The 107,593-nt window shown below is 29.1% G+C and carries 109 protein-coding genes, 9 tRNA genes and 1 other annotated feature; of the genes, 11 read left to right on the forward strand and 107 right to left on the reverse strand.

All coding sequences use genetic code 11. The annotated features are described in order from the left end of the window. Window positions 1–110: 110 nt before the first annotated feature. The 12 genes from DES33_RS03300 to DES33_RS03355 all read right to left on the reverse strand — a co-directional run bounded on the left by DES33_RS03300 (window position 111) and on the right by DES33_RS03355 (window position 13,568). A complete protein-coding gene (locus DES33_RS03300) occupies window positions 111–1,334 on the reverse strand; it encodes an IS110 family RNA-guided transposase (RefSeq protein WP_110058077.1) in 1,224 nt (407 codons plus the stop codon). 275 nt (window positions 1,335–1,609) lie between these two features. Next, window positions 1,610–3,373 carry a C40 family peptidase gene (locus DES33_RS03305; protein ID WP_094224656.1) on the reverse strand — a complete coding sequence of 588 codons (1,764 nt, stop codon included), beginning with the start codon at window positions 3,371–3,373 and terminating at the stop codon, window positions 1,610–1,612. A gap of 234 nt (window positions 3,374–3,607) precedes the next feature. Then, window positions 3,608–4,165 carry a ribosome recycling factor gene (gene frr / locus DES33_RS03310; protein ID WP_094224655.1) on the reverse strand — a complete coding sequence of 186 codons (558 nt, stop codon included), beginning with the start codon at window positions 4,163–4,165 and terminating at the stop codon, window positions 3,608–3,610. Beyond that, window positions 4,158–4,877 (reverse strand): UMP kinase, encoded by a 720-nt coding sequence (pyrH, locus tag DES33_RS03315; protein WP_094205628.1) that lies wholly within the window; start codon window positions 4,875–4,877, stop codon window positions 4,158–4,160. Before pyrH ends, frr begins: the two co-directional genes overlap by 8 nt. Before the next feature lie 123 nt (window positions 4,878–5,000). Beyond that, a complete protein-coding gene (tsf, locus tag DES33_RS03320; RefSeq protein WP_094224654.1) occupies window positions 5,001–5,675 on the reverse strand; it encodes a translation elongation factor Ts in 675 nt (224 codons plus the stop codon). 78 nt (window positions 5,676–5,753) lie between these two features. Then, entirely contained in the window at window positions 5,754–6,566 is an 813-nt protein-coding gene (gene rpsB, locus DES33_RS03325; RefSeq protein WP_094224653.1) for a 30S ribosomal protein S2, read from the reverse strand. Window positions 6,567–6,681: 115 nt separating this feature from the next. Continuing rightward, window positions 6,682–8,748, reverse strand: a complete 2,067-nt coding sequence (gene topA, locus DES33_RS03330; protein WP_094224652.1) for a type I DNA topoisomerase — start codon at window positions 8,746–8,748, stop codon at window positions 6,682–6,684. A 19-nt stretch (window positions 8,749–8,767) separates the two neighbouring features. Next, the gene (locus DES33_RS03335) at window positions 8,768–9,310 is read right to left on the reverse strand and encodes a class IV adenylate cyclase (RefSeq protein WP_094224651.1); all 543 of its coding nucleotides are present in this window, start codon (window positions 9,308–9,310) and stop codon (window positions 8,768–8,770) included. Window position 9,311: 1 nt separating this feature from the next. Then, window positions 9,312–9,992, reverse strand: a complete 681-nt coding sequence (locus DES33_RS03340) for a metallophosphoesterase (protein ID WP_094224650.1) — start codon at window positions 9,990–9,992, stop codon at window positions 9,312–9,314. Window positions 9,993–9,994: 2 nt separating this feature from the next. After that, window positions 9,995–12,247: an ATP-binding protein gene (locus tag DES33_RS03345; protein ID WP_110058078.1), complete on the reverse strand. Its 2,253-nt coding sequence runs from the start codon at window positions 12,245–12,247 to the stop codon at window positions 9,995–9,997. Beyond that, complete coding sequence (locus DES33_RS03350) at window positions 12,244–13,320, reverse strand: metallophosphoesterase family protein (protein WP_094224648.1); 1,077 nt, start codon at window positions 13,318–13,320, stop codon at window positions 12,244–12,246. The genes DES33_RS03345 and DES33_RS03350 overlap by 4 nt, the downstream gene beginning before the upstream one ends. Before the next feature lie 8 nt (window positions 13,321–13,328). Then, entirely contained in the window at window positions 13,329–13,568 is a 240-nt protein-coding gene (locus tag DES33_RS03355) for a YdbC family protein (protein ID WP_094224647.1), read from the reverse strand. A gap of 188 nt (window positions 13,569–13,756) precedes the next feature. Between DES33_RS03355 and DES33_RS03360 the strand changes: the two genes are divergently transcribed. Both DES33_RS03360 and DES33_RS03365 read left to right on the forward strand, forming a co-directional pair. Beyond that, window positions 13,757–14,374: a regulatory protein RecX gene (locus DES33_RS03360; protein WP_094224646.1), complete on the forward strand. Its 618-nt coding sequence runs from the start codon at window positions 13,757–13,759 to the stop codon at window positions 14,372–14,374. Continuing rightward, window positions 14,374–14,649, forward strand: a complete 276-nt coding sequence (locus tag DES33_RS03365; RefSeq protein ID WP_094224645.1) for a GIY-YIG nuclease family protein — start codon at window positions 14,374–14,376, stop codon at window positions 14,647–14,649. Before DES33_RS03360 ends, DES33_RS03365 begins: the two co-directional genes overlap by 1 nt. A 31-nt stretch (window positions 14,650–14,680) precedes the next feature. Here the strand turns inward: DES33_RS03365 and rplT are convergent, their stop codons facing one another. The 15 genes from rplT to DES33_RS03440 form a co-directional block, all read right to left on the reverse strand. Then, window positions 14,681–15,034 (reverse strand): 50S ribosomal protein L20, encoded by a 354-nt coding sequence (rplT, locus tag DES33_RS03370; protein WP_002838114.1) that lies wholly within the window; start codon window positions 15,032–15,034, stop codon window positions 14,681–14,683. An 18-nt stretch (window positions 15,035–15,052) separates the two neighbouring features. After that, window positions 15,053–15,244, reverse strand: a complete 192-nt coding sequence (rpmI, locus tag DES33_RS03375) for a 50S ribosomal protein L35 (protein ID WP_002838103.1) — start codon at window positions 15,242–15,244, stop codon at window positions 15,053–15,055. A 13-nt stretch (window positions 15,245–15,257) separates the two neighbouring features. After that, window positions 15,258–15,764 carry a translation initiation factor IF-3 gene (gene infC / locus DES33_RS03380; protein WP_094205617.1) on the reverse strand — a complete coding sequence of 169 codons (507 nt, stop codon included), beginning with the start codon at window positions 15,762–15,764 and terminating at the stop codon, window positions 15,258–15,260. A gap of 171 nt (window positions 15,765–15,935) precedes the next feature. After that, window positions 15,936–18,338: a bifunctional lysylphosphatidylglycerol flippase/synthetase MprF gene (gene mprF, locus DES33_RS03385; protein ID WP_094224644.1), complete on the reverse strand. Its 2,403-nt coding sequence runs from the start codon at window positions 18,336–18,338 to the stop codon at window positions 15,936–15,938. A 10-nt stretch (window positions 18,339–18,348) separates the two neighbouring features. After that, window positions 18,349–20,088, reverse strand: coding sequence for an ABC transporter ATP-binding protein (locus DES33_RS03390; RefSeq protein ID WP_110058079.1), 1,740 nt, complete (start codon window positions 20,086–20,088; stop codon window positions 18,349–18,351). Then, a complete protein-coding gene (locus DES33_RS03395; RefSeq protein WP_110058080.1) occupies window positions 20,078–21,805 on the reverse strand; it encodes an ABC transporter ATP-binding protein in 1,728 nt (575 codons plus the stop codon). Before DES33_RS03395 ends, DES33_RS03390 begins: the two co-directional genes overlap by 11 nt. 80 nt (window positions 21,806–21,885) lie before the next feature. Beyond that, window positions 21,886–23,790, reverse strand: a complete 1,905-nt coding sequence (thrS, locus tag DES33_RS03400) for a threonine--tRNA ligase (RefSeq protein WP_110058081.1) — start codon at window positions 23,788–23,790, stop codon at window positions 21,886–21,888. A 192-nt stretch (window positions 23,791–23,982) separates the two neighbouring features. Beyond that, window positions 23,983–25,278 carry a histidine--tRNA ligase gene (hisS, locus tag DES33_RS03405; RefSeq protein ID WP_110058082.1) on the reverse strand — a complete coding sequence of 432 codons (1,296 nt, stop codon included), beginning with the start codon at window positions 25,276–25,278 and terminating at the stop codon, window positions 23,983–23,985. A gap of 13 nt (window positions 25,279–25,291) precedes the next feature. Further along, entirely contained in the window at window positions 25,292–26,422 is a 1,131-nt protein-coding gene (locus tag DES33_RS03410) for a DUF6873 family GME fold protein (protein ID WP_110058083.1), read from the reverse strand. 51 nt (window positions 26,423–26,473) lie between these two features. After that, a tRNA-Cys gene (locus DES33_RS03415) sits at window positions 26,474–26,547 on the reverse strand. 3 nt (window positions 26,548–26,550) lie between these two features. Continuing rightward, window positions 26,551–26,625: transfer RNA gene (locus DES33_RS03420), tRNA-Gly, on the reverse strand. 8 nt (window positions 26,626–26,633) lie between these two features. Then, window positions 26,634–26,709, reverse strand: a tRNA-Phe gene (locus DES33_RS03425). Window positions 26,710–26,798: 89 nt separating this feature from the next. Continuing rightward, window positions 26,799–27,524: a hypothetical protein gene (locus tag DES33_RS03430; protein WP_094203584.1), complete on the reverse strand. Its 726-nt coding sequence runs from the start codon at window positions 27,522–27,524 to the stop codon at window positions 26,799–26,801. A 21-nt stretch (window positions 27,525–27,545) separates the two neighbouring features. Next, window positions 27,546–28,187 (reverse strand): zinc dependent phospholipase C family protein, encoded by a 642-nt coding sequence (locus tag DES33_RS03435; RefSeq protein WP_110058084.1) that lies wholly within the window; start codon window positions 28,185–28,187, stop codon window positions 27,546–27,548. Between the two features lie 58 nt (window positions 28,188–28,245). After that, window positions 28,246–28,686 carry a macro domain-containing protein gene (locus tag DES33_RS03440; RefSeq protein ID WP_110058085.1) on the reverse strand — a complete coding sequence of 147 codons (441 nt, stop codon included), beginning with the start codon at window positions 28,684–28,686 and terminating at the stop codon, window positions 28,246–28,248. Window positions 28,687–28,772: 86 nt separating this feature from the next. Here DES33_RS03440 and DES33_RS03445 point away from each other — a divergent pair, with 86 nt between their 5' ends. Beyond that, the gene (locus DES33_RS03445) at window positions 28,773–29,918 is read left to right on the forward strand and encodes a nucleotidyltransferase family protein (protein ID WP_110058086.1); all 1,146 of its coding nucleotides are present in this window, start codon (window positions 28,773–28,775) and stop codon (window positions 29,916–29,918) included. Between the two features lie 38 nt (window positions 29,919–29,956). Here the strand turns inward: DES33_RS03445 and map are convergent, their stop codons facing one another. From map to secG, 4 genes are all read right to left on the reverse strand, one after another. Next, the gene (gene map, locus DES33_RS03450; protein ID WP_110058087.1) at window positions 29,957–30,712 is read right to left on the reverse strand and encodes a type I methionyl aminopeptidase; all 756 of its coding nucleotides are present in this window, start codon (window positions 30,710–30,712) and stop codon (window positions 29,957–29,959) included. Between the two features lie 8 nt (window positions 30,713–30,720). Beyond that, a complete protein-coding gene (locus DES33_RS03455) occupies window positions 30,721–32,052 on the reverse strand; it encodes a hemolysin family protein (protein WP_110058088.1) in 1,332 nt (443 codons plus the stop codon). Between the two features lie 170 nt (window positions 32,053–32,222). Next, window positions 32,223–34,235, reverse strand: a complete 2,013-nt coding sequence (locus DES33_RS03460) for a sodium-translocating pyrophosphatase (RefSeq protein WP_094205604.1) — start codon at window positions 34,233–34,235, stop codon at window positions 32,223–32,225. A 24-nt stretch (window positions 34,236–34,259) separates the two neighbouring features. After that, the gene (secG, locus tag DES33_RS03465; protein WP_002836307.1) at window positions 34,260–34,484 is read right to left on the reverse strand and encodes a preprotein translocase subunit SecG; all 225 of its coding nucleotides are present in this window, start codon (window positions 34,482–34,484) and stop codon (window positions 34,260–34,262) included. Between the two features lie 205 nt (window positions 34,485–34,689). On the opposite strand from secG, the gene DES33_RS03470 reads away from it, so the two are divergent. Beyond that, complete coding sequence (locus DES33_RS03470) at window positions 34,690–35,235, forward strand: DUF3793 family protein (RefSeq protein WP_094208538.1); 546 nt, start codon at window positions 34,690–34,692, stop codon at window positions 35,233–35,235. Between the two features lie 3 nt (window positions 35,236–35,238). Next, complete coding sequence (locus tag DES33_RS03475) at window positions 35,239–35,658, forward strand: flavodoxin (protein WP_094205602.1); 420 nt, start codon at window positions 35,239–35,241, stop codon at window positions 35,656–35,658. A gap of 120 nt (window positions 35,659–35,778) precedes the next feature. On the opposite strand, the gene DES33_RS03480 is transcribed toward DES33_RS03475, so the two are convergent. From DES33_RS03480 to DES33_RS03520, 9 genes are all read right to left on the reverse strand, one after another. Continuing rightward, the gene (locus DES33_RS03480) at window positions 35,779–36,072 is read right to left on the reverse strand and encodes an IS3 family transposase (RefSeq protein WP_110058089.1); all 294 of its coding nucleotides are present in this window, start codon (window positions 36,070–36,072) and stop codon (window positions 35,779–35,781) included. Continuing rightward, window positions 36,008–36,532 (reverse strand): IS3 family transposase, encoded by a 525-nt coding sequence (locus tag DES33_RS03485; RefSeq protein WP_170111615.1) that lies wholly within the window; start codon window positions 36,530–36,532, stop codon window positions 36,008–36,010. The genes DES33_RS03480 and DES33_RS03485 overlap by 65 nt, the downstream gene beginning before the upstream one ends. 98 nt (window positions 36,533–36,630) lie before the next feature. Further along, window positions 36,631–37,224: a helix-turn-helix domain-containing protein gene (locus DES33_RS03490; RefSeq protein ID WP_110058091.1), complete on the reverse strand. Its 594-nt coding sequence runs from the start codon at window positions 37,222–37,224 to the stop codon at window positions 36,631–36,633. Window positions 37,225–37,306: 82 nt separating this feature from the next. After that, entirely contained in the window at window positions 37,307–37,780 is a 474-nt protein-coding gene (locus tag DES33_RS03495; protein ID WP_035109473.1) for a hypothetical protein, read from the reverse strand. A gap of 76 nt (window positions 37,781–37,856) precedes the next feature. Continuing rightward, window positions 37,857–38,345, reverse strand: coding sequence for a pantetheine-phosphate adenylyltransferase (gene coaD / locus DES33_RS03500; RefSeq protein ID WP_094224630.1), 489 nt, complete (start codon window positions 38,343–38,345; stop codon window positions 37,857–37,859). Then, a complete protein-coding gene (gene rsmD, locus DES33_RS03505) occupies window positions 38,338–38,898 on the reverse strand; it encodes a 16S rRNA (guanine(966)-N(2))-methyltransferase RsmD (protein WP_002836302.1) in 561 nt (186 codons plus the stop codon). The genes coaD and rsmD overlap by 8 nt, the downstream gene beginning before the upstream one ends. An 8-nt stretch (window positions 38,899–38,906) precedes the next feature. After that, the gene (recG, locus tag DES33_RS03510) at window positions 38,907–40,943 is read right to left on the reverse strand and encodes an ATP-dependent DNA helicase RecG (RefSeq protein WP_094224629.1); all 2,037 of its coding nucleotides are present in this window, start codon (window positions 40,941–40,943) and stop codon (window positions 38,907–38,909) included. 89 nt (window positions 40,944–41,032) lie between these two features. Next, window positions 41,033–42,658, reverse strand: a complete 1,626-nt coding sequence (locus tag DES33_RS03515; RefSeq protein WP_094224628.1) for a DAK2 domain-containing protein — start codon at window positions 42,656–42,658, stop codon at window positions 41,033–41,035. 8 nt (window positions 42,659–42,666) lie between these two features. Then, on the reverse strand, window positions 42,667–43,029 hold the full coding sequence (locus DES33_RS03520) for an Asp23/Gls24 family envelope stress response protein (RefSeq protein ID WP_002836299.1): 363 nt from the start codon (window positions 43,027–43,029) through the stop codon (window positions 42,667–42,669). A gap of 179 nt (window positions 43,030–43,208) precedes the next feature. On the opposite strand from DES33_RS03520, the gene rpmB reads away from it, so the two are divergent. Continuing rightward, on the forward strand, window positions 43,209–43,424 hold the full coding sequence (gene rpmB / locus DES33_RS03525) for a 50S ribosomal protein L28 (RefSeq protein ID WP_002836298.1): 216 nt from the start codon (window positions 43,209–43,211) through the stop codon (window positions 43,422–43,424). 29 nt (window positions 43,425–43,453) lie between these two features. Here rpmB and DES33_RS03530 read toward each other — a convergent pair whose 3' ends face one another. The 24 genes from DES33_RS03530 to DES33_RS03645 all read right to left on the reverse strand — a co-directional run bounded on the left by DES33_RS03530 (window position 43,454) and on the right by DES33_RS03645 (window position 66,216). Next, on the reverse strand, window positions 43,454–44,086 hold the full coding sequence (locus DES33_RS03530; protein ID WP_094223404.1) for a thiamine diphosphokinase: 633 nt from the start codon (window positions 44,084–44,086) through the stop codon (window positions 43,454–43,456). Beyond that, complete coding sequence (thiT, locus tag DES33_RS03535; protein ID WP_094223403.1) at window positions 44,083–44,622, reverse strand: energy-coupled thiamine transporter ThiT; 540 nt, start codon at window positions 44,620–44,622, stop codon at window positions 44,083–44,085. The genes DES33_RS03530 and thiT overlap by 4 nt, the downstream gene beginning before the upstream one ends. A gap of 16 nt (window positions 44,623–44,638) precedes the next feature. Beyond that, window positions 44,639–45,289 carry a ribulose-phosphate 3-epimerase gene (gene rpe, locus DES33_RS03540; protein WP_094223402.1) on the reverse strand — a complete coding sequence of 217 codons (651 nt, stop codon included), beginning with the start codon at window positions 45,287–45,289 and terminating at the stop codon, window positions 44,639–44,641. Next, window positions 45,289–46,167, reverse strand: coding sequence for a ribosome small subunit-dependent GTPase A (rsgA, locus tag DES33_RS03545; RefSeq protein WP_094224626.1), 879 nt, complete (start codon window positions 46,165–46,167; stop codon window positions 45,289–45,291). Before rsgA ends, rpe begins: the two co-directional genes overlap by 1 nt. Continuing rightward, window positions 46,157–48,040, reverse strand: coding sequence for a Stk1 family PASTA domain-containing Ser/Thr kinase (gene pknB, locus DES33_RS03550; RefSeq protein ID WP_094224625.1), 1,884 nt, complete (start codon window positions 48,038–48,040; stop codon window positions 46,157–46,159). The genes rsgA and pknB overlap by 11 nt, the downstream gene beginning before the upstream one ends. After that, entirely contained in the window at window positions 48,030–48,767 is a 738-nt protein-coding gene (locus DES33_RS03555) for a Stp1/IreP family PP2C-type Ser/Thr phosphatase (protein WP_094224624.1), read from the reverse strand. The genes pknB and DES33_RS03555 overlap by 11 nt, the downstream gene beginning before the upstream one ends. Next, entirely contained in the window at window positions 48,764–49,813 is a 1,050-nt protein-coding gene (gene rlmN / locus DES33_RS03560; RefSeq protein ID WP_094224623.1) for a dual-specificity RNA methyltransferase RlmN, read from the reverse strand. Before rlmN ends, DES33_RS03555 begins: the two co-directional genes overlap by 4 nt. Window positions 49,814–49,862: 49 nt before the next feature. After that, window positions 49,863–51,134, reverse strand: a complete 1,272-nt coding sequence (gene rsmB, locus DES33_RS03565) for a 16S rRNA (cytosine(967)-C(5))-methyltransferase RsmB (RefSeq protein WP_094224622.1) — start codon at window positions 51,132–51,134, stop codon at window positions 49,863–49,865. A 114-nt stretch (window positions 51,135–51,248) separates the two neighbouring features. After that, window positions 51,249–51,932 carry a zinc metallopeptidase gene (locus DES33_RS03570; RefSeq protein ID WP_094207062.1) on the reverse strand — a complete coding sequence of 228 codons (684 nt, stop codon included), beginning with the start codon at window positions 51,930–51,932 and terminating at the stop codon, window positions 51,249–51,251. Between the two features lie 9 nt (window positions 51,933–51,941). Beyond that, a complete protein-coding gene (gene fmt / locus DES33_RS03575) occupies window positions 51,942–52,874 on the reverse strand; it encodes a methionyl-tRNA formyltransferase (protein ID WP_094224633.1) in 933 nt (310 codons plus the stop codon). Beyond that, window positions 52,864–53,352, reverse strand: coding sequence for a peptide deformylase (gene def / locus DES33_RS03580; RefSeq protein WP_110058092.1), 489 nt, complete (start codon window positions 53,350–53,352; stop codon window positions 52,864–52,866). The genes fmt and def overlap by 11 nt, the downstream gene beginning before the upstream one ends. 9 nt (window positions 53,353–53,361) lie before the next feature. After that, window positions 53,362–55,731, reverse strand: a complete 2,370-nt coding sequence (priA, locus tag DES33_RS03585) for a primosomal protein N' (protein WP_094224620.1) — start codon at window positions 55,729–55,731, stop codon at window positions 53,362–53,364. Between the two features lie 6 nt (window positions 55,732–55,737). Beyond that, a complete protein-coding gene (coaBC, locus tag DES33_RS03590) occupies window positions 55,738–56,904 on the reverse strand; it encodes a bifunctional phosphopantothenoylcysteine decarboxylase/phosphopantothenate--cysteine ligase CoaBC (protein WP_110058093.1) in 1,167 nt (388 codons plus the stop codon). Beyond that, the gene (gene rpoZ / locus DES33_RS03595) at window positions 56,897–57,094 is read right to left on the reverse strand and encodes a DNA-directed RNA polymerase subunit omega (protein ID WP_094203559.1); all 198 of its coding nucleotides are present in this window, start codon (window positions 57,092–57,094) and stop codon (window positions 56,897–56,899) included. Before rpoZ ends, coaBC begins: the two co-directional genes overlap by 8 nt. Further along, window positions 57,087–57,674, reverse strand: coding sequence for a guanylate kinase (gmk, locus tag DES33_RS03600; protein ID WP_094207058.1), 588 nt, complete (start codon window positions 57,672–57,674; stop codon window positions 57,087–57,089). Before gmk ends, rpoZ begins: the two co-directional genes overlap by 8 nt. Before the next feature lies 1 nt (window position 57,675). Next, window positions 57,676–57,927: a DUF370 domain-containing protein gene (locus DES33_RS03605; protein WP_002838275.1), complete on the reverse strand. Its 252-nt coding sequence runs from the start codon at window positions 57,925–57,927 to the stop codon at window positions 57,676–57,678. A gap of 7 nt (window positions 57,928–57,934) precedes the next feature. Beyond that, a complete protein-coding gene (locus tag DES33_RS03610; protein ID WP_094224618.1) occupies window positions 57,935–58,810 on the reverse strand; it encodes a YicC/YloC family endoribonuclease in 876 nt (291 codons plus the stop codon). Between the two features lie 70 nt (window positions 58,811–58,880). Beyond that, a complete protein-coding gene (locus tag DES33_RS03615; RefSeq protein ID WP_110058094.1) occupies window positions 58,881–60,617 on the reverse strand; it encodes an Rqc2 family fibronectin-binding protein in 1,737 nt (578 codons plus the stop codon). Between the two features lie 9 nt (window positions 60,618–60,626). Continuing rightward, complete coding sequence (smpB, locus tag DES33_RS03620) at window positions 60,627–61,076, reverse strand: SsrA-binding protein SmpB (RefSeq protein WP_094205581.1); 450 nt, start codon at window positions 61,074–61,076, stop codon at window positions 60,627–60,629. A 12-nt stretch (window positions 61,077–61,088) separates the two neighbouring features. Beyond that, window positions 61,089–63,194, reverse strand: coding sequence for a ribonuclease R (gene rnr, locus DES33_RS03625; RefSeq protein WP_094224616.1), 2,106 nt, complete (start codon window positions 63,192–63,194; stop codon window positions 61,089–61,091). 76 nt (window positions 63,195–63,270) lie between these two features. Then, on the reverse strand, window positions 63,271–63,885 hold the full coding sequence (locus DES33_RS03630) for an ATP-binding cassette domain-containing protein (RefSeq protein WP_094224615.1): 615 nt from the start codon (window positions 63,883–63,885) through the stop codon (window positions 63,271–63,273). Further along, window positions 63,872–64,567 (reverse strand): molybdate ABC transporter permease subunit, encoded by a 696-nt coding sequence (gene modB, locus DES33_RS03635; protein ID WP_094224614.1) that lies wholly within the window; start codon window positions 64,565–64,567, stop codon window positions 63,872–63,874. Before modB ends, DES33_RS03630 begins: the two co-directional genes overlap by 14 nt. After that, window positions 64,548–65,354 carry a molybdate ABC transporter substrate-binding protein gene (gene modA / locus DES33_RS03640; protein WP_094224613.1) on the reverse strand — a complete coding sequence of 269 codons (807 nt, stop codon included), beginning with the start codon at window positions 65,352–65,354 and terminating at the stop codon, window positions 64,548–64,550. Before modA ends, modB begins: the two co-directional genes overlap by 20 nt. Window positions 65,355–65,421: 67 nt before the next feature. Then, entirely contained in the window at window positions 65,422–66,216 is a 795-nt protein-coding gene (locus DES33_RS03645; protein WP_242430472.1) for a nitroreductase family protein, read from the reverse strand. A gap of 100 nt (window positions 66,217–66,316) precedes the next feature. On the opposite strand from DES33_RS03645, the gene DES33_RS03650 reads away from it, so the two are divergent. Next, a complete protein-coding gene (locus tag DES33_RS03650; protein WP_094224611.1) occupies window positions 66,317–68,158 on the forward strand; it encodes an ATP-dependent helicase in 1,842 nt (613 codons plus the stop codon). A 27-nt stretch (window positions 68,159–68,185) separates the two neighbouring features. Here DES33_RS03650 and DES33_RS03655 read toward each other — a convergent pair whose 3' ends face one another. Together DES33_RS03655 and DES33_RS03660 are read right to left on the reverse strand one after the other, a co-directional pair. Continuing rightward, a complete protein-coding gene (locus tag DES33_RS03655) occupies window positions 68,186–68,749 on the reverse strand; it encodes a redoxin domain-containing protein (protein WP_002836263.1) in 564 nt (187 codons plus the stop codon). Between the two features lie 129 nt (window positions 68,750–68,878). Further along, window positions 68,879–69,835 carry a DUF1002 domain-containing protein gene (locus DES33_RS03660; protein ID WP_110058095.1) on the reverse strand — a complete coding sequence of 319 codons (957 nt, stop codon included), beginning with the start codon at window positions 69,833–69,835 and terminating at the stop codon, window positions 68,879–68,881. 177 nt (window positions 69,836–70,012) lie between these two features. Between DES33_RS03660 and DES33_RS03665 the strand changes: the two genes are divergently transcribed. Continuing rightward, a tRNA-Leu gene (locus DES33_RS03665) sits at window positions 70,013–70,099 on the forward strand. Window positions 70,100–70,371: 272 nt separating this feature from the next. Here DES33_RS03665 and DES33_RS03670 read toward each other — a convergent pair. The 4 genes from DES33_RS03670 to DES33_RS03685 all read right to left on the reverse strand — a co-directional run bounded on the left by DES33_RS03670 (window position 70,372) and on the right by DES33_RS03685 (window position 72,044). Continuing rightward, window positions 70,372–70,455 (reverse strand) — tRNA-Leu (locus DES33_RS03670). Between the two features lie 3 nt (window positions 70,456–70,458). Further along, a tRNA-His gene (locus tag DES33_RS03675) sits at window positions 70,459–70,535 on the reverse strand. Window positions 70,536–70,660: 125 nt separating this feature from the next. Further along, complete coding sequence (locus DES33_RS03680; RefSeq protein WP_110058096.1) at window positions 70,661–71,350, reverse strand: thermonuclease family protein; 690 nt, start codon at window positions 71,348–71,350, stop codon at window positions 70,661–70,663. A gap of 19 nt (window positions 71,351–71,369) precedes the next feature. Then, window positions 71,370–72,044 carry a glucosaminidase domain-containing protein gene (locus DES33_RS03685; protein WP_110058097.1) on the reverse strand — a complete coding sequence of 225 codons (675 nt, stop codon included), beginning with the start codon at window positions 72,042–72,044 and terminating at the stop codon, window positions 71,370–71,372. 116 nt (window positions 72,045–72,160) lie between these two features. On the opposite strand from DES33_RS03685, the gene DES33_RS03690 reads away from it, so the two are divergent. Both DES33_RS03690 and DES33_RS03695 read left to right on the forward strand, forming a co-directional pair. Next, window positions 72,161–72,236, forward strand: a tRNA-Thr gene (locus DES33_RS03690). Window positions 72,237–72,267: 31 nt separating this feature from the next. Next, window positions 72,268–73,155, forward strand: a complete 888-nt coding sequence (locus tag DES33_RS03695; RefSeq protein WP_110058098.1) for a DegV family protein — start codon at window positions 72,268–72,270, stop codon at window positions 73,153–73,155. Window positions 73,156–73,171: 16 nt separating this feature from the next. Here the strand turns inward: DES33_RS03695 and DES33_RS03700 are convergent, their stop codons facing one another. From DES33_RS03700 to mraZ, 33 genes are all read right to left on the reverse strand, one after another. Continuing rightward, window positions 73,172–74,095 (reverse strand): RluA family pseudouridine synthase, encoded by a 924-nt coding sequence (locus tag DES33_RS03700; RefSeq protein WP_110058099.1) that lies wholly within the window; start codon window positions 74,093–74,095, stop codon window positions 73,172–73,174. After that, window positions 74,092–74,769 carry a uracil-DNA glycosylase gene (locus DES33_RS03705; protein WP_110058100.1) on the reverse strand — a complete coding sequence of 226 codons (678 nt, stop codon included), beginning with the start codon at window positions 74,767–74,769 and terminating at the stop codon, window positions 74,092–74,094. Before DES33_RS03705 ends, DES33_RS03700 begins: the two co-directional genes overlap by 4 nt. Beyond that, window positions 74,769–75,215: a signal peptidase II gene (gene lspA, locus DES33_RS03710; protein WP_110058101.1), complete on the reverse strand. Its 447-nt coding sequence runs from the start codon at window positions 75,213–75,215 to the stop codon at window positions 74,769–74,771. The genes DES33_RS03705 and lspA overlap by 1 nt, the downstream gene beginning before the upstream one ends. Window positions 75,216–75,223: 8 nt before the next feature. Continuing rightward, a complete protein-coding gene (locus tag DES33_RS03715) occupies window positions 75,224–76,000 on the reverse strand; it encodes a YlmH/Sll1252 family protein (protein ID WP_110058102.1) in 777 nt (258 codons plus the stop codon). 1 nt (window position 76,001) lies between these two features. Further along, complete coding sequence (locus tag DES33_RS03720; RefSeq protein ID WP_094223378.1) at window positions 76,002–76,274, reverse strand: YggT family protein; 273 nt, start codon at window positions 76,272–76,274, stop codon at window positions 76,002–76,004. Continuing rightward, entirely contained in the window at window positions 76,271–76,756 is a 486-nt protein-coding gene (locus DES33_RS03725; protein WP_094203538.1) for a cell division protein SepF, read from the reverse strand. The genes DES33_RS03720 and DES33_RS03725 overlap by 4 nt, the downstream gene beginning before the upstream one ends. A gap of 9 nt (window positions 76,757–76,765) precedes the next feature. Continuing rightward, window positions 76,766–77,446: a YggS family pyridoxal phosphate-dependent enzyme gene (locus tag DES33_RS03730; protein ID WP_110058103.1), complete on the reverse strand. Its 681-nt coding sequence runs from the start codon at window positions 77,444–77,446 to the stop codon at window positions 76,766–76,768. Beyond that, window positions 77,446–78,603 carry a biotin/lipoyl attachment domain-containing protein gene (locus DES33_RS03735; RefSeq protein ID WP_110058104.1) on the reverse strand — a complete coding sequence of 386 codons (1,158 nt, stop codon included), beginning with the start codon at window positions 78,601–78,603 and terminating at the stop codon, window positions 77,446–77,448. The genes DES33_RS03730 and DES33_RS03735 overlap by 1 nt, the downstream gene beginning before the upstream one ends. 37 nt (window positions 78,604–78,640) lie before the next feature. Beyond that, a complete protein-coding gene (locus tag DES33_RS03740; protein WP_110058105.1) occupies window positions 78,641–79,867 on the reverse strand; it encodes a peptidase U32 family protein in 1,227 nt (408 codons plus the stop codon). Between the two features lie 46 nt (window positions 79,868–79,913). Continuing rightward, on the reverse strand, window positions 79,914–80,558 hold the full coding sequence (locus DES33_RS03745) for an O-methyltransferase (RefSeq protein ID WP_110058106.1): 645 nt from the start codon (window positions 80,556–80,558) through the stop codon (window positions 79,914–79,916). Next, complete coding sequence (locus tag DES33_RS03750) at window positions 80,551–80,889, reverse strand: YlbF/YmcA family competence regulator (RefSeq protein ID WP_110058107.1); 339 nt, start codon at window positions 80,887–80,889, stop codon at window positions 80,551–80,553. Before DES33_RS03750 ends, DES33_RS03745 begins: the two co-directional genes overlap by 8 nt. A 1-nt stretch (window position 80,890) precedes the next feature. Then, window positions 80,891–82,558: a ribonuclease J gene (locus DES33_RS03755; RefSeq protein ID WP_002836243.1), complete on the reverse strand. Its 1,668-nt coding sequence runs from the start codon at window positions 82,556–82,558 to the stop codon at window positions 80,891–80,893. Further along, the gene (locus tag DES33_RS03760; protein WP_110058108.1) at window positions 82,559–83,011 is read right to left on the reverse strand and encodes a Fur family transcriptional regulator; all 453 of its coding nucleotides are present in this window, start codon (window positions 83,009–83,011) and stop codon (window positions 82,559–82,561) included. It abuts the gene before it with no gap. Further along, window positions 83,011–83,253 (reverse strand): DUF1292 domain-containing protein, encoded by a 243-nt coding sequence (locus tag DES33_RS03765; RefSeq protein ID WP_110058109.1) that lies wholly within the window; start codon window positions 83,251–83,253, stop codon window positions 83,011–83,013. The genes DES33_RS03760 and DES33_RS03765 overlap by 1 nt, the downstream gene beginning before the upstream one ends. Window positions 83,254–83,255: 2 nt before the next feature. Further along, window positions 83,256–83,669 (reverse strand): Holliday junction resolvase RuvX, encoded by a 414-nt coding sequence (gene ruvX / locus DES33_RS03770; RefSeq protein ID WP_094205557.1) that lies wholly within the window; start codon window positions 83,667–83,669, stop codon window positions 83,256–83,258. Window positions 83,670–83,721: 52 nt separating this feature from the next. Continuing rightward, the gene (locus tag DES33_RS03775) at window positions 83,722–83,988 is read right to left on the reverse strand and encodes an IreB family regulatory phosphoprotein (RefSeq protein ID WP_094205556.1); all 267 of its coding nucleotides are present in this window, start codon (window positions 83,986–83,988) and stop codon (window positions 83,722–83,724) included. A gap of 12 nt (window positions 83,989–84,000) precedes the next feature. Continuing rightward, window positions 84,001–86,622 carry an alanine--tRNA ligase gene (gene alaS / locus DES33_RS03780; RefSeq protein WP_110058115.1) on the reverse strand — a complete coding sequence of 874 codons (2,622 nt, stop codon included), beginning with the start codon at window positions 86,620–86,622 and terminating at the stop codon, window positions 84,001–84,003. Between the two features lie 10 nt (window positions 86,623–86,632). Then, complete coding sequence (locus tag DES33_RS03785; protein ID WP_094203528.1) at window positions 86,633–87,820, reverse strand: AI-2E family transporter; 1,188 nt, start codon at window positions 87,818–87,820, stop codon at window positions 86,633–86,635. Between the two features lie 2 nt (window positions 87,821–87,822). Next, a complete protein-coding gene (locus DES33_RS03790) occupies window positions 87,823–88,230 on the reverse strand; it encodes an RrF2 family transcriptional regulator (RefSeq protein ID WP_002839398.1) in 408 nt (135 codons plus the stop codon). 106 nt (window positions 88,231–88,336) lie between these two features. Then, complete coding sequence (gene leuS, locus DES33_RS03795; protein ID WP_110058110.1) at window positions 88,337–90,745, reverse strand: leucine--tRNA ligase; 2,409 nt, start codon at window positions 90,743–90,745, stop codon at window positions 88,337–88,339. Window positions 90,746–90,782: 37 nt separating this feature from the next. Then, window positions 90,783–90,963, reverse strand: a binding site (T-box leader). A gap of 47 nt (window positions 90,964–91,010) precedes the next feature. Beyond that, window positions 91,011–92,396 (reverse strand): asparagine--tRNA ligase, encoded by a 1,386-nt coding sequence (asnS, locus tag DES33_RS03800; RefSeq protein WP_094224595.1) that lies wholly within the window; start codon window positions 92,394–92,396, stop codon window positions 91,011–91,013. Further along, on the reverse strand, window positions 92,393–93,688 hold the full coding sequence (locus DES33_RS03805) for a replication-associated recombination protein A (RefSeq protein WP_094224594.1): 1,296 nt from the start codon (window positions 93,686–93,688) through the stop codon (window positions 92,393–92,395). Before DES33_RS03805 ends, asnS begins: the two co-directional genes overlap by 4 nt. 93 nt (window positions 93,689–93,781) lie before the next feature. After that, window positions 93,782–94,234 carry a transcriptional regulator NrdR gene (gene nrdR, locus DES33_RS03810; RefSeq protein ID WP_002836229.1) on the reverse strand — a complete coding sequence of 151 codons (453 nt, stop codon included), beginning with the start codon at window positions 94,232–94,234 and terminating at the stop codon, window positions 93,782–93,784. Continuing rightward, a complete protein-coding gene (gene ftsZ, locus DES33_RS03815) occupies window positions 94,234–95,316 on the reverse strand; it encodes a cell division protein FtsZ (RefSeq protein WP_094224593.1) in 1,083 nt (360 codons plus the stop codon). The genes nrdR and ftsZ overlap by 1 nt, the downstream gene beginning before the upstream one ends. A 333-nt stretch (window positions 95,317–95,649) precedes the next feature. Then, window positions 95,650–96,372 carry a cell division protein FtsQ/DivIB gene (locus DES33_RS03820; protein WP_110058111.1) on the reverse strand — a complete coding sequence of 241 codons (723 nt, stop codon included), beginning with the start codon at window positions 96,370–96,372 and terminating at the stop codon, window positions 95,650–95,652. Continuing rightward, a complete protein-coding gene (gene murG / locus DES33_RS03825) occupies window positions 96,359–97,471 on the reverse strand; it encodes an undecaprenyldiphospho-muramoylpentapeptide beta-N-acetylglucosaminyltransferase (protein ID WP_110058112.1) in 1,113 nt (370 codons plus the stop codon). The genes DES33_RS03820 and murG overlap by 14 nt, the downstream gene beginning before the upstream one ends. Next, a complete protein-coding gene (locus DES33_RS03830) occupies window positions 97,468–98,577 on the reverse strand; it encodes an FtsW/RodA/SpoVE family cell cycle protein (RefSeq protein WP_094224590.1) in 1,110 nt (369 codons plus the stop codon). Before DES33_RS03830 ends, murG begins: the two co-directional genes overlap by 4 nt. Before the next feature lie 4 nt (window positions 98,578–98,581). Next, window positions 98,582–99,907 carry a UDP-N-acetylmuramoyl-L-alanine--D-glutamate ligase gene (gene murD / locus DES33_RS03835; RefSeq protein WP_094224589.1) on the reverse strand — a complete coding sequence of 442 codons (1,326 nt, stop codon included), beginning with the start codon at window positions 99,905–99,907 and terminating at the stop codon, window positions 98,582–98,584. A gap of 7 nt (window positions 99,908–99,914) precedes the next feature. After that, window positions 99,915–100,877 (reverse strand): phospho-N-acetylmuramoyl-pentapeptide-transferase, encoded by a 963-nt coding sequence (mraY, locus tag DES33_RS03840; RefSeq protein ID WP_094224588.1) that lies wholly within the window; start codon window positions 100,875–100,877, stop codon window positions 99,915–99,917. Between the two features lie 78 nt (window positions 100,878–100,955). Further along, window positions 100,956–103,193: a penicillin-binding transpeptidase domain-containing protein gene (locus DES33_RS03845; RefSeq protein WP_110058113.1), complete on the reverse strand. Its 2,238-nt coding sequence runs from the start codon at window positions 103,191–103,193 to the stop codon at window positions 100,956–100,958. Then, on the reverse strand, window positions 103,193–103,582 hold the full coding sequence (locus tag DES33_RS03850; protein ID WP_094224586.1) for a cell division protein FtsL: 390 nt from the start codon (window positions 103,580–103,582) through the stop codon (window positions 103,193–103,195). The genes DES33_RS03845 and DES33_RS03850 overlap by 1 nt, the downstream gene beginning before the upstream one ends. 35 nt (window positions 103,583–103,617) lie before the next feature. Beyond that, window positions 103,618–104,556, reverse strand: a complete 939-nt coding sequence (rsmH, locus tag DES33_RS03855) for a 16S rRNA (cytosine(1402)-N(4))-methyltransferase RsmH (protein ID WP_110058114.1) — start codon at window positions 104,554–104,556, stop codon at window positions 103,618–103,620. A gap of 7 nt (window positions 104,557–104,563) precedes the next feature. Further along, window positions 104,564–104,995 carry a division/cell wall cluster transcriptional repressor MraZ gene (gene mraZ / locus DES33_RS03860; protein ID WP_035109458.1) on the reverse strand — a complete coding sequence of 144 codons (432 nt, stop codon included), beginning with the start codon at window positions 104,993–104,995 and terminating at the stop codon, window positions 104,564–104,566. Between the two features lie 161 nt (window positions 104,996–105,156). Between mraZ and DES33_RS03865 the strand changes: the two genes are divergently transcribed. Then, window positions 105,157–105,834, forward strand: coding sequence for a class A sortase (locus tag DES33_RS03865; protein ID WP_227930567.1), 678 nt, complete (start codon window positions 105,157–105,159; stop codon window positions 105,832–105,834). A 98-nt stretch (window positions 105,835–105,932) separates the two neighbouring features. Here DES33_RS03865 and DES33_RS03870 read toward each other — a convergent pair whose 3' ends face one another. The 4 genes from DES33_RS03870 to DES33_RS03885 form a co-directional block, all read right to left on the reverse strand. Then, window positions 105,933–106,658, reverse strand: a complete 726-nt coding sequence (locus tag DES33_RS03870) for an HAD family hydrolase (RefSeq protein WP_094207019.1) — start codon at window positions 106,656–106,658, stop codon at window positions 105,933–105,935. Next, window positions 106,658–107,038 carry a hypothetical protein gene (locus DES33_RS03875; protein ID WP_094223374.1) on the reverse strand — a complete coding sequence of 127 codons (381 nt, stop codon included), beginning with the start codon at window positions 107,036–107,038 and terminating at the stop codon, window positions 106,658–106,660. The genes DES33_RS03870 and DES33_RS03875 overlap by 1 nt, the downstream gene beginning before the upstream one ends. A gap of 95 nt (window positions 107,039–107,133) precedes the next feature. Then, a tRNA-Lys gene (locus DES33_RS03880) sits at window positions 107,134–107,209 on the reverse strand. 18 nt (window positions 107,210–107,227) lie between these two features. Further along, window positions 107,228–107,303, reverse strand: a tRNA-Lys gene (locus DES33_RS03885). Window positions 107,304–107,593: the final 290 nt, after the last annotated feature.

Consider the following 107,593-nt stretch of genomic DNA (forward strand, 5'->3'; position numbering starts at 1 on the left):
TGAGTCTTGTTTCTGGTCTTTTTCTTGGCATTTTAAAATCCTCCTGATTACTATTATATCAGGAGGATTCTATACACAAACTATTTCACAGTCTCTGTAATTTTTAGATTTTATGCTACTTTTAATTCTTGTTTTTGGGCTTTTGATTCCATAACTCTTGCATAGTAGATTCTTAAGAATTTGTTTAATCCTGCAAATTTACATACTTTTTTGGCTTTTCCTTCTTTTTCTTTTTTTATCATGTACTTATATATTTCATTTTCTGCTTTTTTAGCACTCATCATACATTTCATTGCTTGGTAGCCTACTTTTCTTAGTATTGCGTTTCCACTTTTACTTATTTTTCTTTGATCTGCTTTAAAGTTTCCTGATTCATATGGTGGTGCGTCTATCCCTATAAAGGATATTAGGCTTTTTTTATTTTTAAATTTTGATAGGTCGCCAAATTCTGCTACTATTTGTACTGCTAATTTTTCTGATATGCCTGAGAATTTTTTTGCTTCTTGATATTCTTCTAAGGGCTCGGATATTTCTATCATTTGTGATAAAATTCTATTTAGAATCTGATTTATTTGTTTTATCAGGTTTATTCCTTCTCTGATATTTGTTTCTATTTTTGTGTTATGGGAAGGTTGTGTTGAGATACTATCCTCTGCTAATTGGTAAATGGCTTTTGCTTTGTTTGCATTTGGATGGTATCTCTTTTCTTTTGCCCACCTTTTATATTCTTCTATAAATTCTTCTTCTGTTTTTTCTAATACTAGGTCTTTATGCCACCATTTTTCTAAAAAGTCTAAGAGTTTGTCTTTTGAAAAGTCTCCTGAATTATGTAGTATTAGTTTTTTTATGCCTGGAAATGTTTGATGCATTGTTTGATCTATGTAGTTCATTTGATCGATTCTTAGCTCCATGTAATGTTGGTAGTTTCTGTTTAATTCTTTTAAGACTATGTAGTTTTCTTCATCTACTTTGTATTCTTCTAATTCTTTCCAATACATTAGTCCATATTCTGCTATTTGTTTTGCATCCATCTTGTCATTTTTTGCTTTTCTAAAGTTTAATGCTCGACAATATTGTTTCATTTTTAATGGATTTATTACTGTTACAAAGTATCCTCTATCTTTTAATTCATAAAGTATTGGTAGATGATATTTTCCTGTTGCTTCCATTGTTATTTTTACTTCTTCTTTTAATTTTTCTAGTTTCTCTATTAATTCTTCTACTTTTGTTTTTTTAAGAGAAACATCAAAGGGTTTCCAAATTATTTTGTTTCCTTGTTCTAATGCACAAACCGTTATTTTTTCTTTTGATATGTCTATTCCTACAGATATCATAATTTCCCTTCTTTCTTATTATTTTGTAGTTTCTACCTGCACCATTACACTCTTTTTAGCTTGTGACACGGACGTTTTGCCCAACCTGCTTAACCGAATATGAATAATGAAAAGGTAGTTGACAGTTTTATTGGCGGATGTTTCAACCCTAAAAGCGACTCGTCATACTACATCTTCATTATACAAAAATAGTGCAAGATAGGAATTACTTCCTTTCTTACACTATTTATGGTACTAAAAAAGCTACTAGCATTAAATGCCAATAGCTTATGATTTTAGTTTAAGATTCTTCTTGCTGTTACAAATGTATTTGAGTAATAGTTTGAGTCAATGTCTGAAATAATTACACCAGTTGAAGGTGTTGATGCATGAATCATTTTTCCATTACCAACATAAATCCCAACGTGAGAAATACTTCCTGAACCATTTGTACTAAAGAATAACAAATCTCCTTGTTTTAAATTACTTTTATTTACAGGATATCCATTATTTGATTGTGCAGCTGAGTTTCTATAAAGAGAAATACCGCAAACTTTATTATATAAATAACTAGTTAATCCAGAGCAATCAAATCCTACTCCTGGTTGTGCAGAACCCCAAACATATCTTTCTCCCAAATAATTATAAGCTGCTTGAGCTACAGCACTGCCAGAACCACCTTCATTAGATCTTACAACCTTAGAATTAGAATCTTTTTTGTAAGAATCTTTAACTTCTGTGTTTTTTGTTTGGTTTGATTCAACTTTACTGTCTTGAATATAATTTACAGAAACATATCTACCTTCAGAAAGTTTTAACCAATATTCTCCCTTAATACCACTTACTTTAGTACCTTTTTCTAATACAGAAACTATGTTAGAATCCATGCTGTCTTTATCTCTAACATTTACAGCTTCCTTTACATATCCAGTATAGTTAGCTCCTTCAAATTTTGTAGAATTTGATTTCTTCACTTGTTCTTTGGTTTTAACTTCTGAAACTTTAAGTTCATCATTTTTCTTTTCTTCAATTTTAGTTTTTTGCAAGTATTTTATACTAATAAAACCATTATTTCCATTTACAGAAGTTTTGAACCATCCATCTTCAACTACACCTTGTACTTTAGTGTTTTTCTCTAATACACCTAGTTTATTAGAGCTGATTGATTTTTCACTTCTTAGATAAACTGGAGATTTTACCCACATATCTACTGGCTTTTCAGTAGATTTAGATTTTACTTCAGATTTTACTTTCTTAACTTCAGGATTATTTTTTGAAACTTGTTTTTTAGTTTCAGAATCTACTTTTTTATTTGATTTTTCATTCGTCAAGAAGTCTTTACTTACGTATGCTTCTTTGTTTTTATAGCTTATTTTTGCCCATGATTTATTGCTATCATCTTTAACAACAATTTTAGTATCTTTTGGTAATACACCTATTGCTTCAGATTCTTTATCTGCTTGTTCTCTTACAAATAAATCACCTGTCGTAGATTTTGTTATATTTGAATAAATCTTTTCTTCTTCATTTTCAGAATTTCTTGAAAGAGTTAATGAAGCTACTTCAGATTTTTCTTTCTTTAGGCTTGATTTTGAATTCTTATTATCTTCTGAAATTTTCCCAACATTTGCAGTAGATAATTCTACTTTTTTAGATTCATCTTTTTTTGGATCTACTTTTTCACTATTTTTTTTATATGTAGAAACGTTATTATAAACAGAATCTTTTAATTCTTGCTTATTCTCTTTAACTTCTTTTACTTCAGAATTAATTTCTTCTTTAGATTCTTTAGATATAGTTCTTGTGGAATCATTTAATACGTTTCTTACTTGTGAATTTCTTATTTCATTAAGAGCTTTCTCTTTTTCTTCTTTTTCAGCATTTGGAGTCAATAAATCATTGCTTTTTATTGCAACTGAATATTTAGAATCATTTGATTGATTAGACTCAATATTATTGTCTCCGATTAAAGTTGTAGAACTTAAATAAGGCGATACAAAAGTTCCTACAGCTATGACTGAAGCTAATCCGATAGATAAGCCAAGTCCTTTTTTGTTCATATTAACTTCCTCCTAATACATCCTAAGATAATATTAAAAGAATTAAAAAAATATGTCAAGTAAATTCAACAAAAAAGTTACAAATAAGTTTCAAAAAAGTAATAATTGTAACATTTTTGTCATAATTACTGATTTCTCCACTTTTATATAAGTTAATTCAAAATAAAAATTTTATTAAAATAAAAAAATCTATTCATAACATAATGAATAGATTTTTAATTTAATATTAATTTTTTAGATTTCCATTAGTTCAGTTTCTTTATCAGAAACAATATTGTCAATTTCTTTTGTTAACTTATCTGTTAATGATTGAATATCATCTAATAATACGTGCAATTCATCTTCAGATATTTCAGCATTTTTTTCCATTTTTTTTGCATCGTCAACAAAATCTCTTCTTATAGATCTTATAGTGACTTTAGATTTTTCGCCATATTCTTTAACAACTTTTGTCAATTCTTTTCTTCTGTCTTCAGTTAATTGCGGAAATGGTAATCTTATAATATTCCCATCATTGGAAGGAGTGATTCCCAAATTAGATGCTTGAATTTGTTTTTCAATTTCTTTCATTATTGATTTATCCCATGGCTGAATTGTAAGTAATCTAGCTTCTGGAGCAGAAATCGTAGCAACTTGTTTTAAAGGTGTTGAAGTCCCATAATAATCTATCATAATATTATCTAATACGCTAGGATTCGCACGACCAGCTCTTACTGTTTTTAGATCTTCTCTTAAAGCATGCAATGTTTTCTCAGCTTTTGTTTCCATATCTTTTAAAATTTGTTTACTCATTTTTATCCCCCTCAACAATTGTTCCAATATTTTCTCCATGAGAAACTCTAATTATATTTTTAGGATCATCTATACCAAAAACTACTAATCCCATATTATTTTCCATGCAGAGTGATGTGGCTGTTGCATCCATTATTCCTAAGCCTTTGTTTAAAATATCAATATAAGTAAGTTTATCGTATTTGATTGCATTTTTATTTTTATTAGGATCAGAATCGTATATACCATCTGTTCCTCTTTTACCTGCTAAAATAACATCAGCGTTAATTTCTACTGCTCTTAACGCAGCTGTTGTATCAGTAGAAAAATATGGTAATCCTGTTCCTGCAGCAAAAATTACAATTCTACCTTTTTCAATATGTCTTATCGCTCTCCTTCTAATATAAGGTTCTGCAACTTGTTTCATATCTATTGCTGTTTGTACTCTTGTTTGAATACCTTTTGCTTCCAAAGATGCTTGCAATCTCAAAGCATTTATTGTCGTTCCTAACATTCCCATTGAGTCCGATGTAGCTCTATCAATTTTAGATGATCTTCCTCTCCAAAAATTTCCACCACCAACAACAATAGCAATTTCTAATCCTTCTTCGTGGACAGCTTTTATAGAATCGCAAATATTTTCTATAATATCATCATCTAATCCGTGTCCTTGGTCTCCACTTAAAGCTTCACCGCTTAATTTTAGTAGAACTCTTTTATATTTTAAACTCAAAATTTCCTCCTAATTAATAATAAGGTTTTCTTTAATTAATCATACCAAATTAACATTTTAAAATCAATATGATACTATGTAAAATAAAAAAAAGCTGCAATATAGAAATTGCAGCAATAATTTTTATTGACCCATTTGTTTTTTTACTTCTTCAGCAAAATCTTCGTTTTTCTTTTCTAAACCTTCGCCAACTTCAAATCTAGCAAATCTACGAATTTTAATGTTTTCACCTATTTTTGCAATTAAATCTGTTAATAATTCTTCTACAGATTTATTAGGATCTTTAATGAATGGTTGTTCTAATAAACAAATTTGTGAGTAGAATTTGTTTATTCTTCCTTCAACTTTCTTTTCAGCAATCATTTTTGCTTTATCTTCAGGAATATTTTTTCCGTCGTTTTCGTTCATAGCTTGATGAACTAATACTTCTTTTTCCTTTTCTACTTCTTCAGATGGTACTTCATCACGACTTACGTATTTTGGATTTGATGCTACAACTTGCATTGCTATATCTTTGGCGAAATCCTTAAATTCTTCATTTTTTGCAACGAAATCTGTTTCGCTATTGATTTCAACAATAGCAGCAATTTTTCCACCGTGAATATAAGTTTCAACAATACCTTCAGATGCTAATCTTCCAGCTTTTTTTTCTGCTCCAGCAAGTCCTTTTTCTCTCAAAAGGTCAATTGCTTTTTCAATATTTCCATCTGCTTCAGATAGGGCTTTCTTACAGTCCATCATTCCTGCGCCAGTTTTTTCTCTTAATTCTTTTACCATACTAGCAGTAATTTGTGCCATTTTATTACCTCCAATTGAATTAAAAAGCGACTGTCAAACAATTATTTAATTTTAAGTTTAACCGTCGCTTGTTTTTTATTATTCTTCGTCTGATTGTTCTTCAGAATTTTCAACAAATTCTTTTAAATCTTCTTCTGATACAGATTCTTCGTTTTCAGATTCTTCTGTATCATTTTCAATTTCAGAATAAACTTCTTCTGAATCTTCACGACCTTGATTTGCTTCAATAACAGCATCAGCAATTGTAGAAGTTAAAAGCTTAACCGCTCTAATTGCATCATCGTTACCAGGAATAGCAATATCCAATTCGTCTGGATCACAGTTAGTATCTACGATACCTACAACTGGTATTCCTAATATTTTTGCTTCGTGAACAGCAATGTATTCTTTTTTAGGATCAACTACAAAAAGTACACTTGGCATTTTTGTCATTTTTCTAATACCACCAAGGTTTTTTTCTAGTTTTTCTCTTTCTCTTTCTAATTGGCTAACTTCTTTTTTAGGTAAAAGATCGAAAGTTCCATCTTCTTCCATTTCATATAATTGGTGAAGTCTATTAATTCTTGTTTTGATAGTTTTGTAGTTTGTTAACATACCACCTAACCATCTTTGGCTTACATAATGTTGTCCACATCTTTTAGCTTCTGTTTCGATTGCTTCTTGAGCTTGTTTTTTTGTTCCTACGAAAAGAACTTCTCCACCATCTGCAACGATGTCTCTTACATAATTGTAAGCATCATCAATTTGTTTTACAGTTTTTTGAAGATCTATAATATAGATTCCATTTCTTTCTGTAAATATAAATTTTGACATTTTTGGGTTCCATCTTCTTGTTTGATGTCCAAAGTGAACCCCAGCTTCTAACAATGATTTCATCGATACTACTGACATTTTTTCTACCTCCGTTTTTTTCCTCCAGACGACTCATCTACAAATGCGACAATTAAGCAACTGCATCTGTATCATCGACTGTGTGTTTTACCTTCAAAGTATATCATATATGTTTTTATTTTTCAAGCTTTTTATAATCACATTTTTCATTAGAACAAAGAATGGATTCTCCATGCCTATTTTTTCTATGAACTAGTAAACTACCACATTCAGGACATTTTTCACCTGTAGGCTTATCCCATAAAGCGAAGTCGCAATTTGGATAATTTTCACATCCATAAAAAACTTTACCTCTTTTAGAAACTTTTTCTATTATTCTGTGACCACATTTTGGGCATTTTACTTTAGTATCTTTTACAATAGTTTCAGTATATTTGCAATCAGGAAAAGCACTACAGCCAATAAACTTTCCATTTCTTCCGTGTTTTATTACCAAATCATTGCCACATTCAGGGCATTTACGTCCAATTGGTTCGTCTTTAACTTTAAATTTATCTTGTGCATTTTTTGCATTGATTAAATCTTCATTAAATCCATCATAAAAATCTCTAATTACTTTTTTCCATTCAACGTCGTTTTCAGCAATATTATCTAATTCATTCTCCATTTCAGCAGTGAATTTTTCATTAATAATTGAATCAAAATATTTAACTACAAATTCACAAACTTTTTCTCCGATTTCTGTTGTATAAAATTTTTTCTCTTTTAATTCAACATAATTTCTAGACAAAATACTGCTTATAATCGATGCATAAGTGCTAGGCCTTCCAATGCCATCTTCTTCAAGTGTTTTTACAAGGCTTGCTTCTGTGTATCTAGGTTTTGGTTTAGTAAAATGTTGTTTAGATTCTATTTCTTTTGAAGTTATAGATTCTTTTTCCTTTAATTCAGGCAATTCGCTATCTTTAGTATTTAAAGAATATACTCTTGTAAAACCATCAAAAATCACCACGTTACCATTAGATCTAAAAGTATAACCATTGTTATCAAAATCTATTGATGTAGATAAATATCTTGCATCTTTCATCTGACTAGCAACAGTTCTTTCCCAAATTAATTTATATAATTTATATTGATCATCTGTCAAATATTTCTTAATTTCATTCGGTCTTCTTTTTACTGATGAAGGCCTAATACCTTCGTGAGCATCTTGTGATCCTTTTTTCTTTTTAGAATAATCGTATCCTTTTGTGGCATATTGTTTTCCATAGAGATCATTAATAATATCTAGGCAATCACTCACGCAAACATGAGAAATTCTTGTTGAATCTGTTCTCATATAAGTTATCAAACCTACTGAACCTTCGCTACCCAAACTAATTCCTTCATACAACTGTTGAGCTATTCTCATAGTTTTAGAAGTTTGAAAATACAACTTTTTATAGGATTCTTGTTGAAGTGTAGAAGTAGTAAAAGGAGCGTAAGGTTTCCTAGATTTTTTTTGTTGTTTTATAGAATCTACAACAAAATTATCTGACAAATCATTTAAAATTTTATCCGCTTCATCCTTGTTTTTTATATTGATTTTATTAGATTTATCGTTTTTTGAATAATATAACTCAGAATCAAATTCCAATTTTTCTTTGGATAAATTTGCATGAATAGACCAGTATTCTTCTGGTTCAAACTCTCTTATCTCTTTTTCTCTTTCACAAATTAATCTTAAGGCTACAGACTGTACTCTACCAGCACTTAGACCAGATTTAACTTTCTTCCATAATAACGGAGAAATGCTATAACCTACTATACGATCTAAAACCCTTCTTGCTTGTTGGGCATCTACCAATTTTAAATCAATAGCTTCAGGTTTTTTTATTGCCTCTTTTACAGAGTCTTTAGTTATCTCTTGGAATTTTACTCTATTTTCTTCCTTTGGATTTATACCTAACAAATAGCACAAATGCCAAGAAATAGCTTCTCCTTCCCTATCAGGGTCGGTTGCCAAGAATATTTTTTGAGAATTTTTATAATCTTTTTTTAAAGCATTAATAACATTAGCTTTACCACGAACATTGATATATTGTGGTTCAAAATCATTGTCTATATCAATTCCTAATTTGCTTTTCGGTAAATCTCTTAAATGACCTATTGTGGCTACAACTTTATATCCAGAACCTAACATTTTTTGAATTGTTTTTGCTTTAGTTGGAGATTCTACTACTACTAGCTTTTTATTTGCCATTAAAAGTCGATCCTTTCTGTTAACTTTCTTGTAATTTAGATCTTAGTTCACTTATAGACTCAGTTGAAATTTGATCTTTATTTATTCCTAATTTATTTATTATCTCATTTAAATGTTCTTCATCTTTGACTTCAATTTCCAAATATGGATATGGATAAAAATCTTTATCCCAGCAATCAAAATCTAGTCTTGCATCCATAAACTCAAAAGATTTTCTTTCTTTCTTAGATGAAGATTGCTTATCTAATTTAACAAATTTTAATATTTGTTTCAAATTTTCTTCGCTATCAAACTCTATAGTATATTCATTATAATGTCTCACATTTGTATCATTAACTCTCTTCTTGTAAGTAAGAAATTTCTTGTTTTCATTATTAAAAATATCCTTTGAAATTCTTATTCTAAGATAATCACTACTATTAATTAAATCAAAATTATTAGATTCAATTAAAATATTTTCTTGAATTTCATGAGCTATCATTTTAGCCCCCATTTCAATAGCCTTATCCATCAAACCATTAAAATCATCTGTAAATACCTTACATTCTAATTCTTTTTCCATATTATCCCCTAATTTTCTTAACTTTAAAATCTATATAATCCGAAGACACACAATGTACATTTATTCCATCTATTATTCCTTCTACTACATTTAGATGTCCATATCCATGCAAATGTCCATATATTAAATGTGTAACATTATAATTTTTTAAACAATTAAATATCTCATTAGGTTGTTTATTAATATCAAAAGGTGGATAATGAAGCATCATAATAATATCATTGTTATTTCGGACGCTTTCCAAACTCATATTAACTCTTAAAATTTCTCTTTGAAAAATTTTTACATCTTTCTCTGTAGCTTCTTTGCTAGTTGGATCAAGCCACCCACGTGATCCACATATATTGATATCTCCTAAATCTAGTGAATCATTTTGAATAAAATTAATAGATTCTAATTCTAATTTTCTTAGTTTACTTATTCCAGACCACCAATAATCATGGTTACCTCTAGTTAGAATCTTTCTACCTGGACTCTTATCGATTCTTTTCAAATCTACAAAAGCATCATCTAATTGCATTGCCCAGGAAATATCTCCTGGTATAAGTATAATATCTTCATCATCTAATTTTTCTAGATTATGAAATATCTTTTCTTCATAATTATCCCAATTATCACCGAACACATCCATCGATTTTTCTTTTGTATAATCCAGATGTAAATCACCTATCGCATATATCATAATTACTTTAACTCAATTTTCTTATATATTATGTCTAGTTCATTTAACAATTGCTCATCTCTGTTTTGGCAAGAAAAAAGTATTATTTGATTATTATTTGAAATTTTAAATAACAAATCTAGACATTTCTTATATCTTACATCATCTAATTGGACAAAACAATCATCTAGTATCAGCAAATAATCAAGACCCATTAATTCTTCAAGAACACTTATTCTAATAAAAACAGAAAGCAAGTCAAATGTTCCAGAACTTAAATGTTTTTGTTCATAAAATTTTACTCCATCATAAATACTGACATCTAAATTTTCATCAACCCTAAATTTGTCCTTATCTTTAGTTGAATAAGCCATCATTTCTGAAACTTTCTTGTTAATTCTAGGGATAAAATTTTTGTGTAATTTATTTATACTTTTATTGATCAAATCCATAGCTAATTCTATAGATGTAATTTCATTTTCATACTTTTGAATATTCTCATTGATATCTGCTAATCTTTCTTCTTTTTCCAATAGAAGATTTACAGATTTTTCAAGTATTTTAGTCCTTTCAAATAATTTCGCATTTTCTTCAATAGATTCATCAATTTCTTTATTAAGTAAGTTGATATCTTTTATATCATTATCCTCAAGTTTTATTGAATCTGAATTAATATTTTCTAATAAAATACTAAAATCATATTCAGATGATATCTTTTGAAGTTGAGCATCTTTATCAGAAATTCTATCCATCAATTGGTTATACTCTATTTTTTTTCTTCTATAATCTTCAACATCTATGTTCTTCAAATTTCTTGATGAAGATAAAATATTGTTGATTTTAGACTTGGAACTTTCATCTTCATTTATAATTGAATCCAATTTTGAATCAATATCTTGAAGCTGTACCTCAAGTTTGCTCAAATAATCAATGCTTTTATCCATATTTGAGTCATATCTAAAGTCATTAATTACTTCATTGTAATTTTTATAACTCATATTAGTAATTTGATTAATCTTTTTCACAATCTTATTTAATTGACGATTGTATGATAATCTCTGAAATTTGTTCGATATAACAACTAAAATATAATATAGTACAAATAATACAGGAGCAATTACTATTTCTTTTGTATACCCCATCATATAAATCATCCCGGCAATAATTAATGTAACTATAACTCCAATAATAGATAATTTTATTTTTAATTTAGAAATTCCATTTAATTTTTCAATTAAATTATTAATTTCATCAATATAATCTCTTATAGTTTCATAATTACTAAGTTTTGCTTTTAATTGGTAGTAATCCTTACTTAATAATTTCTTTTGCTTCGATAACTCATTAAATGTAATTCTATTGTCGTTTAATAATTTATTTTGATATTCCAAACTATTTACATCATCTTCGTCAATGTCATTGATGTATTTAATCTTTAATACTCTGTCTAATAAACTTGCTTTTTCTTTTAAAATCTGCATTTTATAGTTTTTTGCATCTTCTATTTTTTCTATATCGTTCTTCTTGTGCAAATTAACTAATTTTTCTTTGTTTAAAAGCAAAGTCTCGTGTCTAAGCTTGTACTCATTTAACTTATTTAAACTATCTTCATATTCTTTTTTCTCTTTATTAATATTTTTGATTTCATCTTCTAAATCAAACTTTTTTTGATATAAACTCCCCAAAGGTTTTGCCTTAGATTGTTTAGTCCCAATATTTGATTTCATCTTTTCCAGATTATCTAGAGCTTTTTTAAATGAAACAGAATCATTATTGCTATCTGATGAATTCAATAGCATATCAACAATAGAACTTACATTCTTATTTTCTGCATCTAATTCTTTCAAATTAGAAAAAACAGTGGATTTGAAGATATCTGAAGGCATTTTAAAAAAGTATTCACCAGGAAATGATAAATTATCTTGATTAAAACCATCTAGTTCAGTTTCGTTATTGCCAGTAGTTTCATTGAAAATATTAAAATATTTTTCTTTGAAATTACGATAAATTACAAATCTCTTATTATCTTTCTCCACTAAAATACTGCCCTCATAGTTTTCGCTATTCCAAGGGCGATATTTTTCGTAGTCTTCAGTATATACAGTTCTCTTTAAATAAGGTTTAATAAATCCATAAAATACACCTTCTATAAATTTGGATATAGTGGTCTTCCCTGACTCATTTAACCCATAAATTAGATTAAATTTGTCTCCAAATTCTATTGTGTAATTATTAAATCTGCCAAATGATATCAAATCTAATCTAATAATTTTCATAAATTATTCTCCATTAAGGACTTAATTCCTAAATTAATTGCTCTTTTAACCACAGGATCTTCTTTATCCAAGTTTTTTGTTTCCTCAATAAAATAACCCAACACATTATTTCTGTTAAATTCATAAATTTTATCCAAATTTATATTAGATTCTGTGTTGTCAATTATTTCTACATATTCGCAATATTTTTTTAAACTTTCTTGTAAAGAATCTATATCTAGATCAAATCCTTCTTCTAATTGTCCCTTTAAATTAATTCTAATGTAATTTTTCTTATCTTCAACTAAACATTTAGACAATGAACCCACTAAATCGTAATAACTAAATTTATCTGATATATTATAGTCAAATTCATTGAAGTTTGATTCTGAACAATCTAAAAAATCGATGTCAAGTCTATTATCAACTATACTTCCAATAACAGCACCGTGCATCCCTTTTTCTTTAAAACTCAATGGTTCAATAGAACCTGGATACACAAATTTATCATTAAAAATCGTTGGTTTATGTATATGGCCTAAAGCCACATAATCAAAACCCAAATTATTTACTTTATCTTGATCAAAAAACATATAACAATTGTTATCATTTAATAAATCAGAATGAATCATTAAAACATTAGTTTTTAACTTGTCCAGTTTTAAATCATCAAAAATGTTTATAAAATCGTAGTTGTTTTTATTGTAACTTATCCCATAAACATCAGTGTCATCAAATTCTATTTTTTCAAGAGTATCCTTTTTGAAAATATTCAGATTATCACTAATATTTACCATATCCCATAAATTATCATTATAAATACGATCGTGATTACCACCTATAATGCAAATTTGTGAATTTGTTCTAGAAAATAGATCCATTAAACGATTCATATCACTTAGGCTAAAATTTTCCAAATTATACAAATCTCCAGACAGAAAAATATAATCAACATTTTCATCAATACTATATTTGATTAATTTTTCAACTGATGTCCAAATTCTTTGCCTTCTTATTTTAGACATAGATTGCGGAATTGAAGATTTTTCAAATTTCATGCCTAAGTGAAAATCAGCTGAATGTATAAACTTCAAAATAAATCCTACTTTTCTGAATCTAATTGTTTCAATTCATCATCTATTAATGCATGTAATACTCTTAATTCTTCTTCTGTGAATGTAAGACCTTTACTCATTCTGGTATGATCAGGATTCCATTCTCTAATATCGTATTTTGCATCGTAATCTGACCACTTAACAATATTTAATTCCTTATTCCAATTGTTAGCTTTTGTGGATAAAACTCCAATTCTTTCTACTATTTCAAATTTTAAATCAGCCATAATTACCTCCATTTTTATAAATATATTATAGCATTATTTTAAAATATGCAAATATATGTTTTTGTGTTAGAATATCATAGAGGTGAATTTCATGAAAAAACAAAAATTAGCTCAAATTATAGCTATTATTCTAGTGGCGATGATGGTTGCTCCATTCATACTCAATGTAATAATGAACATAAGATAAAATGATAATTCAAAAAATTGAGTTCAATGATAAAAAAGATAAGTTTGTAATTGAGACTGATACAAAAGAAAGTTTTTTATTAAGTTATAATGACTTTGAAAAATTTAAAATTCATAACGAAATGATAATAGATGATGAATTGTATGCTCACCTATTGAACATATCAAAATTTGGAGAAGCTTTTGAAATCAGCCTTAATTTTTTATCTTATAAATTACGAACTGAAAAAGAAATAATTACAAAATTAAAATCCAAGAAATTTAGCACAGAAATTATTGATGAAGTAATTACTAAATTAAAAAATCTAGATTTACTGAACGATTATAACTATGCAAAAATATTTATTAACGATAAAATTAATCTTACAAATTACAGTAAAAGACGAATAATCAACGATTTATACCAAAAAGGTATTGATAAAATAATTTACGAAGATTATTTAGAAGAAGTTTTTGGGTACAATATGGAATTAGACAAAGCTACTCAAATAGTTGAAACTAAAATCAACATTTGGAAAGAAAAATATGAAGGCTACGAGCTAAGGAATAAAATAGTTACCTTCTTACTCCAAAAAGGTTTCAGTTATGATGTTGCAAAACAAATTAGTGGTATGTATTAATGTATTATTTATATATTTTAGAATGTGCTGATAAGAGTTTATACACAGGCATTACAAATGATTTTTTAAGAAGAATTAAAATGCACAATAAAGGCAAAGCTAGTAAGTATACGAGAGCAAGGCTTCCCGTAAACTATGTTTTTATGAAAAAAATTGATAATAAAAGTGATGCATTAAAATTAGAAATTAAAACGAAAAGTCTAACTCGTGATAAAAAGTTAAAATTAATCAATTCAGAAGAGAATGAAATTAATTCTATATTAAAAAAAGCTTAAGTATGATATAAATCAACTTAAGCTTTTTATTTTATAAATTATTTTTTGCTAATTCTACTAATTTAGCAAATTCTTTTTCATCTCTAACAGCCATATCTGCAAGAACTTTTCTGTTCAAATCAACACCTGCTACTTTTAATCCGTGCATAAATTTGCTATAGCTTAAATCATGCATTCTTGTAGCTGCGTTAATTCTAGCAATCCATAATTTTCTGAAATCTCTTTTTCTTCTTTTTCTTCCAACATATGAATAAGCTAATGATTTCATAACAGCTTGGTTAGCAGTTTTGAATAATGTATGTTTTGAGCCGTAATATCCTTTAGCTTGTTTTAATACTTTTTTATGTCTTTTTCTATTATTTGTACCACGTTTAATTCTAGCCATTTATATTTCCCCCTCTAACTAAGGAATCATTTTATCGATTCTTTTCATATCTGCTTCGCTAACTGTTGTGCCTTTTCTTAAGTTTCTAATTCTCTTTGCAGATTTCTTTCCTGTTAAGTGACTTGCATAAGCTTTAAATCTTCTTAACTTACCTGTACCAGTTCTTCTAAATCTTTTAGCAGAACCTCTATGTGTCTTCATTTTTGGCATATTATTTCCCCCTCTAATTATCTTTATCAGTCAAAGGACCCATAAACATTATCATCATTCTACCTTCCATAGAAGGTTTCTTTTCTATTTGTCCTACATCTTTTGTTAATTCATAAAATTTATCAAGAACTTCCTTACCTAAATCTTTGTGACCAAGTTCTCTACCTCTAAATCTAACAGAAACTTTTACTCTGTTTTCATTGCTTAAAAATTTAGATGCTTGATTAGCCTTAACTTCTAAATCGTGCTTTTCAATATTTGGTGAAAGTCTTATTTCTTTTACGTTAATTACTTTTTGATTTTTCTTCGCTTCTTTTTCTTTCTTTAATGCATCGTATTTGTATTTTCCATAATCTAATATTTTGCATACAGGTGGCTTAGCGTTTGGTGCTACATTTACCAAATCTAGATGTTTATTTTCAGCCATTTTCAAAGCTTCTTTAATAGGAATTACACCTATTTGTTCACCTTCATCATCGATTAATCTAACTTTAGAAGATCTTATCTCCTCATTAATCATTAAGTCTTTTATATTATTCACCTCCAAAAAAATAATGGCGGGTAAAAATACCCGCCAAAAATTAATAATCAAATTAAATTTTAACCTTATGAATTCGAAATTATAAGGTGAGAGCGGATATCTCTACTTAACAACAATAAATATTGTATACTATGTTGAACGCTTTGTCAACTATTTTTTCTTTGAATTTACTACATTAATTAAAATATATGGTAAATTAAAGTCCGAAGTATATGCTATATACTTATTCGACCAATTAGGCTTAAATTTATCCTTGTAGTTTCTTAAACCTTTAAAATTATATATCTTATTTTGAGTATTGTAAACAATATTTAGAATTTTTTCTTTCTTCTTTGAATAAATCTTATCTCCAACTTTAGATAACGGTGCCATTCCTAGGTAGAATTTTTCAAAATTATTTTCTTGACCCCATAAAATTAACTTTATGAATATAAAATCCATCAGCCCATCTTCATTTGATCTATCATATCTCATTAAATCGATAGAAAGTGTCTTATCATCATAAAAAGGTTGAAGATTTGCAAAAGCAAGTAATTCATTGTTTTTGTAAATACATGCTATTTTGGTTCTTTTTAGATAATCTTCGTCAAAAAATCCTAAACTAAATCCCATTTCATTTTTATTTTCTAACCATTTATCCGAAACAATTTTCATTTGAGATAACAGGTTATCGGTTGGATCTTCAACTTTAAATTCATAATTCCCTTTATCGAAGTTATTAAGAACATGTCGCCAAGTTCTATTTTTCTTTCCTACTAAAGAAAATTGAGTTAAGTCTACTGTTGCGTCTTGTCCAACCTTAACGAATCTAAAACCTTGATCACAGTATAATTCAAGATTTTCTCCATTTATTTCATAAAAACAAACATTCATGTGATATTCATTGCAATAAACTATAAAATCATCAATTGCTTCAACGAAATTTTCTTTCTTACCTATTGGATCACCTAATACGATAACGCTGTTTTTTACTGGGCGATACATAATCATTACTGTATTTGTCTTGTCAAAATAAACATTTTTATCATTCAAATAAACTAAATGACTAAATTCATTTCCACCAAATTCTTCCAAGAATTTATCAATTTTATCAAAATCCTCATCTGTTAATTTTGTAAATGTGATCTTCTTAGTTCGTGTATATTGAGCAAGGTAAGATAATATCAGAACAAATAAAACATATAGAAGTATAAATTTCTTGTTTTCAACCAAATAATTTAGAGAATATTTTCGATGTGATGTCAAAAAATTTACCTTGCGAACAGTATTGCTAATAAAGATAAATAATACTGTGACAACTGATAATTTACCGATAGTATTTATAAAATATTTTGGGTTGATTTTGATAGCTTTTTCTGTGAATCCATCTTTCATTATATACATTACAATTCCCAATACTAATGTAATAATAGATTCTTCAATGTCTAATCCTTTTAATAGTGTTGAAAAAACTGAAACTATTAATACTGCTTCCGCTATATAAAAAGATTTTTTAACTGATTTTTTTATTCCTTGTGAAAGAAGTATTAGTAACCCACCTGATGTAAGAGTTATAAATCTAGCCAAAATCACTACATCTTTCTTAACAAATCTCTTTAAAAATTTTATTCTTAATAACATTGATGGAGTAGCAACACTTAAACATAATATTAGCCCAACGATTAGAGTAAAAATAGACAAAATATTAAATGCGAACTGTTTCTTGTATTGATCAGTATTGTAATTGTCGTAAATTCTTTTTAATATCATAATTAAAGAAATTATCCATGGAATAACACTACTTACAATTCTGTATATCAATATGGCAATTATTGCAGCTCTAGGTTCTATCAATTTACATAAAAAGTGTATTTCTATTAAATCCGAAACAACAAATCCATCCTGCATCAAGCTAACTTGCCCAAATACATTTGAAACACAATAAATAAGCACCAAAGATGAAAGATTTACATTAGTAAATTGTTTTATCGCAAAAACGAAAAATAATATATTACATATTGTAACAACAGTTTCATAAGCAACTGATAAAACTTTTCTTTTGACACTTATGTTATCCTTTACAACAAAATCTAAATAATATGGACTTTTGTTTTTAAAATAAATAACACAAATACCAATAACCAATATTACTAAATAAATCAAAAATAGTGTCCATTCTGGTTTCATTAAAAATATCGTGAATATACTAATTAAAGATAAAGCGATAAAATTAGAAATATTTTTGTTTAAGTTCTGATTCCTATACTCATCTTCACCAATAAATACTGATTCTATTCCCTTTATCCATACAAATTTTCTTAATGATTCTAGAACCCAAAACTTTTTTATATCCTTGAAATCAAAATTTTTATTATATAAAAAATAGGAAATTGATGAAATAAGAAATACTAAAAGTCCAAATAAAGCAATTTGTAATTTTTGAGCAATACTCAAAAAAATCTTATATTTAAAAATATGATTAGGTGCTATAAAATTATTCCTTACGATATATAAGACAATAATTGTGAATATTATAGTGTATGTTGTCCTAATGTATTTTAGTTTTTTATCCATTAATCCCCCTTTAAACGGATGATTGCTCATCGTACATTTGTTTGTAGAAACCATCTTTTAGTAATAGTTCATCATGAGTTCCACTTTCTATTATTTTACCATTGGATAAGGCAAAAATCTTGTCAACATTTCTAATTGTAGATAATCTGTGAGCTACTATCAATGTAGTTCTTGAATATTTTAATTTTTCTAATGGTTGTTGGATAATTTGCTCTGTTTCAGTATCAATATTCGATGTAGCTTCATCTAAAATTAATATTCTAGGATTTCTAATATATGCTCTTGCAAAGGAGATTAATTGTCTTTCTCCTTGTGAAAGATTAGAGCCTTTTTCTTTTATAGGTTCATTTAAACCTTTTTTAAGCAATGTATAGCATCCTAATTCTTCTAACGCATGTATCACTTCCTCGTCACTATAATCCTTATCTAAAGTGATATTTTCTTTTAATGTAGTTTCAAAAAGAAACGGATCTTGTAGTACAACCGCAAAGTTTTCTCTCATAATATCTTCATTTAAATTATTGATATTTATCTCATCAATTAAAATTTCACCACTTTTTACAGCATAAAACTTCAATATTAAATTAAGGATTGTTGATTTTCCACTACCTGTAGTCCCTACAAAAGCTGCACTAGTTGATTTTGGTATTTTAAATGAAATATCCTTCAATACATCATTTTTATCATAAGCAAAATAAACATTTTTAAATTCAATATCTCCCTTTAGGTCTTCTATCACACCATCTGACTTTTCAATTGTATCTAATTTCATTATGTCAAATATGTGACTTGCAGATGCATAAGCTTGTTCCATATCTCCAAATCTTGTAACGATTACGCTAACATTCGAAAATATCTTTGAAGTATAATCAATAATGATATAAAGGCCACCAACCGTAACTGGATAACTTTTCGTTATCTGACCATATCCAAAATAAAATAAAATTATAACTGTTGATAATAAACCAATTATATCAATAGCCCTGTATCCTCCATAGCTTCTTAATTTAGTAAGAGCTAAATTATTTCCAAAAATTTCTTTGTTAATTTTATCGAACTTATCTTTTATAGTTTGCTTGACATTTAAAGCTTGAATTATTTCCATATTACTAATATTTTCATTAATATTTGCGTTTATTTTACTAACCAGATGTCTGATTCTTTTGTTATGTTTTGCTGATTTATATCTATAGTCATAGAATATTAAGAAAACAAGTGGAAACAAAATCAAAAGCATCAAAGACACTTTAATATTTGTTACAACCATCATAATATATATTGCAATTATCATTATCGCAGCAGTTGTAATATCTGCAAGAATTAATTGAAACATTATCTTCAATCTCATAGTATCATTCGTAATCCTTGATACGATACTTCCCGCTGCCAAATTATCGAAGTATTCTATAGGTAATTCATTGATATGTTTGTAGATATCATTTTGTACAAAATATGTTACATTGTTTGCTGCCAATTCAAAATAAATCATACTCAAGTTGCTGAAAATTCCACAAGCAACGTAGATTACCAAATAAATAGCCAAATATTTTATAATTGATGAAAAATTACCAACTATATTATTCTTAGCGACAAACTCATTTAATACAAATCCTATTACAATCGGTCCCAAAATTTCCATTGAAGTTCTTAATAAGGAAAAGACAAATCCAATCACCAATTCTTTGGATTGCTTCATGGAATACATTTTTAGTTTTTCTGATACAAATTTATTTCTTAATTTACTCTTCATATCTGCCCCTCACTAATTGGATATTATATTGATTGTAATACCATTGTTTGTTTTCCATTAATTCCGAATGAGTACCCATCTCACTTATTTGACCATCTTTCATTACTATTATTAAATCAAAATCGTCAATCTGATTTAATCTATGAGTTGATAATATTACGGTTTTTTTAAGTTTTTTTAACTCTCTTAAAATATTTTTCTCAGTTTGAGTATCCAATGCGCTTAAGCAGTCGTCTAATACAACCAAGTTTGAGTCTTTTAATAAAGCTCTTGCTAATGAAATTCTTTGTTTTTGACCTCCAGATAACGACAGCCCGTTTTCACCACACAAAGTGTCAAATTCATCAGGAAAATTGACTATATCCTTATAAATATCCGCGCTTTTAGATACTTTAACCACTTCTTCATCTGTGGCCTCTATCTTGGAAAGTTTTATATTATTTTTTATTGTATCCGAAAAAATCATACTTTTTTGAGACACATACGCCATATTATCTCTTGCTGATTTTAAATTTAATAAATTCGTGTATTTACCGTTGATTTCAAATTCATCTTGCCTTGGATATAAGAATAATAATTGTTTAAGAATAGTTGACTTTCCTGACGCTGTCTTCCCAACAATAGCCACCCTCATGTTCTTCTTGAATTCAAAAGAAATATCTTTAAGTGCGAATTCTTTAGAGTAAGGATATTTGAAACTATAATTTTCAAACTTAATACTTTCTATATCATCAATTTCCTTGTAATCTTCGTTTAAATCTAATTCATCTTTATAGTCAAGTATATTATCGATTCTATCCATTGATGCATCGGCTTGTTGATATACATTTATGAAGTTTCCTAATGCATACATTGGCCAAATTAACATATTTAAATAATATGTAAAAGAAACCAATTGACCAACAGATATTTGATTCTTACTTATTAAAAATGTTCCATATCCGATTGCTATAACAAAAGTTATTGCTGGGATTATCCTTTGAAAAGGAGCCATCATTGCTCTGTATTTTACAACATCCATGTTTTTTTGAACCAACATTTTAGAACGATTTTGAAACGAAAAATATCTGGCATCTTTTATCCCAAAAACTCTTATAATTCTAATACCTTCAACATCTTCTAGTACACTATTGTTTAGCTTATCAAATGTAGATTGCACAATTGAGTATTTTTCATGGATTTTCTTACCAATTTTTAAACACAAAAATGCCAATATAGGAAGAGGTATTATAGAAACTAGTGTTAAACGAACGTCAACTACGACCATCATTATAATTATTATAAACAAAGGAAATACTGTAGAATCAAAAAATGTAAGAGTTCCAAATCCCATCAAATCGCTTAAACTATTGACATCTCCAGTAGCTCTGTTCATAAGTTCTCCCGTTTTGAAAGTTTGAAAATATTTCATGGATTCGTTTAAGTATTTATCCATAAGTCTATTTCTAGTTACATAGTCTATTTCATTCGAAGCTCTGAATGTGTAATAACACCATCCCATTGCAAAAAAATATTTAATTCCTATTACTAAAACATCAATTAAAAGTATAATTAAAAAAGGTTTTAATTCTATCGAATTGTTTAATACTCTATCGGTTAATTTCCCTGTTATATATGGAGGAATTAATCCTACTAGGTCACTTAATAAAAGAAATGTAATAGCAAGAATTAATTTGTTTTTGTAATATTTTAGAAACCAATAAAATTTCTTGTACATTTTACCTCCTTCTATTAAAAATTTGCTCTGAAAAATTCAGAGCAAATTTTTATATTGTAAAATAAGCTTTCTTTATAGAATTATTTTCTATTTTGATATTCATCTACTAATTCATCAATAAATTCATCAGTATTCTTAGATCCTACATCTCCGAGATCTCTTTTTCTTACTGATACCTCATTGTTATCAATTTCATTTTGTCCAATTATTAATGAATAGTTCACTTTCTTCAATTGAGATTCCCTGATCTTAAGACCGATTTTTTCACTTCTATCATCGACTTTCACTCTCAATCCACGTGCTCTCATTTTTTGTTGTAATTCATACGCATAATCATTGAATTTATCGCTAATAGGAAGAATTTCTACTTGAACTGGTGATAACCATAATGGGAATTTTCCAGCATAGTGTTCTATTAGTATTCCCATAAATCTTTCTTCACTACCTAAAATTGCTCTATGAATCATTGCTGGACGTTTTTTAGATCCATCACTTGCGATATAAGTCATATCGAATCTTTCTGGCATTTGGAAATCTAATTGAATAGTTCCACATTGCCAAGTTCTACCAATTGCATCTTCCAAATGGAAATCTATTTTAGGGCCGTAGAAAGCTCCGTCACCTTCATTAATTTTATATTCAAGACCTTTGTGTTCCAACGCACTCTTAAGTGAATTGATTGCTAAATCCCAATCTTCATCTGATCCCATTGAATCTTCTGGACGAGTTGACAATTCAACTTCATATTTAAAACCAAACTTAGAATAAATATAATCACAGAAATCTATAATCTTAGTTACTTCTTCTTCTATTTGTTCAGGTAAACAGAATACATGTGCATCATCTTGTACGAAAGTTCTAACTCTGAATAGGCCATGCAATGCCCCAGATAATTCATGGCGGTGAACTTGACCCAATTCTGCAACTTTAATTGGAAGCTCTCTGTAGCTGTGCAATTCATCTTTGTAAACTAAAATTGATCCTGGACAGTTCATTGGTTTTATTGCATAATCATCGCCATCTATTTGAGTGAAATACATATTTTCTTTGTAGTGATCCCAGTGACCTGATTGATGCCATAAATCTTCGTTCAAAATCAATGGAGTTTTGATTTGACCATATCCTCTATCTAAAAGTTGTTCCTTCAAGAATTTTTCTAGTTCATTTAACACAACCATTCCATTTGGATGGAAGAATGGGAAACCCGGACCTTCTTCTTGAATTGAGAATAGCCCCATTTCTTTACCAATTTTTCTGTGATCTCTCTTCTTAGCTTCTTCCATTCTATCCAAATATTCGTCTAATAATTTTTTCTTAGGGAATGAAATTCCGTAAATTCTTTGAAGCATCTTGTTATTTTCATCACCTCTCCAGTACGCACCGGCAATTGATAATAATTTAAATGCTTTAATATTTTTCACTTCTAATAAATGAGGTCCTCTACACAAATCAACGAAGTCTCCCATTTCATACAATGTAATTGTAGCATCTTCATCAAGATTTTCTATTAAGTCAACTTTATAATCTTGACCTTCTTTCTTAAATCTTTCCAATGCTTCTTCTCTTGAAATTTCAACCCTTACTAATTTAGGATTTTCTTTAACTATTTTTTTCATTTCGGCTTCAATTTTTTCTAAATCCTCAGGTACAAACTTGTGATCTGTATCTAAATCATAATAGAATCCAGAATCAATTGATGGTCCAATTGCAAATTTTGTATTTGGATACAATCTTTGAATAGCATAAGCCATTAAGTGAGATGAAGTATGCCAAAAAACTTGCTTTCCTTCTTCATCATCAAATTTTACGAATTGAACTTCACAGTCAGAATCAATAGTTTCCATTAATCCCATTATTTTACCATCTACAACTGCTCCGACACAGTCTCTTGCTAATCCTTCAGAAATTGATTTGCAAACATCTAATAAACTAATTTCTTCATCAAATTCTTTTACGGATCCATCTTTTAATTTTACTTCAAACATAAATACCTCCTAATAAAAAAGAGACCCTCATCCCGATAGGGACAAGTGTCTCGTGGTTCCACCCTAATTTTTTCTCATTTGACAATAGGCTCCAAATTAGTATTCAGCATACTGATCTCTTAAGTAAAATTTCAGCCTAAGTTTTACTCTCTCTGAAAGTTCTTATATGCCTACTGGGATTTTTCATCGCCTTTATTTTAACTTTTCAATAATTTGGTTAAGTTCTAATAATTCTTGATTACCATTTTCCATATTTCGTAAAGTGAATTTATTTTGCTCAACTTCATCTTGTCCTATTATTATAACATATTTTACGGATAATTTGTCAGCATAATTAAATTTCTTTTTTAATTTATCATCTTCAAGATAACTCATACATCTTACAGAAGAACTTCTCAAATCTTTCATCAACTTCACTGCATTTTTTTCATAACCTTTCATAGGAATAATAATGCAATCAAAGTTAGTTTGTTGTCCTTTAACCAAATTTAATTCTTGAAGTTGATAGAATAATCTAGTTAAGCCGATACTCATTCCTACTCCAGGCAACTTGCTTTTGGTGAAATTATTAGCTAAACTATCATATCTTCCTCCAGAACAAATAGATCCTATTTCACGATATTCCTTAAAAAATGTTTCAAATACTGAACCTGTGTAGTAATCAAGCCCTCTAGTTATAGATAAATTTATTTTAATATTATCTGGACTAACTCCCAAAGATAAAATATCGTCATATACAAATTTCAATTCTTCAAGTCCACAAACAAATAATTCATTATCAATATTCAATGATTCAAGATTTTCGATAATTTCTAGGTTAGTTCCATCTATTTGTAAGAAATTTAAAATCGAATCAATTTTTTCATTATCCAAGTTTAGCTTAGATAATTCTTCTTTTACATTATCTATTCCTATTTTATCTAATTTATCAATTATTCTCAAACATGATTCAAAGTCCTCAATACCTAAATAAGAGAAATATCCATTCAATATTTTTCTGTTATTAAATTGAAATTCAAAGTCTGGAACATCTATTGATTTTAAAGCTTCATACATACATTTTACTATTTCCGCATCATTATATAAGCTCAATTTTTCATTTCCTATGATGTCTATATCGCATTGATAAAATTCTTTATATCTTCCTTTTTGATTTCTTTCTCCTCTATAAACTTTAGCTATTTGATATCTTCTAAATGGGAATGCTAAGTCTTGCATGTACATTGAAACGTATTTTGCGAGTGGCACAGTTAAGTCAAATCTCAATCCTTGATTTTTCTTACTACTATCAATTCTATACACTTGCTTACTTGTTTCTCCTCCACCTTTAGATAGTAAAACGTCTAATTTTTCTATAGCAGGTGTATCGATTGAAAAAAATGCATTTTTAATAAAAACATCTTCTATTCTTCTTTTAATTGTATCAAACACCATTTGGTCTTCAGGAAGAAGTTCCATCATTCCCGGTAATGTAGATGGTTGAATCATAATTGACCTCCTATTAATTAAAAATTATAGATCCGCGATCTATAAAATCATCATCATCTGTATAATAGTATTTTATATTTTCTTTTTCTAAAAATTCAATAAGTTTATTTTTAAATTTATAATTTTCAAGATTGCCATAAAACACAACCCCTAAATCAGCACAATATCCACAAGTCCCACCAATAAATCCTGTATCATAACCTTCTAGTTTTATTTCACCAGAATCTATCAAATATGCCTGAATATTTTGTTTCTGAACACTAGCATATATAGATTTATCACTGGTAATTACAAATTTATCAGTAACTATTGTTGAACATTTTGAATATCCTTGTTTGACCATTATTATTTTCTCATCTTTAAGTAATTTTAATACAACAGGATCTACAGATTTTTTATTACAGACTAAATGATTTTCAATTGAAAAGTTATTTAACAAGCAATCTTTCGGGTATGTGTTCGTTATATCAAGCTCCGTTACATATAATGCTATATAATTTGGAAGATATGCCCTATAATGAAAATACGATTCTTGAGTACAAACGAATGCATTTTCATTTATTTTCCTAATTTGCATATCTACATGGTCACTAACTTTTTCATCCATTTTTTTACTATCGAAACTGTAAATAACTTCATAACCATTGCCTTTTAAAAATTTTATCAAGCCATTTTTAGCTTTAAAACTAATTATCGCAAATTTCTTATGAGATTCTTCAAACATATCATTCTTTATTTCTAATCTATTTTGATCATCCAAATGTTCTTTTATAATTTCATCGAAAATAAATCCATTGAACTTAAATTTAATTATATCAAATAAGTTTGATAGTGCATAATCCATTAAAAATCTAAAAATTTTAAAAAGTATTGATTTATTAATTTTATCTAAATATATCTCTTTGATTAACAACTCTTTATCATCTAAATCTAACACCAAATACCCTATTAACTTAGTTTCTTCAAAAATCACGAAATGATTTCTATTAGATATTTGTTTTTTCAAAGATTTAATTATTGTTGTTCTATTTTTCGCCAAATTTGAATCAAACTTATTTTGAAATAAAAAATTATTTCTCAGTTTGTATACAAAATCTGATAATTCCTCAATATACTCATCTTCTAATAAATCAATAAAAATCATATTAACTCCTTTACATATAAAAAAAAGGAAAGTCTATAATAAACTTTCCTTTGGAGGCGACACCCAGATTTGAACTGGGGGTGAAGGTGTTGCAGACCTCTGCCTTACCACTTGGCTATGTCGCCGTATGGAGCGGAAGACGAGACTCGAACTCGCGACCCTCGCCTTGGCAAGGCGATGCTCTACCACTGAGCCACTTCCGCACACATTTTGGTGCCCAGAGCCGGAATCGAACCAGCGACACAAGGATTTTCAGTCCTTTGCTCTACCGACTGAGCTATCTGGGCTTAATGTATCAAACATTACTTTACTAGTATAAACGATTAAATTTGTTTTGTCAAATTTTTTTACAACAATTTAAATCCGACTTTACAATTTACTTATACCTTTGTAATACTCTGTCATTTAACCCATACCACAATGCATCTTCTATAGAATTATTTAAAACAGTTTTCAAAGTTTTAACAATTTTTTTGTACAAATTTTCTAATTGCCACATATTCAAGAATTTTTCTTCAGAAATCACTACACTATCATTAATAGATTTCATCACTAACTGTTTGTCCATCTTGCTATTAATGCTAAATATCTTGTCTTTTAAGATGTTTTCACAATAATTATCTATTATTGAATCTTGTACTCTAAATGCATTTGATTTGTTTTTAATTGAACTAATCATCTTATTTTTTAAAAACTTAGCACTTCTGCTTTCAGTATTATGAAGAAGAATATCCGATTTTTTAATCGTAGATGCTGGAATATGTCTTAATGCATAAAACTCCAACTCATCACTTATATTCTTATTATTAAAGCCTTCAGTATAAGCTTGAAGATAATAAGTGAATTCAATTTTATTAATATCTTCTGATATCAAATCAAAAATAGCTTTAATAATATTTTCTCTATCATTTCTATACGACAAATGATTAATTAAAACATTGTAAATTTTATTAAGAGCGTTATATTTGACATAACAAGGTTGTATTTTGTTTTCTTGTTGAACAATATCAAGCATTAAGTATAAAGCTAATAAATCGTCTTCGAAAAGAAATTTTTTCTCAAGCTTTTTCTTTAAATTGTTCGTGTTATAAGCTTTATACATAACTCCTACTCCTAATTATATTTAAAAAACAAAGGACTTTTGATAGTATCTTTCTGTAGAGAATACTTCAATAGTTTCAAAGATAAAACAGAAAATAGAATAATTCAAACCATACGCAAAGTCCAAATCTCTCGTTTTATCTTCTGAAATGCTATATTCATCTACTATATCTTCAATATAATTCTTAACCAATGTTTTTAACATCACACATTCATCATTATCTATGCTTATTTGACCTGATGTTATTGCTCTTTTGTCAAATATATGATTTTGTGCTAACTTATTCAAAACTCTTTCGTAATTCATGTGATCTTTAAGGTGTTGATTACACCTCCATCTTTTTGCATGCGGAAGACACACATAATCACTTAGATAATGACTTATTACTCCAAGTTTTGTACTTAAAATCTTATTTTGCAATGAATTCAATCTTGTTAAATCTGTAAATTGAAAAAGATAAATTATAGTTATAATTTCTTTTACAATATAATTTATACTTTCTTCTTTGTAATGTGCTATTAGCTTGTATTTTGGTAAAATATCTGGACTAACAGCTCCCCATTCTAATTTTTTTATATTTAAATTGATTCCATAGGAATCTTTAATGTCTTGATTTATTTCTCTAACAATTCTCTTATGAGTTTCTGGAAAAATATTAATCACTACCTTTCGTCATTGGACATAATATTATTTTAGAGTAATTTAAGTTAAAAGTCAATTATTAACTTTTGCACATAAATACAAGAAAATCGCTAATTCTCAACGATTTTTCGTCTATAACTTCATTTATAAGATTAACAAATTCACTAGAATATTTTTCAGTTAAAAAAGAATAATCTATGTTAAGCGAATGAATTTCAAATTTTTTCATTTCACAAAAAACATTATAGATTAGATTTTTGAAAATATTTTTGTTGTTATTTCTTAAATCATCTGGCAAATTTGCCAATATCACATAATCCGAAGTTATATTAAAAGCGGGAATGATTTTACATTCACCTTTTTCTATTCCACTTAATTTTGTAAGAGGTTCTAAAATTCTTTCTCCAGCTTTTTCAACTAATTTTTTTGAATTCTCTTCCAGAAGTGAATTTTCGATAAAATATAAAATTGCATCGCTTTGTAGCTCAAAAATATTGCCTTTAACAAATCTTATATCCATAAAATCTACCCCTTTTTATTTACTATATTACCAATATCAATTATAATACAACATAAGAAAAAAGTATATGAAAGGAATCAATAATTATGAATATAGCTATAGTATGTGAATACAATCCGTTCCATTTTGGGCATTTACATCAAATAAATCAAATTAAAAAAAATTTCCCAGAAGCAAATATAATTGCAGTTATGAGTGGAAGTGTCGTGCAACGTGGTGAGTTTTCTATTTTAGATAAACTTCATAAAACTAAAATTGCTTTGGAACACGGAATAAACTGTGTTATTGAAATTCCTTCTATATTTTCTTTACAATCAGCGCAAAATTTCGCCTATTACGCTATTAAAATAATAGACACTATTGGATGTGATTATGTTTCTTTTGGAATTGAAACAGAAATAAAAGATCTAATTTCATACAAAGATTTTCTACTAGAAAATGAAGCTAATATTAAACAGTTTATACTAGAAAACAAAAATATTTCATATAATAAAAATATAATAGAATTTTCAAAACAAAACTATTTTGATTATTCTGATTCAATTTTCAAATCAAATAATATTCTTGCTTTGGAATATATGAAATCATTAGATAAACTACACTCTAATTGTAAAATTCTGCCAATAAGAAGAGTAAATAGCGAATACAATTCAAATTCCTTAGAATGTATTTCTTATAGTGCCTCTTCTATTAGATCTAATTTAAAACTATTAGAAGAATTTAAAGACAAAATACCATCTTTAACTTACGATTATCTAAAACACAATTCTATTAGATCTAACAAAAAACTTTTAGACATATTATCTTATAAATTATTTGTGGAAAAATCAGAATTAGATAATATAACGGGTTATGAGAAAGGATTAGATAATCATCTATCAAATGTATTGAATGAAAATTATGATGATTTTTTTGAAAACATAAAAAATAAAAAATATACCAAAAATCGACTTCAAAGATTGATTTTAAATTATATTTTAGGAGTAGATAAAAAATTTGTAGATGATATCGTAAATGCAGATATTGAAGCTGTTCGCCTATTGGGATTCAAAAAAAACTTCGATTTGTCTACAATTAATAAAAATTGTAAAATTTATTCTTTGAACAGAGACTTTTCAAATTTATCTGATAATTACAAAAAATTATTTGAATATGATATAAAAGTCAGTAGACTAATATATTCAACAAAAAAGGTTAATGATTTTTATAATTTTCCAGTAATAAAAAAATAGAGAATATTTTGAGGACCCCCCAAAATATTCTCTTTATTTTATTGTCCTTGTTGTTTAGTCAAAATTCTTGGACCATCTTTTGTGATAGCTAATGTATGTTCATATTGGCATGATTTTTTTCCGTCAATAGTTCTAGCTGTCCATCCATTTTTATCAATTTTCAACTTATGAGTTCCCATATTAATCATTGGTTCAATAGTTAAAACCATTCCCTCTTGTAATCTAAGACCTCTGTGTTCTTTACCATAGTGAAGAACCATAGGATCTTCATGCATACCTCTTCCAATCCCGTGGCCTGTGAATTCGCGTACTACAGAATAGCCATTAGTTTCTGCTATTGACTGAATTTTAGCTCCTATATCTCCTAGTCTATTGCCAATAACAGCTAATTTAATTCCTTCATACAAACATTCTCTTGTAACATCCATAAGTTTTTGAGTATCTTCATCTATTTGACCAACTGCATAGCTCCAACAGGAATCACTCATCCAACCATTCAATTCAACTACTGTATCTACTTTTAACAAATCACCAGATTTTAAAATATAATCAGATGGATATCCATGGCATATTTCATCATTTACAGAGCAACATGTAGCGTATGGGAATCCCTCAAATCCTATTTGAGCTGGTATTGCTCCCTTGCTTCTAATAAATTTTTCGCAAAAATCATTAACTTGCATTGTAGTCAAACCTGGTTTAACAAATTCCCTCAAAGCTTCATGCATTCCAGAAATAACATTTCCAGAAATATCCATTTTTTCTATTTCATCTTTATTTTTTATAATAATCATTTAATCACCTATTCAAAAAAGTTCTTAGGTAATGTAATTTTTACCTTTTTAATTCTTTTATCTTCCACAAAAATTATATTGTACAAAACATCATCTATTTCTATTTTTCTTTTAAAGCCATCTTCAGGTATATATCCCAATCGATTTATTAACATACCGCCTAATGTATCATAATCATCCGATAGCTCATCAATCTCAAGTCCAATGTTAGAATTAATTTCTTTTATAGAAGTACTACCTTTTACTATATAATTAAACTTGTCAACCTGAATAATATCAGGAGCTTCATGATCGTATTCATCTTCAATATTTCCAACTATTTCTTCAATTAAATCTTCCATCGATACAATACCTGAGAAACCACCATATTCATCAATTAAGATTGCCATGTGAATTCTTTTTTTCTTCATATCTGAGAATAAATCATTGATATTTTTAGTTTCTGATATAAAATACGCTGGCTTTAAAATCTTTCTTAAGTCAACATTATTAAATCCATGTTTGTAAGCTTCACTCATGTAATCTTTAATGTAGATGATGCCCAGTATGTTGTCAATATCACCTTCATATACTGGAATTCTTGAAAATTTTAGTTCCATTAATTTATCCAAATAATCTTCAATACAATCTTCAAGGTCAATTGCAAATACTTCTGTTCTTGCTGTCATTATTTCTTCAGCTGTTTTTTCATCAAAGTTAATAACAGCATCAATCATATCTTTTTCGTTTGAATTTATAATTCCTTGTTCCTTTCCGACCTCTACCATTGATTTTATTTCTTCAACAGTAATTTTGCTCTCCACATTCAAAGTTTTAATTCCAATTATACTCAGTATAAATTTTGTTGACTTAGAAAGTAAAAAAACAAATGGTTTTAAAATAAAGTAAATAAATTTTACAGCATTAATCGAAAATAACGCAAAAGAATCCGCCACACTCAAAGCAATTCTTTTTGGAATCAATTGTCCAAACAAAATATACAAAAACGATAAAACAATAAGTACAACACACACTGATATCCAATAAGTTACAGATTTATTTAATCCTAAAAATATCATCTTTTTACTCAAACTTACACTTAAACTAGATGCACATATTGCTGAAGCAACAAATCCAATATAAGTTAATATAACTTGAATAGTAGACAAAAATTTTGTGTGTTTTTCAAATTGTTCTAAAACAGATTTTGCCTTTTCATTTCCATCATCACTCATAACCCTAAGCTTATTTTTATCACAAGATACAATTGCTATTTCACTTGCTGAAAAAAAAGCATTAATTACTATAAGTATTAATAAAATAACCAATTCTACAATAAGATTGGGCCCGACTTCGTCCATTTAATCCTCCTAAAATTATAGATAATAATATTATACAATAATTTTGAATTAAAATAAAACAAAATTAAAAACGGAATGTTTTCCGCAATACAAAGATAACATTCCGCTTAAAATCATTTAATTCAATTCGTGTTTTAGAAAAACACTTCAAATACTAAAATATTCGATTTTTAGAATAAGTTTAGTATTACTCCACCATGTTGAGCAATCAATGGTGCGAATACTAATGATACTACCGTCATCAATTTAATTAATATGTTTAATGATGGACCTGAAGTATCCTTGAATGGATCCCCAACAGTATCTCCAACTACAGCTGCCTTATGAGCATCTGATCCTTTTCCACCGTGTTGACCTGATTCAATATATTTTTTAGCATTATCCCATGCTCCACCACTGTTTGACATGAATATTGCCATTAATACGCCTGTAACAAGTGAACCTGCTAAAAGTCCTCCTAAAGCTTCTGCACCTAATAAGAATCCCATTATAACTGGACAAACTACAGCTAACAAACCTGGAACAAGCATTTGTCTTAATGCAGCACCTGTAGAAATATCTACACATTTTTTGTAATCAGGTTGTTGAGTACCTTCCATAATTCCTGGGAATTCTTTAAATTGTCTTCTAACTTCAACAATCATATCATTTGCAGCTGTTCCTACAGCATCCATAGTCAATGCTGAGAATAGGAATGGTAACATACCACCAATGAACATACCAGCTACAACTTCTGGACTTGTAACATCTATTTGTTTCAAACCTACTACAGCTGTATATGATGCAAATAATGCTAATGCTGTTAATGCAGCACTACCGATTGCAAATCCCTTTCCTATCGCAGCGGTAGTATTTCCGACTGAGTCTAATTTATCTGTAATATTTCTAACATCTTCTGGTAATTCGCACATTTCAGCAATACCACCAGCATTATCTGCTATTGGACCATAAGCGTCTACTGCAATTGTCATTCCACAAGTAGATAACATACCTATAGCAGCTACTGCAATACCATACAAACCTTCTGTAGGGTTTGTAGCACCATTTGATGCAAAGAATGAAATTATTATACCAATAGCTATTACAATAATTGGACCAGTAGTTGATTTCATTCCTGTAGCCAAACCTGAAATAATATTTGTAGAAGAACCTGTTTCTGATTCTTCAGCAATTTTTTGAACTGGCTTTTTATCTTCAGATGTGTAGTATTCAGTAAATTGTGAAATTATCAATCCAACTAATATACCAGCTAATACAGAGAAGAAAGCATTATTACTACCAAGAATAGATCTTGATAAGAAGAATGATCCTGCGATTGCTAATATTGAGCTGATAATTGTACCTGTATTTAAAGATTTTTGAGGATCTTTTCCTCCTCTAACTGTAAATACACCTATAATAGATGCAATAACACCTAAAGCTGCTGTTGCTATTGCAAACGATACTCCCTTTTCTTCGTAAGCTAATAAACCTAATGTAATACCAGATAAAATACTACCAGCATAGGATTCAAATAAGTCGGCTCCCATACCAGCAACATCCCCTACGTTGTCCCCAACATTATCTGCAATTACTGCAGGGTTTCTAGGGTCATCTTCAGGAATACCAGCTTCAACTTTACCAACCAAGTCCGCTCCAACATCTGCGGCTTTTGTATAGATACCTCCACCAACTCTGGCAAATAAAGCTATGGAAGAAGCACCAAAACTAAATCCAGTAACAACTTCAGCATCTTGGAAAATAATATAAGAAAGAGTTATACCTAAAATTCCTAATCCAACAACGCACATTCCCATTACTGCTCCACCAGAAAATGCTACGTTTAATGCTCCATTCATTCCTTCTTCTTTTGCCGCATTAGCTGTCCTAACGTTTGCCTTTGTTGCAGCTTGCATACCGATGTAACCTGCAAGTACACTAAATATTGCACCAGCTAAAAAACAAATTGCTGTCTTATAATCGATTGCAACACCTAGAATTACACATACTATAACTACAAAAATAATAAGTGCTTTGTACTGGCGAGAAAGATAAGCCATTGCTCCGTCGTGAATAAATCCAGATATCTCCCTCATTCTTTCATTACCAGCACCTTTTTTACTTATGCTACTAAATTTTATTGCAGCAAATAATAAAGCGATAATACCTGCTGCAATAGCTAAATAGTAATACATATTGTCCATGATTTACTCCTTTCAACTATTAAATTATTTTATATATGCTAACGCCAAAGCTGAAACCAAGAATATAACTGATGATACAATAACAACTCTGTTAATATAATTATCCTTAGTTAATCTTCCACCATGTCCACCGACATTAGTTTCGCCTGTTAACGCTGCCATCCCTTCTGATTTAGTTTCTTGACTCATCACTGCAATTATTATTACAATGCTGGCAATTACTAAAATTACTGAAAAAATAGTCTTCATTTATACACCTCATTTCAATTAAGTTGATATATAAAATATAACATAGACATTCGATATTATCAAGATACTTCATATATCATTATTGCACAAAGATATTATACCACAAATTTCTTTGAATTTAATTGATAATCAGTATTGATTTATCAAAAATCATGTGCTATACTTATTGTGATATCAATTATCAATACTTATTATAGAGGTGGTTATGTTACAAGACATATTATTAGAACATTGTTATCCCACACTAAGTAATCTCAAATTTGCAAATATGATAAATGTTGATTATACAGATAGCATATTTGAAGACATATTTAAATTAAACGAAAAATTATCAGAATATAATTTTAGCTTAATTATTTTAAAGCAAACTAGAAAAAAGTTGTTGCTGTACTTAATAAATTACAATTTAATAGAAAACTATAATGATAAGAGGCTGCAAAATGCTTTGAAAAGTTATGGTTATCCTGCGGATAATTTTAATAGCAGCATAAATTTTTTAAAGAAAAGATTACTTGAAAATGAATTTCCTCATGAAATCGGATTCTTCTTAGGGTATCCCTACGAGGATGTGCTTGGTTTTATCAATTACAACGGAAAAAATGAATGTATTTCTGGAAAATGGAAAGTATATTCTGATGTAGAAAAAGCAAAAGATATATTTAAAAAATATGACTATGCTAAGCTCGTAACAAAAAGATTATCATTACAAGGAAATAACTTGTTTGATATAATAAATTATTTTAAGGAGTAAATAATGAATTTATTAATTTTATACTGGTCTCAAACTGGTAACACTGAAAAAATGGCTCAAATTATTAAAGAAGAATGTGAGTCAAAAGGATCTAAAGTCGAAATGGTATTTAGTGATGATTATAAAAACTACGATATAGACAATTTCGATGTCATTGCTTTTGGGTGCCCTGCTATGGGTGATGAAGAACTAGAAGATACTTCATTTGAACCGATGTTTTCTGATTTAGAAAATACATTAAGTGATAAAAAAATTGCTCTCTTTGGTTCTTATGAATGGAACAACGGTGAATGGATGGGCTTTTGGAAAGAAAGATGTTCGAAAAATAATTTAAACGTTATTGATACTGTAATTTGCTATGATACACCAGACGAAAATTCTACTGCTGATATCAAAAAATTTGCAGATAATTTATTAAAATAATACTTAAAAAAGCTTGGTAGTCTAAGGTGACCCCAAAAAGTTGGACTTTGTACCAGAGACATTTAAAAATATTTGTCTCTGGTTTTTTTTGTCCTATTCTACCCATAGAGGTAGAAATTTTTATGCTACATTTTTCTTTCTATATTCTACTGGTGATAAATATCCTAGTTTTTCTTTTATCCTTTCTTCATTGTAATATTTTATGAAATCTTCTATTGTTTGTTTTAAGTGTTCGTATGAATAGAATTTATTTCCGTAGTATATTTCTTGTTTTAATATTCCAAAGAAGTTTTCCATTGGAGAGTTATCTAAGCAATTTCCTTTTCTTGACATGGATTGAGTGATACCGTTAGATTCTAGTTTTGATGTGTATTGATCTATTTGGTATGCCCAGCCTTGATCTGAGTGAAATATTCTTTTTTCTTTTGTTAGTTATTTCTATGGCTTTGTTTAAGGCTTTTAGGATTGGTTCTAGAGTTGGTTGTTTTGATATTTCATAGCTTAGTATTTCACTGTTGTACATATCTAAATATGGATTTAGATAAAGTTTCTTTATTTGGTAGGTCCCTGATTTATCTTTTTCAAAATAATTAAATTCTGTTGTGTCAGTTGTTATTTGTGTATATGGTTTTTCTACTTTAAAGTTTCTTTTTATTTTGTTGTCTGCTACTTTCCCTACTTGTCCTTTGTAGGATGAGTATTTTCTTGATTTTCTTGAAAAACTTTTTACTTGAAGTTTTAGATTTTGAACTAATCTTTGTACTTTCTTTTTGTTTATTTTTAGTCCTAATCTTTTTAACATAGCAGTTATTCTTCTGTATCCATAGTTTGGATTTTCTTTTCTAATTTTGAGTATTTTGTTTTCTATTTCCATATCTTTATTTGGTCTATTTATGCGTTTTTGCCAATACATATATGTTGATTTTGGAAGATTGAAGTATTTTAACAAGTCTTTTAATTTGTATTTATTTCTTAAAATCCCGATTGTTTCAGTAATTGTCTTATTTCTGCATCTGTCATTTGAGACAATTCTATATTTTTTTTTATTGCATCATTTTCTAATTGAAGCCAATAGTTTTTTTCTTCTAATTTCTTTATTTTTTCTTTTAATTGTGTTTCTGTTAATGAATTATCTCCTAAATTAGTTAAGTTTTCTGATGAATCTATTTTGATATCTTTTGATTTCTTTGGGGATTTTGGCATTTTTGAAGATCTTCCTCTCTTTTTGGGTTTTAGTCCTTCTATGCCTTTTTCTCTAAAGTCGTTTACCCATCTTGCTATCATTGAAGGATTATTTATCTTTAATTCATTTGCTAGGCTTTGATAGGACATTTCTCCTATTAAGTACAAGTTTACTACATTTAACTTAAATTCCAAAGTGTGTTGTGTATTTTTTCTTTTTACTTTTATTCCTTCATAGCCTTGTGACTTGTATGCATTTACCCATTTTCTTATTATGCTTTCTGAAGGTATACAATATTTATTTGATAAAGTTTTATATGAGGTATTAGATTCTAAATACTCTTTTACCACTTTCGTTTTGAATTCTATGCTATATTTTGCCATTAAAAAACTGACCTCCTTAAGTTAGTTTTTAGGTCTAACTTTTGGGGGTCAGTTCAGTCATCTAAAACTACCAAGCTTTTTATTAGCCTTTTAATTCATTTCTGTTTTCTTGTAATTCTTCCAATAGATTGTTCAATTTGTCTTGAGTTGTTTCCAACATTTCATCGATATATTGGATAGATTGACTCTTTAATAGTCTAGCATTGTTTTCAGCTTGAGAAGTAATTTCTTCTGCATTTTTTTGAGCTGCAATAGTAACATCGTGTTCATTTACCATTGTTTCAAATCTGTTTCGAGCTTCTTGGTCTATTTTTTCTGCTTCTTTGTAAGCTTGAGTTCTAATATTTTCAGATTCTCTGTTAGCTTCATCAATAATTCTATTCTTTTCAGCATTAGTCCATTGAGCTTGTTTGATTTCTTCTGGTAAATTTTCTCTCATATCTTTTAAAACTGATAGAAGTTCTTCTCTTTCAACCATAACTTTTTTAGAAAATGGAACTGTTGATGCTTCATCAAGTATGTCTTCCATTTCTTCTATTAACTTAATAATATCCATGTAACCCTCCTGCATTGAGCTAATTATTCTTACAATTATTATAATAAAAATATCAAATTAATTCAAGATAAAGCATTTATTTATCGTTAAATTTATCCTTTATATCTTCAATGATATTTTCAGGAACAAGTTCTGATATATCAGCGCCGTAGGAAGCTATCTCTCTTACTATAGAAGACGAAAGAAATGCATATTTGCCATCTGCAACTAAAAACAATGTTTCTAATTCATTATTTAATTTCTTATTAGCCAAAGACATTTGCATTTCTGATTCAAAATCACTAACAGCACGTAGTCCCCTTATAATTGTACTACATCCTATTTGTTTTGCAAAATCTACAGTCAATCCTTCAAATTGATGAACTCTTACATTAGATAAATGGCTACAAGATTTTTTAATCATCGAAACTCTTTGTTCAAGAGAAAATGTGCTTTTCTTTTGAATGTTTTTTACAACAGCTACATTTACTTCTTCAAAAATTTTTGCACTTCTTTCAATAATATCCATGTGTCCATTCGTAATTGGATCAAAACTACCCGGATATAATACCTTTGTTTTATTCATTATCATTCCTCAAAAAATATATATTCTTCTTTTTACCATATTGTTTTTGTTTTTCTAATTTCAAATTTTTGAAATATTCATCAGACAATTCTTTTTCGGATTCTAATATAACAAGACAATCATCATTTAAAAGATCATTATCTATTAGCATCTGAATGGATTCTTTGTAATAATTTAATCTTTCATAAGGCGGATCGATAAAAACATAATCAAATTTTAATCCTTGTCTTCTGATATTTAATAAATTTTTCTTAAAATCTCCTTTAAAGACTTTTGCGAATTCCTGTGATTTTGTATGCTCAATATTTTCATTGATGCATTTTATATTATCATTAGAAGCTTCACTAAATACTACTAAATCACATCCACGACTTATGAACTCTATACCAACTGCTCCACTTCCTGCAAATAAATCTAATGCTTTAGAATTAGGTTTTACTTGAAAAATCACGCTGAATATAGCTTCTTTTATTTTACCCTCTGTCGGTCTTGTAAATCTATCTAAATCGGTATTTAAGTTCATACCTCTCATTTTTCCTGAAATAACTTTCATTTCTCACCTCAATTAAAAATAACATTTTCTAGTAATTTATCTTTAAACTTATTAATTTCTTCATCCAAATACATATATTCTTTAGTTTCGCATAAATCATTCGTATATATATACTCAGTTATCACAGCAGCCTTTTCTATCAAATCATAGTCTTTTTCTAGATCTGCTATGTTTAGAAGTGGTATTCCTGATTGTCTAGTTCCTAACAAATCACCACTACCTCTCATCATCAAATCCTTTTGTGATAGTTCAAATCCGCTGTTCGTCTTAACCATAATATTCATTCTTTCCATTTGTTCATCAGAATGTGCATTATTGATAAGAATACAATAAGATTGATCTGAAGATCTGCCCACTCTACCTCTTAGTTGATGAAGTTGTGAAAGTCCAAATCTTTCTGCATTATATATAACAATTACATTTGCTTTTTTGACATCAACGCCAACTTCAATAACTGTTGTAGATACCAATATTTTTGTTTTTCCGTCTACAAAATCTTTCATAATTTCTTCTTTTTCTGCAGATTTCATTTTACCGTGTAACATTCCAACATTTATACCAGAAAAATACTCACTAGATAACCTATTGTAAAGTTCTGTTACATTCTCTAAATCCAATGCTCCAGATTCTTCTATCAATGGACACACAACATAAGCTTGAAACCCATTTTCAACTTGTTTTCTGATAAAAGCTGCTATTCTTTTTTCATAACTAAATCCAACAGAATATGTTTCTATTACTTTTCTGCCTTTAGGCATTTCATTTATTGTTGATATATCCAAATCCCCATAGTAAGAAAGTGCTAAAGTTCTTGGAATTGGAGTAGCTGTCATCACAAGAACATCTGGATTTTGTCCCTTGTCTGAAATTTTCTTCCTTTGTCCTACACCAAATCTATGTTGTTCATCGGTAATTACGAGTCCAAGCTTTTTAAATTCCACAAAATCTTGAATTATTGCATGCGTACCAACTATGACATCAAAATAACCCGACTTTATTCCTTCTAAAACAGAATCTTTTTCCGATTTTGTTAAATCAGATTTTAATAAACAAACTTTTAACCCAAATTTTGAAAAATCATCCGATAAGTTTTCATAATGTTGTGTCGCTAAAATATCCGTAGGAGCCATAAAAGCTGATTGATAACCACTTGAATATGATTTGAATATCGCTGATTCAGCTACTATTGTCTTTCCACTTCCTACATCTCCTTGAACCAATCTATTCATTCTCTTTTTAGATGTCATATCACTTTCAATATCTCTAATTGCTTCTAACTGCCCTTTTGTAAGTTCAAATTTTAAAGACTGTATGAAAATATCCATGCTTTCGTCAGTTTGAAATTTTATATAATTTTGTTCGTTTAGTGTTGTCTTCATTGATTTCATTGCCAATTGCATTATAATAACTTCTTCAAGAACAAGCGCTGTCCTAGCTCGTTTAAATTGTGCATAATCCACAGGTTTGTGTATGTTTTTTATTGCATTTCTTTTGTTCTCAATATCGTAGTTTTTAATCATACTATAAGGAATAACATTTTTAATTTCATCAATACAATGTTTAATAGCAAAATCAATGAATTTAATCATATCATTATTTGTAACGCCTTTTTTTACTTTGTAAATTGGATAAATAATGCCCAATTTTCCACCAAAAGTTTTACTTAAAATTGGTGACGATATCTTGAATTGATTTTGAACTCTATTTATTTTCCCATACAAATAGTAAGTAGTGTTTGGTAGCATTTGATTTCTGATAAAAGGCTGATTAAACCATGACACACTTATTTTAGAAGTATCGTCAAAAGCAATAGCAGATGTTAAATTTAAATTTCTTCTAAGATATTTAGTTACAGGTTTTGAAATAAATTTGACTTTTATAACGCAGTTTTCTTCATTCCTTGTATCTATAATGTTTTTAATGATCGATCTATTTTCGTACCTATACGGGAAATAATTCAATAAATCATTAACATCAAAAATACCCATTGAGTTTAAAACTTCTAATTTTTTCTTTCCTATTCCTTTTACTTCTGATAATTGCATAACTCACCACACAAAAAAATCCCTACATTAAACATACAAATAATAGACCGATGAAAATCGATCTATTATCTGTAATTATTTGTAAGGAGTTATTCTATTGAAAATACATAGTAATATAAAGGTTGAGATCCTTCGACAACTTCAATATCAATGTTTTTATATTCTTCTTCCAAACTATCTTTCAACTTATTAGCAACCATTTCATCACAGCCTTCACCGTAATAAATTGTAACCAATGAATCGTCTTTTTGAATTAGTTGTCTCAATAAATCCATTGAAACTTTATTAATATCATTACCAACCGCTCTGATATTCTTTTGGTCAAGACCGATAATGTCATCTTTCTTTACTTTAATATCTGACATATTTAAATCTTTTACCGCAAAAGTAACTTCACCAGTCTTAACTGTTGCTATTACATCGTTAAAACTATCAAAGTTTTCTTCTGCACTTGCTTCTTCATTGAATGCTAAAAGAGCCGAAATAGATTGTGGTACGGCTTTTGTCTCTACAACAAATACTTCTTTATCAACTATTTGTTTTGCTTGATTAGCTGATAATATGATGTTCTTATTGTTAGGAAATACAAAAACTGTCTTTGCATTAACTTTTTCTATAGAATTAACTATATCTTCAGTTGAAGGATTCATTGTTTGTCCACCAGTAATCACTTCATCAACATTTAACATATCGAAAACTTTACTGAATCCTTTACCACTGCTAACAACCACAAATCCAAAATCTTTTTCTGGTTCTGAAGGTTTTGTAGAAGCTTGACTAATTTCTTCTTCAGTAGAATGCAAGTTTTGATGTTGCAATCTCATATTATCTATTTTGATATCTCTTAGAGCACCTAATTCCATGGCAATTTCTAAAACTTTACCAGGATTATTAGTATGAATATGAGTTTTGATTACTCCATCACCTTTTACAACTAGTAAACAATCCCCAAAGTTTTCTAATTTTGATCTATATGAATTTTCATCTGCATCAGTCATTATAAAAAATTCAGTACAATATCCGAATTCTATTTCTTCATCTGATACAACATTCGTATTTTCATTAATAGTTCTAGAAGATTCGTCAATTACTGTTTCGGAAATCAATTTTTCATTATCGTAATTTAAAACGCCTTCTAAGAATAACATTAAACCTTGTCCACCTGCATCAACTACGTCGGCTTCTTTCAAAACAGGTAACATTTCTTTAGTTTTAAGAAGTGCCTTGTTACCTTCAGATATAATATCTGTCAAAAATTCTTTGATGTCTTCATAATTTTGGTAGTTTTGATCAGCAAACTCACCCATACATCTAGAAACTGTAAGAATTGTTCCTTCTGTTGGTTTCATTACAGCTTTGTATGCAGTTTTATAACTTTCAACAAATCCATCTCTTAGTGCAAATATATTAAATTCAGTATAATCTTTAAATCCATTATAAAAACCTCTCATGATTTGAGAAGTAATTACACCAGAATTTCCTCTAGCTCCCATAAGAGAACCATCACTCATGGCTTTAGCTAAATTTGCAATACTCAAATCAGTTACGCCATTGACTTTAGAAATAGCTGATTTAATTGTCAATGTCATATTAGTGCCAGTATCTCCATCTGGAACTGGAAAAACATTTAAGCTATTTACTATTTCTCTTTTATTTTCTAAGTTCTTAAATCCCGCTAGAAGGCAATTCTTGAACAGTGTTGCGTCATTCTTCATTGTGCCCCCTATTTTTCTTCGTTTATTCTCATATCTTGAACAAGAACATTAACACATTCTACTTCAAGACCAGTTTTGTTTTCTACACTATATTTAACTGTATCAATGATATTTTGGCAAACCACAGCAATTTTAGTACCATATTCCAAAACTACAGTTAAATCTATTACAATTTTATTATTTTTTGTATAAACTTTTACTCCCTTACTCATATTATCTTTATTGAGTAACATTAAAAATCCGTCTGATAAATTTTTATAAGCTAGTCCAACAATCCCGTAACAAGTCATAGCTGTTTCACTAGCAATAGTTCTAACGATATTATCTGATATTAATATTGAACCATATTCGTTATCAATTTTAGTAGTCATATTACCTCCTATTTGTGATACCTAATTAATTATATTATACTCTTTTAATGTTTAAGATTCTAATTTACATATTAATACTATATTATTATAACATATTTTAGCTCTAAAAGCTTGAAATTCAGTTTTAAAATATGCTATAATATCAAGAGACATTTGAAAAAGAACCAGGAGGTGTAATTATGTCCAAAAAATGTGAAATTTGTGGTAAATCAAGAACTTTCGGAAATAATAGATCATTTTCTTTAAGATCTTCAAATAGAAGCTGGGCACCTAACATCAGAAAAGTTAGAGCTTTAGTCGATGGCAAACCAAAAAGAATCAATGTATGCACTAGATGCTTAAGATCAGGTTTAGTTGAAAGACCTCAATTTATCAAAACAACAGAAGAAGAATAAAACAAAGAGTCGAAAACTTCGACTCTTTTTTAATCTCTAGAATCAATTAAAAGGCCATATCCCTCTATTAATTCTATATATGCTTTTTTATTTTTTATTTTATTACTAATCGTCAATGTTGAACAAAAATCAACATCTAAAAATTCGCTGTCGTATTCAAAACCATTTAACCTAATTTTCATTCCACTATTCGATAAAACTACAATGGAAATATAGTCATATCTCATAACACATTCTGTGCTTTCTCCTAAGAATTTAATTATATTATTGTTACCAATAAATATAAGTTCAATTCCTTTTTCATAGCATTTTTTTGAATAAATTAAATTCGACATTGTGTGATCTAATCTGGTTCCTGTTGCCCCAAAAGCATATATTGTATTACAGTTCTTTTCGATTAATATATTTATTGCGGCTTCAAAATCAGTAAAATCTTTTTTGCAATTATATTTTTCAAAAATCTTGTTGTTTTCTTCCAGAAAAATTTTGTCCTCATTATTTATAGAGTCAAAATCTCCTATAGCGAAATCAAAATCTTTGTGATAATCTATGAAATATTTTGTTCCACCATCTACAGCTATTTTAAAGTCTGATTTTTCATAATATTCTTCAAAAAGATTCTTATCAGATAATTCCCCTGCGCAACAAATCAAACCAATCATTTTTTACTTACCTTTGATACAGGTTTAATTAAAATTAATATAACAACTATAGCTATAATTCCATTAGGAACAATGTAGGTGATGTTATATAAGAATGATCCTAGTAATGCAGGAATATCTGATGGCAATGTGTCTTTGAAAAATACATAACCACTTAAAATCGCAGCTACTCCTCTCATTAAAATAGCGAATATACATGCTAAAATCATTTTATAATTAATTTTGCCACTCAAAGTTTCTTCATTACATCCTAACCCTGATAATCCTAAAGCCATATAAGCTATTGGATAATCTAGCATATATTGTATTGGGTGAATAACGTAAGGATCAACAAAGCTATCCAAAACTCCATACATTAATCCAATTACAATCCCTGGTTTTAGCCCCCATCTTAGTCCAAATAATAAAATCGGAACATATCCCGCTAGGGAAACAGATCCTCCTCTTGGCATTTTAAAAATAACAATACTGTTTAGCACAGCTGTCAGAGCTAAAGTAATTGCCCCTTCAACCATAAATCTCAAATTTTTGTTCAAGATATCCTCCTTTTAACTATAATTTTTGATTGTAAATATCTAGTTGCGATTCTATGTCATGATTAAAAACATCTGAACCACTTACAATTAGATTAGCTCCAGATTCTAACACTTTATCGACATTAGAAGTTTTTACCCCTCCATCAACTTCCAATATAATATCTTTTTTTGATGTTTCTATCATTTCTCTTGCATCTTTTATTTTTGAATATTGACTCTCTATAAAGGATTGTCCTCCAAAGCCTGGATTTACACTCATTACAAGTATTATATCCAAATCATCAATAATATAATCACAACATCCCAATCCTGTAGATGGATTAAGTGCTAATCCACATTTTTTTCCAGCTTTATGAACAGTCTGAATAATCCTATGTGGATGAAAAGTTGCTTCTGGATGAAAAGTAATTATATCAGCTCCGGCATTCAAAATGTCATCTATAATATTTTCTGGTTTGTTAACCATCAAGTGACAATCAAGAATAAAGTCCGGATATTTTTCTCTTATTTGTTTTATAACTGCTGGACCAAAAGAAATATTTGGCACAAAATTTCCGTCCATAACATCCAAATGCAAATATTTTATTCCCTTATTTTTTAATATATCTAAGTTTTTTTCTAATTCAAAAAAGTTACACGCCAACAAAGACGGACTTAAATTAGCCATTAATACCTCCTAATTTTTTTGTATTCTTCAACTATCTTCAAATAATTATCATATCTACTCTGAGATATTTCTCCAATTTCAACAAGTCTTTTTATTTCACATTTTGGTTCATTAATGTGATCACAATTATTGAACTTACATCTTAAACTATGTTTTCTAAATTCTACAAAATTATTTTTAATTTCGGACTTGTCATCTAAAAAAGACAAATCAAAAGAACTAAAACCCGGTGTGTCTAAAACGTAAGTATTGTCATCTACCATTTTAATTTCAATGTGTCTTGTCGTTTGCTTTCCTCGCTGAGTTTTATCACTTATTTTACCAGAAATAAAATCCTCACTTGGAAATATTTTTTTTAAAGTACTAGATTTCCCTGCTCCACTAGGACCAATAACACAATTTATATGATTTCTGAATTCATTTAATAATTCTTCATTAGTGATTGAAGATTCATTTGAGTTGAATATTACTTTATACCCAATATTTCTGTATATATCAGCAAAATATTTTTTCTCATCTTCAGATACTAAATCAGTTTTATTAAATACAATGACACAATCAATGTTATTTTTCTCAATCATTAATAGATATTTGTCTAGTAACATTAGATTAATATTAGGTGACTTAATGCTACTTAGAACGAAACATTTATCTATATTACTCACTTCAGGGCGGTGTAAAAGCACAGATCTTGGATGTATTTTTAAAATAAATCCAAGACCATTTTCTAGGTTTATATCTACTTTATCGCCTACAACTGGAGTAATTTTCTTGTTCCTAAAATTCCCCTTTGCCTTCGAAGGATACACTTCGTTTCCAACGCTTACGTAGAATAATTCCCTTTGAATTTTCGTAATAACACCTGTTTTATCCGACATTAACTAATTCTCCATTAATATAGACTTTAATATCATTATTAGCTTTTACTTTTACTTTAATTCTGATATCTCCTTCAGAAGCATCATGATTTTCTTCATATATTATATTATTTTCAGTTTCATCTTTAATAGTTACTGTGTAAATTCCTTTTTCTACAGGTTTACTTATTCTGAATACTTTATCAATCATTTCAGGTTCTTTTTTCCCTTTACTGATTATAACATCAATTGAACTATCTTTTTTTAGTTTCTTTCCAGCATCATATTGTTGCCATATAACTTGATTTGTATCATATGAATTGCTAAATTTCTTTTCAATATTTCCAATATTTAGTCCGATTGATTTTAATTTATTACTAGCTTGACTTATATCCGCTCCTATTAAATCAACCATCTCTACTAGTTCTTCTTTTTTACCTAAAGAAATTACAACATCAACTTTAGAGTCTTTACTTATGCTAGTTCCTGCATCTGGATGTTGTTGCATAATTTTTCCAGCTTCAAAATTATCGCTGTTTTCTTTAGTTATTTCACCAATTTCTAAGCCTAATTTATTTAGTTGAATTTTAGCATTTTCAATAGTCATATTGGATAAATTAGGTACAGACACCTGTTCCTCGCCTTTGCTTACAACTAATTTTATAATAGTCCCTTTTTTCACTTCTGTACTGGATTCAGGATCTTGTTCTAATACTTTTCCTGGTTCAACATTACTTTCAGTCTTATATTCTGAAACAACAGCAATTAAATTATTAGCCTTAGCTTTATTTAAAGCTTCGTTTTCCGTTAAACCAGTTAATGCAGGAACTAAAACTAGGTCTTGCTTATTCTTGTTTATATATTTCTTGCCAAATATAATTGCAACAAATACCAAAGCTGCTAAAACTATAGGCAATAGAATCCACATAAATTTTTTAGATTTATTTTTATTATCTTTTGTAGAAGATTGTTTAGGCGTTTTATAAACTGCTTCTTTTACTTCAGGTTGTTCATCATTTTCTTTAACTATTGGATTTTTAGTAGTTTTTTGATATAAATCAGAAGAATAGTTTTGATAATTTCTCAACATTTCTTTCAATTCTGTAGCTGATTTAAATCTATCATTAGGATCTTTTGCCATCGCTTTAACTATTATATCATTAAGGCCTTGTGGTAAATCATGACGAAGATTTATAGGTGGCACCAATGGATCTTGAATATGTTTCAATGCAATTCCAACAGCATTTGGTGCATCAAACGGTACTTCTCCTGTAGCCATTTGATACAATACAACACCTAATGAATATATATCACTTTTCTCATCAATAAATTTACCCTTTGCTTGTTCTGGTGAAATATAATGAACAGTTCCCAAAACAGTTGAAGTATATGTCAATGTTGCAGACGAAGAAATTCTTGCAATACCAAAATCTGTAGCTTTTAAATTATTAGATTTATCAATTAACATATTATGTGGCTTAATGTCTCTGTGAATTATTCCATTCTTATGAGCACATTCTAATGCACTTGCTATTTGAACTCCATAATTTACGATATCTTCAATCGGCAAAATTTGTTTTTCATCGATTATATCTTTTAATGTCTTACCATCGACATATTCCATTACGATGTAATTATATTTGCGACCATCAACATACGAACTTCCAACATCGAACACACTTACTATATTTGCATGAGTCAATGATGCAGCAGATTGTGCTTCCATAGCGAATTTTCTCAGAAAATCTTGGTCTTCCATATATTCATTTTTTAATACTTTTACAGCAACATATCGATTTAAAACAGTGTCCAAAGCTTTGTATACTTTGGCCATCCCGCCAACGCCGACCTCTTCTATTATCTCATATCTATCGCCTAAAACTTTACCTATCATAATTTTCCCCTTCATATAAATAAAGCGTAATAGTTATATTATCAATACCTTCGATATCATTTGCTTCATCAATCAAATTTTGAGCTATTTTATCCAAATCTGATTCTTCTTTAATAATATCAACTATATCTTCATTTTCTAATTGTGAAGTCAAACCATCTGTGCACATTAATATCAAATCACCCTTAACAAGCTCAACGTTAAAAATGTCTATATCTACAGTATCTTGAATTCCTAAAGATCTTGTAATAACATTTTTTTGTGCAAAATCAACGGCTTCTTCTTCAGTAATAGTTCCAGATGATAATAAATCATTCACAAGAGAATGGTCTACAGTTATTTGCTTTAATTCTTCATCCCTGTATAAGTACAATCTGCTATCGCCAACATTTGCAACAATAGCATTATCATCATGAACTAAACAAGCAACTATCGTTGTACCCATATTTCGATGTTCAGTATTATTTTCACTATCTTTGTAAACTTCCTCATTTGCTAAAGTAATTGCTTTACGCAATGTGCTTTCGTAATCTTTTTCATTTTCTTTTTCTTTTACGTAGTCTACAACTGTTTCGACAGCTTTTTTACTTGCAACCTCACCAGCTTTATGTCCACCCATTCCGTCGCACACAACAAGCAAGCTAAAATCATCTGTAATATAATTCATATGATAATCTTCATTAAGCTTTCTTACCAGCCCGATGTCTGTGTTTGAAGCATATTTCATTTCACACCTCTTTTAGTCATATTGTTAATTCTTAATTGTCCACAGGCTCCTTCAATATCAATGCCCTGTTTTCTTCTTATTGTAGTATTAACATTGTTTTTATTCATGTAATTCATAAATTCCATCATCTTGTTTCTATCTGGAGATTTTTGATTAAATTCTTCAATAGGATTTAATGTTATTAAGTTCAAAAGACAATTTCTATTTTTTAATAAATCGACTAGCTTGTCCATATATTTTTTTGAATCATTTACACTTTCGATTACCGTATACTCAAATCCAATTCGCCTTTTTGTTTCATCAAAATAATAGTCACAAGCATCTAGAATTTCTTCAATTGAGTATTTGTTTCCAATGGGCATTAGCTGACTTCTCTCATTATCAAATGGATTATGAAGTGAAATAGTTATGTTTATACCTATATTTTCATCTGCAAGTTTAATTATTTTATCGACTAACCCACACGTAGACAATGTTATATTTCGAATAGACATATCTTGTCCTTCTTTATTCGTAATCAGATTAATAAATCTAATAACATTATCGTAATTATCTAATGGTTCGCCTATCCCCATTAGTACCATATTGTTAATTCGTATACCCAAATCATTTTCTACCAAATATATCTGAGCGCACATTTCATAAGGTTGTAAATTCCTTAAAAAACTTTTCTTTGTCGACGCACAAAATTTACATCCCATTCTACAACCAATTTGTGTTGATAGGCATATTGAAGTGTGAGTTTTATATTCCATAAATACCGTTTCTACGATATTACCATCACTCAACTCTATAAGATATTTTTTCGTGTTGTCTAATTTTGAATCAATCCTTTTGATAATACAACAATTTTTGATAACATTGTATTCGTCTAGTTTTTTTCTTAATTCATTAGAAAAATTAGTCATATTGTTAGGATTGGATATTCTATTTTTATGAATAGCTTGAAAATACTGCAATGCTCTGAAAGATTTTTCTCCATTATTCACAAAAAATTCTTTCAGTTCGTCGACAGTCATATTTTCCAAGACAATTTTATTTTGCATATTATTCACCAATCTAAATTATATCAAAAATCTCAAGTTTTGTAATCTATTAGTCTTTTAAAAACTTTGAAATGAAAAAGCCCTGCGTTCCTTTTTGGAATGGCATAAGTTTTATAAATTCATTTTTATCTCCATAAAAATCAATATCTTCTCTTTTTAAATTTAATTTGTTTTCAATATAATCCACATTTTCTTCGTTCTCTTCTTTTAAAAGTGAGCATGTAGAATATACTAAGATGCCGCCTTTTTTTAAATATTTTTCACAATTTTCAAGAATTCTTCTTTGCGTTTCAACCAAATCTTCTACATCTTTTTTCGTTCTGAATAATTTTATCTCTGGATTTTTATTGATAACACCAGTTGCAGAGCAAGGTGCATCCACAAGAATTCTATCAAATTTATTTATCAAATCTTCTTGTAAAATAGTTGCATCAAAGTTCAAATATTGCACATTTTCAACTCCACATTTATACACATTCTCTTTTATTCTATCTATTTTATTATTATTAATATCATTACAGTAAATAATCGATTGATTGTTTGTTAATTCTTGAATGTTGCATGATTTTGACCCAGGAGCTGCACAAATATCAAGAACTACGGAGTTCTCCATTGGCTCTAAAACCTCTGCGCACAAACTACAAGAACCATCTTGGATAATAAATTTACCTTCTTTAAATTCGTTCGTATCTATTATCGATTCAGGATTTCTTACGATAAAACTATCTTTTAAAAAAGGATGCTCTTCTAATACGAATCCTTGATTTTCTAAATTTGTTTTTAAATTATTTTCCTTCAATTTATTTTGTTTAATTACAAAATCAGATTTGTAAAAGAAAGATTTGAGAAGTTTTTTTACAGTTTTTTTAGAATAAGATTTGTTCAACATCTTAAGTAATTCTTTGTTTATGGAGAATTTAATTTCATCTCCTAAATCTTCCTCATCCAAATTAATCCTGCAAACCTCCCTTAGAACAGCATTAACATAATCTTTATAATGTGTTAAGTTGTTAGCCAATTCTACTGCTTCGTCAACTACAGCATAATCAGCTGTTTTCATAAATAGTATTTCCGTAGTTGCCATTCGCAATATTTCCAAAACAATTTTATCAAGCTTATTTAATTCCAAATCGCTGCACTTAGATATTACATAATCTATGAAAAATCTATTTTCTATTTCTGTAAATACACACCTTTTAATGTACGCGATATCTCTCTTGTCCAAATCACCATAATCATAAGTCTTTAATAATTCAGAAGAGTATCCCGATTTATTATTAATTGAGTTGGTAATATTAATTATTTCGTTTCTAATATTCATAATCTCTCATTTCTTTTAATTATTTTAATTACATAATATATTTTACACTAAAACAGCAAAAATAAAAAAATTGAACCTAAAAGGATTAACCTTAGGTTCAATCTACATTAATTTTTAATCTCTATCTCTTGATATCAGTATTAATCTTACCAATTGTAACAGTGAAACCAAAGCGCTTGCTATATAAGTTAATGCAGCTGCTTTTAAAACTTGTTTCGCAGGTTCTATTTCATCATCAGTCAACAGCCCATTTGATAAAGCTCGTATAGCTCTACTACTAGCATCAAACTCAACAGGTAATGTAACTAATTGAAACAAAACAGTCGCTGAGAATAAAATAATTCCAAATTCTACTAATGGTCTCATGCTAAACATAAATCCAAGTAAAATTAAAATCCACACTGATTTCGATGCGAAATTCACAACAGGAAACAAAGATTCTCTAAATCTCAAGAAACCATAATTTTCCTTGTCTTGAATCGCATGACCTACTTCGTGACTTGCCACAGAAACTGCAGAAATCGACTGACTATTATACACTGCATCTGATAAAGCCAAAACTTTTTTTGATGAATCATAGTAATCAGTCAAGCTTCCTTGAACATTTACTATTTCTATATCTGACAAACCTTCGTAATCAAGCAAAACTCTTGCCATTTCTTTTCCAGTCAATCCTTTTGAATTAGTTGTTTTCTTATACTTATCAAAAGTATGAGTAACTTTGATTTGTGAGTAAAATGCCAATATCAAAGCCGGAATTAACAGCAGCATAGTTCTATCATAATAAAAATTAAACAATGATTCCTCCTACAAAATTATTCCCTCTTCAAATGAATTTCCATTCAAATATTCGCTAACGTTAAGAGGTTTTTTATTTGGAAGTTGTAATCTTGTGATAATTATAAATCCATCTTCACAAGCAACCTTAATTCCATTTTTGTCAACTTTTACAACTTCCCCACTCTTATTATCATTATATTGTTTTATTATGTTGATATTGTGAACTTTTACAGTTTTATTATTTAATTTAAAAAACAAACCTGGCCAAGGAGTCAATCCTCTAAATTTATTGTAAATTACGTCTGCTTTTTCATTAAAATTAATTTCACCCATAAATTTTTGAATTTTACCTACAGTAGATGCTTCATCTTCATTTTGTTTTTCTCTTGAATTGAAATATTTTTGGTAATCATTGATCACTTTATCGATTAAATCAGCACCCATTATCATTAATTTATCGTGCAATTCTTCAAGCATAATTTCATTGTCAAGCTCAATTTTATCTACAGCTAAAACATCACCAGCATCAAGTCCTTGTTCAACTAACATAATACTTACACCGGATTCTTTATCACCATTTAGTAAAGAATAATTTATCGGAGAAGCTCCTCTGTATTTAGGTAAAATTGATGCGTGAACATTTAAAATCTTGTTTTTAAACCTATCCAGTATTCTTTTTTTGATTAATTGACCATAAGCTACCACCACAATAAAATCAGGATTAAGTCTTTCTAATAGATCAAAGACTTCATCGTCATTTATATTTTGTGGAGTAATAACCTCTATTCCCAAATCAATAGCTCTTTTTTTAACTGCCGTAGGTGAAAACTTATTTCTATTTCGTTTTTTATCTTGTTGTGATATCACTAATTGAATTTCGTTATTTGGGTTGTCATATAATCTTTGCAAACTCTCAACTGCAAAATCTGGAGATCCCGCAAATACAATTTTATTTTTCATCATTCAATCTCTCAATCTCTTCATCAGAAAGATCCAATACTTTATCAGTGTACAATACGCCATCCAAATGATCTAATTCATGACAAAAACAATGTGCTTTGTAATCAGTGCCTGTTTTCCTTTGAATATTTCCGTCCAAGTCTGTGTATTCTACAGTAACAGTCTTAGGTCTTTCAACATATCCATTTTTACCAGGAACTGACAGACAACCTTCAACATTAATTTGCTTTTCATCTGATCTTTCTACGATTTTTGGATTTATCAAAACCATTTTCCCGTCTTCATCTTGCATGTCTATTACTACTATTCTCTTAAGCATTCCAACTTGAACACAAGCCAATCCCATTCCTTTATTTTCATACATCGTTTCAAACATATCTTCTACGATTTGTTTGATTCTATCATCTATTTTTTCAACCTCTCTTGATTTTTTTCTCAAGATTGGATCATTTTCTAATCTAATTTGTCTTAATGCCATTTTATCTCCTTAAAAATAACTTTGAGGATCTAATGTTATTTTAAGCGTTATTCCCTCTAAGTTAATATTGTATTCATTGTTTATTAAAACTTTTTTTATTATTTCTATTATGTTATCTTCTCCATTAGGGAATTTATAGTACAAATCAAACCTGTACATATTATTTATCCTTTCTATTGGAGAAGGATGAGGACCATTAATCAATGTTGTAGATAATTTATATCTTCTAATAAGGGCAGCAACGTAATTTGAAACTTCATTGATTTTTTTCATAGCAACATTTTTGTTTTTACTAGAAATATTGATGTTTAATATTCTGAAAAAAGGAGGATAATTAAATGATTTTCGAAGTTTTATCTCCTTTTCATAAAACATTTTGTAATCATGAAGCGCTGCTGATGTTATAGCAAAATTATCAGGTTTATAAGTTTGTATAATTACATCTCCTTCATATTCTGCTCTTCCAGCTCTTCCGGCTACTTGAGTTATCAATTGAAATGTTTTTTCGTTTGATTTGTAATCTCCTAAGTTCAAACTAATATCTGCAGCCATTACTCCGACTAATGTAACATTCGGAAAATCAAATCCTTTCGACAACATTTGCGTCCCGATTAATATATCTATTTCTTGATTATTCATCATATCATAGATTTTTTTGTAATCTTTTTTTGTGTTTGTAGTGTCTCTATCCATTCGTGCAATTCGAGCATTTGGAAAAAGTTCTCTAGTTTCTTCTTCTAATTTTTGAGTACCTGCTCCAAACTCTTTTATAAATTTCGAGCCACAGTTTGGGCATACTTTCGGCTTTAGAGCTGTTCTCCCACACATGTGACAAATCAATCTATTTTTTGTCTTATGATATGTCATGGAAACATCACAGCTATCACATTTTAGTACATATCCACATCTTCTGCACGAAATAAAAGAAGTGTGACCTCTCTTGTTTAAAAACAAAATAGTTTGTTTTTTGTTGTTTAAATTATCTTGAATTTTATTGAGTAGAACTTTACTGAACATTCTCATGTTTCCAGTTTCAAGTTCTTTTCTCATATCTACAATAGTGCATTCAACAGGGTTTGTATCATTAGCTCTTTTATTCATTTCAATAAGATTGTACTCACCTTTTAAAGCTTTGCTGTATTCTTCAACTCCAGGAGTTGCTGACCCCAATAAAAGCTTTGCGTTATTATATTCTGCTCTAAATCTGGAAATATCAATAGCGTTGTATTTAGGATTTTTTTCACTTACATAACTTGTTTCATGCTCTTCATCTATTATTATCAATCCTAAATTTTTAAACGGAGAAAATACAGCACTTCTAGCTCCAACTACTATTTTATATTCTCCATTATACATTTTTCGAAATTGTTCGAATTTTTCGTTAACATTTAACTTAGAGTGAATTATAGCAACTTTCCCTGGAAACCTACCCTCAAATCTTTCAATAGTCTGCGGAGTCAATGATATTTCTGGAACCAGAACTATGCTATCTTTACCTTCATTTAACATTTTTTCAACCAAATGCAAATACACTTCAGTTTTACCACTACCCGTTACACCATGTAACAAATTAAATTGATTTTCTAAAATCGAATTATAGGCTTTTTTTTGCTGTGAATTTAGTTTTATTTTTTTATAAGTTCTAGTATCGTCCACAACAACTCTGTCAACTTCTTTGAAGTAAATTTCAACAATTTTCTTATCTTCAAGTGCTTTTACCACGCTTGAAGTCGTTTTTGTTTTCGCTAAAAGCTCGCTATAAAGTATGTTCTTTTTAGTTTTTAGCATATCAACTATTTTTTGTTGAGCATTTGCTCTTTTTGAAATAACTGGATTATCTTCTATAAGTTTGACGTATTTCAATAGCTTTGGTGTAATTTGTTGATCATATACTAAATCCATTTTCAAAAAATCAGATTTTACATATTCCATTAGCTTTTTATGGCTAACATCTGAAATTTCTTTAATTTCTGAATATTCTTTCTTGGTTTTAAGAGTATTGTACAAATCTTCATCTACATTTCGTAGTTTATCATTTGCAGTGAAATATTCTTTTAATTCTTCAAAGTTTCCAGGTGGCAAAATAGTTTGAAAAGCAGAGCTATAGTCGCTTAAATATTTACCAACCATGAAAAAAGCAATGTCAATGGATTCTTGTGTTACAATAGGATTCAAGTCTACTACTGATATTATTTCTTTGTAATCAATATCTTTTCTAGGGTTATCATTAATTCTAACCACTAACGCTAATTTATTAATATTTGATTTACCAAAAGGGACTATAACTCTCATTCCAACTTCGACATCTTCACTTGAATAATATGAGTATAGTCTGTTAGTCATCTTCGATTTGTTTCTAAAAATAACATCAATATACATGTTTACCTACTTTATCAAATCCAATATCTTATCTGCGATATTTAACTTTGTGTCCTTACCAATTTCTAATATATTATCTTTGCTGATTATAGTTACCTTATTATATTCTGAATTAAATCCAATGTCTTTTTTTGATACATCGTTTAATACTATAAAATCTAGATTTTTTTTATCTAACTTTTTCTTAGCATTTTCTAATAAATTATTTGTTTCTGCGGCAAATCCAATAAAGATTTGATTATCTTTTTTATTTAATGATTTTAAAATATCTGGGTTTTCTTCTAATTCTAAAGAATTAATACCATCTTGTTTTTTTATTTTTAAATCTTTTCTGTTCTTTACTTTAAAATCACTTACAGCTGCCGCCATAATTAAACAGTCAAAGTCGCCAATATAACTTTCTATTTTTTCTTTCATTTCAATTGCAGACTCCACTTTTATGTTTTCAATACCATATGGATTTTCTGCTGTTGTTTTCCCAGAAATAATTGTTACATCGGCTCCTCTCATAAAAGCTTTCTTAGCAATCGAATATCCCATTTTCCCACTGGAATCATTCGTTATATATCGTACAGGATCAATTCTTTCAACTGTTGCTCCTGCAGTAATCAAAATTTTCTTACCTTGTAAATCTTTTTCGCAAAAGTATTTTTCAACTTCTTCAACAATTTCCCAAGGTTCTTTTAATCTTCCGTTTCCTTCTGTATTACAAGCAAGCATTCCACTATTTGAATCTACAATTAAGTGTTTTTTTTGTTTCAAATCTTCTATGTTTTTTTGTGTCGCAGGATTATTCAACATATTGGTATTCATACTTACACAAAACATTATTGGCTTGGTATATGCTAGCGCAGTAGATGATAACAAATCGTCTGCGATACCATAATTTATTTTAGCCATAGTATTTGCACTAGCAGGTGCAATCAAAAATAAATCTGCCCATTTTGCAAGCTCTATATGTTCAACAACCTTGTGTGAATTATTATGAAACATTTTGTTTTTAACATCGCATTTGCCAATTGTTTCAAAAGTCATTGGACTTACAAATTCACAAGCTGAATCAGTCATAATTATTTTGATATTATAGTCAAGTTTTTTTAGTCTACTTACAACATCTACAACCTTGTAAATAGCAATTCCTCCAGTAACACCTAAAAGAATATTTTTATTCATTTGATTTGTTTTCCCAAACCTTTTTTTCCATAACTTCTTCTAAAGCTGTAGTAACTGGTTGGGCTTTTGCTTTCTTTAGTTTTGTGTCTTTGCCATCTATTAACATTCTTGCTCTTTTGCTTACCATTACACAAAGTGCATATCTACTATTGTTTATTTCTGATAATTTTTTAAATGATGGATTAATCATATTTTTCTCCTTTTACAACTCTAAATTTTTCTGCATCAATTATAGTTTCAATATTTTTTACAGTTTCATCGACATCTTCATTGATAACTGCATAATCATATTCATCAATAAAACTCAATTCTTTCTTGGCGTTTTGCATTCTAATATTAATTGTTTCTTCATCTTCTGTATTTCTGCCTTCAATTCTTCTCCTAAGTTCAATTAAATCCGGTGGAAGGATGAATACAAAAACAGCTTCAGGATAGTTTTCTTTTACTTTTAATGCTCCTTGAACATCAATTTCTAAAATAACTATTTCCCCTTTATTTATTTGATCAAAAACAAATGATTTTGGAGTCCCATAATAATTATTGTGCACATTGGCATATTCGATGAAATCTCCCTGTTCGATTTTCTTCTTAAACTCATCCAAGCTCAAGAAATAATAATTTTCTCCGTCTACTTCATAGGGTCTCTTCTTCCTTGTTGTAGCTGATACAGAATATACAATATCATTTTTTTGTGATATTAATTTTTCACAAACAGTTCCTTTACCAACTCCTGATGGGCCAGAAACAACTAATAAAAATCCGTCTCTCATATTAATCTTCCTTATTATTTGATTTATCTAATCTCATTTGTAAAGTCTCTGGTTGAAGACAACTCAACACAACATGACTTGAATCCATAATTATTACACTCCTGGTTTTTCTTCCAAAAGTAACGTCTATGAGATTATTATCTTCTTTTGCTTTTTGAACAATTCTTTTAATTGGATTTGTTTCAGGACTAACAATTGCAATAATCCTGTTGCTATTAACTAAATTTGAAAAACCTATACCTAAACTTTCCATTTTCCCTCTATTCAATATTTTGTACTTGTTCTCTTAATTTTTCAATCAAACTTTTAACTTCAATAACACAAACTGAAATAGATTCATCATTAGATTTTGAAGAAATTGTATTAATTTCGCGATTCATTTCTTGAATTATAAAATCCAATTTACGTCCGATGCAATCTTTCATATCCATTGCCGATTTAAATTGAACTATATGTGAATCAAATCTCTTTAATTCTTCGTTAATGTCAGCTTTATCAGCCATCAAAGCAACTTCCAAGTACATTCTATCCTTATCAATTTTTTCTTCATCTAACAATTCAGATATTTTATTAAACAAATTTTCTCTGTATTCTTTTACACTATTTTCAGTTAAACTTGATATCTTAGATATTTGATCTTCTATTTTTGATAAATTAGTCGATAAATCTTCTCTCAAATTATCGCCTTCAATAGATCTCATTGAATAAATTTTATTCACAGCTTCATCTAAAACTTTTAGAATATTATCGTGCAAAAATTCATTGTCCAAATCTTTGTAAGTAAATATCATTACATCATCATATTTTACTAAATCTCTTACACTAATATCCGATTTCATATCTAACTTTTGATTTAATGAATCAAGTTTTTCCTTGATTTTTTGAGCTAATTCATAGTTAATATCCACACTGTCAACTGATAGTTGATATTTTTTAATTTTGATATAAACATCAACTCTACCACGTTTTAACTTATTTTTGATTAATGATTTCATGTCTTCCAACATAAAATTCAAAAAACTCGGCATTGAAAAATTGAAATCCAAATACCTATTATTAACAGATTTGATTTCAATATCTATGCTGCAATCTTCTAATTCCAAACTTGAAGATCCAAATCCTGTCATAGACTTCATTTCTATCGCCTCCCTTGATATTGTTAGTGTATATTAATCTTTAAGAATTTACAATAATTTATTACAATTTTTAAACAATTTCTTTGATTTTATCAATATCGTAAGAACTCATGTCGACATTAACAGTGTTGAAATTATTGTAAAAAACCATTCCAGGTTTTGCTCCCTTAGCTTTTTTAACATTTTTCTTTTCAGTATAATCAACTTCAACGTATTTTTCTTTACTCATTGATGAAAAATACGCCGCTAAGAAACAAGCAATGCCGTAGTCTTCTTCAGTCAAGTTTTCGTTTCTAATTATGACGTGTGAACCTGGCATATCTTTTACGTGAGCAAAAATATCTTCTTTGTTAGCTTGTTTCAAAGTAAGATTATCATTTTGGTAATTATTTTTACCTACAAAAATATCAACGTTATTTTCTGTTACAAAATGTCTTGGCTTTGATGGTTTTACTTTTGCAGTTTTTTTCTTAGATTTTTTTATCAAACCTATTTTTACCATCTCATCCTTAATCTCTGATAGTTCCTGATATTCTGTCACTCTCTCCAGCGTTTCTAGAAGTTGTAGTAAATATTCGTTTTCTTGTTTTATAAGAGGGAGCTCTTGTGTAATCATTTTTTCTCTAGTTTTTAATTTGCTAAATTTTTTGTAATAATTTTGTGCATTTTCATTTCCAGATTTTATTGGATTCAATGGAATTTCAATTGGGCTCATATCATCATAGAAATTCTGTACATTTATTTTATCCACGCCTTTATGGATCAAATGCATATTTGAACTTATCAAATCAGCATAAACTTTGTAAATATCTCTTTTCTTAGCTTCTTGCAAATCTACAGTTAAATTGCTCAATTTATTTGAATTTCTTTGAATTTTATTTGAAACTATTTTCTTCAAGTGCGAAGATTTTTGTGTAATTGAATCATTCGAACTGTGTTTTTTATAATAATAATCCAACATTTCATGAATATCATCAAAGTTTTTCTTTTGATATCCGTATTTTTCTAATTTAGTTACATGAAAATCCTTTAATTTTTCATCTTCATCAATGACTATAGAATAATCATAATCACAATTTTTGATAGCTTCTCTAACGTCAATAAATGCTTGATTAAATCGAGATTTTTCATCTTCGGTCAAATCTTCGAGCCTTATATTAAAATCCAAATCTGCTCTCAGGCATATTTCTCTAGAAATAGTGGGAGAAAATCCAGTATAATTCATATAAAAAACTTTTTGTAGTTTAGTAGTCCCCTCAGCTATTTCTGTTGGAAGATCATCTGATTGCAAAATGTTTCTCTTGTCATCTTCCAAGCACGAATACTTGGTTTTTGGAAGTATTTGTCTGATGCTTTTAGTGTCGAAGCTAATTCTTTTGATTGCATCTACAATCATCTTACTTTCTTTTTCAATTAAGATTATATTAGAATGCTTGCCCATAAGTTCTACAACTAATGTGTAGTTCATGTCATAACCCATCTCATCTCTGCTATTGATGTCAATATTAACAACTCTGTCCATCGATTCTTGATAAATATCAGTTATAACCGCTCCTTGTAAGTATTTTCGCATCAGCATACAGAAATTATACGCCTCAATTGGATTTTTCTTATTTTCATTTGTAAAATGCGTCCTCGGTAAGGATGAGGATGCAGAAATAAGAAGTTTATAATTTTGTTTGTTATTATAGATAATTAAATCCAATTCGTTTTTATCCGGTTGATTAACCTTACTGATTTTACCGTTCGTTAATTTTTCTTTTATATCATCTACTATCGCTTTTGTTACAATTCCGTCAAAGCTCATTATTACTCCTTATCTTCTCATTGCTCTTTGCATATTTCTCAAATCATCACGTTTTTTCAGAGTTTCTCTCTTATCATACAGATTCTTACCCTTTGCAAGAGCTATCTCTACTTTTACAAGTCCATTTTTTTCATATACTCTTAAAGGTATCAAAGTATAACCTTGTTCTTTTGTTTTTCCTATTAATTTTCTGATTTCAGATTTATGCATTAAAAGTTTTCTTTTTCTTAAACTATCCACGTTAAAAATATTTCCTTGAGTATACGGACTTACATTCATCGAATAAACAAAAACTTCTGAATTTTCTATCATGCAATAACTTTCCTTAATGGAAACTTTTCCTTTTTTGATAGACTTTACTTCAGTTCCTTTTAGTTCAATTCCACATTCGTACACATCTTCGATAAAATATTCGTGACGTGCTTTCTTATTGTTTGCTAATAATTTTATATCACTCATTATTTTCCTTTTCTAATTTACAAATTCAAAATCTATTTGACGTTTATCTTTGTCACTATTTATAACTTTAACTCTAACTTTTTGCCCAATATGGTATGATTTTTTAGTTCTTTCTCCATAAACTGTGTAGTTTTTATCGTCAAATACATAATAATCATCTATCATAGATTGAAATTGTACTAAACCTTCAATCGTGTTGTCAAGTTGTACAAAAATCCCAAATTTTGTTAGCGAACTAATGATTCCTTCAAATTCTTCATCTATGTGTTGTTGCATATATTCTGCAGATTTCATATCAATAGCTTCTCTTTCAGCTTCCTCAGCTCTTCTCTCAGTTGCTGAGCATTGTTTTGCAATGTCTTTGATATATTTCATGAATTCTTTTTCGTTATTAGTATCTGGCTTATGATTTATAAAATTCTTCACAATTCTGTGTATAAATAAATCCGGATATCTTCTGATTGGAGAAGTGAAGTGCGTATAGAACATCGATGCAAGTCCAAAATGAATGCTAGGATTTTGGCTGTACTCAGCTTTTTGCATAGATCTTAATAAAAGCGAAGATAATAGAGGTTTTTCAGGCTTGCCATCTAGTTCATTTAAAATTCTTTGGTAATCTTTTGAGTACAAATTCTTCCCTTTCAAATGGTATCCAAAATTAGACAAAATCCTTTTAAAAGTATTAACTTTTTCTTCGTCAGGTTCTTCGTGAACTCTGTATAAAAACGGTCTATCCAAATACCCGAAATGACTTGCCACAGTTTCGTTTGTAATCAGCATGAACTCTTCAATCAATTTATTTCCAATTCTTCTCTCATCTTTTGTAACATCAACTACTTTAGAATTTTCATCTAAAATAATTTTAGTTTCTGGAAAATCGAAGTCAATGCTTCCTCTGTTTTTTCTTCTAACGCTTAGAATTTCATACAATTCTTTCATTAGTAATAAATTATCCGTGAGTTTTTCATCATCATAAGGATTTTCTATGTCTTCCAAAAAGTCTGACACATTTTTGTAGACTAATCTATAATCAGAGTTTATAACAGACTCATAGAATTTGTAGTCAAGAGTTTTACCCGTTGGCGAAATTTCCATTTTAACCGTTAAACAAAGTCTGTCTTCATTAGGGTTTAGTGAGCAAATTCCATTAGATAATTCTATAGGTAACATAGGAATTACTCTATCCAACATATACACACTTGTTCCTCTTCTGAAAGCTTCCTTATCAAGTGCAGTATTCTTTCTAACATAGTGGCTTACATCAGCTATGTGAACATATAATATAAAATTATCATCTTTTTTAGTAATACTAATGGCATCGTCAAAATCTTTTGCATCAGATCCGTCAATTGTAACTGTAAATAAATCTCTAAAATCCATTCTAGATTTCTTTTCTGATTCATCGACATGTTGTTCAATTTCCTTTGCTTGTTCTTTTACTTTTTTGGGAAATTCATACGGTAATTTAAAAGTCTTTGCTATAGAATAAATATCAATTCCAGGATCGTCCTTGCCTCCTAAGACTTCAACTATAACACCTTCTGGATTTTTGTGTTTTTTAGATGGAGTTTTGATTAATTTAACTACGACTTTATCGTTGTTTTTCGCCCCATTCTTATTACCAGATTGGACAAAAACGTCGAATCCGTATTTTTTATCATCTAATATTACAAATCCATAACCTTTTGCTTCATCAAAAGTTCCCACAAGTTTTTTTGTTTCTCTGGATAGAATTTGTAAAACTTTTCCTTCAGGACTTCTGTTTGGTTTTTTTTCTACTGTTATCGTAACTAAAACTTTATCTTTATGGATTGCACCATTTAAATCTTTTTTGGCTATAAATATATCATCAATGCTTTCATCATCGGGAATAAAATAGCAAAAATCACTTCCAGATCCTTGAATTGTACCTGGATATGCTTTTTGCTCTGTAATTGGAATTATATTAGAATTTTTATCAAGTAAAATTTTCTTATCTTTTTGTAGTTCATTAATAATCTTATGAAAAATTTTCTTATCTTTTTTTTCAATATTTAATCTTGAAGATAATTCATCAAAAGTTAGAGGAATATAATCATTAGAATTTACGATATTAAGTACCTTTTGCTTTATTTTCATTAAATACCTCCTAGTTGTTTCCTACCTATATTATACCCTAAATTGTAAGAAACTACCTAATTGATGTATTTAACGTTTATTTTACAATTTTCCCCTTATCAATAAAAATTAATCTATCAGATAAAATTTCTGCTTCGTGTCTATTATGGGTAACCATGATAATTGGAATATCCAATGATTTTTTGATTTCGATCAATTCTTTATAAAACTTATTCTTAAATTTTTCATCAATTGAACTGAAAGGTTCATCCATTAATAGCAAACGCGGCTTATTTGCTAACGCTCTTACTATTGAAACTTTTTGTTTTTCTCCACCTGATAAAGTATTTGAAAAATTTTCCAAAAGATATTCAATCCCTAGTTTTTCTATAAGTGAATTTGTGTAATTTTTATCAGGATTCATAAAAAAAATATTGTCTTTAACACTCATATTTGGAAATAATGCGTAATCTTGAAAAACATATCCAATATTTCTTTCCTGTGGTTTCAAATTTATTTTATCTGAAAACAAAATATTATCATCAAGAATAATCTCTCCTTTATCTGGAGTTAATAAACCTGCTATCGAGTTTAAAATAGATGTTTTTCCGCTTCCAGACTCACCCATTATGCACAAAATTTGATTCTCCACGATAAATTCAGCATTAAGAACAAAATGATTTAATTTCTTTTCGATATTACACTTCAGCATTTCTATTCCTTCTCTTTTCTATCCATCTATTCAAGAAATATATCAATGAAAATGAAAATATCACAACAACAATCATTAGAGTATTAGCCATTGTTTTATCGCCACGTTCGACCGCATAGTACATAGCTAACGGAATTGTTTGAGTTTTATTTGGAATATTTCCAGCAACCATCATAGTTGCTCCAAATTCTCCTAAACTTCTAGCAAAAGCAAGTACCAACCCGCTGATTATCCCTGTATAAGCTAACGGAATTGCTATTCTGAAAAATATTTTCCATTCACTAGCACCCATTGTTCTTGCTGCATTCAAAATTTTCTTATCAATACTTTGAAATGAAGCTTTGCAGTTTTGATACATGAGCGGAAACGAAACTATTACAGATGCTATGACACACGCCTTCCATGTAAAAATAACACTCCATCCAAAATTATCGTAAAAAATTTTACCAATTAATCCGTTATTTCCTATTACAATTAAAAGTATGTATCCCAAAATTGATGGTGGTAAAACTAGAGGCAATGTGATAATTGCCTCCAAAACACTACCGTTTTTCTTGTTAAATTTTACCATCATCCATGCAATAAATATAGATAAAACAGAAGTTATAATGGTTGAGATTATGGATACCTTCAATGAAATTATAATAGGCATCATAATATCATTATTCATCGCTAGATTCAAAACCTGCTTCCTTGAAATATTTTGTTGATAATTCGTTTTGCAAGAATTCATATAATTTGTTTTGCATTTCAGTATTCTTAGAGTAAGTTGTTTTAGTTATTGGATAAATAATAGGTTTGTGAGAACTTTCATCAACATTATAAGCAACTTCAACCTTATCATCAGTTACAGCATCAGAAGAGTATACAAATCCTACTTCAACTTCCTTGCTGTCAACAAATCTCAAAGTATCTTTAACATTTTTACCATATACAAATTTTTCTTGAAGCTTGTCCATTAAATTATAATGAGTCAAACTTTGTTTTGTATATTGTCCTACTGGAACAGTTTCCAATTCTGCTACAGCAATTTTACCTTTAATGTTTTCCAAATCTTCAATTTTAGAAATTGTAACATCAGTTTCTTTGTTTTTAACAATAACTAACTTGTTTTTTAATAAACTTTTTGAATCTTTTACAAGTTCTTTTTCTTCAAGTGCTTTTACTTGTTTTTGTCCTGCTGAAACGAAAACATCACAAGGAGCTTTTTGTTCGATTTGTTTTTGTAATTTTCCTGAGCTTGCTAAGTTAACATCTACTTTAACATTATTTTCTTTTTCAAATTGAGGAATAATTTTTTCTAACGATTCTTCTAAAGAAGCTGCTGCAAATAAGCTTATGTTTCCATTATTCGTTTTTTCTTCCATTTTCTTTTCCGCTTTTTGTCCAGAATTTTGTTTTTCATTTTTTGCACAACTAGCCAAAATTAAACACCCCACTAACATTAATAATAAGTACTTTTTCTTCATATCATTATCCTCCTTAGCATATAACGCTATGTATTAAAAAAGCCCTTTAAAAGGCTTTTTTTCTTAATTAAAAATTAACTGATGCGATATATTTGCAATTGTCTTTATCTTTTAATTCTTCTTTTACAATCCAATTTGCGTCTATATTATTATAATTAGCTAATTCTGTATAATAGTACATTACAATTCCTGCATCTATAAGATTTTCAATTCCTTTGTAATCTTTGATATACAAATCAAAATCGTCATCATTTAATACAAATCTCCATGGTTGTTCGTTTTTAGTTGAAGGAGCAAATCTCAAATAACTAAATAACTCATCCAAGCCATAATTTTGTAATTTATCTATATCGATTGGAGTAGACAATGATTTGTCGCAAACAAATTCTTCAACACCAATTCTTGAGCTAAATTTCTTTTTACCAAATCCAAATTCGTTTGGAGCATATCCCATAGCAAGTAAGAAATCTACATTAGAATTATCTCCAAAAGCTGATTTTTTGGATTCTTCTGAAGCGTTGGATATAGTCACCCAGCAACTTCCTACATTTAATGCATCTAATTTAGTGATTAAATTTTCAAAATAAAATGCACCAAATATCATTGATAACTCATTATTCTTGTCAGCTTCCATGGCAATATAATGGTTAGCTTTTATCATAGTTCCATCGTATCCACCCTCTCCATTAAGAGCATTGTAAACCACAGAACCATCTTTGTATAATTTAAAATTAACTTCGTATTTCTCTGCTAAATTGTTTATATCAAAAATAATAGATTCAACTTTTTTTAAATCTGAATCACTAAGATTTTTTGATTTAAAATCTCTTACTGATTTTCTATTTTCTAAAAATTCATTCATTGACATTTTAATTACCCCTTATAATAAATCTTATAATTAAATAATACTACAAATTGCGAATAATCACAAACATTTTGATATAATAATTAATGGTGATAATATGAAATTTACTGAAAATCAGCAAAAAGCAATATCTCATTTTAAATCTCCTGCATTAGTATTAGCAGTTCCTGGAGCAGGTAAAACCACCGTACTTCTTAATAGAATTAAATACTTGGAAAAAGTTCACAATATTGATCCAAAAAGTATTTTATCCATAACATTTAGCAAATCTCAAGCAGTAGATATGAAAGAAAGATTTTCTGAAAAATTTCCAGAAACAGATTCTGCGTATTTTTCAACGATTCATTCTTTTTGCTATTATATTATAAAACTACATTATAAAATGAATAATAGAATATTTAAAATTCTTGAATCCAATAATGATATTAATAAATATCTTGTTATTAGAAATATAATAAGAAAAGTCAATAAAACAAACTCTAAAGATGAAGACGTTGAAAAATTTTTGCAATATTATGGATACTGTAAAAATATGATGATATTCAAGGATTTTCCCAAATTCGATATCCAAAATTTTGAACAAATATACCTTGAATATGAAAACTTCAAGAAAAAGAATTTTTATATTGATTTTGATGATATGCTTACTAAATCATTTGAAATCCTCAACGAAGATGATTATATATTAAAAAGAATTAAACGTAAGTACAAATTTTTTCAAGTAGATGAAGGACAGGATACTTCCAAAATCCAATTTGAATTAATCAAAAAAATCGCCTACCCTGAAAATAATTTGTTCATTGTCGCTGACGACGACCAGTCGATTTATTCTTTTAGGGGAGCAGATCCTAGCTATTTATTAGATTTTAGTAAAATTTTCCCAGATGCTAGTATTTATTATATTGATCAGAATTTCAGATGCAGCGACAAAATAGTTAATGCTAGTAACTTGTTTATCAAGCAAAATAAAAATAGATACAATAAGGATGTTACTTCCACAAAATCATCAGACAGGAAAATAATTATAAAATTTCCACAAAACTTTTTGTCGATGTTTTCTTATCTAAAAAACAATATAAATCCTGAAAAAAAGACGGCAATTTTATACAGAAAAAATATTTCCTCTATTGCCTTGAGTAAGTATTTACACGATCAAGATATTGATTTCCACTCTAGATATCAAAAAGATGATTTTTACAATCATTTTGTGCTCAATGATATTTTAAAAATGATTGCATTTTCTGAAAACAAAACGTCTGTCGGGCTTTTTAGGGATATTTATTACAAATTAAACAGCTATATCAAAAAAACTTCCATAAATCAACTAGAAACCTATGATGAATCAATGCCTATTTTAGATCGTCTTTTGGATGATTCAACTCTAAGTAGATATTATGTAGACAGATTTATGGACTTAAAATCATTTTTTTCAGGAATAAAAAGAGCAAAAGGTTCCAAAAAAATTGATATTATTATGAATGATATTGATTACAAAACATACATTGAGGACAGTGTTCTACTACAAAACCAAAAAATATCATTAGATCTTTTGATAGAAATCTATAAATATTTGTTTAAAGATTGTGAGTGCTACGAAGATTTTATCAATGAAATTGAAAATTTGAAAACAATCCAAAAAGATTCGATAAAACATACTAGTAATCTAAATTTATTAACTGTCCATTCTGCAAAAGGTCTGGAATTTGATGAAGTATTCATTATAGATTTGATAGATGGCGAGTTTCCTACAAATATCGACTCCAACAACAAGAATTACGAAAATATATTTGAAGAAGAAAGAAGAATGTTTTATGTAGCTATGACAAGGGCTAAAGATAAATTAACACTGTTGTCTCCAAAAACTAGAAATTCCTTAGAAGTCGATTCATCCCAGTTTTTAAAAGATATCATAGAAATTGAAAATAATTTAAAAAACTAGCTGTAATTTTACAGCTAGTTTTGCTATTTATAAGTTACCTACTAGGTCAATTCCTGGTTTTAAAGTGTCTTGGCCAGGTGCCCAATTTGCTGGACAAACTTGATCACCGTATTTGTCTACATATTGTGCAGCTTGCAATTTTCTTAATAATTCGTGTGCGTTTCTACCAATTCCATCAGCAGATACTTCGTATAATACAACATCTAAATCAGGATTGATCAAGAAAGCTCCTCTTTGACTTTGACCGTCAGCTTCTTTTAGAACGCCAAATTGTTTTGATAAAACAAATGCTCTATCTGATAACATTGGATATTCGATTTTTTTAATCTTTTCAGATTTATCATGCCATGCTTTGTGAACAAATTCTGAATCTGTAGAGATAGAATATATTTCACAGTTTAATTCTTTAAATTCTGAGTATAGGTTTTGTAAGTCTTCTAATTCAGTAGGACATACAAATGTAAAATCTCCTGGATAGAAGAACAATAATGACCAGTGACCTTTTAAATCTTCACTAGAAACTTCTGTAAGTTCTTCATTGTGATAAGCAGGAACTTTAAATTCTTCAACATGTTTTTTAATTAATGACATAAATAATCATCCTTTCCTATTTAATTTACAATTTAATTATACCATATTTTGTAATGATTACAAGTTGCATTGATGTTATTTCATATATTTCACTACATATAAAAAGAGGCTCGAAAGCCTCTAAATTTGTTATTTGTTTGAATCAAAAGAATCTGCAATTAATTTTATGATTGAAGAGAAAAAGTTAATTATTTTGTCAATAATACCTGCATCTTCTGCTTTTTTATAAATATCCTTAGCTCCTTCTATAACTTTACCAGAAATATTAGACAATTCATCCTTAATATCTTTTGAATCAATAGATTTCACATTAGAATATTTTTCGAAAAAATTAACCAATTCTTGTTTTTGATCTTCTGTGATTACATTTTCAAGATTATTCTCTTTGATTGCGTCGTTGACAATCTTTTTAATTTCTTCAAGAGTTGGAGCTTGACCATTATTGTTGATATTTATATTAGCAATATTATCTTTTATTACAACAATGACATCATTTAATTTGTCTCTATTAAAGTCACTTTTATCTTTGTTTTCTTTATTAATATCACTGACAACTTCTAGTTCTTCTTGGGCAACTTTTATTCTGTCACTTTGAAGCTTTTCACCATTTGACTCAAAAGCTTTGAATACACCAGTGAGTGCTGATTCTCCCGTTACTGGTCTCACTGCAGCCACCATTATTGTACAGTCTTTTACACCTGCTGTAATTGCGGCATTTTCATATTGTTTTTCAGTAATTAATGTAATGTTTTTTGGTGTTGTAATATTGACTTTTATACCTTTGTTCTTGTTTTCTTTTTTGACCAAAACGCTTGAAATCATACTACCAGGATTTGAATCATCCCCTCCGATGTATTTCAATAAATCATTATAAGTAACCATAACAGACTTTATATTGTCATCATCTTCAATATTTAAAAGTCCTTTTGTTTTTCTGATTTGAGATTTATCTAAGCTTTCACCATACACAAAAGTTGGCTTTCCCCATCTCTCATCAACAACCTTCGTGTCTATCTCTCCGGCAAAACTTATATTTGATGATAATGAAATCAAAATAGCTAATAAAAAAACTGTAATTTTTTTCATAGATTGTTATCCTCCGTTCACATTGATTATAGCACAAAATCAAGCGTTCAAAGTCTACAAAATTATTAAGAAAAACTAAACAAAATAAGCCAAATCTCAAAGACTAATAAATTAATTTCAAATTTTCACAAAAATTCCTTTACATTGTTTTTACTTTATGCTATACTTATAAAGTCAGCCGGAGTGATGGAATTGGCAGACGTACTGGACTCAAAATCCAGCGGTGGCAACACCGTGCGGGTTCAAGTCCCGCCTCCGGCACCATATACAAGATAGCTTTAAAAGCTATCTTTTTTTCTTGCAAATTTTAAAACCCAGGTAAAAATTTTTACCTGGGTTATTTTTGTTTTGTTATTAAATAATAGCTAAAATTTCTTAGAGAAATCAAAACACAAAAGCTAAAATCATACCAATAAAAATTGTTACGTTAATTGTTACGTTTTATCGTAACAAATAGTAACATATAGTAACATGGCAAAAATAAAAACGGTTTGTTCTCAATGTTTAACAACATTTATAAACAAACCGTATATTACTGGTGCAGGAAAGAGGACTTGAACCCCCACGTCAAAGACACTAGATCCTAAGTCTAGCGCGTCTGCCAATTCCGCCATTCCTGCTTATGGGGTGGATGAAGAGATTCGAACTCTCGATCTTCAGTGCCACAAACTGACGCCCTAACCAACTAGGCTACATCCACCATAGCCTCAATTGACTACTTTATAAGTGTACCATAATAAGATATGATTGTCAAGCATTTGTAAAATTTATTTCAAGTGAACTTGACTTTATTATTATAGCATCGTGTTTTTAATTTTGCAAGTATTATTTTGAAGATTTTGAAAAACCTTCGTCTTGCGCTTCTTTTTCTGTTACGAAATATTTCTCACCTTTTTTGAAATTGATTTTTACATCTTTGTAACTCTTCTGATTAGGCATGTGATATATTTTCAATCCTTTATTGTTGATATTTCCTTTTATCATTCCCCTACCTTTAGAATCGGTGTATTTTATATATAAATTGGGATCATTTACATAAAAATCTTTCCAGAATCCTTTTTTATTGTCCTTAGCGTATTGTTCGGCTTTTTTTAATCGTTCAGAGTATTTTTGATTAGTTGTCTTAGTATATAATTTGGCCATTCCTTCTTTTAGTAATTTTTCATTAATAAATTCATCATCTAAGAACACATAACCTAGTTTTCTTTCATATACATCCTCTTTTTCATCGTCAAATTCTAACCTAACTTTTTTATTTTCTAGCAAATTTTTAGTGTATTCACTTGCAATTTTGCCTTCTTTGACATTTCGACTTTTATCTTCCGCTACACTTTCTGGTGTATCAATTCCTATAAGTCTTACTCTCGTTTTTTGTCCATCTATATTTAATATTACAGTATCTCCATCTACAACTCTGACAACTTCATATAAATTATTTTGATTTTCTGTTTGAATAATTGTGTCACAGCTTGTTAATGATATTAGTATTATTAATGCCAGTAAAAATTTCTTCATGTTTTTCTCTCACTTTTTATTATTTATAGCTTGATAAAATCTTTTCAGCTATTAGTATCATGTGATTGTTGACTTTTTCTCCCCAATTTTTATCACTTGCATAATTTTTGTTCATAGCGTAAGAATTGTACCCTTTAAAATACTTTCCATTATCGCTAAGATACAATATTTTGATTTTTTTGCCAATATCTTGAATTCCTTCATCAAGTGAATTGTATTGACTTGCTCCGTTGTAAGGATCAGAGTCAACAGCATTGAATCCAAACAAATTATTTTTGTCCTTTGCTATTCTACTTTGTCCAAAATCAGATTCATGATTTGCTATAGCTAATAAATACAAGGCGTTCACACCGTATTTTTTTTCTACTTTAATAAATGAATGAGCATTGCCTTTTAAATCAGTGCCTTCTAATGCAACCTCTAACATTCGTTCAGATATTTGAGATTTGTGAGTTGGATAAAACATATTATCTTCTGTAATTTTTAAAGCGCCTACTCTTTTAAATTCAGCCAAATCTTTTTCTATTTTGTTTAGCGTTTTCAACTCATTGTCTTCCAATTCACTTTTTTGATAAGTGATTTTGTTAGAAAAAGAAAAATAATTTTCAGAATAATTAATTATTAAACAGGCACAAAATACCAACATAAGCAAGAATATCCCAACTCTTTTTTTTATTAGTTTCTTGTTTTTCATTCTGCCTCCTCGAATATGACTAGTATTTTATCATAATTTTTACAAATTTCCTATTGATTTTCATTATTGTAATAATCTTGAATTATTGCACTCTTAAGCTTATAATAAATGTATATGCTGTTGTGGCTCAGTTGGTAGAGCAATTGATTCGTAATCAATAGGCCGGAGGTTCGATCCCTCTCAACAGCACCAATAAAAAAACAATACTTATCTGGAGGTAAGAATGTCTATAAAAATAATCACAGATTCTGCTTGTCAAATAACAGATTCTAATAAAAATGAAAATTTAATAATACTGAATATGCCAGTTATTAGTTCTGATAAAGAATACATAGAAGGTCAAACCATTAATTCTTCAGATATGTTTTCTAGAATGAAAGATGGAGAAGTATTCAAAACTAGCCAAGTTCCATATAAAAATTATTATGAATCATTTAAAGATGAATTGGAAGCTGGAAATGACGTAATCTGTATTACATTATCTAGTGGACTTACTAGCACATTTCAAACTGCCACAATGGCAATGAATGCATTATTAGAAGAAAATAAAGATTATAAAATAATAGTTAAGGATTCTCTTTGTGCTTGTTCCGGAGAAACTTCAGTTATTAACAAAGCACTCAAACTTGTAGAATTAAATTATTCATTTAAAGAAGTAAACGAAAAATTAGATGAAATAATCTGCGCACAAGAGCATATTTTTACTGTTACTAACTTAGAGTATTTGTACAGAGGTGGAAGATTATCTAAGACTCAAAAGGTAATGGGATCATTATTGAACATAAGACCTGTAATGAGCGTAGATAAAAATGACGGTAGCTTATATGTTGTAGAAAAAGCTCGTGGTGAAAAGCAAACTTTTATTAAAATGAAGAATTTAATGATTGAAAAATGTAACAACAATGTGAATTTAAATCAAACACTTTATGTTTGTTACGGAGAAGATGAAGATGAAGCAGATCTCCTTATTGAAAAAATTAAAGAAGATTTTGATTTCAAGAAAATTGTTAAATGTCCTTTAGGGTGTGTAATAGGCGCTCACACTGGACCAAATATGTTAAGTATATATTTCAGTAACAAGGATTTGGGAGAAGAGCTATCAGAAGTATAAAAATAAACCTTCTAAGTTATAACTTAGAAGGTATTTTTGTGTAATCTAGGTTTGTTTTTTTTATAGCTGTGATAAAATCCTGTTTCAAATTTCCAATTACATTGATATTTTCATGAGTATGAGGATGAACAAATTGGAGATTGTATGCGTGTAGAACTTGACTGTCGAAAAGTATTTTTTCTTTTTTCAATCCATATAATTTGTCACCTAAAATTGGATGATGAATATAATTCATGTGAACTCGAATTTGATGAGTTCTACCCGTTTTGATTTGGACTTTTACAAGAGAATAATCGTCATTATAATCAAGTCTTTCATAATGAGAAACAGACAATTTCCCTTCGTCAGAAACCATCATCTTCTTTCTATCTTTAGGATTTCTAGTCAGGTATTCTTCAATTGTTCCACATTCATCGATTTTTCCATGAACAATACACAAATAAGTTTTTGTAATTTCGTGATTTTTGATAATATCTTTTAATTTTAGATGTGTATCGTTGTCCTTTGCAATTATTATTAGTCCTGTAGTATCTTTGTCTAATCTGTGAACTATTCCCCTTCTATAATCTCCGTCAACATCACTCAAACTTTCAAAATTATACATCAAATAATTCACTAAAGTATCAGAATATATAGTCTCTGTCGGATGAACTATTATATTTTTGTCTTTATTTATAATCGCAAGATAATCGTCTTCATATACGACATCCAAATCGTATTTTTGTGGTTTTATAGTTTTGTCTGGCTTTTTATAGTCAAATTTAATCTTATCGTTCAGATTTAACTTATAGTTTTTTTTCTGAAATTTTTCATTTACCAGTACTTTTTTTTCATCGATAAGTTTTTGAATTTCACTTCTGGATAATTCAACTTCATTAGCCAAAAAAACATCCAATCTTGAGTTTTGATTAGAATCATCTATTAAAAATTCGTACATCATATATTTTCTATCTTCCAATCAATAGGTTCAAGCCCGTTATCCTTCAAATAATCGTTAGTTTTTATAAAATGATTGCAACCGAAAAATCCCCTATTTGCAGAAAAAGGAGAAGGATGTGGTGATTCTAATATAAGAGCATTTTTGCTTTTAATTAAATCTTTTTTCATTCTAGCGTTGTTTCCCCACAATATAAAAACTATAGGTCTATTAGAATTCCCTAATAATTCGATAATTTTATCAGTTAAAATTTGCCAACCAATTTTAGAATGTGAATTTGGTTTGTTTTCGATTACTGTAAGTGAAGTATTTAATAACAAAACTCCTTGTTTTGCCCATTTCATCAGATATCCATTATTGGGAATTGGATAACCAAATTCATTTTGCAATTCCTTGTAAATATTGATCAATGAAGGAGGTGTTTTTACATTTGGTTTAACAGAAAAACTAAGTCCATGTGCTTGATTGGGATTGTGATATGGATCTTGACCTAAAATCACAACCTTGCAATCTTCAAATGGAACTAATTTCAACGCTTCAAAAATATAATTCATATCAGGATATACTCTGTAATTTTGATAATCGTTTATCAAAACTTCTCTTATTTTTTTATAATAATCCTTAGTCCATTCATCTTTTAATAAATCATCCCAACTATTTCCTATACTAACACTCATTATTTCTGTCCTTTTAAACTAAATATCACAAGTAAAATACAAGATACTACAACAGCTATATCTGCAACATTGAATACTGGGAAATCGTAATTAAAAGGTAATCTTACAGAAATAAAATCGATGACATAACCTCTGAAAATTCTGTCGATAAGATTTCCCAATGCACCTCCAAGTAATAGTCCGTATATTACTTTTTCAAAACTAACCAAGCTTTTGTAATTCTTAAAAATATATACGATTACAAATCCAATTATTAGTAATGTAATTATCATTAAAATAATTTTCTTATTTTCAAGAATTCCAAAAGCCGCCCCTCTATTTTCAAGGTAAGTAAGCTTCAAAAATTTATCAAAAATGATAACATCTCCTTCTTTTAGAGAAATTGCCATATATTTTGTTAAATGATCCAAGCCAATTACCAAAATCATCATTAAAATAGTAACCATTTTTACTCCTAAATGTATTTAATATATTTTATTCTCAATTTGTCTTTTTTTGTGCTTCCCAAATATTCTACAAGCCTGTATCTACCATATCCTCTTATTGATACAAGAGAGTTTTCTTCAACTGATTTGCTTGTATTAGATATTACTTCATAATTAAGCTTGATTTTCTTGTTTTTTATCATAATCTGAGCATCCTTCCTAGAAATATTTGCAATCTCAGAAACCAAGCAATCTAATCTCTCTGAGTTAATAATTCCAGTAAAAGATTTAACCTTTTCTTCATCTTTTTCTATATTATCTTCAATAATCGATGTCGAAATATTAAACTTTTTTATCTTGGCCAAATTCAAATTCAAAAAATTAATCATCGTATTTGTAGCACACAGATAAAATCTTTTATTATGAGTAAAAATATCTCCGATTTTTTCACGATTAATTCCTAAATTCAATACAGCTCCTAAAATATCTCTGTGAGTAATTTCTTGATCAGTTTGTATTTCTAAAAGACCAATATAATCGAACATATTAATATATTCTTCTGCGTAGCAATACCTATCCCACATTATAATAATGCTGTTTTCACAGTTTATTGGACAATTTGTAACCATATACCCTACATCGGTCTCTGTATTCAAAATTGAAGTAGCATACTCTATTTCCTTTGGATTCATAAAATCAGTTGCATAAATAGTTTTGGTCCTTTTAACTGAAATAAGACTATCAATAAATCTATCGATAGTCTTTTTAATTTCTATATCTTGAATGTAATTTAATTCATAACTCATTTTAAACCAATCCTATTATAACCGATCCAATAATTTGAAGAAATATCAATGTTATTAATGGTGACCAATCTATAATGCCTCTATCAAGTCCAAACATATTTAAAAGTTTTTTTGCAGGATACATTATATAATCAGTAATCAAATAAATCGAATCAACTAAGGCATTGTCTCTTGATATGTGAACAAAAGACAATATAACTCTAATAAATATCGACCATTCTATTAACTTTAAAATGGTTAAGAAAAAATTAACGATACTAAATCCATTTATCATAATTGGAAAAATCCATTATTTTTTGTAATTTGATCCTTAATCTTGCCGTCTATTTCTACCCCTTTTGGAACTAAAACAAAAATATCTTTAGTTACTTTTTGCATTTTTCCATCAAGTGAATAAATAGCTCCACTAACAAAGTCAAATATTCTTTGCTTTACATCCTTTTCAAGCATTTCAATATTTAATACAGCAACTTCGTTTTTTAATATAACATCAATAACCTTTGGTGCATCATCAAAACTAATTGGTTCATGAATATTAATCTTAACTCTGTTTAAAGGTTTTGATTCCACAGGTTTAGTTGTAGAATTATTCATGCTTACTATATTGTTTTTTGTTTCGTAATTTTGTTTTGGTTCATAATCATTTGATTCAGCTTCAACATGATCTGAGTCATCATAGTAGTATTCATCATCGTAATATTCGTCGTAATCGTCTTCTACCCCTACTAATTTTTTAAATGAATTCATAAATGACATAACGTCCTCCTAATTGTAATTTCTTTTGCCAAAAATAAAGCTTCCAACTCTTACCATATTGGATCCTTCTTCAAGCGCTACTTTGTAGTCGTGGCTCATTCCCATTGATAAGTATTTCATTTCTATATTTTTGTATTCTGTATTTTTTATTTTATCATAAATTTCTCTCATTTTCTTGAAAACCCATCTAATTTCTTCAGGATCTTCTGCAAATGGAGCAATGCTCATCAATCCTTTTACTTTGACGAACTCTCTTCTTTCTATTTCTTCAATAAAAGAATCCAAATCATCAAGATATAAACCAGATTTTTGCTCTTCTTCTGCAACATTTAATTGAATCAAGCAATCTTGCGGTTTATTAATTGCACGAGCTCTTTTTTCTATTTCTTTTAAAACACTCATTCTATCTAATGAATGAATCAAACAAGCTTTTCCTACAACATCTTTAACTTTATTAGATTGCAAATGACCAATCATATGATAATTAACACAATCTTTTAATTCATCATATTTCCAGCTCATTTCTTGGGGCTTGTTTTCGCCAATATCAGTTACTCCACAATCAATAGCTTCCTTAATCCTGTCGATGTCCACAGTTTTTGTAACCGCAATAAGTTGTGGTGTTTCTCCATGAGATGCAAATTTTTTCAAATTTTCATTAACTTCATTTAGATTGTCTTTTATACTCATTATTTTAAAAGTTCCCCCTCTTTAACAAACCTTGGATTTTTTACAATATAATCGTATAGTTCCAAAGTGTTTACTTTTCTGTTATTAACATCAATCTGTCCATCAATACCCGTTGAAATATAAGCAAATTTATCATCAGTTTTTAAAACTTTTACAGCTACAAATTTTATAATTCCTGTCTCTTTTTTGATGTAAACGCCTTGTGTAGAATCTTTTGTAATAATTGACTTGTTAGGTATTTTGAATACTTTTGTTTTTTTATCAATCACAGTGATAGGCACAAATCTTTTATTCATTAAATAATTAATACCATCATTCATATCGCATACTATAGTTATGATATCTCCATTTACTTTTATGTCTTTTATATGCGCTGAATATTCGTTTTTGTCAACATGGATTTCTATTTCGTCGTTATTTTTTAAATTTCTATTTAACTTAGAACTTTCCACATCAAAGGCCAAAGACAAATTCATACTATCAACTACTGATAAGCCTTTAGAAGTATAACTTTCATCTATATCTCTTAGATAAAAATCACTACCCATAATACTTGAAGAATTATATCCTACGAAGTTTTCATAATTATCAATATTGTTTTTTAAAACTCCACTAACTGTTGTCTTTACAGAAGATGATTTTGAATTTAAAACTTGTTTCAATATTTCCAATTCTTTTTTAGAATGAAAATACTCTTCTTCTGTTATATTCCTTTTCTTATCATATTCAGACAGAAACTTATCATCAAAGTTTCTATTTCTTATAGAATTTGATAGTGTTTTAATATCTGTATCTTTAATCTCAAATTTACTTGTAGTCTTATCGGCGTGATTTATTTCCAAATCGTTCAATTTGTCATCTATATATTTTGTACTCATTTGTAGGTTGATATCTTTCGGTACGTTTATTACATTAGATCCCACAGGATATTTGACATTTTCAGCCGCTTTCGTATCCACATCATTTAAATAAATGTACTCATCTTTGAGAACAAGAGCATTTACATTTATTTCGTTTTTTATTTTGGAAATATCGTTCACAAGATATAAGTTTCGTTTGAATAAAAAACCTAATAAATTGTGAACAATAAATACTAATAGTAAAAAAGAAATAATTATTATAAAAATTTCTTTTTTGTTAAGTTTTTTCGTTTTCATAATCTGATTATATCATAGTATAAATTACATTCCAAAATTAATTATCACTCTTTTTTCTCATCATAGAATTAGGTTGAAGTTTTTGTTCAATCTTTATTTTAAAAATTTGTTGAGCCTTATTTGCCACTTCAATTTCATTCATTTTTTCATCATACATTTTTTCGATCTTCGTGGTAATAAATCCATCTTCTGGTCCAAAAATTTCTACTTTGTCTCCTTTGAAAATTCTATTTCTTTGTTCAAAAGTAGCAATATTATTTTCTTCATCATAATCCAATAATAATCCGACAAAATCATATTTTCTAATGTAAGAGGAGGATTCGTACAATTGGTCGTTTTCATCCGGTTTTTTTTCAAAAAATCCTGTAGTAAAATATCTATAAGAAACTTTTTTAATCTCTTCTAAAAGTCTCTTCGCTGTTTGTTCATCAAATTCATTATTGTAATATTTGTCAATAGCAATTCTATAGCTTCTAACTACCGTAGCTACATAGTATTGACTCTTTACTCTACCTTCTATTTTCAAACTATCAATTCCTGCCTCGATTAATTTATCTAAATGCTCAATCATACACAAATCTTTTGAATTAAAAATAAAAGTTCCTTTCTCATCTTCTTCAATCGGAAAATATTCTCCAGGTCTTTTTTCTTCAACAAGTCTGTACTTCCATCTACATGCTTGTGCGCAGTCTCCTCTGTTTGCGTCTCTTCCTGTCATGTAGTTACTCAATAAACATCTTCCCGAATAAGACATACACATAGCTCCGTGTACAAAACATTCTAATTCAGAATCCGGGATATTTTTCTTGATGTCTTGAATTTCTTTCAAAGATAATTCACGAGCCAAAACAATTCGTTTGATTCCTTGATCCATCCAATATTTTACTGTTCTAAAATTTGTCACAGATGCTTGTGTTGACATGTGAACTTCAATTTCTTGATTAATGCTTCTAATAATAGAATAAATTCCTGGATCAGAAACAATAAGAGCATCTACATTAATATCGATCAAGCTTTGAATGTAGTCTTCAATTCCTTCCAAATCGTCATTGTGGGCTAATATATTCATAGTTATATATATTTTCTTGTCTCGACTATGAGCGTATTCTACTGCTTCTTTCATATCATCTAATGTGAAATTTTTAGATGCAGTTCTCAAACCATAGTCAGGACCTGCCATATACACTGCATCTGCGCCATAATCTATGGCTGTTTTTAATTTATCTAAATCGCCTGCCGGTGCTAATAATTCAACTTTTTTCATTTAATCTCCTCAAAAATAGTCGGAAATCATAGACTTCCGACTATCGCTATTTTAATTTAGTTATGCTCATTCCATCATCTATTGGAATTATAGTTGTATCGTATTTTGAACTATCAGAAATAATTTCTAAAAATTCTCTTAATCTCTTAACAATTGTTATCTTTCTGTGTCTATGTTCATAGAAGTCTTTTTCGCATACCATTCCTCTAAACAAAACATTGTCACATACAATAACTGAATTTTTGTTAGATAATCGTACAGCTTCTTCAAAATATTTTATATATTGTCCTTTAGCAGCATCGATAAATATCAAATCAAATTTTGTATCCATATTTTTCATTACTTCATATCCGTCTCCAAATATTAATTCGATATCGTCATAGCCATACTTTTCAAAGTTTTCTCTGGCAAAATTTGCGTTCTTTTCGTAATTTTCAACTGTAATAATCTTTGCATCAGGACATGTTTTTTTCATAATAATCGAGCTGTAACCAATAGCTGTGCCTATTTCTAGAATAGTTTTTGGTTGTTCCATCAGCAAAATCATCTTTAATAATTGTCTAACTTCTGCTTCAACTATTGGGATATGATTATTCTTAGCAAATTCTTCTAGTTCTAAAATAGTTTCATCGTCACTTTTTGATAATTGTCTTAAATAATCTTGTAGTTGTTCATTTACAATACTATTCATCTTCTAATTTTATGCCACCTTCTAATGCATCATAGACATCTTTCAAAATCATAGAAAATCTTGCATCTGCTTGTAAATAAGCTGCTATATCATGATTTGTCATGATAATATTTTGTAAGTTTTGAAGTTTTTGTACATCTTCAGGATCTTCTTTTCCTGTTTGTTGAATTTTTAATTGATACTCAAAAAGACGCTTTTTAAAATCATCTATCATATTTTTGTTAGTTTCATTCTTCTTATAAACTTCTTTGTGAAGTTTTTTGAGCTCTTGAAACTCTTGAGAATTGTTCAACATTTGTGCTAATTCTTTAGCTTTTTTCTTATATTCCATATTATACCTCCATTATTACTGGCAATATCATTGGATTTCTCTTAATTTCTTGATACAAGAATTTCTTTAGTGTTTCTCTTATATTGTGTTTAAGAGTAGACCAGTCATATATATTTTTTGTATAACATTCATCTAGGACTTTTTGGACAACAGATTTGCAATCTTCCATTAAATCATTATTTTCTTTAACATATACAAATCCTCTTGAAATGATGTCAGGACCAGCTATAACTTCTTTATTTCTAGCATCTAAAGTAATTACTACAACTATTAGTCCATCTTCTGATAAATGTCTTCTATCTCGTAATACAACATTTCCTACATCGCCTACTCCAAGTCCATCTACTAAAATATTACTTGCAAATTTAGTGTCAACAAGGTTAATACTTTTTCTTGTAAATTCTATAGTATTACCATTATCAGCGATAACTATATCTTTTTCTTTCATTCCAAGATCAAGTGCTAAATTCGCATGACATTTCAAATGTCTCATTTCACCATGAAGTGGAACGAAAAATTTAGGTCTAACTAATGAATGCATCAACTTTAATTCTTCTTGACAAGCGTGTCCACTTACGTGCACATCAGCCAATGAAGAATAAATAACTTTTACTCCCATTTCCATTAATTTATTGATAACTGAGCTAACTTGATTATCATTTCCTGGAATTGGTGTTGCAGATAAAATAACAGTATCTGTTGGGTCCAAATGGACTTTTCTATGAGTTCCATTAGCCATTCTTGTCATTGCACTCATAGGCTCCCCTTGAGAACCAGTTGTTAGAAGAACTATTTCGTTTGGACGGTACCTATTGATATCATTTATATCAATAATAGTTTTTTCATTAACTTTAATGTATCCCAACTCACGAGCTACATTAACAGTGTTGATCATTGATCTGCCCGAAAGCGCCACTCTCTTATTGAAATGTTCAGCTGCCGAAATAACTTGTTGAATTCTGTGAACATTAGAAGCAAAAGTAGCTACAATTATTCTAGCAGGTGCATCATCAAATAAATTTATAAATGTTTTTCCAACGCTTTTTTCGCTTAAAGTATAGCCTTGTCTTTCAACATTTGTACTATCAGCAAAAAGTGCAAGGACACCCTTGTTTCCAATGGCAGCAATTCTACCAAAATCCATTCTATTGTTATCAATTGGAGTGTAGTCAATTTTAAAATCACCAGTAAAGAACAAAACTCCCACAGGAGTTGTTATAGATAAACTTGCAGCATCAGGAATTGAGTGACATACTTTTACAAATTCTACGCTAAATGCTCCAAGTTTTATTGATTTCTTATAATCAACTGTGTGAAGTGACTTCAAGCTTAACTTGTGCTCCAATATTTTGTTTTCTAAAAGTCCCATTGTAAGTTTTGTACCATAAACAGGAACGTCTAATTTTTTTAATACATAAGGAATTGCCCCGATATGATCTTCGTGACCGTGAGTAATTACAATGCCTCTGATTTTTTCCTTGTTTTTTTCTAGATAAGAAATATCTGGGATTACTATATCAACTCCCAACATTTCTTCATCTGGAAATGTCATTCCACAATCCACAACAATAATATCATCTTTGTATTCAATTACTGTCATGTTCTTTCCTATTTCGTTAAGCCCTCCTAGTGGAATAACTTTTAATTTATCAATATTCTTTTTTGCCATTTATTTCTCCTCATTTTTAATTTTTTCTTGGCAATCAGAACATATTCCATAAAACTTTAAATCGTGATTTTGGATATCGAAGTTGTAATCCTTGCTGATTTGCTTTTCGATATCTTCTAATAAATCGTATTTCACTTCGTCAACTTTACCACAATTCGTGCATATTATATGGTGATGATGGTGGTCTTCATCCTCATCTACCAATTCATATCTGTATCTTTTATCATCAAAATCTAACTTGTAAACCAAGTTAAGTTCTTCAAAAATTAATAAAGTTCTATAAACCGTAGCTATTCCAATCTCCGGATCTTTTTTGCTTACTATTTCGTTCAATTCTTCCGGAGATAGGTGTGAATCCATATTTTCTAACAACGCTTCAAAAATTACTTCTCTTTGCTTAGTAACTTTATATCCCGCATTGATTAGCTTAGTTTTCAATGTTTCTATGTTCATTATTGCTCCTTTTGTGAATTCATTAGATCTTCGTATGCTTCAATAGCATCGTTTAATTCTTGCTCATTTTCTAATCCAATAAATTCAACTTGTTCATCATTTTCTATATATTTCAAAATAACATTTTCTCCATTTAATACATCTTCTAATACGCAATAATTATCATCGTCTATACCAAATGTATTTATTATTTTAAATTCTTTTTCATTGTTGTTTTCATCGTATAATTTTATAGTTTCCATAATTATCTTCCCATATCCAAATAAGTTTGCAGAATATAAGTAGCTGCAACACTATCAATTACATCTTTCCTTTTTTTTCTTGAGACATTTTGTTCAATCAATACTCTTGTAGCACTGATTGTTGTAAGTCTCTCGTCAACATATTCAATATCTAGATCAGTGTGTTTCCTTAATTCTTTTACAAATGTTTTAACTTTTTTAGCTTGAGGGCCAATAGTATTATTCATATTTTTAGGTAGACCTACTATAATTTTACTGACTTCCTTTTCTTTAATTATATCATTTATGATTTCTATGTCTTCAATCTTGCTTTTTCTCTTAATAGTCATCAAAGATTGGGCAGTCAATAAGAATGGATCACTTATAGCGATACCAATAGTTCTATCTCCCACATCAAGTCCAATATATCTTTCCATAATTATTTACATATTTTGAGAGCTGTTACAAGTAACAGCTCTACATTATCCTTTATTTATCTATTTCGTTCAAATAAACTTCTAACATTTCTCCCAATAAATCATCTCGATCTATTTGTCTAATCAAATTTCTCGCATTATTAAAGCTTGTAATGTAAGTAGGATCACCTGATAATATATATCCAATAATTTGATTTTTAGGATCATATCCTTTTTCCTCTAAAGCTTGGTAAACTTTCTTCAAAGTTTCCTTTATTGATTTCTGTTCAAGTTTTGATGCTTCAAATCTAACCGTATGGTTTAAATCCTTACCTTCCATTTTTTGCCTCCTTTAAGCATTAATTTTTGATCTTACTGTTTCAATTCCCTTTTGTAGTGCTTCATCAACTTTAGAGTTATCTTTTGCACCAGCTTGTGCAAAATCTTTACGTCCGCCGCCATTTCCACCGCATACTTTGGCAACTTCTCTTACAATGTCCCCAGCAAATACACCTTTCTTAACTGCTAAGTCCGTAACTAAAGTTATAAATGATACTTTTGATTCATCTGAATTAGCTAGTATTACAACACCATCTTCTAATTTTGATTTAATATTTTCTCCAAAATCTCTAAAAGAATTATTGTCCAACCCACTTAACTCAAATATACAAACTTTTGTGCCGTCAATGTCTATAGCATCCTCAATAACTGAATCAATATTTGAAGATAAATCCTTATTTGTTATATCTTTAAGTTTTTTCTTCAATTCTTTAATTTCTTCAGTGTTCATTTCAATTCTTCTTGTAATTTCATCTTCATTAGATGCCTTTAACGAATGCTTAACAATATCAATCAAACTATCTCTATCTTTTAAATATTTGTATACTGCGCGACCAGTAATTGCTTCAATTCTTCTGACACCTGCAGCTACACTTGATTCAGAAAGTATTTTCAACATTTGAATGTCACTTGTTGTCTTAACGTGAGTTCCTCCACATAATTCTTTAGAATAATCTCCCATTTGAACAACCCTTACAACATCTTGATACTTATCTTCGAAAAGACCTCTAGCTCCAATTGATTGAGATTGTTCTAATGACATTTCATCAATTTTTACAGGAATACCTAAAGCTATTTTTTCATTGACAATTTGTTCAACTTTTTCTAATTGTTCTTTAGTAACTGCTTCAAAATGTGTAATATCAAATCTTAATCTTCCTCCATCAACATAAGAACCTGCTTGATTAACGTGATCTCCTACAACATCCTTTAATGCTTGATGCAATAAGTGTGTAGCAGAGTGATTTTTCATAATATCTCTTCTATTAAGTTCATCTACTTCGATTGTAACTTTATCGCCTACATTTAAGCTTCCTTCGATAACTTTTACGTAATGCAAGAATACTTTCTTTCCAGTTTTTTTCGTGTCGTAAACTTCAGCTTTGAAATTATCATTATAGATAATTCCCTTATCACCTACTTGACCTCCACCTTCTCCATAGAAAGTTGTACGGTCTAATACTATTATACCCATATCTTCAGCATTTAAATTATTATCATTTTCACCGTAGATTTCGATAACTTCACTTTCATCTTTTAAGGAATCATATCCATCAAATTTTGTTTCAGGAAGTCCTTCGCCATATTTTTTGTCAGAAGACCAACCCATGTTAGATTCATTTCTTGATTCTCTAGCTCTTTGTTTTTGTTCTTCCATTAATTTTTTGAATTCATCTTCATCTACAGTTTTGTTGACTTCACCAACCAATTCCTTAGTTAAATCTATAGGGAATCCATAAGTGTCATATAATTTAAATGCATTTTCTCCACTAAACACATCTGATTCAGTTTCTTTTAGCATAGAATCCAAAATACTCAAACCTAAATCCAAAGTTTCTTGGAATTTTTTTTCTTCAGCATTAGCTATTTTTACAATTCTATCTCTTTCTTCTTTTAATTCAGGATATCCAGATTCATAAACTTTAATGCAACAATCTATAACTTTTTCTATAAAACTATCGTTTATTCCCAATAATTTTCCGTGTCTACAAGCTCTTCTTATAAGCCTTCTTAGTACATATCCTCTTTGCTCATTACTTGGAATTACACCATCATAAATCAAAAATGTCATAGCACGTACGTGGTCAGCAATAATTCTGATTGATACATCATTTTGATGATTTTCCTTATATTTTACGCCTGAAATTTCTTCAATAGTTTTGATTATATCTTTTACAAGTCCAATTTCAAAAATATTATCAGCATTTTCCAAAACCATTGTAATTCTTTCAAGACCCATACCAGTATCTATGTTTGGATGAGCAATTCTTTCGTATTTTCCGTCAGCGGTTTTGTTGAATTGTGTGAATACCAAATTCCATACTTCCAAGAATCTTTCGCCCTCATCACCTGGTTTTGCATCTTCTCTAGGGTCAAATTCAAATCCTCTATCTACGTGAATTTCAGAACATGGTCCACAAGGTCCTTGATCTAGTTCCCAGAAGTTGTCAGCTTTTCCTAACTTAACTACTCTTTCTGGACTAACTCCTACATCATTTACCCAAATATTATAAGCTTCTTCGTCTTCTTCATATACAGTTATCCACAATATATCTTTTGGTACTTCTAATTCATTTGTCAAGAAGTCCCAAGCCCATGTAATAGCTTCTTTTTTGAAATAATCTCCAAAAGAGAAATTACCAAGCATTTCAAAGAAAGTACCATGTCTTTGAGTCTTCCCTACTTCGTCAATATCAGCTGTTCTGATACATCTTTGTGAAGATGTTGCTCTGTCTTTTTTTAGTTTTTTCTCACCTGTAAAATACTTCTTCAAAGGAGCCATACCAGCATTTATAAGTAGAAGACTTTTATCATCTTGTGGTATAAGAGGAAATGATTTGATCACAAGATGTCCCCTTTCCCCAAAATAATCTAAGAATTTTTTTCTAATTTCATTTAAACCATAATCTTTCATTATAACCTCACTAATTTTTAAAAAACATTTTAATTTTATCCTTAAAATGTAAATATAATATTTTAACTGTAGCAACGAATGGAACTGAAAGAATCATACCTACAACTCCAAACATTCCTCCACCTATAATCAAACTAACAATTACTAACAATGGATTAATTCCAATTTTTGAACCTAATAATTTAGGTGCTAGAATATTATTTTCAACCCATTGAATAGAAACGAACACAATTACTACAACCACCGCTTTTAAAGGGCTGTCCAAAAAAGCCAAGATAAAGGCTGGAGTAACCGCTATAAAAGGACCAATGTATGGAATAATATCACCTACCATAGTAAGTATTCCAATTATTATCGCAAAATCGACTTTCATAATGATTAAGGCAATTGCAGTCAATACTCCCACAAAAATTGCCATAATTAATCTACCACGAATGAATTCACTGTAAGCTTTATCCATATCAGAACAAATACTCAAAAATTTATCTTTATTTTCATTTGGTATGAATCCCATTATAAAGTCAATGCACTTTTCTTTATCTAATAACATATAAAAACTTACAACTGGAACTAAAACAATTCTGAGTAAATTGCTGAATATATTTCCCGTAACATCTCCAGTTTGGGATAATTTGTCCAGTATAGAAGTTTGGATAGTTCCAAGCTTTTGGTTAATTGTTTGCATTGCATTGGACATAATTTTGCTAACGTTAGGATATTCCTTAAATATTTTATTGTTGATAGCATTTAATTTCACAGAAATATCCGACATAAAGCCAGGTAAGCTTATTATCATTTTTTTAATTTGTTGTATAGTTTGTGGAACGACAATCATCCCCAATAAAATAATCAAGAGGATTACTATAACGTAAATGATTAAAATAGCTATTGATCTTTTAACTCCTTTTTTTTCAATATATTTTACCAAAGGATTTATAATATATGAAAGCACTATTCCTATCAATAAAGTATTAATTGTATGATATATGATTGGATATTTTGAAAATAAAGCTGCAATTCCCAGCAATATAAGTATTAGTATTGTAGTCTTTTTTATTTTATGAAAATTAAATACAATTTTGTATTTTTCGTCTACTTTACTATTTCCCACAGTAATCAGAAAATAAGTTCCAAAAACCATGAAAATAATAGTTATAAATATTAATGCATTTCGCAAAAATTCAGAATTAATAAGCATATCTATTTCTCTTTGCTAATTAAATCTTGCAAACTCACGTTTTTTATACTGTTAATCATATCATCGTGCATTTGAGTCCAAATAAGCCTAGATGGACAAGTGTCTTCTCTTGAACAAAGTCCTGGAACTACAGAGCATTCTGTCACTCCAAAAAACTCTTCTAAACACTCCAAAATTTCAGCTACTGAAATTTCTTTTGGAGATTTTTTCAATAAATAACCACCTTGCACACCTCTAACTGAAATCACCAAATCTTGTTTTTTCAATTCTCGTATAAGTTGTTCTAAATAATTATTACTAAGTCCTGTGGCTTTAGATATTTCATTTAAACTAACAGGATTATCTCCATATTTTTTGCCTAAATATATCATGGCCGCAAGCCCGTATCTTCCTCTCGTAGATAATCTCATAAGCCCTCCTATTTATGATAAATTTTATCATAGTAAAATAGTTGTGTAAATATCCTATTGCAATAATAATAGTAGATTAAGAAAACTCAATCTACTATTACCAAAATTATTTAACAATTATATTAAAAATTCTACCTTTTACATAAATTTTCTTAACAACATTTTTGTTTTCAAGATATTTTGCTACAACATCATCCTTGATAGCTTTTTCAAAAACTTCATCTTCAGAAGCATCTCTACCTATCTCTACAGTTGTTCTTAACTTACCATTTACTTGTATAGGAAGTTCTATTACATCTAATATAGTCTTTGATTCATCATATTCTGGCCAACTAGCTTCGTGAACATATCCTTCATATCCCATTCTTTGCCAAATTTCTTCTGTTATATGAGGGCAAACAGGATTTAATAATATCAAGAATATCTTATATTGTTCTTTAGAAATTTTATCTAAGTTGTTGAATTCATTCAATAATGTCATAAGTTGAGCGATCGCTGTATTAAATTTTAAATTTTCATAATCTTCACTTACTTTTTTAATAGTTTGATGCGTTAAAGTTTCCATTTTTTCAAAATTAGAATCTTCATCAACTAACTCTTGTGTTCTCCATACTTTATCTAAGAATTTTCTACAACCTTTAACTCCATTTTCAGACCAAGGAGCTGATTTTTCAAAGTCTCCAATGAACATTTCATAGCATCTCAAAGTATCTGCACCAAAATCTCTGACGATATCATCTGGATTTACAACATTACCACGAGATTTACTCATTTTTTCGTTGTTGTCACCTAAAATCATTCCATGGCTAGTTCTCTTCATATATGGTTCTTTTGTAGGAACTACTCCAATATCATACAAAAATTTGTGCCAAAATCTTGAATACAATAAGTGAAGTGTAGTGTGTTCCATCCCACCATTATACCAGTCAACTGGAACATAATAGTCTAAGTTTTCTTTACTTGCTATTGCTTCATCATTGTGTGGATCAGTATATCTCAAATAATACCAAGAAGATCCTGCCCATTGTGGCATAGTATCAGTTTCTCTTACAGCATCTCTACCGCATTTTGGACATTTTGTGTGAACAAATTCATCTATATTTGATAATGGTGATTCTCCATTATCTGTTGGTTCATAATTATCGACCTTAGGCAATACTAACGGTAAATCTTTTTCTTCCAAAGGAACCCATCCACAATGTTCACAATAAACCAATGGAATTGGTTCTCCCCAATATCTTTGTCTAGAAAATACCCAATCTCTTAATTTGTAGTTTGTTTTCTTGTGACCTATTTCTTTTTCTTCAATGTATTCATACATTTTTTGTTTTGCATCATCAACACTCAAGCCATTCAAAAATTCAGAATTAATAAGATTTCCTTCGTTAGTTTCAGTGAATGCAGAATTTTCTATGTTAGAACCTTCAATTACAGGAATCATTTCAATATTGAATTTCTTAGCAAATTCATAATCTCTATCGTCGTGCGCAGGAACTGCCATAATAGCGCCTGTTCCATAAGTCATCAATACATAATCTGATACATAAACAGGGATATCTTTGTTAGTCAATGGATTGATTGCTGTTAAGCCATCAATTTTGTATCCTGTCTTTTCTTTAGATAAATCTGTTCTTTCTAATTCCGATTTCTTAGCTACTTCTTGTCTGTAGCTTCTAATTTCTTCGATATTTTTAATTTGATCACTATATTTTTCAATCAAAGGATGATCAACAGAAATAACCATGTAAGTTGCACCAAATATAGTATCTGCTCTTGTTGTAAAAACAGTAATTTTTTCGTCAACTTCTTTTAATGGGAATTTAATTTCTGCACCGTATGATCTTCCAATCCAGTTTATTTGTTGAGATTTTATTCTATCCAAATAATCAACATCTTTTAAATCATCTATAAGTCTATCAGCGTATTCAGTTATTTTAAGCATCCATTGATTCTTAACTTTTCTGATTACTTCTCCACCACATCTTTCGCAATGACCGTTTATTACTTCCTCATTTGCAAGTCCTGTCTTACATGAAGGACACCAGTTAATAGGCATTTCTTTTTTATATGCAAGTCCTTTTTTAAACATTTGGATGAAAATCCATTGAGTCCATTTATAGTAATCTGGGTCTGTTGTGTTTATTTCTCTGTCCCAGTCAAAAGAAAAACCGATTGATTGCATCTGTCTTTTGAAGTTTTTGATGTTATTTTCTGTAACAATTTCAGGTCTTATTTTATTTTTAATAGCAAAATTTTCTGTAGGAAGTCCAAATGCATCCCAACCCATTGGATACAAAACATTATATCCTTGCATTCTTCTTTTTCTTGAAACGATATCCAATGCAGTGTATGGTCTTGGATGGCCTACGTGTAGTCCTTGTCCAGAAGGATAAGGAAACTCTACTAATGCATAGAATTTTTCTTTTGACTTATCATCAGACGTCTTAAAAGTTTTGTTTTCTTCCCAATATTTTTGCCACTTTTTCTCAATTGAATTCGGATTATATCTATCCATTTTTACCTCCAAATAATAAAAAATTCGCCTCTTACAAAGAAGAGACGAAATAAAATTCCGCGGTACCACTCTTATTGGTTAATCCCACTCAAATCTTTAACGCAGATATACGAATATTCTATTAATAAACAAGTTCAATAATCTCAAATATTGATTCGCACCAACCACCAATTCTCTGAAAATTTTTAATTATTTACTACTTTTATTCAAATATTATTATAAAAACTTATTACTATGATATCACATAACAGAATTAAATTCAATATTAGTATTCACAATGTCCAACAGTTCTTGGGAATGGAATGACATCTCTTATGTTTGACATTCCTGTCATATACATTACCATTCTTTCGAAACCTAACCCAAATCCACCGTGTTTAACTCCACCGTATTTTCTTAAATCAAGATACCATTTGTATTCTTCTTTGTTAAATCCTAATTCATCCATTTTCTTATCCAACAATTCGTATCTTTCTTCCCTTTGACTTCCACCAATTAATTCACCAATTCCTGGGACTAAAAGATCTGTTGCCGCAACTGTTTTGTTGTCGTCGTTAAGTCTCATGTAGAATGCCTTGATTTCTTTTGGATAATCAGTAACAAATACCGGCCCGTCAACAACTTTTTCACTCAAATATTTTTCGTGTTCTGTTTGTAAATCCATTCCCCATTCAACAGGATATTCAAATTTTTCTCCTGATTTTTGTAAAATTTCAACAGCTTCAGTATAAGTTAATTTTTTGAATGATTTATTGGCAACTTTTGTTAATCTTTCAATTAAGTTCTTGTCTACAAAACTGTTGAAGAATTTAATTTCTTCTTCACAATTTTCCATAACATCTTTTATGATATACCTAACCATATCTTCAGCCAAATTGCATACATCATCCAAATCAGCAAAACATATTTCCGGTTCCATCATCCAGAATTCTGCAGCATGTCTAGGAGTATTCGAGTGTTCACTTCTGAAAGTTGGGCCAAATGTATACACATTTCTAAATGCTAATGCGTAAGCTTCTGCTTGTAATTGACCACTTACAGTTAAGTTAGTAGATTTTGAGAAGAAATCTTGTGAAAAATCAACATTTCCATCGTCATCTTTTGGAATATTATCTAAATCTAATGTTGTAACTCTGAACATTTCTCCAGCGCCTTCAGCATCACTACCTGTTATTATTGGAGTATGAACATATACAAATCCTCTTTCATTAAAGAATTTATGAATAGCAAATGCCAATCTACTTCTAACTCTAAATACAGCATTAAATGTATTTGTTCTTGGTCTTAAATGTAATATTGTTCTCAAAAATTCAAAAGTATGTCTCTTCTTTTGAAGTGGATAATCATCTGTGGATTCCCCTTCAACTATAATTTTTTCTGCTTGAATTTCAAAAGGTTGTTTAGAATTTGGAGTCAAAACTAATTTACCTACGACAATAATTGCTGAGCTTAATTTTAACTTTTCACTCTTTTCAAAATCTTCATTATCTTTTCCTACTACTATTTGAACCGGATTGAAGAAAGTTCCGTCGTTTAGTTCAATAAATCCAACATTCTTACTAAATCTTGAGTTTTTAATCCAACCTCCAACTTCAACTTCTTTGTCAGAATATTTTTCGTAATCTTTAATTAAATCTCTAATTAATATCATTCTTTGCTCCTCATTTTTTTATATATTTTGCTTTCATATCCAATATCTTTTGGATCGTAATATTTTTGATTTTTCAATTCGTCTGGTAAATATTGTTGATACGAATCGTCATTGTGTGGATATTTATATCCCAAACCTCTGTCCAATGATTTTGCCCCATTATAGTGCGCATCTTTTAAATGACTAGGAACATCGTAAATCTTATTTTGTCGAATATCTTCCAAAGCCTTGTCAATCGCGACATAAGACGTATTAGATTTCTCGCTAGATGCAAGATAAATTACACCATTCGATAAATTTATCCTACATTCTGGTAACCCTATTAAATTTACTGCGTTGAACACATTGATAGCTACAGTCAAAGCTTCTGGATTTGCTAGTCCAATATCTTCTGATGCAAAAATCACCATTCTTCTAGCAATAAATTTAGGATTTTCTCCACTTTCAATCATTCTTGCTAAGTAATACAAAGCTGCGTCAATATCAGAACCTCTCATAGATTTAATGAATGCCGATATAACATTATAGTGATCTTCTTCTTTGTCATATTTCAACACAGGTTTAAATACAGAATTTTTTATCGCATCTTCATCTATGATTAAACATCCATTAACTAAATCTGAGCTTTCGACTGCAATTTCCAAAGCATTCAATGCACTTCTTGCATCTCCATTTGCAGAATTGACAAGAACATCAATTGCTTTTTCATCAATTTGAATGTTCACTTCTCTTAGCTTTTTATCTTCTGTAAGCGCATTTTCTATGATATTTCTAATATCTGTATCAGTCAACGGTTTCAACTCGATAATTTGACATCTAGATAAAAGAGCTTTGTTAACTTCAAAGAATGGATTTTCTGTAGTAGCACCTATCAGTGTAATTGTACCGTCTTCAACATATCCAAGCAAAGCATCTTGTTGCGATTTATTAAATCTGTGAATTTCGTCTATAAACAAAACGGTCTTTTTATTATACATACTCAAATTATTTTTAGCTGTTGAAATGACTTCTCTAATATCTTTAACTCCACTAGAAATAGCAGATAATCTTTCGAACAACGAATTAGTTTGGTTCGAAATTATTTCTGCCAAGGTTGTTTTTCCAGTTCCGGGAGGCCCATAAAAAATCATGGAAGGAATTTTATCAGCCTTTATCAACCTATTCAAAAGCTTTCCTTCTCCAACCACATGGGATTGTCCAAAATATTTATCCAAACTTTTAGGTCTGAGTCTATTTGCTAACGGCGAACTATTTTCTTTTTGTAATTGTAAATTATATTCAAATAAATCCAAAATATTTCCCCTTTAACATTTATTTTATTTATATCTTACCACAAAAATTAAATATCGTTAAATAAAAATTAAAGGCCGGATAATTACCCGACCTTATTCATTATCTAATTTTGATATTTCCTCGTTAAAAGATTTAACATCTGTAAATTCTCTATACACAGAAGCAAAACGAATATATGCCACCTTGTCAATCTTCTTAAGCTTTTTCATTATTAATTCACCTATCTCAGATGAATCTACCTCCCTTTTATTGCTATGTGTTAATTCAACTTCTATCTCTTTAGTAGCCTCAAGCAACACTGAATCTGGAACGGGTCTTTTTTCACAAGACTTTTTCATTCCACGATACACTTTATCCCTATCAAAAGCTTCTCTGTTTTTATCTTTTTTTACCACTGTAAGGTTATTAAAATCATATCTTTCATAAGTGGTAAATCTTTTGTGACAAGAAATACATTCTCTCCTTCGTCTAACTATCTTATCATCTTCCGATGCTCTAGTATCTACAACTTTTGTATCAGATGCATTACAGAACGGACATTTCATTAGAATCCTCTTCTCTTCAAGAATGAAGGTATTTCTATATCGTCGTGATCTTTTTCAGAAGTTTCTTCTGATTTTTGAGAAACTGAATCAGTTTTTTTGTTTGATTTTAATTTGTTAGCCATTGGATTGTCAGAATCAAATCCTGTTGCAATAACAGTAATCTTGATGTCATCTCCTAGTGAATCATCGATACCAGCACCAAATATAATATTAGCATCTGGATCTACTTCTTCTCTAATTAATTCTGCAGCTTCATTAACTTCGAATAATCCTAATTCTTTTCCAGTAACGTTAATTAACACAGCTTTTGCTCCACCAATTGATGTTTCTAATAAAGGAGATTTAACTGCAAGTTTAGCAGCTTCCATTGCTCTATTATCTCCGTTTGCTTTACCAATACCCATATGAGCAATACCTTGGTTTAACATAATTGATCTAACATCGGCAAAGTCTAAGTTGATTAAGTTAGGTACAGCGATTAAATCAGAGATACCTTGAATACCATCCATAAGAACTTCGTCAGCCATCATGAAAGCTTCAGACATTGTAGTTCTCTTGTCTGAAATTTGTAACAATTTATCGTTAGGAATAATTACCAAAGTATCAACTTTTCCCTTCAAAGCTTCAATACCTTGTTCAGCTTGCATTTGTCTTTTTCTTCCTTCAAATGTAAATGGTTTTGTTACAACACCAACTGTAAGTATTCCTTTTTCTTTTGCGATTTGTGCAACTATTGGTGCAGCACCAGTACCAGTTCCACCACCCATACCAGCAGTTACAAATACCATGTCTGTTTTGTCAAGTGCTTCTTCGATTTCGTTTCTACTTTCTTCAGCAGCTTTCATACCAACTGCAGGATTAGCTCCGGCTCCCAAACCCTTTGTAATCTTGCTTCCAATTTGCAATTTAGTATTAATATCTAAATTATTTAAAATTTGTTTGTCAGTATTAACTGCAACAAATTCTACACCTTGCAAACCTTCTTCTTTCATTCTCTTTACGGCGTTATTTCCGCCGCCACCAACACCAATTACTTTGATTTTGGCTAAATCATTATCTTCTAGTTCCATATCAAAAGTCATAACATCCTCCTAATTTGTAATTAAAATTCCTTTTAATCTCTTTAACTTAATTATACTACAAGTTCAACAATATTTTTAATGACATTTAGCGTTTTTTTCACTTCTCATTTGTTTTGTACTTGTAGTATAATCTTTATTATATTTAATCATTTTCAGCTACATTTAGCTATTTTGCTTTGTATCTATAACATTTTTAAAGTTTATTGCTTTTTCTTTGAGTGTGATGTAATTTTTAAATCATAAAACTAATAATACACCAATGTATTATAAATACACCATATTTTTTATGCATCTTATAAAATCTTTTTTACAAAGCAAGCTCCAAAACTGTAATTACTCAGTTTGTTCTGGATTTTCTTTTATCAAAAATGGTTTTTGAGGATCTTTAGTATCTAGCATTTTTGTGTTTATACTTTTAGTACTAATTTCTTTTAAAATCTTCGAAATATTATTTGATTTCTTTTCTGAGTCATTTAAATCTCCAAAAAAGACTTTTATTTCATTTTTTGTAACCATTGTTATATCGTTCGAATTTACCACATTAATCTCTGTTAATTGTTCCAAAATTTTGTGTGTATAAAGGTTATTCAAAAATTCATGAAATTTTTCGTCCGATTTTAAATTACTAATTTTTGACAGATTCTCATTTGCTCCAACAATTTTAACAATTTTTGAAAAGTCTATTCTATCTTTGTTCTTTACAATTTTATAATCCGAATCTACGAAAAATTTATCTTTTCCAACTTCAAAATAACAAATATCCTTTGCCTCTTCCACTGTTATTTCAATAGTATTTGGATAAATTTTCTTGATATTTGCATTTCTAATATAAATATCTTTATTAATCTTTTCCTGTAATTTTTTCTTATTAAATCTAAAAATATTTTCTCCTAATGAGTAATTAGCATAATTTTGTATTTCAGATATTTTTACCATTTTATTGTTTTTAACTGTGATTTTTTTTATTGAAAAATAGTCAAGTGTAGCACATAAATACGCTATGAGTCCAATCAATAGCGATATTGCTACAATAATTACTACTCTATGCTTTCTCATCTTGTTCTACCAATCTGTAAAGTTCATCTACAATATCTTTACAAGCAGTTGGATAAGACATTTTCTTCGAGTTTTCTGATAGTTCTTGTAACAATTTATCATCACTTAGTATTTCATTTATTCGATCAAATAGCGTATTAGCATTCACGTCTTTTTCCAATATAACCTTACTTGCTCCTATTTTTTCAAATGCTCTTGCGTTGTGTTCTTGATGATTTTCTGTTGTATATGCTTTTGGAACAAGTATTGACGCTTTACCCAAGAAGGATAGTTCAGCTAGTGTTATAGCCCCACTACTTGTAACGATCAAATCAGACACAGAATAAGCTTTATCTATGTCATCTATATATGGATAGATGTGTAAATTTCTAATGTCATTTCCTGATTTTTGTATAAACTCATCGTAATTTAATTTACCTGTAGCCAAAATTACTTCAAATTTATCTTGATTAGATATTTTATCAACCATATCAAGTGTTGCTTTGTTTAATATTTCAGAACCATTTGATCCGCCAAATATGAATACAACTTTTTTATTATCCGATATTTTGTATTGTTCAATTGCTGCATCTTTATTTTTTTCAATATCAGTAAATCTATTTCTGATTGGGTTGCCCGTTACCACTGCTTTTTCTTGATTTTTAAAGTATTTAATAGATTCTTCAAATGTTACAAAATATCTGTCTACATATCTTGATAGTATCCTATTAGTTACTCCAGGGAAGCTATTTTGTTCGTGAAAAGCTACCTTTGCTTTAGTTTTAGTAGCTTTATATAAAATTGGACCACTCACATATCCACCAGTTCCAATAACAAGATCTGGTTTAAAATCTTTAAGAATTTTGTTTGCTTCTTTTAATCCTTTGAATAATTCTTTCAAAGCTTTAAAAGAATTCGCATTTATTTTTCTAGGGATTCCTCTAACATGTATAGTTTTAAAATCTATTCCGAGTTTTGGAACAATACTACTTTCCAATCCTTTTTCGGTTCCTACATAAAGTATTTTATTGTTTTCATCTCTTTTTTTTAATTCTTCAATTAATGAAATGGCTGGATATATATGTCCACCAGTTCCGCCGCCAGATACTATTATATTCATTGTCTCTCCTCTTCATTGTTTCTGTCTACATTTAAAATTATTCCTACTAATGCCAACATAATCATCAACGATGTTCCACCGTAAGATATAAACGGTAACGTCAATCCTGTTGGTGGAATTAATCCTGTAACCACTGTCATATTAACATAAGCTTGTATTCCTATTACGAAAAGTATTCCAGAAACCAATAATCTTGAATAAATATGTTTTGTTTTCATCGCTATTCTAATTCCAAAAACTAGGAATGCAAAGTAAGCAATAATTAAAATCAAAGCTCCCAAAAATCCAAATTCTTCACAAATAATCGCAAAGATGAAATCGTTATGAGCTTGTGACAAATACAAAAATTTCTGTTTACTCATGCCCAATCCGCTTCCCAGAAAACTACCGTTAGATACAGCAGCTAATGATTGGGATAATTGCCATCCCTGATCTTCTAAATTTCCCAACGGATCAATAAAAGCTATAATCCTGTCAATTCTACTGTATCCTATTTTTACTTTAAATATCGCTACGTATCCAAAAACAAGAGCAGTTATAAATGTAGACACAATGTATCTAATATTTAAACCACTTACCATAAATACGCAAAAAACACTTCCTATGATTACTATTGCTGTTGATAAATCGGGCTGGATAAATACAACACCTCCTGATATCGCAACTAATATAATCATTCTCAAAAATCCTTCTTTGAAGGTTTTAATTTTATTGATATTTTGTGATACAATAGCCGCTGCTAAGTTAATCGATGCAAATTTAAGAATATCCGATGGCATAAAGCTAAATGATTTAATCTTGATCCAACGTTTTGCGTAATTTATTTCTTTTCCCAACGGTGTAAAAACAAGCATACACAATAAAATTGCAAAAACAAATATCCACAATGCGTTTTTTTTGTAATTGTCATTATCAAATACACTAGTAAATTTCATGAAAATAAAACCTAGCAAGGCAAAAATTCCTTGTCTTAGGCCATAATAATACCAAGCTCTATGTTCACTAACTGCCGTTGGCCAACTTGAGCTTAATACCATAATTATTCCAAAAATTGTCAGGAAAATTGTTATATACAAGATACCTTTCCCATCTTTTGAAAGTTTCATGCTTCTATCCTCGCAAATTGTTCACTAATTCCTTAAATTCGTTTCCTCTTTCTTCATAGTTATTGTACATTCCCCAACTTGCACTAGCAGGAGAAAGTAGCACCACGTCACCACTTTCGGCTATTTTATTAGCTAGATTAACAGCTTGTTTCATATTATCTACCAAAAATATATTTTCAAATCCATATTCTCTTGCTTTTTTCTCGAACAAATCTCTAGTTTGACCCATTAAAATCAACGCTTTAAATTTGTTCTTACCAGCTATGAAAAAATTATCCAAGCTTACTTTTTTGTCGTATCCACCAGCTAATATAATAACATTCTTATCAAAAGATTCTATCGCTTTGACACTAGCATCTACATTAGTTCCCTTAGAATCGTTGTAGTATTTTACTCCAGACATTTCCCTTACAAATTCTAGTCTATGTTCTACACCAGAAAAAGTCATTAAAGTTTGTCTGATACTATCATCATTAATACCTATCAACTTTGCTAAAGTAACACAGAATAGAACATTTTGATAATTATGATAGCCTATTAATTTAACATCTTTTAAGTCAATTATTTTGTTGCAATCTGAATCAGAAAAATATATTGAATCGTCTTTGATGAATGAACCTTTTTTCACATCGGTTGAAGTAGACACATCATATACATTTGATTTTGTAAAATTTTTGCATTCTTCGTAGTATTCATCATCAACATTAAGTACCGTGTAACAATTTTCGTCTTGATTCTTTAATACATTCCTTTTTGCGTTTACATAATTTTGCATACTTCCGTGCCAATCAATATGATCTGGAGTTATATTGATTATGCAAGAATATTGTGGTTTAAAGTTTTTCGTACTTTCTAGTTGGAAGCTTGAACATTCAATAACAAAATATGTGTCTTTGTCGCTGTTGTATATTTCCCATAACATTCCAACACCAATATTTCCTATTGAAATAGCTTTTCTTCCTGAATCATTCAACATTTTAGTCATCAAAGAAGTTGTAGTTGTTTTTCCATTCGTGCCAGTAATAGCAACAATTTTAATATCTTCAAAAATTCTTTGTGCCAATTCCAAATCACTAACAACTTCGATATTTAATTCATTCGCCTTTAATATCACTGGATTATCCATTCTAATACCAGGACTTTTTAAAATAATATCGTATTTATCAATAGTATCTATAGTCTCTATTTGAACGTCTAATTCATTTAATATTTTTGTTTTCTCTTCGTCAATATTATCATCAATAGCTCCCAAATCATATCCTTTTAATTTTAATGTTTTTAGAGCTGATATTCCTGTTCTGGCTAATCCAAATACTAATATTTTTTCCATAATTCACCTATAATATATCTATTAATGTAATTAAACTTGTAATTACTGATACAACCATAAAAGTTGATACTATTTTTTGTTCTTTGTAGCCTTTTAATTCATAATGATGATGAATTGGACTCATCAAAAATACTCTTTTTTTGTTTCTTAATTTGTAGCTAGTCATTTGAATTATTACAGATAATACTTCAATCATATATACAAATCCTAAAATGATTAAGTACAAACTCAAGCCGTACATAGCCATAATCATTACCAAAGCGCCGCCTATCGCCATCGAACCTGTATCCCCCATAAAAACTTTGGCTGGATTTGAATTGTACACCAAAAATCCCAAAAGGCTACCAGCAAAAATAATACTGAATATACTAGCTGTAGAATTTAAGTTATACAAAATAATACTTGTAGCAATGAACACAGGAATTGATACAGAAGTTGCAAGTCCATCTAATCCATCAGTAAGATTAGTAGCATTAGATGTTCCCATCATTACGAAAACCAAGAATGGATAAGTTATTATTCCAAAATCTACTGTTTTATGGAAAAACGGAATAACTTGTTTTGTAAAATTCGGATTTACTTGTTTAATCAAAAAACAAGCTATGATAGAAAACAAAAGTTGTAACACAAGTTTTTGTTTTTCATTTAATCCCAATGAACGCTTCATTACTAATTTCATGAAGTCATCTATAAAACCTATCGCTCCAAATGCAAGCATTCCATATATCGCCAACAAAACTTCACCATTAAATAATCTAAATACAATCACAGTAATCAATGTAGATATTATAAATATAATACCTCCCATAGTTGGTGTTCCAGCTTTTGAATAGTGTGATTTTGGACCGTCATCTCTGATTTCTTGACCAATATGTTTTTGTCTTAAAATCCTGATTACAAACTTTCCTAATATCAATGAAATTACAATTGATAATAACATCGACATTAAAATTTCACTTTTAAAATTCATATTTATCTCCTTAAATTATGAACACAAATTATGTCCAATTTTATACCTCATAAGTATTTATTATACCACACGAAAAAATTATTCTTCAGTATTTTTCTCTTGTTCAGTATAAATTTTAATGTAAGATTTTGGATCCATTAATTTATTTTCTTCAGGATCAGTTTTTACTACTTTACCTTTTTTACCATTTTTGATTTCGATATTTTTAATACCGTATTTTTCTAAAGTATCTACAGCATCTTCAACTGTGAATCCTACTATTTCAGGAATTCTAATCATTGAGTCCTCTACACTTCCCGTCGTAAGTTCAATTATATCTCCCTTATTCACTTTAGAATATGCAGATGTTCCTTGAGAATTTACAATTGAATTCAAATTCGAATTTGAATTTGTAACCTTGGACTTTAATCCCAACGAATTAAGTTTATCAACCGCTAACTTCAATGTAAGCCCTTCTAATTCTGGAACAGTAACCTTGTCTAAATCGTCAGCATCCAGTCTGGTTTTATTTATTCTCTTATATTCGATAATTCTTGAAAAAATCTTACCTGCAGAAGGTGCGCATACAGCACTTCCGCCGTTTTTTCTTTGAGGCTCATCTACAACAATTAAAACAGTGTATTCCGGGTGATCTGTTGGAAAAGATCCAAAGAATGATGCAGTTGTTTTACTGTCAGTGTATTTGCCATTTTCGATTTTTATACTTGTTCCCGTTTTACCACCGATTGCAAATCCTTGAATTGCAGCTTTTTTGCCACTTCCATCATCTACAACTCCCTGCAACATTTTATTAATTTGCTTTGAGGATTGTGCTGAAATTATTTGTCTTTTGACTTTTGGCTGAACTTTTTCTATCTTTTTTGTATCCTTTGAAATAAATTCCTTTGCAACATGTGGTTCTATCAACATTCCACCGTTTACTATTGAGTTTAAAGCTGTTATCATTTGAATCGGCGTTGCCGAAATACCGTGGCCATAAGAAAGCGTAGCAAGTCTTGCTGCATCTATATCTTTCACGCTTTTCGGAGCTATCCCCAATTCTTCAGCCGGTAAATCAATATCTGTTTTTTGATTAAAACCAAATCCATTTACATATTTTTGAATATTTGCTTTTCCCAAATCTCTACCAATATTTACATATGCAATGTTGCAAGAATTGTTAAAAGCGTCTTGGAAAGTTTCGTCACCATGAGGATTCCAATATCTTTCGCATCTTATAACAACACCTGGAATATCCCTGATAAATCCATTACAGAAATAATGTGATTCTTGTGTTGCTGTATGTTCTTCAGTTGCAGCCGCACTAGTTATAGTTTTAAATACACTTCCCGGTTCATAAGTCCATGAAGTTGCTTTATTTTCCCACATATTAAAATAAAATTCACTTATTTTATCATCATCATTTTCTTTTTTCAAATCATTTAATTCATTTATTTGATCTCTTAAAAGCGGAGTTTTAGGATCATTGGGGTTAAAATTCGGATAAGATCCCATACCCAATACATCCCCATTATTTGGATTCATAACGATTATCGTCGCTGATTTTGGCTTAAAATTATTCTCTATGTCTTTTAAACTATCTTCTACAAAACCTTGGATAGTACTATCTATAGTTGTTTTTAAATCATATCCATTTTCTGGATTAATAATCACAGAACTATCATCTGATAAATCAATCGATCGATTGACTGAACTGTTCAGAATCCTTTTTCCTGGTTTACCTTTTAATTTAGCGTTATAAAAGCTCTCCAATCCGATAACACCATCATTATTTACATTTGTAAATCCTAAAACTTGAGCTAACATTTCTTTATTTGGATAATATCTCTTTTTCTCAGAAATGACGCTAATAAATTTCTGATTACTAATAGGTAGTTTCTTTATGTTTTCTATTTCTGTTTTTGATAATGAAGGTTTAACTAGAACTGTTTTCTTTTTATCTAAAACTTTTCTTAATTCTTCGGGTTTCATACTTAAAGTTTTTCCTAACGAATCAATTAAGTCTGATTTCGATTGATCATTTAAATAAGTAGCATTTACATACAAATTATTGGATACGACGTTATCTGCCAATGTCTCTCCATTAGTATCTAATATTTTCCCTCTTTCAGCATCAATATTAATAGTATTGGTGCTTTGTTTTGCCGATAGTTTTCGGTATTTATCTCCTGCAGGGGTCAATTGTAAATAAATCAGTTTACCAACTATTAATAAAACAATAATTGTCAGTATACAAAATAAAACTACAATACGAGAATTGTAGTTTTTATTGAAATTTTTATTGATTTTTCCTTTGCTTAAATTGCGCCTTCTCATTATTTTTCCTCTAATTTTAAGTACATAATTTGAGCATTTTCAGGAAATTGCATACCCAAATTATTTTTTGCTATTTCTTCAATATTTTTACTAGTTAATTTACTTTCTATATGAGATTTTATCACATCTCGGTTGCCTTCTGTAAGCATTACTTGATTTTTTACTTCTTTTAATTCACTGGACATACTTTGAATCTTAGAATAACGATGCATCACCAAAATGGATAAACAAATAACCACGCATATCATTACTTTATTAAAAGTAGAAAAGAGATTTGTTCTTCTACTAGGTCTATTTAATTTTTTTGTTTGTTCAATTTTTTTGACTTCAAATTCTTTTTTTTCTACATACTGTGGAAAAACTTCAATTTTTCTTTGTGCATTACCCATTTTTGTCTCCATTTATTAATCAAATCATATAATTATCAAATAATCTTTTCAGCAACTCTCAATTTTGCACTTCTAGCCCTAGAATTTTGTTTTAATTCTTCTGGTGAAGGCTCTATCGGCTTTCTAGTAATAATCTTAATTTCAGGCTTATGATTGCAAACACATACCGGAATTTCGGGAGGACAAATACAACCTTTTTGTCTTTGTTTGAAAATATCTTTGCAAATTTTATCCTCCAAAGAATGAAACGTTATTATGCAAATTCTACCTTCAGGATTCAATAAATCTATACAATCTCCAACTGCTTGTTCTAAAACTTCTAATTCTTTATTAACTTCAATCCTAATTGCTTGAAAAGTTTTCTTTGCACTGTGGCCTTTTTGATTCATTCTTACTTTTTTAGGAATCGCTTTTTCGATGACTTCCACTAATTCGAAAGTAGTATTAATAGGTTTAATTTCCCTTTCATTGCATATAAACTGAGCAATTCTTTTCGCCCATTTTTCTTCTGAATATTTGAAAATAATATTTTCCAAATCCTCTTGTGAATAAGTGTTGACGATATCCTTGGCGCTAACTGGATTAGTTTTATCCATTCTCATATCCAAAACCGCATCATGCATATAAGAAAAACCTCTACTATCTTCATCGATTTGATAAGAGCTAACACCTATATCCATTAAAATTCCATCAACTTTTTCAATTCCTATATTTTGTAAATCGCTTTTAATATTTTTAAAATTATCCTTTATAAAGATAACCTTATCTCCATATTCTTTTAAGCGTTCTTTTGCTACTGTTAATGCGTCTTCATCTTGATCAAAGCAAATTAGCTTACCATTACCAATTCTTTTTGCAATTTCTCTGGAATGTCCAGCGCCTCCAACAGTGCAATCCACATAAACTTTTCCGTCTCTAATATTCAAATTTTCGATGCATTCATTTAATAAAATTGGCACATGTTTGAATTCCATAATTCACCTACAAATCAAGATCATTTAAATCATCAGCTAAATCGTCATAGTTTAGTGAAGAGTCATTAGAATATTGTTCCCATTTTTCTTTATCCCATATTTCAATACGATTGGATACTCCAATAATAGCAACTTCTTTTTTGATATCTGCATAATTTCTCAAGGATTGTGGAATCAAAAATCTTCCTTGTTTATCAATTTCTTGATTACTAGCACCAGCAAAAAACACTCTTGAAAACGCTCTTGCTTGTCTTCTAGTTAATGACAATTTATTAAGCTTTTCGGTCATTTGGATAAAAGCAGATACAGGATATACGAAAAGACATTCATCCATACCTTTTGTAATGTAGAATTCTTCTCCTATTTCATCCCTAAACTTTGAGGGCATAATAACGCGACCTTTTGAGTCAATATTATGAAAATATTCGTTAATAAACATTTTTCCCTCCACTTTGTTCCACTTTCATTCCACTACATTAATAATATCTTTAATATATGATGCTTTCAATGTTTTTATACGTTCTGAATATACGTTCTCATTGATATTTACTTATATTTAAATATATGTTAAAATACTCTACGTAATAAAAATTAAAGAGGATGAATGTGAGAAAGAAATTTGGAATTTTTTTAATGACGATAGGTATTCTACTATTTGCTTTGTATTTTGCAGCAAGATTAATACCTAACTATTATAGTGAAAATGATATAAGTAAAGATATATCATCCACAGAAATGGAACAAAACAATAAAAAGGAATTCAAAAACGACTTTGACGCTGTAAACTCCATTAGCACAACTACATCGTTGTTTAATTTTACAGCTATAAGCGGAGAAAATGTTATTGGACAAATTATTATCCCAGATTATAATTTGAGTTTACCTATTCATCGTGGAGTAACTGATGAACACTTATTAAGTGGTGCAGCTACAATGAAAGAAAATCAAAAAATGGGAGAAAAAAATTACACACTAACAGGTCATTACATGAAAAGAAATGGCTCTTTATTTAGTAAAGTGTATGATTTAACTAAAGGTACCAAAGTTTACATTACCGATAAAAAGAACATCTACGAATATGAAATCGTAGATAGAAAAGTTACTGACTCATATGCATTTTATATGTTAGAAGACGACAGAATTGAGAAATATGATAATAAACCTATTCTTTCTTTAATGACATGTGATATGCCAAATGATCCTAATAACAGAGTATTCCAAATAGGAAAACTTGTTAGATCATTTAAATACGATAAAAATTATTTCAAACAAAATTAGAATAAAAATTTAGACCACAGGTGAAATTCAAAATTTTTCTGTGGTCTTTTCATATAAAAAACTCTCCTAACAACTGTAAAGAGAGTCTGTTATGCTTTTTAAATATCCAAAATTTTACCATTTTTAGGAAATTCGTATATTACATCTTTTCTTTCAATGATTATTTTGGTTTTTTCATTTATTTTTTCGTTAGCTCTTATTAGTTCAAATAACTCTTTGGTAGGATTAATCGCTGTTGGTTTTCCCATCATATTAATCATAGAAAAATCACCCGAAGTATCACCGTAACAGTATGAATTATCGACATCAATTTCATAACGTTCAACAATTTCATCGATCACAGTCTTTTTACTATTTTTATCCCACATTGGAACCACTTCTCCAGTGTACATTCCTGAATTTTTCAAATACAAGGATGCTCTGTATTCAGTTACTCCATAGCTCTCAGCCATTTCTTTTACTAAAAAGTCCGGGCTTCCTGAAATAAAGAATATCAGATGATTATTTTCTTTGTGAAATTTAATCATCTCACGAGTATATCTGTAAACTTTCTCTTTAACTTGACTGATTACTTGATTTGATATATATTCATTGAACTCACTACTAAATCCTTTGAGCTTATATTTATAGACATCAACCAGTTGATTGAGATACTCATCATAGTCAATTTTTCTTTTTTCGTATTTTTGGTATGCTGGATAAACTTTTTCGTAGTATAATTTTTGATCTATTATTTCAAAATTAACCAATTTTTTGAAATGTTCAATCATTAGTGAATCTCTGGCTATTGTTCCATCAATATCAAAAAACGCACCTATTTTCATTATTTTGTACTCCTAGATTCTTCAACTAATCTGTCAAATTTTTCGATTATATTACGAAATTCTAAGCTTTTTTTCTTTTCAGGTATAGGTTTTATGATATCCAAAATCAAAGAATATGCTAAGCAAATTACAGCCGATGCAAATGTAAAAGTAAACATCATTAACAAAGTGAGTCCAAACTTACTTAAAATCGACAACATCGACATTACAAAAAGAATAGCTGATAAAATAAAAATAGCAGTTGTGAATATATATTTTTTTTGTTTATTGTGTAATTTATTATGTAAAAAATGCACTATAATCATTAATAAAACTACAAATACGAAAAATAAAAAAGTAAAACCTTTGTACTTCCATACTACAGATAATATTGATTTCATGTTCGTCCTCCTTTTTTTATTATATCATATATATTGAACTTTTAAGTTAATTTAATTTTCTAAAATAAAAAAATCCGAGTCAATCCCGGATTAGATGGTGCGCCTTCAGGGACTCGAACCCTGGGCCCACTGATTAAGAGTCAGTTGCTCTACCAACTGAGCTAAAAGCGCATATTAAATTTAAAAAAGTGGTGCGCCTTCAGGGACTCGAACCCTGGGCCCACTGATTAAGAGTCAGTTGCTCTACCAACTGAGCTAAAGGCGCATATCATTACCACAACAATAATATTATACACTATTTTAAGAATTTGTAAAGAGTTTTAAATATTTTTCAAATTCAAATTATTGTAATAATGTAAAAAGAAGCAGATAAATATGAGCTGAACCCGTAAACACGGAATAATTTAATAATATTTTAAGCGGAATGTAATCTGTACATAACAGGGGACATTCCGTTTAAGGGTATATGAAAAGTTTTGTGTATCAGCTCCTCCTGATAGGTTGTGAGCTGATATTTTTTTGATTTTTAAAAAAATATACTTTTATTACTGAAAT

The sequence above is a fragment of the Finegoldia magna genome (assembly GCF_003182075.1).
Lineage (GTDB): Bacteria > Bacillota > Clostridia > Tissierellales > Peptoniphilaceae > Finegoldia > Finegoldia magna.

What these genes read in the sequence shown, in the direction of transcription:
- DES33_RS03750 (WP_110058107.1), bottom strand. Translation starts at nt 80,889, where the DNA reads ATGGAATATAAGAAAAAAGCTAAAGAATTAGCACAAATGTTGAACAAT.
- gmk (WP_094207058.1), bottom strand. Translation starts at nt 57,674, where the DNA reads ATGAGAGACGGATTTTTATTAGTTGTTTCTGGCCCATCAGGAGTTGGT.
- DES33_RS03820 (WP_110058111.1), bottom strand. Translation starts at nt 96,372, where the DNA reads ATGAGAAAGCATAGAGTAGTAATTATTGTAGCAATATCGCTATTGATT.
- rpsB (WP_094224653.1), bottom strand. Translation starts at nt 6,566, where the DNA reads ATGTCAGTAGTATCGATGAAATCATTGTTAGAAGCTGGGGTTCACTTT.
- rsmD (WP_002836302.1), bottom strand. Translation starts at nt 38,898, where the DNA reads ATGAAAGTTATTTCAGGAAAAATGAGAGGTATGAACTTAAATACCGAT.
- rplT (WP_002838114.1), bottom strand. Translation starts at nt 15,034, where the DNA reads ATGGCTAGAATTAAACGTGGTACAAATAATAGAAAAAGACATAAAAAA.
- rnr (WP_094224616.1), bottom strand. Translation starts at nt 63,194, where the DNA reads ATGAAAATAAAGCAAAAGGTACTTAATATCGTAAATTCTAATGATTAT.
- DES33_RS03360 (WP_094224646.1), top strand. Translation starts at nt 13,757, where the DNA reads ATGATAATTCAAAAAATTGAGTTCAATGATAAAAAAGATAAGTTTGTA.
- DES33_RS03720 (WP_094223378.1), bottom strand. Translation starts at nt 76,274, where the DNA reads ATGATAAATGGATTTAGTATCGTTAATTTTTTCTTAACCATTTTAAAG.
- rpmB (WP_002836298.1), top strand. Translation starts at nt 43,209, where the DNA reads ATGTCCAAAAAATGTGAAATTTGTGGTAAATCAAGAACTTTCGGAAAT.
- DES33_RS03555 (WP_094224624.1), bottom strand. Translation starts at nt 48,767, where the DNA reads ATGAAATATGCTTCAAACACAGACATCGGGCTGGTAAGAAAGCTTAAT.
- recG (WP_094224629.1), bottom strand. Translation starts at nt 40,943, where the DNA reads ATGCAATTATCAGAAGTAAAAGGAATAGGAAAGAAAAAATTAGAAGTT.
- DES33_RS03460 (WP_094205604.1), bottom strand. Translation starts at nt 34,235, where the DNA reads ATGGACAATATGTATTACTATTTAGCTATTGCAGCAGGTATTATCGCT.
- DES33_RS03455 (WP_110058088.1), bottom strand. Translation starts at nt 32,052, where the DNA reads ATGGACGAAGTCGGGCCCAATCTTATTGTAGAATTGGTTATTTTATTA.
- DES33_RS03715 (WP_110058102.1), bottom strand. Translation starts at nt 76,000, where the DNA reads ATGAGTTATGAATTAAATTACATTCAAGATATAGAAATTAAAAAGACT.
- murD (WP_094224589.1), bottom strand. Translation starts at nt 99,907, where the DNA reads ATGGAAAAAATATTAGTATTTGGATTAGCCAGAACAGGAATATCAGCT.
- mraZ (WP_035109458.1), bottom strand. Translation starts at nt 104,995, where the DNA reads ATGTTTATTAACGAATATTTTCATAATATTGACTCAAAAGGTCGCGTT.
- tsf (WP_094224654.1), bottom strand. Translation starts at nt 5,675, where the DNA reads ATGGCACAAATTACTGCTAGTATGGTAAAAGAATTAAGAGAAAAAACT.
- DES33_RS03605 (WP_002838275.1), bottom strand. Translation starts at nt 57,927, where the DNA reads ATGGAAAGTTTAGGTATAGGTTTTTCAAATTTAGTTAATAGCAACAGG.
- DES33_RS03340 (WP_094224650.1), bottom strand. Translation starts at nt 9,992, where the DNA reads ATGATATATGCGATAGGTGATTTACATCTGGATTATACAAAAGAAAAA.
- infC (WP_094205617.1), bottom strand. Translation starts at nt 15,764, where the DNA reads ATGATTAATGAGGAGATAAGATCTTCTAAAGTTAGATTAATCGATGAT.
- rpoZ (WP_094203559.1), bottom strand. Translation starts at nt 57,094, where the DNA reads ATGATTAATCCATCATTTAAAAAATTATCAGAAATAAACAATAGTAGA.
- DES33_RS03355 (WP_094224647.1), bottom strand. Translation starts at nt 13,568, where the DNA reads ATGGCTGATTTAAAATTTGAAATAGTAGAAAGAATTGGAGTTTTATCC.
- DES33_RS03410 (WP_110058083.1), bottom strand. Translation starts at nt 26,422, where the DNA reads ATGATTTTTATTGATTTATTAGAAGATGAGTATATTGAGGAATTATCA.
- DES33_RS03775 (WP_094205556.1), bottom strand. Translation starts at nt 83,988, where the DNA reads ATGGAAGGTAAGGATTTAAACCATACGGTTAGATTTGAAGCATCAAAA.
- DES33_RS03395 (WP_110058080.1), bottom strand. Translation starts at nt 21,805, where the DNA reads ATGTACAAGAAATTTTATTGGTTTCTAAAATATTACAAAAACAAATTA.
- pknB (WP_094224625.1), bottom strand. Translation starts at nt 48,040, where the DNA reads ATGATAGGTAAAGTTTTAGGCGATAGATATGAGATAATAGAAGAGGTC.
- asnS (WP_094224595.1), bottom strand. Translation starts at nt 92,396, where the DNA reads ATGATATTAATTAGAGATTTAATTAAAGATTACGAAAAATATTCTGAC.
- DES33_RS03730 (WP_110058103.1), bottom strand. Translation starts at nt 77,446, where the DNA reads ATGAGTATAAAAGACAATCTAAATGAAGTTAATGAAAATTTGAAAAAA.
- DES33_RS03745 (WP_110058106.1), bottom strand. Translation starts at nt 80,558, where the DNA reads ATGAATAGTATTGTAAATGAACAACTACAAGATTATTTAAGACAATTA.
- rsgA (WP_094224626.1), bottom strand. Translation starts at nt 46,167, where the DNA reads ATGTCGGATAAAACAGGTGTTATTACGAAAATTCAAAGGGAATTATTC.
- mraY (WP_094224588.1), bottom strand. Translation starts at nt 100,877, where the DNA reads ATGAATTTTAAAAGTGAAATTTTAATGTCGATGTTATTATCAATTGTA.
- DES33_RS03615 (WP_110058094.1), bottom strand. Translation starts at nt 60,617, where the DNA reads ATGAGCTTTGACGGAATTGTAACAAAAGCGATAGTAGATGATATAAAA.
- nrdR (WP_002836229.1), bottom strand. Translation starts at nt 94,234, where the DNA reads ATGAAATGTCCGTTCTGTAATGCATCTGATACAAAAGTTGTAGATACT.
- frr (WP_094224655.1), bottom strand. Translation starts at nt 4,165, where the DNA reads ATGAGTAAACAAATTTTAAAAGATATGGAAACAAAAGCTGAGAAAACA.
- DES33_RS03475 (WP_094205602.1), top strand. Translation starts at nt 35,239, where the DNA reads ATGAATTTATTAATTTTATACTGGTCTCAAACTGGTAACACTGAAAAA.
- rsmB (WP_094224622.1), bottom strand. Translation starts at nt 51,134, where the DNA reads ATGAATATTAGAAACGAAATAATTAATATTACCAACTCAATTAATAAT.
- lspA (WP_110058101.1), bottom strand. Translation starts at nt 75,215, where the DNA reads ATGGTTACTATTTTAATGATGATTTTGGTAATTGGCTTGGATCATTTA.
- DES33_RS03650 (WP_094224611.1), top strand. Translation starts at nt 66,317, where the DNA reads ATGAAATTTACTGAAAATCAGCAAAAAGCAATATCTCATTTTAAATCT.
- DES33_RS03830 (WP_094224590.1), bottom strand. Translation starts at nt 98,577, where the DNA reads ATGAAACTTTCAAAAGATGGGAAAGGTATCTTGTATATAACAATTTTC.
- DES33_RS03300 (WP_110058077.1), bottom strand. Translation starts at nt 1,334, where the DNA reads ATGATATCTGTAGGAATAGACATATCAAAAGAAAAAATAACGGTTTGT.
- coaBC (WP_110058093.1), bottom strand. Translation starts at nt 56,904, where the DNA reads ATGAATAAAAATATTCTTTTAGGTGTTACTGGAGGAATTGCTATTTAC.
- def (WP_110058092.1), bottom strand. Translation starts at nt 53,352, where the DNA reads ATGGCATTAAGACAAATTAGATTAGAAAATGATCCAATCTTGAGAAAA.
- thrS (WP_110058081.1), bottom strand. Translation starts at nt 23,790, where the DNA reads ATGTTTGAAGTAAAATTAAAAGATGGATCCGTAAAAGAATTTGATGAA.
- DES33_RS03790 (WP_002839398.1), bottom strand. Translation starts at nt 88,230, where the DNA reads ATGAGATTATCTACGAGAGGAAGATACGGGCTTGCGGCCATGATATAT.
- leuS (WP_110058110.1), bottom strand. Translation starts at nt 90,745, where the DNA reads ATGGATAGATATAATCCGAATTCAATTGAGAAAAAGTGGCAAAAATAT.
- DES33_RS03700 (WP_110058099.1), bottom strand. Translation starts at nt 74,095, where the DNA reads ATGATGTACGAATTTTTAATAGATGATTCTAATCAAAACTCAAGATTG.
- DES33_RS03850 (WP_094224586.1), bottom strand. Translation starts at nt 103,582, where the DNA reads ATGGGTAATGCACAAAGAAAAATTGAAGTTTTTCCACAGTATGTAGAA.
- topA (WP_094224652.1), bottom strand. Translation starts at nt 8,748, where the DNA reads ATGGCAAATAAAAAGCTAGTAGTAGTAGAATCTCCAACTAAAGCAAAA.
- DES33_RS03305 (WP_094224656.1), bottom strand. Translation starts at nt 3,373, where the DNA reads ATGAACAAAAAAGGACTTGGCTTATCTATCGGATTAGCTTCAGTCATA.
- DES33_RS03685 (WP_110058097.1), bottom strand. Translation starts at nt 72,044, where the DNA reads ATGAAAAACAAGAAACTAATAAAAAAAAGAGTTGGGATATTCTTGCTT.
- DES33_RS03485 (WP_170111615.1), bottom strand. Translation starts at nt 36,532, where the DNA reads ATGGAAATAGAAAACAAAATACTCAAAATTAGAAAAGAAAATCCAAAC.
- DES33_RS03865 (WP_227930567.1), top strand. Translation starts at nt 105,157, where the DNA reads ATGAATGTGAGAAAGAAATTTGGAATTTTTTTAATGACGATAGGTATT.
- DES33_RS03740 (WP_110058105.1), bottom strand. Translation starts at nt 79,867, where the DNA reads ATGAAAAAAGTTGAATTATTAGCACCGGCAGGCGATTTAGATAAATTA.
- coaD (WP_094224630.1), bottom strand. Translation starts at nt 38,345, where the DNA reads ATGAATAAAACAAAGGTATTATATCCGGGTAGTTTTGATCCAATTACG.
- DES33_RS03870 (WP_094207019.1), bottom strand. Translation starts at nt 106,658, where the DNA reads ATGAAAATAGGTGCGTTTTTTGATATTGATGGAACAATAGCCAGAGAT.
- hisS (WP_110058082.1), bottom strand. Translation starts at nt 25,278, where the DNA reads ATGATTCAACCATCTACATTACCGGGAATGATGGAACTTCTTCCTGAA.
- modA (WP_094224613.1), bottom strand. Translation starts at nt 65,354, where the DNA reads ATGAAGAAAAAGTACTTATTATTAATGTTAGTGGGGTGTTTAATTTTG.
- DES33_RS03445 (WP_110058086.1), top strand. Translation starts at nt 28,773, where the DNA reads ATGAATATAGCTATAGTATGTGAATACAATCCGTTCCATTTTGGGCAT.
- fmt (WP_094224633.1), bottom strand. Translation starts at nt 52,874, where the DNA reads ATGAAAAATAAAATTGTATTTGCGGGATCTCCAGATTTTGCAGTTGAG.
- priA (WP_094224620.1), bottom strand. Translation starts at nt 55,731, where the DNA reads ATGTATATTGATGTTATTTTTAGAAACAAATCGAAGATGACTAACAGA.
- mprF (WP_094224644.1), bottom strand. Translation starts at nt 18,338, where the DNA reads ATGGATAAAAAACTAAAATACATTAGGACAACATACACTATAATATTC.
- DES33_RS03660 (WP_110058095.1), bottom strand. Translation starts at nt 69,835, where the DNA reads ATGAAAAAAATTACAGTTTTTTTATTAGCTATTTTGATTTCATTATCA.
- DES33_RS03345 (WP_110058078.1), bottom strand. Translation starts at nt 12,247, where the DNA reads ATGAAAATTATTAGATTAGATTTGATATCATTTGGCAGATTTAATAAT.
- map (WP_110058087.1), bottom strand. Translation starts at nt 30,712, where the DNA reads ATGATTATTATAAAAAATAAAGATGAAATAGAAAAAATGGATATTTCT.
- DES33_RS03440 (WP_110058085.1), bottom strand. Translation starts at nt 28,686, where the DNA reads ATGGATATAAGATTTGTTAAAGGCAATATTTTTGAGCTACAAAGCGAT.
- DES33_RS03680 (WP_110058096.1), bottom strand. Translation starts at nt 71,350, where the DNA reads ATGAAGAAATTTTTACTGGCATTAATAATACTAATATCATTAACAAGC.
- DES33_RS03765 (WP_110058109.1), bottom strand. Translation starts at nt 83,253, where the DNA reads ATGGAAACTATAAAATTATACGATGAAAACAACAATGAAAAAGAATTT.
- alaS (WP_110058115.1), bottom strand. Translation starts at nt 86,622, where the DNA reads ATGAAAGATTATGGTTTAAATGAAATTAGAAAAAAATTCTTAGATTAT.
- DES33_RS03530 (WP_094223404.1), bottom strand. Translation starts at nt 44,086, where the DNA reads ATGATTGGTTTGATTTGTTGCGCAGGGGAATTATCTGATAAGAATCTT.
- DES33_RS03335 (WP_094224651.1), bottom strand. Translation starts at nt 9,310, where the DNA reads ATGGAAAAAGAATTAGAATGTAAGGTATTTACAGATGATTTTAATGGT.
- rsmH (WP_110058114.1), bottom strand. Translation starts at nt 104,556, where the DNA reads ATGGAATTCAAACATGTGCCAATTTTATTAAATGAATGCATCGAAAAT.
- ftsZ (WP_094224593.1), bottom strand. Translation starts at nt 95,316, where the DNA reads ATGACTTTTGATATGGAACTAGAAGATAATGATTTAGCCAAAATCAAA.
- DES33_RS03725 (WP_094203538.1), bottom strand. Translation starts at nt 76,756, where the DNA reads ATGTCATTTATGAATTCATTTAAAAAATTAGTAGGGGTAGAAGACGAT.
- DES33_RS03490 (WP_110058091.1), bottom strand. Translation starts at nt 37,224, where the DNA reads ATGGCAAAATATAGCATAGAATTCAAAACGAAAGTGGTAAAAGAGTAT.
- DES33_RS03430 (WP_094203584.1), bottom strand. Translation starts at nt 27,524, where the DNA reads ATGTATAAAGCTTATAACACGAACAATTTAAAGAAAAAGCTTGAGAAA.
- DES33_RS03495 (WP_035109473.1), bottom strand. Translation starts at nt 37,780, where the DNA reads ATGGATATTATTAAGTTAATAGAAGAAATGGAAGACATACTTGATGAA.
- secG (WP_002836307.1), bottom strand. Translation starts at nt 34,484, where the DNA reads ATGAAGACTATTTTTTCAGTAATTTTAGTAATTGCCAGCATTGTAATA.
- DES33_RS03655 (WP_002836263.1), bottom strand. Translation starts at nt 68,749, where the DNA reads ATGTCATTAATTAAAAAACATGTTGAAGAATTTAAAGTTCCTGCTTAT.
- DES33_RS03695 (WP_110058098.1), top strand. Translation starts at nt 72,268, where the DNA reads ATGTCTATAAAAATAATCACAGATTCTGCTTGTCAAATAACAGATTCT.
- DES33_RS03390 (WP_110058079.1), bottom strand. Translation starts at nt 20,088, where the DNA reads ATGAAGAGTAAATTAAGAAATAAATTTGTATCAGAAAAACTAAAAATG.
- DES33_RS03845 (WP_110058113.1), bottom strand. Translation starts at nt 103,193, where the DNA reads ATGAGAAGGCGCAATTTAAGCAAAGGAAAAATCAATAAAAATTTCAAT.
- DES33_RS03365 (WP_094224645.1), top strand. Translation starts at nt 14,374, where the DNA reads ATGTATTATTTATATATTTTAGAATGTGCTGATAAGAGTTTATACACA.
- rlmN (WP_094224623.1), bottom strand. Translation starts at nt 49,813, where the DNA reads ATGCAAAATAAAATTGTCTTGGAAAATATGACTGTCGACGAACTGAAA.
- DES33_RS03630 (WP_094224615.1), bottom strand. Translation starts at nt 63,885, where the DNA reads ATGCTGAAGTGTAATATCGAAAAGAAATTAAATCATTTTGTTCTTAAT.
- DES33_RS03755 (WP_002836243.1), bottom strand. Translation starts at nt 82,558, where the DNA reads ATGGCAAAAAAGAATATTGATAAATTAAAAGTTATTCCACTAGGAGGG.
- DES33_RS03705 (WP_110058100.1), bottom strand. Translation starts at nt 74,769, where the DNA reads ATGAGTGTTAGTATAGGAAATAGTTGGGATGATTTATTAAAAGATGAA.
- ruvX (WP_094205557.1), bottom strand. Translation starts at nt 83,669, where the DNA reads ATGGAAAGATATATTGGACTTGATGTGGGAGATAGAACTATTGGTATC.
- DES33_RS03610 (WP_094224618.1), bottom strand. Translation starts at nt 58,810, where the DNA reads ATGAAGTCTATGACAGGATTTGGATCTTCAAGTTTGGAATTAGAAGAT.
- DES33_RS03760 (WP_110058108.1), bottom strand. Translation starts at nt 83,011, where the DNA reads ATGAACATAGAAACATTGAAAACTAAGCTAATCAATGCGGGATATAAA.
- DES33_RS03735 (WP_110058104.1), bottom strand. Translation starts at nt 78,603, where the DNA reads ATGAAAACGAAAAAACTTAACAAAAAAGAAATTTTTATAATAATTATT.
- smpB (WP_094205581.1), bottom strand. Translation starts at nt 61,076, where the DNA reads ATGAGTGATATAAAATTATTAGCAAACAATAAGAAAGCACGTCACGAA.
- DES33_RS03470 (WP_094208538.1), top strand. Translation starts at nt 34,690, where the DNA reads ATGTTACAAGACATATTATTAGAACATTGTTATCCCACACTAAGTAAT.
- DES33_RS03520 (WP_002836299.1), bottom strand. Translation starts at nt 43,029, where the DNA reads ATGACTACTAAAATTGATAACGAATATGGTTCAATATTAATATCAGAT.
- rpmI (WP_002838103.1), bottom strand. Translation starts at nt 15,244, where the DNA reads ATGCCAAAAATGAAGACACATAGAGGTTCTGCTAAAAGATTTAGAAGA.
- DES33_RS03515 (WP_094224628.1), bottom strand. Translation starts at nt 42,658, where the DNA reads ATGAAGAATGACGCAACACTGTTCAAGAATTGCCTTCTAGCGGGATTT.
- DES33_RS03785 (WP_094203528.1), bottom strand. Translation starts at nt 87,820, where the DNA reads ATGCTTATTAATTCTGAATTTTTGCGAAATGCATTAATATTTATAACT.
- DES33_RS03645 (WP_242430472.1), bottom strand. Translation starts at nt 66,216, where the DNA reads ATGAATGAATTTTTAGAAAATAGAAAATCAGTAAGAGATTTTAAATCA.
- murG (WP_110058112.1), bottom strand. Translation starts at nt 97,471, where the DNA reads ATGAATATAATAGTATCTGGCGGCGGAACTGGTGGACATATATATCCA.
- rpe (WP_094223402.1), bottom strand. Translation starts at nt 45,289, where the DNA reads ATGGCTAATTTAAGTCCGTCTTTGTTGGCGTGTAACTTTTTTGAATTA.
- DES33_RS03875 (WP_094223374.1), bottom strand. Translation starts at nt 107,038, where the DNA reads ATGAAATCAATATTATCTGTAGTATGGAAGTACAAAGGTTTTACTTTT.